At 73.0% G+C, this 111551-nt stretch carries 106 protein-coding genes and 2 pseudogenes (2 of these 108 only partly in view); 52 read left to right on the plus strand and 56 right to left on the minus strand.

Features of this window, described 5'->3' with window-relative positions; genetic code table 11:
• A protein-coding gene (locus tag ACFVTH_RS12105; protein ID WP_387090989.1) for an Ig-like domain-containing protein crosses the window boundary here: on the plus strand, nt 1-4486 show its 3' portion. The gene continues 59 nt to the left of window position 1, outside the view; the window shows 4486 of its 4545 coding nt (coding positions 60-4545); its start codon lies beyond the left edge, outside the window; its stop codon occupies nt 4484-4486.
• A gap of 43 nt (nt 4487-4529) precedes the next feature.
• On the opposite strand, the gene ACFVTH_RS12110 is transcribed toward ACFVTH_RS12105, so the two are convergent.
• Together ACFVTH_RS12110 and ACFVTH_RS12115 are read right to left on the minus strand one after the other, a co-directional pair.
• On the minus strand, nt 4530-6452 hold the full coding sequence (locus ACFVTH_RS12110) for an alpha/beta fold hydrolase (RefSeq protein WP_387090992.1): 1923 nt from the start codon (nt 6450-6452) through the stop codon (nt 4530-4532).
• Between the two features lie 121 nt (nt 6453-6573).
• Nucleotides 6574-7212 (minus strand): LysE family translocator, encoded by a 639-nt coding sequence (locus ACFVTH_RS12115; RefSeq protein ID WP_387090994.1) that lies wholly within the window; start codon nt 7210-7212, stop codon nt 6574-6576.
• A gap of 84 nt (nt 7213-7296) precedes the next feature.
• Between ACFVTH_RS12115 and fosX the strand changes: the two genes are divergently transcribed.
• Complete coding sequence (fosX, locus tag ACFVTH_RS12120) at nt 7297-7731, plus strand: FosX/FosE/FosI family fosfomycin resistance hydrolase (RefSeq protein WP_387090997.1); 435 nt, start codon at nt 7297-7299, stop codon at nt 7729-7731.
• Nucleotides 7732-7813: 82 nt separating this feature from the next.
• On the opposite strand, the gene ACFVTH_RS12125 is transcribed toward fosX, so the two are convergent.
• Both ACFVTH_RS12125 and ACFVTH_RS12130 read right to left on the minus strand, forming a co-directional pair.
• Nucleotides 7814-8374, minus strand: a complete 561-nt coding sequence (locus ACFVTH_RS12125) for a hypothetical protein (RefSeq protein ID WP_387091000.1) — start codon at nt 8372-8374, stop codon at nt 7814-7816.
• A gap of 84 nt (nt 8375-8458) precedes the next feature.
• Complete coding sequence (locus ACFVTH_RS12130) at nt 8459-9112, minus strand: FMN-dependent NADH-azoreductase (RefSeq protein WP_387091003.1); 654 nt, start codon at nt 9110-9112, stop codon at nt 8459-8461.
• Nucleotides 9113-9207: 95 nt separating this feature from the next.
• On the opposite strand from ACFVTH_RS12130, the gene ACFVTH_RS12135 reads away from it, so the two are divergent.
• Nucleotides 9208-9663 carry a MarR family winged helix-turn-helix transcriptional regulator gene (locus ACFVTH_RS12135; protein WP_387091858.1) on the plus strand — a complete coding sequence of 152 codons (456 nt, stop codon included), beginning with the start codon at nt 9208-9210 and terminating at the stop codon, nt 9661-9663.
• Nucleotides 9664-9756: 93 nt separating this feature from the next.
• On the opposite strand, the pseudogene ACFVTH_RS12140 reads toward ACFVTH_RS12135, so the two are convergent.
• Nucleotides 9757-11007, minus strand: a pseudogene (locus ACFVTH_RS12140) (MFS transporter); the annotation flags it as partial.
• A 64-nt stretch (nt 11008-11071) separates the two neighbouring features.
• On the opposite strand from ACFVTH_RS12140, the gene ACFVTH_RS12145 reads away from it, so the two are divergent.
• Nucleotides 11072-11695 (plus strand): CGNR zinc finger domain-containing protein, encoded by a 624-nt coding sequence (locus ACFVTH_RS12145; protein WP_387091005.1) that lies wholly within the window; start codon nt 11072-11074, stop codon nt 11693-11695.
• Nucleotides 11696-12000: 305 nt separating this feature from the next.
• On the opposite strand, the gene ACFVTH_RS12150 is transcribed toward ACFVTH_RS12145, so the two are convergent.
• Together ACFVTH_RS12150 and ACFVTH_RS12155 are read right to left on the minus strand one after the other, a co-directional pair.
• Complete coding sequence (locus ACFVTH_RS12150) at nt 12001-13644, minus strand: ABC-F family ATP-binding cassette domain-containing protein (RefSeq protein WP_387091008.1); 1644 nt, start codon at nt 13642-13644, stop codon at nt 12001-12003.
• 321 nt (nt 13645-13965) lie between these two features.
• On the minus strand, nt 13966-14322 hold the full coding sequence (locus ACFVTH_RS12155; protein WP_387091011.1) for a DUF4406 domain-containing protein: 357 nt from the start codon (nt 14320-14322) through the stop codon (nt 13966-13968).
• 59 nt (nt 14323-14381) lie between these two features.
• On the opposite strand from ACFVTH_RS12155, the gene ACFVTH_RS12160 reads away from it, so the two are divergent.
• Nucleotides 14382-15152, plus strand: coding sequence for a DeoR/GlpR family DNA-binding transcription regulator (locus ACFVTH_RS12160; RefSeq protein ID WP_387091014.1), 771 nt, complete (start codon nt 14382-14384; stop codon nt 15150-15152).
• Between the two features lie 38 nt (nt 15153-15190).
• Here the strand turns inward: ACFVTH_RS12160 and ACFVTH_RS12165 are convergent, their stop codons facing one another.
• The 4 genes from ACFVTH_RS12165 to ACFVTH_RS12180 form a co-directional block, all read right to left on the minus strand.
• A complete protein-coding gene (locus ACFVTH_RS12165; RefSeq protein ID WP_387091017.1) occupies nt 15191-17344 on the minus strand; it encodes an ATP-binding protein in 2154 nt (717 codons plus the stop codon).
• A 93-nt stretch (nt 17345-17437) separates the two neighbouring features.
• Nucleotides 17438-17710, minus strand: coding sequence for a hypothetical protein (locus ACFVTH_RS12170; protein WP_387091019.1), 273 nt, complete (start codon nt 17708-17710; stop codon nt 17438-17440).
• Between the two features lie 40 nt (nt 17711-17750).
• A complete protein-coding gene (locus ACFVTH_RS12175; protein WP_387091022.1) occupies nt 17751-18593 on the minus strand; it encodes a class I SAM-dependent methyltransferase in 843 nt (280 codons plus the stop codon).
• A gap of 165 nt (nt 18594-18758) precedes the next feature.
• Complete coding sequence (locus ACFVTH_RS12180; RefSeq protein ID WP_387091024.1) at nt 18759-19400, minus strand: TetR/AcrR family transcriptional regulator; 642 nt, start codon at nt 19398-19400, stop codon at nt 18759-18761.
• Nucleotides 19401-19470: 70 nt separating this feature from the next.
• On the opposite strand from ACFVTH_RS12180, the gene ACFVTH_RS12185 reads away from it, so the two are divergent.
• Together ACFVTH_RS12185 and ACFVTH_RS12190 are read left to right on the plus strand one after the other, a co-directional pair.
• The gene (locus tag ACFVTH_RS12185; RefSeq protein ID WP_387091027.1) at nt 19471-20865 is read left to right on the plus strand and encodes an amidase; all 1395 of its coding nucleotides are present in this window, start codon (nt 19471-19473) and stop codon (nt 20863-20865) included.
• Nucleotides 20866-20934: 69 nt separating this feature from the next.
• A complete protein-coding gene (locus ACFVTH_RS12190; protein ID WP_387091029.1) occupies nt 20935-22404 on the plus strand; it encodes an APC family permease in 1470 nt (489 codons plus the stop codon).
• Nucleotides 22405-22656: 252 nt separating this feature from the next.
• Here the strand turns inward: ACFVTH_RS12190 and ACFVTH_RS12195 are convergent, their stop codons facing one another.
• From ACFVTH_RS12195 to ACFVTH_RS12210, 4 genes are read right to left on the minus strand one after another with little or no spacing between them, the layout of a single operon-like run.
• On the minus strand, nt 22657-23880 hold the full coding sequence (locus ACFVTH_RS12195) for an FAD-dependent oxidoreductase (protein WP_387091032.1): 1224 nt from the start codon (nt 23878-23880) through the stop codon (nt 22657-22659).
• Nucleotides 23881-23933: 53 nt separating this feature from the next.
• A complete protein-coding gene (locus tag ACFVTH_RS12200; RefSeq protein WP_387091035.1) occupies nt 23934-24584 on the minus strand; it encodes a response regulator in 651 nt (216 codons plus the stop codon).
• Nucleotides 24581-25732: a sensor histidine kinase gene (locus ACFVTH_RS12205; RefSeq protein ID WP_387091038.1), complete on the minus strand. Its 1152-nt coding sequence runs from the start codon at nt 25730-25732 to the stop codon at nt 24581-24583. The genes ACFVTH_RS12200 and ACFVTH_RS12205 overlap by 4 nt, the downstream gene beginning before the upstream one ends.
• Before the next feature lie 4 nt (nt 25733-25736).
• Nucleotides 25737-26477, minus strand: a complete 741-nt coding sequence (locus ACFVTH_RS12210; protein ID WP_387091041.1) for a DUF2306 domain-containing protein — start codon at nt 26475-26477, stop codon at nt 25737-25739.
• Nucleotides 26478-26738: 261 nt separating this feature from the next.
• Here ACFVTH_RS12210 and ACFVTH_RS12215 point away from each other — a divergent pair, with 261 nt between their 5' ends.
• The gene (locus tag ACFVTH_RS12215; protein WP_387091044.1) at nt 26739-29342 is read left to right on the plus strand and encodes a lamin tail domain-containing protein; all 2604 of its coding nucleotides are present in this window, start codon (nt 26739-26741) and stop codon (nt 29340-29342) included.
• A 483-nt stretch (nt 29343-29825) separates the two neighbouring features.
• On the plus strand, nt 29826-30401 hold the full coding sequence (locus ACFVTH_RS12220; RefSeq protein ID WP_387091047.1) for a hypothetical protein: 576 nt from the start codon (nt 29826-29828) through the stop codon (nt 30399-30401).
• 32 nt (nt 30402-30433) lie between these two features.
• Here the strand turns inward: ACFVTH_RS12220 and ACFVTH_RS12225 are convergent, their stop codons facing one another.
• The 3 genes from ACFVTH_RS12225 to ACFVTH_RS12235 form a co-directional block, all read right to left on the minus strand.
• Complete coding sequence (locus ACFVTH_RS12225; protein WP_387091049.1) at nt 30434-30715, minus strand: antibiotic biosynthesis monooxygenase; 282 nt, start codon at nt 30713-30715, stop codon at nt 30434-30436.
• Nucleotides 30716-30750: 35 nt separating this feature from the next.
• Nucleotides 30751-31020, minus strand: coding sequence for a hypothetical protein (locus ACFVTH_RS12230; RefSeq protein WP_387091052.1), 270 nt, complete (start codon nt 31018-31020; stop codon nt 30751-30753).
• A 66-nt stretch (nt 31021-31086) separates the two neighbouring features.
• Nucleotides 31087-31491 (minus strand): hypothetical protein, encoded by a 405-nt coding sequence (locus ACFVTH_RS12235; RefSeq protein WP_387091055.1) that lies wholly within the window; start codon nt 31489-31491, stop codon nt 31087-31089.
• An 85-nt stretch (nt 31492-31576) separates the two neighbouring features.
• On the opposite strand from ACFVTH_RS12235, the gene ACFVTH_RS12240 reads away from it, so the two are divergent.
• The 4 genes from ACFVTH_RS12240 (at nt 31577) to ACFVTH_RS12255 (ending at nt 33866) form a co-directional block, all read left to right on the plus strand.
• Entirely contained in the window at nt 31577-32068 is a 492-nt protein-coding gene (locus ACFVTH_RS12240; RefSeq protein WP_387091058.1) for a hypothetical protein, read from the plus strand.
• A gap of 16 nt (nt 32069-32084) precedes the next feature.
• Nucleotides 32085-32528: a hypothetical protein gene (locus ACFVTH_RS12245; RefSeq protein WP_387091060.1), complete on the plus strand. Its 444-nt coding sequence runs from the start codon at nt 32085-32087 to the stop codon at nt 32526-32528.
• A 94-nt stretch (nt 32529-32622) separates the two neighbouring features.
• The gene (locus ACFVTH_RS12250) at nt 32623-33216 is read left to right on the plus strand and encodes a hypothetical protein (RefSeq protein WP_387091063.1); all 594 of its coding nucleotides are present in this window, start codon (nt 32623-32625) and stop codon (nt 33214-33216) included.
• 170 nt (nt 33217-33386) lie between these two features.
• Nucleotides 33387-33866, plus strand: a complete 480-nt coding sequence (locus ACFVTH_RS12255) for a DUF3237 domain-containing protein (protein ID WP_387091066.1) — start codon at nt 33387-33389, stop codon at nt 33864-33866.
• 30 nt (nt 33867-33896) lie between these two features.
• On the opposite strand, the gene ACFVTH_RS12260 is transcribed toward ACFVTH_RS12255, so the two are convergent.
• The 3 genes from ACFVTH_RS12260 to ACFVTH_RS12270 all read right to left on the minus strand — a co-directional run bounded on the left by ACFVTH_RS12260 (nt 33897) and on the right by ACFVTH_RS12270 (nt 36515).
• A complete protein-coding gene (locus tag ACFVTH_RS12260) occupies nt 33897-34691 on the minus strand; it encodes a DUF2306 domain-containing protein (protein WP_387091069.1) in 795 nt (264 codons plus the stop codon).
• 86 nt (nt 34692-34777) lie between these two features.
• Complete coding sequence (locus ACFVTH_RS12265) at nt 34778-35482, minus strand: endonuclease/exonuclease/phosphatase family protein (RefSeq protein WP_387091072.1); 705 nt, start codon at nt 35480-35482, stop codon at nt 34778-34780.
• A gap of 52 nt (nt 35483-35534) precedes the next feature.
• Nucleotides 35535-36515 (minus strand): NAD(P)/FAD-dependent oxidoreductase, encoded by a 981-nt coding sequence (locus ACFVTH_RS12270; protein ID WP_387091076.1) that lies wholly within the window; start codon nt 36513-36515, stop codon nt 35535-35537.
• 65 nt (nt 36516-36580) lie between these two features.
• On the opposite strand from ACFVTH_RS12270, the gene ACFVTH_RS12275 reads away from it, so the two are divergent.
• From ACFVTH_RS12275 to ACFVTH_RS12285, 3 genes are all read left to right on the plus strand, one after another.
• Nucleotides 36581-37171, plus strand: coding sequence for a helix-turn-helix domain-containing protein (locus ACFVTH_RS12275; RefSeq protein ID WP_387091079.1), 591 nt, complete (start codon nt 36581-36583; stop codon nt 37169-37171).
• A 54-nt stretch (nt 37172-37225) separates the two neighbouring features.
• A complete protein-coding gene (locus tag ACFVTH_RS12280; protein ID WP_387091081.1) occupies nt 37226-37612 on the plus strand; it encodes a PLDc N-terminal domain-containing protein in 387 nt (128 codons plus the stop codon).
• A 113-nt stretch (nt 37613-37725) separates the two neighbouring features.
• A complete protein-coding gene (locus ACFVTH_RS12285) occupies nt 37726-40005 on the plus strand; it encodes a hypothetical protein (RefSeq protein ID WP_387091084.1) in 2280 nt (759 codons plus the stop codon).
• A 42-nt stretch (nt 40006-40047) separates the two neighbouring features.
• Here ACFVTH_RS12285 and ACFVTH_RS12290 read toward each other — a convergent pair whose 3' ends face one another.
• Nucleotides 40048-40338 carry a DUF1905 domain-containing protein gene (locus ACFVTH_RS12290; RefSeq protein WP_387091086.1) on the minus strand — a complete coding sequence of 97 codons (291 nt, stop codon included), beginning with the start codon at nt 40336-40338 and terminating at the stop codon, nt 40048-40050.
• 38 nt (nt 40339-40376) lie between these two features.
• Nucleotides 40377-41303, minus strand: a complete 927-nt coding sequence (gene sigJ / locus ACFVTH_RS12295; RefSeq protein WP_387091089.1) for an RNA polymerase sigma factor SigJ — start codon at nt 41301-41303, stop codon at nt 40377-40379.
• 130 nt (nt 41304-41433) lie between these two features.
• Between sigJ and ACFVTH_RS12300 the strand changes: the two genes are divergently transcribed.
• Nucleotides 41434-42180 carry an SDR family oxidoreductase gene (locus tag ACFVTH_RS12300; protein ID WP_387091091.1) on the plus strand — a complete coding sequence of 249 codons (747 nt, stop codon included), beginning with the start codon at nt 41434-41436 and terminating at the stop codon, nt 42178-42180.
• Nucleotides 42181-42247: 67 nt separating this feature from the next.
• Entirely contained in the window at nt 42248-43174 is a 927-nt protein-coding gene (locus tag ACFVTH_RS12305) for an aldo/keto reductase family oxidoreductase (RefSeq protein ID WP_387091094.1), read from the plus strand.
• 15 nt (nt 43175-43189) lie between these two features.
• Here ACFVTH_RS12305 and ACFVTH_RS12310 read toward each other — a convergent pair whose 3' ends face one another.
• On the minus strand, nt 43190-43843 hold the full coding sequence (locus tag ACFVTH_RS12310; RefSeq protein WP_387091097.1) for a TetR/AcrR family transcriptional regulator: 654 nt from the start codon (nt 43841-43843) through the stop codon (nt 43190-43192).
• Between the two features lie 113 nt (nt 43844-43956).
• Between ACFVTH_RS12310 and ACFVTH_RS12315 the strand changes: the two genes are divergently transcribed.
• Nucleotides 43957-45537 carry a purine-cytosine permease family protein gene (locus tag ACFVTH_RS12315; RefSeq protein ID WP_387091100.1) on the plus strand — a complete coding sequence of 527 codons (1581 nt, stop codon included), beginning with the start codon at nt 43957-43959 and terminating at the stop codon, nt 45535-45537.
• 8 nt (nt 45538-45545) lie between these two features.
• Nucleotides 45546-46760, plus strand: a complete 1215-nt coding sequence (locus tag ACFVTH_RS12320) for a serine hydrolase domain-containing protein (protein WP_387091103.1) — start codon at nt 45546-45548, stop codon at nt 46758-46760.
• Between the two features lie 13 nt (nt 46761-46773).
• On the opposite strand, the gene ACFVTH_RS12325 is transcribed toward ACFVTH_RS12320, so the two are convergent.
• The gene (locus ACFVTH_RS12325; RefSeq protein ID WP_387091106.1) at nt 46774-47682 is read right to left on the minus strand and encodes a 3-methyladenine DNA glycosylase; all 909 of its coding nucleotides are present in this window, start codon (nt 47680-47682) and stop codon (nt 46774-46776) included.
• A 90-nt stretch (nt 47683-47772) separates the two neighbouring features.
• Here ACFVTH_RS12325 and ACFVTH_RS12330 point away from each other — a divergent pair, with 90 nt between their 5' ends.
• Both ACFVTH_RS12330 and ACFVTH_RS12335 read left to right on the plus strand, forming a co-directional pair.
• A complete protein-coding gene (locus ACFVTH_RS12330; protein ID WP_387091109.1) occupies nt 47773-49302 on the plus strand; it encodes an ATP-dependent DNA ligase in 1530 nt (509 codons plus the stop codon).
• 69 nt (nt 49303-49371) lie between these two features.
• Nucleotides 49372-51213 (plus strand): SLC13 family permease, encoded by a 1842-nt coding sequence (locus ACFVTH_RS12335; protein WP_387091111.1) that lies wholly within the window; start codon nt 49372-49374, stop codon nt 51211-51213.
• A 19-nt stretch (nt 51214-51232) separates the two neighbouring features.
• On the opposite strand, the gene ACFVTH_RS12340 is transcribed toward ACFVTH_RS12335, so the two are convergent.
• Both ACFVTH_RS12340 and ACFVTH_RS12345 read right to left on the minus strand, forming a co-directional pair.
• Nucleotides 51233-51556: a hypothetical protein gene (locus ACFVTH_RS12340; RefSeq protein ID WP_387091113.1), complete on the minus strand. Its 324-nt coding sequence runs from the start codon at nt 51554-51556 to the stop codon at nt 51233-51235.
• 39 nt (nt 51557-51595) lie between these two features.
• Nucleotides 51596-52198 (minus strand): dihydrofolate reductase family protein, encoded by a 603-nt coding sequence (locus ACFVTH_RS12345; RefSeq protein WP_387091116.1) that lies wholly within the window; start codon nt 52196-52198, stop codon nt 51596-51598.
• A 224-nt stretch (nt 52199-52422) separates the two neighbouring features.
• Between ACFVTH_RS12345 and ACFVTH_RS12350 the strand changes: the two genes are divergently transcribed.
• Nucleotides 52423-52896: a VOC family protein gene (locus ACFVTH_RS12350; protein ID WP_387091119.1), complete on the plus strand. Its 474-nt coding sequence runs from the start codon at nt 52423-52425 to the stop codon at nt 52894-52896.
• Nucleotides 52897-52977: 81 nt separating this feature from the next.
• Here the strand turns inward: ACFVTH_RS12350 and ACFVTH_RS12355 are convergent, their stop codons facing one another.
• Entirely contained in the window at nt 52978-53445 is a 468-nt protein-coding gene (locus ACFVTH_RS12355; protein ID WP_387091121.1) for an SRPBCC domain-containing protein, read from the minus strand.
• A 77-nt stretch (nt 53446-53522) separates the two neighbouring features.
• Here ACFVTH_RS12355 and ACFVTH_RS12360 point away from each other — a divergent pair, with 77 nt between their 5' ends.
• A complete protein-coding gene (locus ACFVTH_RS12360) occupies nt 53523-54083 on the plus strand; it encodes a TetR/AcrR family transcriptional regulator (RefSeq protein WP_387091124.1) in 561 nt (186 codons plus the stop codon).
• A gap of 63 nt (nt 54084-54146) precedes the next feature.
• Nucleotides 54147-55076: an intradiol ring-cleavage dioxygenase gene (locus ACFVTH_RS12365; RefSeq protein WP_387091127.1), complete on the plus strand. Its 930-nt coding sequence runs from the start codon at nt 54147-54149 to the stop codon at nt 55074-55076.
• A gap of 70 nt (nt 55077-55146) precedes the next feature.
• On the opposite strand, the gene ACFVTH_RS12370 is transcribed toward ACFVTH_RS12365, so the two are convergent.
• A complete protein-coding gene (locus ACFVTH_RS12370) occupies nt 55147-57033 on the minus strand; it encodes a choice-of-anchor A family protein (protein ID WP_387091130.1) in 1887 nt (628 codons plus the stop codon).
• A gap of 226 nt (nt 57034-57259) precedes the next feature.
• On the opposite strand from ACFVTH_RS12370, the gene ACFVTH_RS12375 reads away from it, so the two are divergent.
• Both ACFVTH_RS12375 and ACFVTH_RS12380 read left to right on the plus strand, forming a co-directional pair.
• A complete protein-coding gene (locus tag ACFVTH_RS12375; protein WP_387091133.1) occupies nt 57260-58051 on the plus strand; it encodes a siderophore-interacting protein in 792 nt (263 codons plus the stop codon).
• Between the two features lie 32 nt (nt 58052-58083).
• Nucleotides 58084-58611, plus strand: coding sequence for a hypothetical protein (locus ACFVTH_RS12380; RefSeq protein WP_387091136.1), 528 nt, complete (start codon nt 58084-58086; stop codon nt 58609-58611).
• 43 nt (nt 58612-58654) lie between these two features.
• On the opposite strand, the gene ACFVTH_RS12385 is transcribed toward ACFVTH_RS12380, so the two are convergent.
• Nucleotides 58655-59608: a helix-turn-helix transcriptional regulator gene (locus ACFVTH_RS12385; protein WP_387091139.1), complete on the minus strand. Its 954-nt coding sequence runs from the start codon at nt 59606-59608 to the stop codon at nt 58655-58657.
• A gap of 62 nt (nt 59609-59670) precedes the next feature.
• Between ACFVTH_RS12385 and ACFVTH_RS12390 the strand changes: the two genes are divergently transcribed.
• Entirely contained in the window at nt 59671-60843 is a 1173-nt protein-coding gene (locus ACFVTH_RS12390) for an epoxide hydrolase family protein (protein ID WP_387091141.1), read from the plus strand.
• Between the two features lie 88 nt (nt 60844-60931).
• On the opposite strand, the gene ACFVTH_RS12395 is transcribed toward ACFVTH_RS12390, so the two are convergent.
• Nucleotides 60932-61771: an alpha/beta hydrolase gene (locus tag ACFVTH_RS12395; RefSeq protein WP_387091144.1), complete on the minus strand. Its 840-nt coding sequence runs from the start codon at nt 61769-61771 to the stop codon at nt 60932-60934.
• Between the two features lie 152 nt (nt 61772-61923).
• Between ACFVTH_RS12395 and ACFVTH_RS12400 the strand changes: the two genes are divergently transcribed.
• Nucleotides 61924-62505 carry a TetR/AcrR family transcriptional regulator gene (locus ACFVTH_RS12400; RefSeq protein WP_387091147.1) on the plus strand — a complete coding sequence of 194 codons (582 nt, stop codon included), beginning with the start codon at nt 61924-61926 and terminating at the stop codon, nt 62503-62505.
• Between the two features lie 155 nt (nt 62506-62660).
• Nucleotides 62661-63272 (plus strand): class I SAM-dependent methyltransferase, encoded by a 612-nt coding sequence (locus ACFVTH_RS12405; protein WP_387091150.1) that lies wholly within the window; start codon nt 62661-62663, stop codon nt 63270-63272.
• Nucleotides 63273-63298: 26 nt separating this feature from the next.
• Here ACFVTH_RS12405 and ACFVTH_RS12410 read toward each other — a convergent pair whose 3' ends face one another.
• Nucleotides 63299-64057, minus strand: a complete 759-nt coding sequence (locus ACFVTH_RS12410) for an EI24 domain-containing protein (protein WP_387091153.1) — start codon at nt 64055-64057, stop codon at nt 63299-63301.
• 56 nt (nt 64058-64113) lie between these two features.
• Here ACFVTH_RS12410 and ACFVTH_RS12415 point away from each other — a divergent pair, with 56 nt between their 5' ends.
• Nucleotides 64114-64947 carry an alpha/beta fold hydrolase gene (locus ACFVTH_RS12415; RefSeq protein WP_387091156.1) on the plus strand — a complete coding sequence of 278 codons (834 nt, stop codon included), beginning with the start codon at nt 64114-64116 and terminating at the stop codon, nt 64945-64947.
• A 10-nt stretch (nt 64948-64957) separates the two neighbouring features.
• Here ACFVTH_RS12415 and ACFVTH_RS12420 read toward each other — a convergent pair whose 3' ends face one another.
• Together ACFVTH_RS12420 and ACFVTH_RS12425 are read right to left on the minus strand one after the other, a co-directional pair.
• A complete protein-coding gene (locus tag ACFVTH_RS12420; protein ID WP_387091159.1) occupies nt 64958-66040 on the minus strand; it encodes a trans-sulfuration enzyme family protein in 1083 nt (360 codons plus the stop codon).
• A 9-nt stretch (nt 66041-66049) separates the two neighbouring features.
• A complete protein-coding gene (locus ACFVTH_RS12425) occupies nt 66050-66949 on the minus strand; it encodes a transposase (RefSeq protein WP_387091162.1) in 900 nt (299 codons plus the stop codon).
• A 62-nt stretch (nt 66950-67011) separates the two neighbouring features.
• Here ACFVTH_RS12425 and ACFVTH_RS12430 point away from each other — a divergent pair.
• A pseudogene (locus ACFVTH_RS12430) lies at nt 67012-67533 on the plus strand (NAD-dependent deacylase); the annotation flags it as partial.
• Between the two features lie 221 nt (nt 67534-67754).
• Here the strand turns inward: ACFVTH_RS12430 and ACFVTH_RS12435 are convergent.
• Nucleotides 67755-68273 (minus strand): NUDIX domain-containing protein, encoded by a 519-nt coding sequence (locus ACFVTH_RS12435; RefSeq protein WP_387091164.1) that lies wholly within the window; start codon nt 68271-68273, stop codon nt 67755-67757.
• 66 nt (nt 68274-68339) lie between these two features.
• On the opposite strand from ACFVTH_RS12435, the gene ACFVTH_RS12440 reads away from it, so the two are divergent.
• The 7 genes from ACFVTH_RS12440 to ACFVTH_RS12470 all read left to right on the plus strand — a co-directional run bounded on the left by ACFVTH_RS12440 (nt 68340) and on the right by ACFVTH_RS12470 (nt 74432).
• Nucleotides 68340-68978 carry an NAD(P)H-binding protein gene (locus ACFVTH_RS12440; protein ID WP_387091167.1) on the plus strand — a complete coding sequence of 213 codons (639 nt, stop codon included), beginning with the start codon at nt 68340-68342 and terminating at the stop codon, nt 68976-68978.
• A gap of 241 nt (nt 68979-69219) precedes the next feature.
• The gene (locus ACFVTH_RS12445; RefSeq protein ID WP_387091169.1) at nt 69220-70272 is read left to right on the plus strand and encodes a GNAT family N-acetyltransferase; all 1053 of its coding nucleotides are present in this window, start codon (nt 69220-69222) and stop codon (nt 70270-70272) included.
• Nucleotides 70273-70369: 97 nt separating this feature from the next.
• Nucleotides 70370-70561, plus strand: a complete 192-nt coding sequence (locus ACFVTH_RS12450) for a hypothetical protein (protein WP_387091172.1) — start codon at nt 70370-70372, stop codon at nt 70559-70561.
• 174 nt (nt 70562-70735) lie between these two features.
• Entirely contained in the window at nt 70736-71038 is a 303-nt protein-coding gene (locus ACFVTH_RS12455) for a DUF1540 domain-containing protein (protein ID WP_386937977.1), read from the plus strand.
• A 185-nt stretch (nt 71039-71223) separates the two neighbouring features.
• The gene (locus ACFVTH_RS12460) at nt 71224-72684 is read left to right on the plus strand and encodes a Gfo/Idh/MocA family protein (protein ID WP_387091175.1); all 1461 of its coding nucleotides are present in this window, start codon (nt 71224-71226) and stop codon (nt 72682-72684) included.
• 22 nt (nt 72685-72706) lie between these two features.
• Nucleotides 72707-73795, plus strand: coding sequence for a discoidin domain-containing protein (locus tag ACFVTH_RS12465; RefSeq protein WP_387091178.1), 1089 nt, complete (start codon nt 72707-72709; stop codon nt 73793-73795).
• 151 nt (nt 73796-73946) lie between these two features.
• On the plus strand, nt 73947-74432 hold the full coding sequence (locus tag ACFVTH_RS12470) for a helix-turn-helix domain-containing protein (RefSeq protein ID WP_387091181.1): 486 nt from the start codon (nt 73947-73949) through the stop codon (nt 74430-74432).
• On the opposite strand, the gene ACFVTH_RS12475 is transcribed toward ACFVTH_RS12470, so the two are convergent.
• Both ACFVTH_RS12475 and ACFVTH_RS12480 read right to left on the minus strand, forming a co-directional pair.
• The gene (locus ACFVTH_RS12475) at nt 74414-75040 is read right to left on the minus strand and encodes a ClpP family protease (RefSeq protein WP_387091184.1); all 627 of its coding nucleotides are present in this window, start codon (nt 75038-75040) and stop codon (nt 74414-74416) included. The two genes, ACFVTH_RS12470 and ACFVTH_RS12475, sit on opposite strands and share 19 nt — an antisense overlap.
• Nucleotides 75037-75657 carry a ClpP family protease gene (locus tag ACFVTH_RS12480; protein ID WP_387091187.1) on the minus strand — a complete coding sequence of 207 codons (621 nt, stop codon included), beginning with the start codon at nt 75655-75657 and terminating at the stop codon, nt 75037-75039. Before ACFVTH_RS12480 ends, ACFVTH_RS12475 begins: the two co-directional genes overlap by 4 nt.
• A gap of 144 nt (nt 75658-75801) precedes the next feature.
• On the opposite strand from ACFVTH_RS12480, the gene ACFVTH_RS12485 reads away from it, so the two are divergent.
• Complete coding sequence (locus tag ACFVTH_RS12485) at nt 75802-76314, plus strand: hypothetical protein (protein ID WP_387091190.1); 513 nt, start codon at nt 75802-75804, stop codon at nt 76312-76314.
• 65 nt (nt 76315-76379) lie between these two features.
• Here ACFVTH_RS12485 and ACFVTH_RS12490 read toward each other — a convergent pair whose 3' ends face one another.
• Nucleotides 76380-76904, minus strand: coding sequence for a MarR family winged helix-turn-helix transcriptional regulator (locus ACFVTH_RS12490; protein ID WP_387091192.1), 525 nt, complete (start codon nt 76902-76904; stop codon nt 76380-76382).
• 101 nt (nt 76905-77005) lie between these two features.
• Here ACFVTH_RS12490 and ACFVTH_RS12495 point away from each other — a divergent pair, with 101 nt between their 5' ends.
• A complete protein-coding gene (locus tag ACFVTH_RS12495; RefSeq protein ID WP_387091195.1) occupies nt 77006-77578 on the plus strand; it encodes an NADPH-dependent F420 reductase in 573 nt (190 codons plus the stop codon).
• A gap of 106 nt (nt 77579-77684) precedes the next feature.
• Here the strand turns inward: ACFVTH_RS12495 and ACFVTH_RS12500 are convergent, their stop codons facing one another.
• Nucleotides 77685-78521, minus strand: coding sequence for an MBL fold metallo-hydrolase (locus tag ACFVTH_RS12500; RefSeq protein ID WP_387091198.1), 837 nt, complete (start codon nt 78519-78521; stop codon nt 77685-77687).
• Between the two features lie 60 nt (nt 78522-78581).
• On the opposite strand from ACFVTH_RS12500, the gene ACFVTH_RS12505 reads away from it, so the two are divergent.
• From ACFVTH_RS12505 to ACFVTH_RS12515, 3 genes are all read left to right on the plus strand, one after another.
• Nucleotides 78582-79310: an NUDIX domain-containing protein gene (locus ACFVTH_RS12505; protein ID WP_387091201.1), complete on the plus strand. Its 729-nt coding sequence runs from the start codon at nt 78582-78584 to the stop codon at nt 79308-79310.
• 2 nt (nt 79311-79312) lie between these two features.
• Nucleotides 79313-80776 (plus strand): phytoene desaturase family protein, encoded by a 1464-nt coding sequence (locus ACFVTH_RS12510; RefSeq protein WP_387091204.1) that lies wholly within the window; start codon nt 79313-79315, stop codon nt 80774-80776.
• 73 nt (nt 80777-80849) lie between these two features.
• Nucleotides 80850-82292 (plus strand): lipase maturation factor family protein, encoded by a 1443-nt coding sequence (locus ACFVTH_RS12515; RefSeq protein ID WP_387091207.1) that lies wholly within the window; start codon nt 80850-80852, stop codon nt 82290-82292.
• Nucleotides 82293-82382: 90 nt separating this feature from the next.
• Here ACFVTH_RS12515 and ACFVTH_RS12520 read toward each other — a convergent pair whose 3' ends face one another.
• Entirely contained in the window at nt 82383-83825 is a 1443-nt protein-coding gene (locus tag ACFVTH_RS12520) for an MDR family MFS transporter (protein WP_387091210.1), read from the minus strand.
• Between the two features lie 173 nt (nt 83826-83998).
• On the opposite strand from ACFVTH_RS12520, the gene ACFVTH_RS12525 reads away from it, so the two are divergent.
• Nucleotides 83999-85126 (plus strand): AI-2E family transporter, encoded by a 1128-nt coding sequence (locus tag ACFVTH_RS12525; RefSeq protein WP_387091212.1) that lies wholly within the window; start codon nt 83999-84001, stop codon nt 85124-85126.
• A 49-nt stretch (nt 85127-85175) separates the two neighbouring features.
• On the plus strand, nt 85176-86279 hold the full coding sequence (locus ACFVTH_RS12530; protein ID WP_387091215.1) for a glycerate kinase: 1104 nt from the start codon (nt 85176-85178) through the stop codon (nt 86277-86279).
• A gap of 53 nt (nt 86280-86332) precedes the next feature.
• Here ACFVTH_RS12530 and ACFVTH_RS12535 read toward each other — a convergent pair whose 3' ends face one another.
• Nucleotides 86333-87682, minus strand: coding sequence for a GNAT family N-acetyltransferase (locus tag ACFVTH_RS12535; RefSeq protein ID WP_387091218.1), 1350 nt, complete (start codon nt 87680-87682; stop codon nt 86333-86335).
• A 310-nt stretch (nt 87683-87992) separates the two neighbouring features.
• Between ACFVTH_RS12535 and ACFVTH_RS12540 the strand changes: the two genes are divergently transcribed.
• Nucleotides 87993-89213: a multidrug effflux MFS transporter gene (locus tag ACFVTH_RS12540; RefSeq protein WP_387091861.1), complete on the plus strand. Its 1221-nt coding sequence runs from the start codon at nt 87993-87995 to the stop codon at nt 89211-89213.
• 80 nt (nt 89214-89293) lie between these two features.
• A complete protein-coding gene (locus ACFVTH_RS12545; protein ID WP_387091220.1) occupies nt 89294-90046 on the plus strand; it encodes a phosphatase PAP2 family protein in 753 nt (250 codons plus the stop codon).
• A 108-nt stretch (nt 90047-90154) separates the two neighbouring features.
• Here the strand turns inward: ACFVTH_RS12545 and ACFVTH_RS12550 are convergent, their stop codons facing one another.
• From ACFVTH_RS12550 to ACFVTH_RS12565, 4 genes are all read right to left on the minus strand, one after another.
• Complete coding sequence (locus tag ACFVTH_RS12550; RefSeq protein WP_387091223.1) at nt 90155-90643, minus strand: molybdenum cofactor biosynthesis protein B; 489 nt, start codon at nt 90641-90643, stop codon at nt 90155-90157.
• A gap of 8 nt (nt 90644-90651) precedes the next feature.
• On the minus strand, nt 90652-91134 hold the full coding sequence (gene moaC / locus ACFVTH_RS12555; RefSeq protein ID WP_387091226.1) for a cyclic pyranopterin monophosphate synthase MoaC: 483 nt from the start codon (nt 91132-91134) through the stop codon (nt 90652-90654).
• On the minus strand, nt 91127-92440 hold the full coding sequence (glp, locus tag ACFVTH_RS12560; RefSeq protein WP_387091229.1) for a gephyrin-like molybdotransferase Glp: 1314 nt from the start codon (nt 92438-92440) through the stop codon (nt 91127-91129). The genes moaC and glp overlap by 8 nt, the downstream gene beginning before the upstream one ends.
• 69 nt (nt 92441-92509) lie before the next feature.
• A complete protein-coding gene (locus ACFVTH_RS12565; protein WP_387091231.1) occupies nt 92510-92758 on the minus strand; it encodes a MoaD/ThiS family protein in 249 nt (82 codons plus the stop codon).
• A 327-nt stretch (nt 92759-93085) separates the two neighbouring features.
• Between ACFVTH_RS12565 and ACFVTH_RS12570 the strand changes: the two genes are divergently transcribed.
• Nucleotides 93086-94252 (plus strand): ThiF family adenylyltransferase, encoded by a 1167-nt coding sequence (locus tag ACFVTH_RS12570; RefSeq protein WP_387091238.1) that lies wholly within the window; start codon nt 93086-93088, stop codon nt 94250-94252.
• 4 nt (nt 94253-94256) lie between these two features.
• Here ACFVTH_RS12570 and narI read toward each other — a convergent pair whose 3' ends face one another.
• The 4 genes from narI to ACFVTH_RS12590 are packed head-to-tail and all read right to left on the minus strand — an operon-like array spanning nt 94257 to nt 101203.
• Entirely contained in the window at nt 94257-95021 is a 765-nt protein-coding gene (gene narI / locus ACFVTH_RS12575; RefSeq protein WP_387091241.1) for a respiratory nitrate reductase subunit gamma, read from the minus strand.
• A complete protein-coding gene (gene narJ / locus ACFVTH_RS12580; protein WP_387091244.1) occupies nt 95018-95764 on the minus strand; it encodes a nitrate reductase molybdenum cofactor assembly chaperone in 747 nt (248 codons plus the stop codon). Before narJ ends, narI begins: the two co-directional genes overlap by 4 nt.
• Nucleotides 95764-97401 (minus strand): nitrate reductase subunit beta, encoded by a 1638-nt coding sequence (gene narH, locus ACFVTH_RS12585; RefSeq protein WP_387091247.1) that lies wholly within the window; start codon nt 97399-97401, stop codon nt 95764-95766. Before narH ends, narJ begins: the two co-directional genes overlap by 1 nt.
• A 31-nt stretch (nt 97402-97432) precedes the next feature.
• On the minus strand, nt 97433-101203 hold the full coding sequence (locus ACFVTH_RS12590; protein WP_387091250.1) for a nitrate reductase subunit alpha: 3771 nt from the start codon (nt 101201-101203) through the stop codon (nt 97433-97435).
• A gap of 223 nt (nt 101204-101426) precedes the next feature.
• Between ACFVTH_RS12590 and ACFVTH_RS12595 the strand changes: the two genes are divergently transcribed.
• Nucleotides 101427-102659 (plus strand): nitrate/nitrite transporter, encoded by a 1233-nt coding sequence (locus ACFVTH_RS12595; protein WP_387091253.1) that lies wholly within the window; start codon nt 101427-101429, stop codon nt 102657-102659.
• Between the two features lie 28 nt (nt 102660-102687).
• Nucleotides 102688-103101, plus strand: a complete 414-nt coding sequence (locus tag ACFVTH_RS12600) for a molybdenum cofactor biosynthesis protein MoaE (protein ID WP_387091256.1) — start codon at nt 102688-102690, stop codon at nt 103099-103101.
• A 29-nt stretch (nt 103102-103130) separates the two neighbouring features.
• Here the strand turns inward: ACFVTH_RS12600 and moaA are convergent, their stop codons facing one another.
• From moaA to ACFVTH_RS12625, 5 genes are all read right to left on the minus strand, one after another.
• Nucleotides 103131-104192: a GTP 3',8-cyclase MoaA gene (gene moaA, locus ACFVTH_RS12605; protein ID WP_387091864.1), complete on the minus strand. Its 1062-nt coding sequence runs from the start codon at nt 104190-104192 to the stop codon at nt 103131-103133.
• A 110-nt stretch (nt 104193-104302) separates the two neighbouring features.
• Complete coding sequence (locus ACFVTH_RS12610; protein WP_387091259.1) at nt 104303-105466, minus strand: sulfate/molybdate ABC transporter ATP-binding protein; 1164 nt, start codon at nt 105464-105466, stop codon at nt 104303-104305.
• Entirely contained in the window at nt 105463-106329 is an 867-nt protein-coding gene (locus tag ACFVTH_RS12615) for an ABC transporter permease (protein ID WP_387091262.1), read from the minus strand. Before ACFVTH_RS12615 ends, ACFVTH_RS12610 begins: the two co-directional genes overlap by 4 nt.
• A gap of 34 nt (nt 106330-106363) precedes the next feature.
• Nucleotides 106364-107191 (minus strand): molybdate ABC transporter substrate-binding protein, encoded by an 828-nt coding sequence (gene modA / locus ACFVTH_RS12620; RefSeq protein WP_387091265.1) that lies wholly within the window; start codon nt 107189-107191, stop codon nt 106364-106366.
• Complete coding sequence (locus ACFVTH_RS12625; RefSeq protein ID WP_387091268.1) at nt 107188-107592, minus strand: molybdopterin-binding protein; 405 nt, start codon at nt 107590-107592, stop codon at nt 107188-107190. Before ACFVTH_RS12625 ends, modA begins: the two co-directional genes overlap by 4 nt.
• A 115-nt stretch (nt 107593-107707) precedes the next feature.
• Here ACFVTH_RS12625 and ACFVTH_RS12630 point away from each other — a divergent pair, with 115 nt between their 5' ends.
• On the plus strand, nt 107708-108223 hold the full coding sequence (locus ACFVTH_RS12630; RefSeq protein ID WP_387091271.1) for a nucleoside deaminase: 516 nt from the start codon (nt 107708-107710) through the stop codon (nt 108221-108223).
• Nucleotides 108224-108251: 28 nt separating this feature from the next.
• Here the strand turns inward: ACFVTH_RS12630 and xdhC are convergent, their stop codons facing one another.
• Together xdhC and xdhB are read right to left on the minus strand one after the other, a co-directional pair.
• The gene (xdhC, locus tag ACFVTH_RS12635; RefSeq protein WP_387091274.1) at nt 108252-109088 is read right to left on the minus strand and encodes a xanthine dehydrogenase accessory protein XdhC; all 837 of its coding nucleotides are present in this window, start codon (nt 109086-109088) and stop codon (nt 108252-108254) included.
• A gap of 10 nt (nt 109089-109098) precedes the next feature.
• Nucleotides 109099-111551: the 3' portion of a xanthine dehydrogenase molybdopterin binding subunit gene (xdhB, locus tag ACFVTH_RS12640; protein WP_387091277.1), read on the minus strand. The gene runs 40 nt beyond the window's last position; only the last 2453 of its 2493 coding nucleotides appear in the window; its start codon lies beyond the right edge, outside the window; it ends in the stop codon at nt 109099-109101.

Here is a 111551-nt window from a genome sequence, read left to right on the forward strand (position 1 = left end):
CCGGCTCGCGTTCGTGCTGTTCAGTGTCTTCGCGATGATCCTCGCGCTGGCGTCCCCGTCGGTCGCCTTCGCCGTCGACAGCGAGACGCAGCTGCGTTACGCGTGCGCCCAGAAGTCGAACGGACTGCTGCGCGCGGCCGGGAGCCCGGGTGACTGCCGGCCGAAGCAGGAGACGGCGGTCACCATCTGGCCCGGCCCCACCACGCTCTGCATCCAACCCGACGGGTCGGTGCGCCGCTTCACCTCGGCGAAGTCGTGCACCGGAACGAGGCCGGCGGGCACGATGCTCGTCGTGCCGAGCACGACCGGACAGGTCGCCTACTTCTGCGCCCCGAGCTCGGGCGTGCTGCGGCGAGTGGATGCCTCGACCGCATGCCTCAGCACCGAGCAGCGATACGTGATCGGCAACCAGGACCCGACCGACCTCACCCTCTCGAACGACGACGTGCTCGAGAACGAACCCGCCGGCACCGTCGTCGGCACTCTCGGCCTCGTCGACGGCGACCCCGCGGCGACGCCCGCGTTCTCGCTCGTGAGCGGCGCCGGCAGCGACGACAACGCCTCGTTCGCGATCACCGGATCGACCCTGAAGACCGCCGCGAGCTTCGACTACGAGGCGAAGCAGAGGTACACGATCCGCGTGCGCGGCACCGACGGCTACGGCGGCAGCCGCGAGGAAGCGTTCACGATCAGCGTGGCCGACGTCGACGAGGACGTGCCGCCGACCGCGGTCGCCGACACCGCGACGATCGAGGAGGACAGCGAGCCCACGACCATCGACGTGCTCGCCAACGACACCGACCCCGACGGCGGACCGATCTCGATCGACGGGGTCAGTGCCCCCAGCCATGGCATGCTGACCGTCCTCGCCGACGAACAGATCCTGAGCTACGAACCGTTCCCCGGGTACTGCAACGACCCGCCCGGCACCACGCCCGACGAGTTCACCTACACGCTCGCGCCCGGCGGCTCGACGACGACGGTGTCCGTGACGGTCAGCTGCGTCGACGACCTCCCGGTCGCCGACGACGACGAGGCGACGGTGAGCGAGGATGCCTCCGCCACGGCGATCGACGTGCTCGCGAACGACGCCGACAGCGACGGCGGGCCCCGCAGCATCACGAGCGTCGTCCAGCCCGCACATGGCACCGTCGTCATCACGGGCGGCGGCACCGGCCTCAGCTACGAACCTCACCCGCAGTACTGCAACGCCCCGGGCGGCGACCCCGACGTGTTCAGCTACACGCTCAGCCCGGGCGACGCGAACGCGCAGGTGTCGGTCACGGTGACCTGCGTCGCCGATGCCCCCGTCGCCGACGACGACCACTTCGATGGCGCCAATTCGGCGGTCGGCAACACGACCTTCGTGATCAACGACCCGACCGACGGAGTGCCGATCGTCGCCGGCCCGCACCGTGTGGTGTCGGGCAGCGTGCTCGACGGAGACACCGACAGCGACCCCGGCACCGTGCTCGCGCTCGTGCCCGGCACGTTCCCGACCCAGTTCGGCGGGAGTGTCGTGATCGAGGCCGACGGCGACACGATCTACACCCCGCCGGCCGGATGCGACACCGTGGTCGACAGTTTCGACTACACCGTCACCGACCAGGGCCCCGTCGCACCGCTCACCGACGTCGGCACCGTGATCATCGCGATCACCGACTGCGTCTGGTACGTCAGCAACGACGCCGACGGGCCGAGCAGCGGTACCTCCACCGCGCCCTTCGACACGATCTCCGAGGCCGCGACGGCGAGCGGCGACGGCGACGACCTCTTCGTGTTCAAGGGCGACGGCACCACGACGGGCTACTCGACCGCGATCGCGCTCGACGACGACCAGCAGCTCATCGGCGAGGCATCCGACCTCGTCGTCGGTGGCCGCACCCTGCACACCGGCGACCCGGCGAAGCGGCCGACGATCACCATGGCCACCGGTCTGTACGTCGTCGGCCTCGGCGTCGGCAATCGGGTCGCCGGGCTCGAGGTGCACCCCACGACCGATGGCGGCGGCGGCATCGGCGTCGTCGACATCGTCGGCGATCCGGCCGGTGACGTGACCGTCGACGACGTGCGCATCGTCGACGACGTCTCCGGTGGCATCGGGCTCGCGCTGCAAGGCGTGACCGGCACGAGCCGGATCGGCGACCTCGACGTCGACGTCATCGGCTTCGGAGTGCTCGTCGACTCGACTGAGAAGGTCGTGTTCGACCCGGCGGCCAGCGTGAAGATTCAGACCCTGGGGACCGGATGGGGATTCCTCGCGCGGCTGTCCAACCTCGAAGGAAGCCAGATCGACCGGGTCTTCGTCTCCGGTGTGTCCAACGGCGGCGGCGTCAACCTGCAGCAGACGACCGGCGCCGTCGCGTTCGGCGATCTCTTCATCAGCACGAAGGGCGCGAGCCAGGCGGGGTTCAGTCTCAACCTGACCGGCCCGGTGACCGTGCCGGCGAGTGCGAACGCGAGCATCTACGCGACCAACGGGCCGGCGGTCCACGTCGGTGCGTCGGCGGGCTCGTCGCTCTCGTTCGACAATGTGACGTCGACGAAGAGCGGCGTGTACGGCATCAACATCGACCAGATCGGCACGGGCACGTTCTCGGCGGCGACCGGTGAGCTCTCCGCGGGGTCGTCCGTGTACACCCCGTTCCGGGTGCGCGGCGGCAGCGGCGACATCTCGTACGGCGGCTCGATCACCGACGGACCCGCGACCACGAGCGTCGACATCCAGGACCGCACCGGCGGCACCGTCACGCTCTCGGGGTCGATCACCGACGGCAGCGACGCGGGCGGCGGCGTCATCGTCGAGAACAGCACCGGCGGTGCCACCGTGCTCTCGGGGGCGTCGAAGCATCTCGAGACGGGCGTCTACCCCGGCATCAAGTTCGCCTCCTCGGCTGGGCACCGTCTCTCGATCACGGGCGGCGGACTCGACGTCACGACGACGAGCGGTCGAGCGCTGGACGTGTACACCTCGGGCACCATCGTCGTCACCGGCACGGGAAACAGGCTCGCGAGCACGACCGGCATCGCGCTCTCCATCGCGCTGACCGGCATCGGGTCCGACGACGTCACGTTCGAACGAATCTCATCGAACGGGGCGACCTCGGGAATCCTGCTGGGCGCGACGGGCTCCGCCGGCGGCCTGCACGTCACGGGCGGCGGCAGCACGATTCAGGGCGGGGATGCCTCGGGCGGCACCATCGCGGCCGCCACGGGCAACGCGATCGACCTCACCAACACCGCGGATGTCTCGCTCCGCAACATGCGCATCGAGAACAGCGCCGGCAACGGCGTCGTGGGCACCGGCGTCGCCGGATTCTCGTTCGTCTCCGGCACCGTCACCGGGGCGGGTGACGCCGCCGACGAAGACGGCATCGCGTTCGACGGGGCGAACCTCTCGAACCTCTCGGGCACGGTCGACATCTCGAACAACGTGCTCACCTCGAACGAGGCATCCGGAATCTCGATCGCCAACCGGGGCGGCACCATCTCGTCGGCGTCGATCGGCGGCAACCGGATCTCCGACGCCGGTGACGAGCTCACGCCCGGCTCGGCCATCGTCGTGTCGGCGACCGGCAGCTCGATCGGTGCGGCCGCGATCAGCTCGGCGACGATCGTGGCGAACACCATTTCGGGCTTCCGTGCCGGGAACGGAATCCTGGTGATCGGCGGCAACACCTTGGGCGCCTCGCCAGCGACGCTCGGCACTCCGGGCGATCTGGGGAGGGTCGTCGCCGTGAACGCCAACAGCATGGACGGCGGCACTGGTGGCTTCGGGCACCAGCCCGATGCGTTCGCCGCCATCGACGTGTCCGGCGCCGCAAAGGCCAACCTCCAGGTGACCGGCAACGGCCGCAGCGTCGGCGCTCCGATCCGGCACGTCGACTGCCGGGCGATCATCGTCTCGGCGAGCGGCGCAGCCGACGTGGCGGCGCAGATCAACGCCAACGTGATCGAGGCGGGCAACGGTGCCGAGTGCCCGGGTATCGAGGCGCGCGCCGACTCGCTCAACGGCGTCGGGGCCTCGCTCACGGCGCAGGTTCTGGACAACACCGTGAGCCAGACGAGCGGGTCGGGTGTGGCGGTGCGCGCGCTCGGCGCCGGCGACGTCGTGGCGCAGGTGAAGAACAACACCGTGAGCGCGCCGACCGGTGGCGACTTCTCGGGCATCTTCGCGCAGTCGGGGCGGCCGATCGACACCGCGTCAGAGTTGTGCCTGGCGATCGCCGGCAACGAGACGGCGGGCAGCTCGGTGTTCGGGCCGACCATGCCCGGGATCGACCTCGCGAAAACCTCTTCCGACCCCTCCGTGAACGACTTCGGCATCGAGGGGCTGGCGCTGGGGCAGACCGCGACGCCGGCCGTCGAGAACCACGTGAACAACTTCAACCCGCTGAGCGCGCCGAGCAACGGCGGCATCGGCGTGGGCGGCACGCTGCTCTCGGAGGCGACGAGCGGATTCGAGACCTGCACGACCGGGCCGTGACGGCGCCGTCTCGAGGCGCCGGGCCTTGGGCTCGCTCGCGCGGTCAGATCGAGCGCAGGAGCGCCCAGAAGCCGACGCCCGCGGCGGCTCCAGTGCCGATCGCGACCTTCGGGCCCTTCGCCCGGCCGAGCTTGACGAGCCCGATCGCGGCGAGGGCGGCGAGTCCGAGCAGCAGGATCCACGCGATGGGGCGCAGCCCGACGAAGCGGCTCGCACCGTTGAAGAGGCGTTCGCCGAGGCTCGGTCCCGGCTTCTCGGCGTCGGGTGCGTCGGGTGCGTCGGGTTCAGCGGCGGCCGCCGGAGACATCCGCGGTGCCGCGTTCGCGGATGCGGTGGTCTGCGTGCCCGGCGACGGCGCGGTCGTCGTCGCGGCCGACGCGCGTCGCGACGCGAGATCCACCTCGACCGACTCCTGCGTGAGGTAGCCCGCGATCTCGTGCAGCTGGTCCTTGCTCTTGAGTGCCGCGCCGTGGCCGCCCGGAACCCGTCGCCGCTGGTCGATCGCGCGCCCCGAGATGTTCTCGAAGCCGTCGACCCCGGCGGTGCCGACGTCGGCGCTGCCGAGCCCCCGCAGCCACGAGCAGAGGATGCCGACCGGCACGTCGCGGGTGGCGCGGTCGATGCGCACCTCGCCCGGCTTCCACGCGCCGTCGCGGCGATGGCCGATCTGCTCGTGCTCGAACACGCGCTGCCAGTCGTAGCGCCGCGGCAGCACCGTGCCGGCGAGGTAGATGCGCCTGAACCGCATCGAGGGCACGCGATCGAGCGACTGCGCCATCATATACGTGCCGTTCGAGTGGCCGGCGAAGACGAACCGCTCGGGGTCGCGCGTCGCATAGGCCTCACCGTAGAGCCGCAGGAACTCGTGCACCTTGCGCCGACGCGTGCCCGGCAGCGCGAACTCCAGCGCGCTGAAGTAGCCGGTGTCCGGATTGATGACGAGGGTCTCCTCACCATCAGCAGGCTTCGTCGCCTCGGCGAACTCTGCGCCGAGGTCTTCGACCCAGGTGCCGAGCGCCGAGGCGCGGATGCCGTGCAGGATGAACGCGGTCGCGCCCGGCGTGCGGGGGCGCTCGTCGTCGACGGTCTCGTCGGGCCGGCCGAGGATCGCGTCCTTCAGCTGGCGGTAGCGACGGTTCGGGTCGCGCGCCGCGTCGACGTCGATCAGCCCGACATGGTCGGCGTTCGGAATCTCGTACACCTTCGCGTGCGGCATGAACTTCTGGTCGATCACGTCGGTGTGCGTCACGAGCGGGTCAGAGGTGCCGAGAATCTGGATGACCCGCGGCCGATCGTTCGTCGACCGGAACGCCTCGAGCCACCGCAGGCGGAGATCGGTGATCCAGTAGCCGCCCGCCATCACCTTCTCGAAGGTGAAGTCGAAGAACGGCGTCGCGAGCGCGTAGGCGAGCCGCCAGCGCAGGGGAGTCTTGCGTGCGTTGACGCGGTACCCCGAGTTCGGGCTGCCGAGCAGCACGATGCGCTTCACGAGCCCGGTCCACGGGTGGTTCGCGGTGCCCGCCGCGGCGTTCGCCGCTGCGGCCACCGGCGCCGCAGCACTCGTCGGTGTCGCATCGTTCGACGTCGGGTCCGCCCCTGCCTGGTCGGGCTTCGCCGCGTCGGGCACGTCCGCGTCGAGCAGGTAGGCGGCGCGCGCGAGGATGCCGCCGAAGCTGTGCCCCGCGAGGATGATGCCGTCGGGCAGCTCGACGTCGGTCGAGAGCTCGCCCGTCCAGTCGCGCAACTGCGCGGCGAGGCGCCGCACGACGTCGTCGAGGTCCTCGCGCGAGGTCGCGGTGAGCTCATGCTCGAACACCTCGACCCGCCAGGTCGGCTCGAGGTCGTTGCGCAGGCGGTCGACGAGCGTCTGCCACGGGGCCCGCTCCTTGCGGGCGCGCGGCGGCAGCCCCGGGATGAAGACGAAGAGCCCCTTCGACACCTCGCTGATGTCGGTGTACTCGGTCATGCGCGGCCCCCTGACGCTCGCTCGGGCGCGCTCAGGCTAGTGCGGCGCGGGCGTTTGCTCACCCGGGCCAGCACCGAATCTGGCCGGGAAGCTCCGCCGGGCGGCGCGCTCAGCGGCGCCGTCAGGCGGCGGGCTGCCGCTCGACCGCGAGCTTGACGGCGAAGCCGGCCAGCACGGTGCCCGACACCCACCGCTGCAGCCGCATCGCCAGGGGCCGTGCTCGCAGGAACCCGGCGAGCCGGCCCGCGCTCAGGACGACGAGCCCGTTCACGGTGACGCCGACGACGATCTGCACGGCGCCGAGCACGAGGAACTGGGGCCACACCGGCTGCGAGGCGTCGATGAACTGCGGCAGGATCGCCGCGTAGAGCAGTGCGATCTTGGGGTTCAGGAGGTTCGTGACGAGGCCCATGCCGAACAGTCGCGCGGGCCGGATCGGGGTGACCTCGGCCGGGTCGAACGCCGAGCGGCCGCCCGGCCGCAGCATCTGCCAGGCGAGCCAGCCGAGGTAGACCGCCCCGGCGATCTTCACCACGAGGAACGCTGCGGGCACCGCCGCGAACAGTGCGGCGAGGCCGAAGGCCGCGGCCGCGAGATAGACCACGAAGCCGACCGCCGTGCCCGACAGTGCGACCAGCCCGGCACGCGTGCCCTGGCTGATCGAGCGCGCCGCCAGGTGCACCATGTTCGGGCCGGGCGTCAGGGCCATCCCGAGTTCGACGAGCGCCACCCCGAATACCGCAGCCCAACTCACCAGCATGTCTCTCCTGACGTCGACCGCGTTCAGCCTATTGGCCGCGGTGCGCCGAGCCGTTCGGCCGTGGGCCGCGGGTAGTCTGACGCGGTGACCAGCAGCGGCCTCAGCCATGTGACCTTCATCGTGCGCGACCTCGATCGCATGGAACGCATCCTCACGACCGTGCTCGGCGCAGTGCGCGTCTACGACAGCGGCAGCGACACCTTCTCGCTCTCGGAGGAGCGCTTCTTCCTCGTCGGCGAGGGCGAGTCGGCGACCTGGGTGGCGACGATGCTCGGCGATGGCGGGCTGCCGCGCAGCTACAACCACGTCGCCTTCCAGGTCGAGCGGGCCGACCTGCCGGGCCTCCGGGCGACGGTCGCCGAGCTCGGCCTCGACGTGCGCCCGCCGCGCTCGCGGGTCGAGGGCGAGGGCGACTCGATCTACTTCTACGACGATGACGGACACCTCTTCGAGCTGCACGCCGGCTCGCTGCGCGAGCGCCTCGCCGTGTACGTGCCGCCGGCACCCGCGGCCGGGTAGCGCTCCCGCAGCGTCTCCGGCGTCCGAGTGTCGAGACCGGCTGACGAGGTTTCGGGACGCGGGCTCCTTCGTCGCTCGCTCTTCAACCGGCGAAGGTCGGGCGCGACACCGCTTCGGCCGCGGGCCGCGCCAGTCCGACGGCCAGCGCGCGCAACCGCGCCGCATAGATCGCGATCGCGAGCGTCGTGATCGCGTAGAGCACGAGCGCCTGCAGCGCATAGGCGGGGTAGTCGATGATCCACAGCGGCGCCGCGGGGTCGGTCGCGCTCGCCGGGTTGTCGTGCACGTAGGGCACCGCGTCGCCGAGGGCGTAGCCGATCGCCTGGCCGGCGCCGTACACGAGCACGAGGGCGCCGAGCGCCAGCCACGCCTGGCCGGTGCGACGTCGCCACACCTCGCGGGCCGACTTCAGCGCGCTTCGCGGCTCCCATCGGCCGGCGACCGGAGCCGCCATCGCGTTCATGGCGGGCGCGAACACGATCGCGGCGACGAGCAGGGCGAGCAGCAGTGGCATCCCGATCATGAGCAGCGACTCGCTGCCCGCGCGACTGCGCATGAGCTGGGGCGTGAGCATGAGGGCGAAGAGCGGCAGGCAGCCGACGGCGACGGCCGCCCACCCGCGCAGGAAGGTGACGAGAGACATGTCTCGAGCCAAGCGGATGCGCGCGGGTGGGCGGTATCGGGAGAACCCCCCGAACGAACGGGTGGACGGGCGTCGCCCGTGCCGTCAGGCCGCTGCGGCGCGCGCGTCGCGGCCGAAGTCGACGCCCAGTCGGCGAGCCTCGGCGAGGGCGGCGAGGCGGCCGGGCTCGGCGTCGGCGATCGCGAGGTTCGGCCGGAACTCGATCGCGTCGATCTCGTCGACGCCCGCCCAGCGCAGCCAGCCGTCGAAGAACGGCCGCTGGAAGTCGGCGCCGAACGCGGGCGGTCGCCCCTCGCCGTAGACCGCGCTCGTGTAGACGACCGCGGCGCGCTTCCCCTCGAGCAGGCCCGAGTAGCCGGTCTCGCCGTCGAAGCCGAACACCCAGCCGGGCTGGCTCACGACGTCGATGAACTGCTTCGCGATGTACGGCACGCCCGAGTTCCACATCGGCAGGCTGAACAGGTAGAGGTCGGCGGCGGCGAATCGCTCGAACGCGAGGCGGGCGCGGTGCCACGCGATCTCCTCGGCGCCCTCGGGCTCGTCGCCCGCGAAGACGCGCATCTTCGCGCCGGCCCCGTCGGGGCCGAAGGCGGGCAGTGAACCGTCCCAGAGATCCCAGTGCTCGACGGATGCCGCGGGCGAGGTCGCCTCGAACGACTCGACGAAGGCCCGGGCGATCTCGAGCGAGTGCGAGGCCTCGCCGCGCGGCGAGGCGGAGACGTGCAGGAGCGTGGTCATGAGCTCGATCCTTTCAAGTGTGTGCGGACGCACATAACTGAGGTGAGCGAGTCTGGCATATGTGTGCGCACGCACGCAACTGGTAGAGTCGAGGGATGTCGAGCGACGCCGAACGTGCCTGGGAGTCCCTGTTGCGCCTGCACGCGGCCGTGCTGCCCCGGCTCGAGCGCGCCGTCGCCGACGGGGGAGGGCTGCCGCTCAGCTGGTACGACGTGCTGCTCGAGCTCAACGACGGCGGCGGCCGGCTGACGATGGGCCAGCTCGCCGAGCGGGTCGTGCTCAGCCGCACCCGGGTGAGCCGACTCGTCGACGAGCTCGTCGCCGCGGGTCTCGTCGCGCGCGAGGTGAACCCCGACGACGGGCGGTCGGCGTTCGCCGTGCTCACCGCCGACGGGCGTCGCCGGTTCCTGGCCGGGGCCAAGGCCTACCTGCCGGCGATCGACCGCGAGTTCGCTCCGGTCGGCGCCGACGGGGTGGGCGCGCTCGCCGAGGCACTCGAACGCGCGCTCGCCGCGATCGACCCCGAGGCTCCGATCCGCTGGCGGCGCTGACGCGCCCGGGGTCGCGGCCGGCGCGGATGAGGAACGGAGGCCCGCCGCCGGCACGACGTCCGACCCCGCGGGCTCGCGCCGCTCGGCGATCGCGAGCTCGGCCGGGTCGCCGATGCGCGGCAGCGGACCGAGCGCGACCCAGATCACCGAGATGAACGTCAGCAGCACGCCGATCAGGAGTCCCGCGCGCGTGCCGACCAGCTCGCCGACGAAGCCGCCGGCCGCGGCGCCGAAGGCGATGGTGCCGTACGTGACCCAGCGCATGCTCGCGTTCACCCGGCCGAGCATGCGGTCGGGCGTGCGCAGCTGGCGGATGGTGATGAGGATGACGCTCGACAGCGCCGAGCCCGCGTCGCTCACCGCGAAGGCCGCGCCGAGCACCGCGATGACGAGCGGGGCGCCCCACGAGGCATCCACGACCGGAAGCAGCAGGAGCAGTGCGCAGTTCGCGATCGCGCAGCACATGATCGTGGGCCCGGCGCCGAAACGGCGGGTCGCGGCGCCCGCGAACAGCGAGCCGACGAGGGCGCCGACCGCGCCGATCGCGAGGATCAGCCCGAGCTGGAACGCGTCGAGCCCGAGCTCGTGCACCGCGTGCAGCAGGAACAGCACCATCACCCACTGGATGAACGGGTTGTAGAGCGCCGAGAATCCGAGGTTGGCGACGAGGAATCGGTCGCGTCGGACGAACGAGAGCCCCTCGCGCAGCTCGACCGTGAAGCGCGCGCGCCGCGGTGACGGCGTCTCGGGTGCGTGGATGCCGGCGACCGCCACCGCCGAGACGACGTAGCCCACGGCCGTGACGAGCAGGGCGAACGGCGCGGTGAGGAGCTGCACGAGCATGCCGCCGACGCCCGGGCCGCCGACCTGCACGGCGGCCGCCGTCGCGGCGAGGCGCGAGTTCGCGCGCTCGAGCCCCGCGGGCGGCACGACGCTCGGCACGATCGACTGGTAGGCCACCTCGAAGAGCACCGTGAAGCATCCGATCGCGGCCGCGAGCAGCAGCAGGGCCGGCATCGTGAGCAGGCCGCCGATCGCGGCGACGATGATCGCGACGGTGAGCGCGGCGCGGCCCCAGTCGGCCGTGACGATCATCGGGCGGCGTCGGTGGCGGTCGACGAGCACGCCGAGGGGGAGTGCGAGCAGCAGGAACGGCAGCCAGCGGGCCACGCCGAGCAGCCCGAGGTCGAGTGCCGAAGCGCCCAGCACGAGCACCGCGAGCAGCGGCAGCGCGAGCTCGGCGACCTGGGCGGCGGCGACGCCGGCTCCCTGGGCGAGCCACAGTCGGGAGAAGTCGGCCGGCAGTGCCGTTCGAGACCGCCTAATGGTTGATCGCATCAGCATGCATTACACCTTGGCAGAACGAATCGAATGCGTAAAGTCGGCTTCGCCCATTAGAATCGGGTGCATGGCTGTCACCGCGCCCTACGTGCCCCGCGAGACGTTCGCGCAGATCAGCGGCGCCGTCGCCCTCGATCTCGTCAACACCGTCTCCTGGCGCGCGAGCGACGAGCGGCTCCTCGAGCACCTCGGCCGCTACGACGACGTGCGCCGCTGGGCGCAGCAGCTCGGCGTGATCGACGCACGCGAGGCATCCGCCCTGCTCGCCCTCGCCGACGCGCACCCCGACGAGGCCGCAGTCGAGGCCGCGCGCGTCGTCGAGCTGCGCGAGGCGATCTTCGCGGCCTGCTACGAGCAGGCCCCCGCCGACCCGATCGCCGCGGCGAACGCCGAGGCGGCCGCGGCCGGCCGGCTCGAACGCGACGGCGACGGCGCGGGGTGGGGCTGGGCGTTCCCCGTCGACCTCGCGCTGCCGCGCCGTCGCATCGCCCTCGCCGCCGTCGAGCTCCTGCAGCGCGACGACCTCGATCTGCTCGCCCGGTGCTCCGACGCCGAGTGCGGCTGGGTGTTCCTCGACCACTCGCCCCGCCACAACCGCCGCTGGTGCGTCGCCGCCGACTGCGGCAACCGCAACCGGGTGCGCGAGTTCTACGCGCGCCGCCAGGCGTCGTCGGGCGCAGTGCCGGCGTAGTCGCGGGCGAATGGCCCGACGGGCTCGCACCAGCAGCGACGGTCGGTAACCATCGCCACCGCGCAGCTGTCGGGGAGTCGCGACGGAGAATCGGTGGTGGAGCAGAGTTGCAGAGCGATCCTGCCGGGAGACCTCCCGACCGCGACGCTTCGGCGAGATGCCGCGTGCCGGCCGATGGGGGATGCCAAGGCGTTCGTCGATCCCGACGGGTTCGCGTGGGCGCCGGCCACCGGCGCCGGCTCCGGTGCGGCCTCGGACTGAGACCGCACCGACGCCGGCGACCGGGCCGCGACACTCCGACCCGCTCACCGCCCCAGGTCGATGCGCCCACCCCCGAACCGCTCGCGCAGCAGCCGGTCGTGCGAGACCAGCACGACCGCGCCCGCGAACGTCTCGAGCGCCGACTCGAGGTCTTCGACGAGGTCGGGCGAGAGGTGGTTCGTCGGCTCGTCGAGCAGCAGCAGCTCGTGCGGCTCGCCGACGAGCAGCGCGAGTTCCAGGCGTCTCCGCTGGCCGTATGAGAGCGCACCCACGGGCACCGCGAGGTCGCGCGGGTGGAAGAGCCCGAGCGGCATGAGCCGGCCCTCGGCCGTCACGAGATCCTCGCGGATGCCGGCCGCATAGACCTCGAGCAGCGTTCGGCGGCTCGGCGGGATGACGCTGTGCTGGCGCAGCTGACCGATGCGCGACGTCGCCGTCACGACGCCAGCCTCGGCCCGGCGCTCGCCGGCGATCACCTGGAGCAGGGTCGTCTTGCCGATGCCGTTCGGCCCCGTGACGAGCAGGCGCCCGCCCGGCGAGAGCTGCAGCTCCTCGACGGAGGCCCCGGCGACCCGTACCCCGGAGAGCACGAGCAGCGGGGCATCCGACTCGGCGGCGACATCCGGCTCGCCGTTCGCGACCGGTGCTGCGTGCATGCCCACCGCCCGGAATGCGAGCCGCTTCGGCGGCGGCGCGACCGGCTCGGCGAGCAGCCGCGACATCCGGGCCTTCGCGTTGCGGATGCGACCCATCGCCCCGTGGTCGCGGCCGCGGGGCGTGAAGGCGCCCACGCCCATGCCCGCCTTGTCGAGCTTGCGCGGGATCGCGGCGAGCCGGCCCGCGTTCGCCGCGACGAGCTCGCGGTTGCGGGCGAGCTCGGACTTCCAGTTCTCGTACGCGAGCCGGTGGCGCTCGCGCTCGTTCGCCTTCGCGACGAGGTAGCCGGGGTAGCCGTCGCCGTAGCGGGCGACCGACGCCGCGTCGACCTCCCAGATCACCTGGGTGAGCGCCTGCAGGAACGCGCGATCGTGCGTCACCGCCACGACCGTGCCGTCGTGCGCGCGCAGTCGCTCGACGAGCCAGCGCCAGGCCTCGTCGTCGAGATCGTTGCTCGGCTCGTCGAGCAGCAGCAGCTCGGGGTTGGCGGCGATCGTCGCCGCGAGCGCGACCCGCGATCGCTCGCCGCCCGACAGGGTGCGCCACGCGCGGTCGCGATCGAGCCCGCCGACGCCGAGCGCCTCGAGGGAGGCGTCGAGCCGCGCCGGCGCACCGTAGCCGTCGCGCGCCTCGAAGCGCGCGATGAGCGCCGAGTACTCGGCGAGGGCCTCGTCGAGCGCGGCGCCCTCGAGGCCGGCGAGGTGCTCCTCGGCCGCGTGCATGGCGCCCTCGAGCGCGCGCAGCTCGGTCGAGCAGGCGTCGATCGCGTGGCGGACGGTCGCCTCCTCGGGCAGCTCGAGCACCTGGTCGTGGATGCCGACGCCGCCCGCGAACCGCGCGACGAGCTCGCCGGCGTCCGGGAACAGGCCGCCGCCGATGAGGCGCAGCAGGGTCGTCTTGCCCGAGCCGTTGTCGCCGATGACGCCGACGCGTTCGCCGGGCCGCAGCGACAGCTCGACGCGGTCGAGCACGACGCGCTCGCCGAAGCGCTTGGTCACGGCGTGCAGTGAGAGTTGGCTGGTGGGGTACACGGATGCTCCTTCCGCGGCCCGTCCGCGAGGACGCGGACGCCGGCCGGGCGCGTCGGGGGCACCGCGTGAGCGGGTGCGCGCGAGCGTCGACGGCTGCGGGCCGGATGTTCAGTGGTCGGTTGCGCGTCGATCAGCGGCGCTCAGCGCTCGGCGCCGGCTGCGGTCGATGCGGAAGCCGTGGAGCAAGGCTCGACACGGCTCACCACTCAGGAGTAAATCAGCGTACCCATCGCGACGACGGTAGCAGTTCGGGGCAGATCAGGGAAGGGGGGCCGGTCCGGCGGCGTCGCCGCGCGCCGGACCGGCCGAGCCGTCACCGACTCACGCTGCGGCGGGGATCTCGTCGAGCGAGTGGTACACCGGGATGCCGCGCCCGCGCGCGATCGCGACGTCCTGGTCGGCGCCGCGCGACTCGCCGGGCAGCCGCAGCACGGCGTCGCAGTGCTGCAGCAGTCGCTCGGCGGTGGGGTACATGACCTCGGCTGCGAGCGGGTCGCTCGGTCCGGCGGCGCCGGCGCTCGAGAGCACGGGCAGCGCCACCCACTCGCCGATCATCGGCACGTGGCCGGCGCGGAAGATCGGCCAGGCCGCCTCCTCGAGCCGCCGCAGGTTCTGCGCCATCAGTTCGGGGTCGCCGCCGGTGCCCGAGGCGTAGGGGCCGGCGATCAGGATCATCATGGGCATGCTCATATGTGGCACAATAGTGCACAAACGTGAAAGAACGGGAAGGACCACGGATGCTCGCCGCCGCGCGCAAAGACCTGCTCCTCGAGCGACTCCGCCGCGACGGGCGCATCGTCGCGAAGGAGATCGCGATCGAGCTCGGGCTGTCGGAGGACAGCATCCGCCGCGACCTGCGCGAGCTCGACGCCGCCGGCCTGGCCGTGCGCGTGTACGGCGGCGCACTGCCCGCGTCGCCGGCCGTCGTCGACTACGCGAGCCGCGCCCGGGTGGCGCCCGAGAGCAAGCGCCTCGTCGCGGCATCCGCCGTCGCGCTCATCGAACCGGGCACGACCCTCATCATCGACGGCGGCACCACCGCCCTCGCCATGGTCGAGGCGCTGCCGACGGCGCTCGAGTGCACGATCATCACGCACAGCCCGACCGTCGCGGCGGCCCTGCTGGATCACGCGGCCGAGGTGTTCCTGATCGGCGGCCGGCTCTTCAAACACTCCGCCGTGGCGTGCGGTGCGGCCGCGGTCGAGGCCGCCGGCCGCATCAGCGCCGACCTCTTCTTCCTCGGGGTCACCGGCGTGCACCCGACCGCGGGGCTCACGACCGGCGACGCCGAGGAGGCCGCCATGAAGCGCGCCCTCGCGTCGCGCGCCGCCGAGACCTACGTGCTCGCGAGCGCCGAGAAGCTCGGCGCGGCCTCGCGGTACGCGGTCGTTCCGCTCGACGCCGTCGCGGGGGTCATCACCGACGGCGACCCGGGCGGGCCGACGCTGAGCGAGCTGGCTGCGGCCGGGGCGCCGATCGTCGCAGCGAGGGCCGGGGCGGGGGCGTAGCGGGCTCGCCGTTCGTGCCCGCCCGCGGCCGGCCGCCCTCAGCCCGCCACCGCCAGCTTCTCGAGGATCACCGCCTCGCGGCGCTCGTCGTGCACCGACCTGGCGAGCTCGAGCGCCTCGCGAAGGAGCTCGCGGCGCTCGGCCTCGGGCCCGCGCTCGGCCTGCATCAGGAGCGTGCGGATCCAGCAGCGGGCGTCGCCGAAACGCCGGAACTCGTGCGAGAGCTCGTCGAGCTCGAGCGCGGCGCCCGGCCTGCCGATGATCTGCTGCACCATGGCGGCGTGCGCGAGCTCGTGGTCGTTGTGCGAGGCGCGCGCGTAGTCGACGCACTCAGCGGCGAGCTCGGCGGCCCGATCGAGGTCGAGTCCGGCCTCGGCCGCGGTGAGCGCGATCATGTACCGGGCGTTGTTCACGTGCATCGCGTCGCCCGCTCGCCCGTAGTCGTGCATCGCCGCGGCGAAGTCGGCCATGGCCCACTCGGGCGAACTGCGCCGCAGGGCGACTCCGCGCATCTGCCGAGTCGCCGCGAGCTCCCAGCGGTCCTGGAGCGCGAGGGCGAGCTCCTCGGCCTCGCCGAGCCGCGCGAGCGCGATCGCCTCCTGGTCGAGGTACGCCGCGGCCATGCCGGCGAGGTGCAGCGCAGCGAGCCGCTCTCGGTCGTCGCCCGCGATCGCGAGGGCGCGTTCGGCGAGCTCGGCCACGGCGTCGAGATCGAGGAACGTCAAGGCGGTGCCGAGGTCCAGGAGCTGCTGCGGCGTGGCCTCCCCGATGACCTCGGCGTCGTGCGCGACCGCCGCGAGCGTGCGCACGCTGTCGACGTCGGAACCGTACTGCTCGATGCCGACGCCGAGCGACGACGCCAGGCTGAGGGTGATCGGATGCCGCGTGGCGCGTGCCCAGCGCACGGCGGCGTTCACCTCGGGGCAGAGGATCTCGGAGGCGTGCATCGCCTCGAGGCTGTCGTCGAGCCGCGCGCGGCGGGCGAACGGCACCACGATCGCCTCGATGAACGTGGCGTGACGCTCGAGCACCTCGCGGGCGAGCGCCTCGTCGGTGCGGGCACGCACGAAGTCGCGCAGTACCTCGAGCAGCCGGAACCGGCGCGGCGAGCCGCCGATCGCGACGATGAGCGACTGGTCGAGCAGCCGTACGACCGTACCGTCGGCGCCCGGGTGGGTGACCGCGCGGGCGAGGTCCATGTCGAAGGTGCGCGGCAGTGCGGCGAGGCGGCGCAGCACCTCCTGCTCGTCGGGGTCGAGCAGGTCCCAGCTCCACTCGAACGCGGTCTCGAGGGTGCGGTGCCGGCCGCCGGGAGCGGCGCGGTCGAGGGTCGCGAAGTCGTGTTCGAGGCGCTCGCCGAGTTCGGCGAGCGAGAGATGGCGGGCCACGGATGCCGCGAGCTCGATCGCGAGCGGAAGGCCGTCGAGCCGCGCGCAGATCCGGGCGGCCTGCTCGCGCTCGCCGTCGCGCGGCGGATCGGCGACCGCGCCGGGGCCGAGGCGTTCGAGGAACATCGCGACGGCGGGGGAGTCGGCGCCCTCGGACGGCAGCGGCGCGAGGGCGACCACGTGCTCGCCCGCCTCGCCGATCGGGGTGCGCGAGGTCGTCAGCACCCGCAGCCCGGGAGCGAGGGCGGTGGCCCGGGCCACCACCTCGCCGACCGCTCCGCCGACCCGGTCGACGTTGTCGAGCACGAGCAGGTACTCGCGCGTCGAGAGCGAGGTGGCCACCGCCCCGAGCGCGTCGACGCCGGGAGCCGATTCGAGGTCGAGCGCCCGGGAGATGCGGGCCACGACGTCGACCGGCTCGGCGTGCTCGAGTTCGACGACGACGGGCACGCCCGCGAAGGTGCGCGCGAACTCGAGGGCGAGCCGGGTCTTGCCGACGCCGCCCGGCCCCGTCAGGGTGACCCAGTGCCGGGCGCCGACGGCCTCGCCGAGGCGGTCGAGATCGGCGTCGCGCCCCACGAAGACGTCGTCAGGTACCCGCACCGACGTCTCGCGCAGCCCGATCGACGCGGCGATGAGCTCGGCGCGCGTCTCGGCGTCGAGCTTGCGGCGCAGGCTCGCGACATGGCTCTCCACCGTGCGCACCGAGATGAACATCTCGCGCGCGATCTCGGGGTTGCTCAACCGCCGCTCGATGGCGGCGAGCACCGCACGTTCGCGCGGTGTCAGGCGGGGGTTCGACACGTTGACATGGTCGGCGCACGACCGGCGGGCGGCATCAGTGCTCACCCTGTACTGATGCCGCCCGCCGGTCGTGCGTGTCGTCGCCTCGCCCGCTCAGATCGCCGGGCGGGGGCCGCCCGTCGGGGGCCGGCCGAGACCCAGCCGGTCGAGCAGGGTGCGGAGGATGCCGGTGCCGGCGAGGCCCGGGCGGGGCGTCGCGCCGGACGGCGCGGGAGCGGAGGCATCCCGCCCTCGTCTCGTGGCCGACGCGGCGCGCTCGTCGGCGAGCCGTTCGAGCGCGGCGCGGCGCTGCTCGAGCACGCGGACGAGGTGCGCCTCGCGGGCCAGATGGATGGTGTGGACCTGGTGATGGTCGCTGAGATTCACGGTGGTTCCTTCATGCGGATCGGCTGCGCAGCCCGGCGGCTCAGCGCCGGGTCGCGGTGACGAGCAGGTACTCCCACTCGAGGGCGCCGTTCGCGTCGCTCGCCAGTTGCTCGTCGCCGAGCACGGCGAGGGCGTCGTCGAGCGCACGCACGGCGTCGGCGTCGTCGGCGATGCGACGGTAGACGGCGATCGTCGGACCGTAGTGCGACTTGAAGTAGTCGCGGAACTCGGCGCCGTTCGCGAACTGCGTGATCGCGACGGTCTCGCGGACGGCGACGAAGTCCTCGACCTCCTCGCCGAGCAGCCCGCGCACGTGCACCTCGTCGCCCCAGCGCGGGGCCGGCGTCGCGCCCTCGGGCAGCGGCGGGGCGAACGGCTTCATCACGCCGAACATGCGGCCGATGAAGCCCTCGGGCGTCCAGCTCAGCAGGCCGATCCGGCCGCCGGGCCGCACGACCCGCAGCAGTTCGCTCGCCGCGGCCTCCTGGTGCGGCGCGAACATGATGCCGACGCACGAGATCGCCGCGTCGAACGCGGCGTCCTCGAACGGGAGGTCCTCGGCGTCGGCCTCGCGCCACTCGAGCGAGACGCCCGTCTCGGCCGCGTTGCGGCGCCCGACGGCGAACAGTTCGGGCGCGAGGTCGCTCGCGACGACCGAGGCGCCGCGCTCGGCGGCCGGGATCGCGGCGTTGCCGCTGCCGGCGGCGATGTCGAGCACCCGGTCGCCGTCGCGGACCCCGGTGGCGGCGACGAGTCGCGGCCCGAGGCTCCAGATGAGGTCGGAGGCGAGCCTCGGGTAGTCGCCCGAGGCCCACATGCTGCGGTGCCGGGCCTTGAGTTCGCGGTCGGCGTCGCTCGCCGTCGTCGCGGTGGTGTCGGTCATGTCGTGCTCCTCGTGTCGGTGATGACGTCGGAGCGAGTGTCGCCCTGGGCGGTGCGTGCCGCATCCGTGCAGTGCACGGAGATCTGCACGGAGCGGGGACGTGCGGACGCGGGGCGTCGCACCGTCTCGGCCCCTGCTGCGTCGAGGTCGAGGTCGAGGTCGAGGTCAGGCGCCGGATGCCGCGGCGCCGCGCACGAGCGTCGCGTCGAGCCCCGCGATGAGCGCCTCGAGGCCCTGGTCGAAGGTGTCGAGGTCGCGCATGCCGGAGACCTCGGGTGGCGCGGTGCCCGCGGCGCCCGGGCGTTCGGCGGTGCGGCTCCGGGCCCACACCACGAGGAATCCCGTCGCGTAGGCGTCGACGATGCCGAGGATCTGGCGCGCCTCGGCCGCGCCGAGCCCGGCGCGCTCGAGGCTCGCGACGACGGCGACGAGGTGCGGCGCGACGGGGGAGGTGTCGTACGGCGCGAGCGCGAGCAGCTCGAAGCTGTGCGGCAGCTGCACCGCGAGGTCGCGGTACGAGCGCAGGGTGCGTCGCACGGTCTCCTGCCACGGCTCGCCGGGCACCTCGCGGAGCTCGAGCCGCTCGATGAGCCGGCCCACGATCGCATCGACGAGGTCGTCGCGGTTGCGCACGTGCGTGTAGAGGCTCATCGGCGCGCGGTCGAGCTCGGCGGCCAGTCGGCGCATGGTCAGGGCGTCGAGTCCCTCGCGCTCGACGAGCGCGATCGCGGCCTCGATGAGGTCGTCGCGGCTCACCGTGCGGCGCGGTGCGGCCTTCGTGCGGGATGCCTCTTGACGGGACGCCATGCGTGCAAGAGTATCGTCCGTACAGTGTACGCTTCCGTACGGCGTACGGAAGCGCGAAAGGCACCACCACATGGAACTGTTCCGGCTCACCGCCACCGAGGCATCCGAGCTCATGCGACGTCGCGAACTCTCGCCCGTCGACCTGCTCGAATCGGTCATCGCCCGCACCGAGGCGACCGAGCCCGTGATCAACGCGGTCACCGAGCAGTGGATCGACGAGGCCCGCGCGGCGGCCGTCGCGTCGGAGGCGCGCTTCGCCGGCGGCGAGGCGCTGCGCCCCCTCGAGGGCATTCCGCTGATGCTGAAGGACGAGCAGCCGATCGCCGGCCGCCTCCTCGAAGACGGATGCCTCCTCGAACGCGGCAACATCGCGGACGAGACCCACCCGATCGTCGAGCGCATCCAGGCGGCGGGCGCGGTCGTGCACGCACGCACCACGACCCCCGAGTACTGCTGCGCCCCGGTCACGCACTCGAAGCTCTGGGGCGTCACCCGCAACCCGTGGAACCCCGACTTCACCCCCGGCGGCTCCTCGGGCGGCTCGGGCGCGGTGCTCGCGGCGGGCTCGACGCTGCTCGCGACGGGCTCCGACATCGGCGGCTCCATTCGGATCCCCGCCTCGTTCTGCGGCGTCGTCGGGTTCAAGCCGCCGTTCGGGCGCGTGCCGGGCATGGCCCCCTTCAACTCCGACACCTACTGCGCCGACGGGCCGATGGGCCGGAGCGTGGCCGATGTCGCGATGCTCCAGAACGTGATCTCGGGGCCGTGGGTCGGCGATGCCGCCTCGCTCCGCGAGATCGCCGCCGTCTCGGGCGAGGCCGGCTCGCTCGACGGCGTGCGCGTCGCGCTCTGCCTCGACCTCGGCGGCTACGACGTCGACCCCGCCGTCGAGGCGAACACGCGGGCGGTCGGCGCCGCCCTCGTCGCGGCCGGGGCGACGGTCGACCTCGTCGAGCTGCCCTGGGGGCCGCAGCGCACCCTCGAGACCTCGTGGCCGCACTTCGGCGCCGTCATGGGCCCGTTCATCGAGAGCATCGTCGAGGGCGATGCGGCACGGGCCGAGCAGCTCATGCCGTACACGCGGGCGTTCGCGGCGCAGGCCGCGGCCGGCGGCGACTACGTCGGCGGGCTCGTGGCCGAGTCCTCCTTCTACCGGCCGTTCGCCGAGCTCATGACCGGCTACGACGTGCTCGTCTGCCCGACCGTCGCGACCACCGGCCTCGCCGCCGACGAGCCCGCCACCGACAGCACCGCGATCTTCTCGCAGCTCATGACGCTGCCGTTCAACGTGATCGGCCGCGTGCCGGTGCTCGCCGTGCCGTCGGGCCTCGCGCCGAACGGCGTGCCCACCGGCGTGCAGATCGTGGGCCGGACGTACGACGACGCCGCGGTCTTCCGCGTGGGCGCCGCGCTCGAGCAGGAGCTCGCCCTCTGGACCGACCGCTCGTGGTGGCCCGCCGTGTAGGCGCCCGCCGCGACCCCGCACCCTCGCTTCACCCCTGCCGTCATCACCGTCGCTGACAAGGAGTCCCCAATGAGCACGTCCCCGTCCCCGTCCCCATCCGCAGCCCCGCCGTCCGCGTCCGGGCCCGCCCCGTCGCCGACCGACACCCGAGGGCTGGCCCGCGGCCGGCTCGGCACCTTCGACATCTTCTTCTTCGTCGTCGCCGCGGCCGCGCCGCTCGCCGTCATGGCGGGGGCGGCACCGCTCGCGTTCCGCCTCGGCGGCATCGGGGCGCCCGGCGCCTACGTGTTCAGCGGGGTGGTCTACCTGCTGTGCGCGGCCGGCTTCACCGCCTTCGCCAGGTACGTGCGCAACGCCGGGGCCTTCTACGCCTTCATCGGGCGAGGGCTCGGCCGGTCGGCCGGCGGGGGTGCTGCGATCGTGGCGCTGCTCTCGTACGCGCTCATCTGCGGCGGCTTCTACGGCTTCTTCGGCTTCTACGCCGCGGCGACGTTCAACCCGATGCTCGGCCTCGAGGTGCACTGGTCGGTCTACGCGCTCGTCGCGCTCGCTGTGGTCGCCCTGCTCGGCTACCGGCAGGTCGACATCGGGGCGCGCGTGCTCGCGGTGCTCATGATCCTCGAGGTCGCGATCCTCGTCGTCATCGCGGTCGCGGTGCTCGCGACCGAGGGCACCGCGAACTTCTCGGTCGAGCCCTTCGCCCCCGGCAACGTGTTCAACCTCGCGAGCGGCGGCATGTTCGTGCTCGCCCTCGGCGCGTTCATCGGCTTCGAGAGCACGGCCATCTACGCCGAGGAGGCGCGCCGTCCCGAGCGGACCGTGCCGCGCGCGACGTACCTCGCCGTCGGGTTCCTGGCGCTGTTCTACGGATTCATCGCGTGGATCGCCGTCGCCGCGCTCGGCGTCGACGGGCTCGTCGAGTACAGCCTCTCCGACGTGTTCCAGGGGCTCTACTTCATGCTCGCCGAGTCGTACCTCGGCGCCTGGGCGAGCACGGTGATGGGCCTGCTCATCGTCACGAGCATCCTCGCTGCGACGATCGCGTTCCACAACGCGACCTCGCGCTACCTGTTCTCGCTCGGCCGCGACGGGCTGCTGCCCGCCCGCCTCGCGCGCACGCATGAGCAGCACCGCTCACCGGCGGTCGCGAGCCTCGTGACGACGATCTCCTCGCTCATGCTGATCTCGGTCACCCTGGTGCTGAACGGCGACCCGTACCTGCAGCTGCTGCTCTGGACGAACGGCGTCGGCATCATCGGCGTCGTCGCCCTGCAGCTGCTCTGCATGATCAGCGTCGTGCGGTTCTTCAGCCGAGGCCGGCGCGGGCACGGGGTGTTCCGGGTCGTGATCGCTCCGCTGCTCGGGGCAGCCGGACTCGTCGCGGGACTCGTGCTCATGCTCACGAACCTCGACCTGCTCACCGGGCGCACCGACTGGGTCAACTGGGCGCTCATGGCGACGCTCGCCGTGGCGGCGGTCGTGGGCGTGGTGCTGGCGGGCCGCGCGCCGGCGGTCGCGGAGGCGGCCGACCGGGCGTAGTCCCGGTCGGCTCGCGCACCGGCCGGTCGCCGTTGGCTGGGCACCGGTTCGCCGGCCGGGGCGCGCCGGTCTGGGCGCAGGATCACCCGCCCGCCGGCCATCTGCGTGTCGGGCGGGTTCTCAGTTCACGACAGCGGTACCGAAGTACCGAAGTACCGAAGTACCGAAGTACCGACGTACCGGGTGGCCGACGAACGGCTGCCGCGGCCGAGACCGCCGGCCGAACGACGGCGCGCTTCCGACGATCCGGTGTCAGTCCTCCGACGATCCGCCGCCGGCGGGCGCGCCGCCGAGCGACGTCGGCGAGGCGAGCCCCGCCCGCGCCGCGGTCGCCCCGGCCCCGGCGGACGCGCCATCGGCGCCGTCGCCGCCGAAGCGGTCGAAGCGGAACGGCTCGAGGTCGACCGCCGGCTCGGCGCCCTCGGCGAGGTCGGCGAGCACGAGGCCCATGAGCGCCGAGAACTTGAAGCCCTCGCCCGAGTCGCCGCAGGCGACGGTGACGCCGGGCAGCGGCGTGCCGATCACGAAGCGGCCGTCGGGGGAGTCGGTCCAGGTGCAGACCTTCGCGTCGACGACCTCGGCGCCCTGCATGCCGAGCTCGGTGCGCGCGTACTCGAGCAGCATCGCGGTGCGCGCCGCGTCGGGCGTGCGGTCGTCGTCGACGCCCCAGTCGGCGTCGCGCAGGGGCGCGTCGAGCCCGAGCTTGTAGCCGACCCCCGGCGTCGCCATGGCGTACAGCGTCGGCCGGTCGCCGCTCGCGATGTCGATGAGGTCGGGCAGCTCGTCGAAGGGCTGCGCCGGGTCGGCGACGTGCACGACCTGTTCGAGGTGCGGCCGCAGCGGCACGTCGAGCGCCAGGCGCTCGAGCAGGGCGGATGCCCCGGGGCCGGCCGCGACGACGAGCGCATCGGCCTCGAGCGTCTCGCCGCCGGAGAGATGCACCCGGCGCGGGGCGGAACCCGAAGCATCCGCCTCGAGGTCGACGACGTGCGCAATGCGCAGCGTGCCGCCGGCCTGCTCGAAGCGGCGCAGCTGCGCCCGCAGCGAGGCCTCGGCGAGCACCGGGCCGGCCTCGGAGGTGTAGATCGCGCCGCGTCCGTCGGGCACGAGCCCGGGGAACCGGCGGCCGACCGCATCGGCGTCGAGACGCTGGTGGGGGATGCCCTCCATCGCAAGGGTCCACTCGAAGGCGTCGAGCGCCGCGGCCGAGTCGCGCCAGACGAGCCCGCGGCGGAGGAAGACCGGTTCGCCGGCGATCTCCGAGAGTCGTTCCATCGCCGCGAGGCTCTGCCGGGTCATCCGGATCTTCGCCGAATCGGGGTCGGCGAGCCGCCAGATGCGGGTCGGCCCGTGCGACGACGACAGCGGGTTCGCGGGGCCGTACCGGTCGACGAGGGTGACCCGGTGGCCGCGTTCGGCGAGCTCGGCCGCGGCGGGCAGCCCCCACGCGCCGGCGCCGATGACGATGATCTGCATCCCACCATCCTCCCTCGCGGGTGACGGGTGTTGCGTCGCGCGTCGCGCCGGCGTCAGCGCGAGCGTCGCTGTTCGTGCCGCCAGATCGCCAGTTCGACCCGGTTGCGCACGCCGAGCTTCGTCATGAGGCTCTCGACGTGCGTCTTCACGGTGCTCAGCGAGATGTGCAGTTCGCGGCCGATCTCGGAGTTGCCGAGGCCGCGCGCGACCGCGTCGAGCACCTCGGTCTCCCGCTCGGTGAGGGGCGTCGCCGGGGCGGCAGGCGGCGTCGGAACCTCGCCCGCGAACGCCGCGATGAGGCGCACGGTGATGTTCGGGTCGATGAGCGCGTCGCCACGCGCGGCCGCGTGCACCGCCTCGGCGAGCAGCACCGCGCCGGCGTTCTTCAGCAGGAACCCGCGCGCGCCCGCCCGCAGCGCGCCGTAGACGTACTCGTCGAGGTCGAAGGTCGTGATCACGACCACCGGGATCGGGTCGGCGACGTCGGGGCCCGCGAGGAGGCGGGTCGCCTCGAGCCCGTCGAGCACGGGCATCCTGATGTCGAGGAGGCACACGTCGGGCCGGATGCCGCGGGCGAGGCGCACCGCCTCGGCGCCGTCGGCGGCCTCGGCGACGACCTCGATCCCGGGCTGGGCGTCGAGGATCATCCGCAGTCCCGTGCGCACGAGGTGCTGGTCATCGGCGATCAGCACGCGCACGCTCATGTCGGCCATCCCGTCCGCGGGAGCACTGCGGTCACCGTCCATCCGGCCCGGCCGCCGCCGAGATCGCCCGCGTCGCCGGGCCCCGCCTCGCAGCGGCCGCCGAGCAGGGCGGCGCGCTCGGCCATGCCGGTGAGCCCGTAGCCGGGTCGGGCGGATGCCACGGTCTCGCCGTCGTCGCGGACCTCCAGCCGCACGCCGTCGGCGTCGATCGACACGCGAGCGTCGACGAGCGTCGCACCGTGCGCGTGCCGCCGCGCGTTCGTCACGGCCTCCTGCGCGATGCGGAACACGGCCGCACCGATCGCCGGGGGCACCGAGGCGGCGTCGCCCTCGATCGCGACCGAGACGACCGGCCCGCCGGGCGACGAGCTCGTGAGCCGCCCGAGATCGTCGAGACCCGGTACGGGGGCCAGCTCGGGGGCATCCGATCGCCTGAGCACCCTGACCATCGCCCGCATCTCGTCGAGGGTGCGCGAGGCCTCGCCCTCGATGACCCTGAGCGCCTCGGTCGCGGCGTCGGGGCGCTGCGCCGCGACGGCGGCGCCCGCCTGCGCCTGGATCGCGATCGCCGAGACGTGGTGGGCGACGGTGTCGTGGAGCTCGCGGGCGAGCTGTTCGCGCTCGAGCAGCCGCATGCGCTCGAGCTCGCGGGCCCGGGCGCCCGCGCGCCAGCGGAACGCGAGACCGAGCGACCCCGTCGTGACGACGACCGCGAGCCCGCCGACGAGGTCGACCGGCGTGCTCGGCTCGAGCAGCAGCGGGGCGAGCGTTCCGGCGAGCACGAGCGTCGCGCCGCCGACCATCGCACGGCCGCTGCCCCAGCGCAGCACCGCGTACACGAGCACGAGGAAGTACGCCGTCGCGTACAGCTGCGGGTCGCCGCCGACCACCAGTGAGACGAGCGTGCCGATGCCGAACGCGACGGCGAGCATCGTGAACGGTCGGGTACGCCGCCACAGCAGGGTCGGCACGAGCGCGACGAGCACGACCGCCCAGCCCCAGCGCCACGGCACCTCGGGGCGCAGCGACGCCTCGAGCAGCACGAGCGGCGGCAGCACGCCGACGAGCACCCAGTCGCGCCAGACCCGTCGGGGCGGCGGCGGCGTCGCGGCCGGCGAGCGCCACAGCGCGCGGACGGGGCTCGTCATGCCCTCATGATAGGTCGGCGCCCGCGGCCGGGGCAGGAGCGGCGGTGGCGGGAGCATCGGCGGTGCGTCCGGCGCGCCGCGTGCGCCCCGTGCGCGCGGCGTGCCCGGTGCGTCCGCGTGCCGACCGGGCGCGACGACGGATGACGATCTCGGCCACCACGAGGTTGATCACCCAGCCTGCGCCCATGAGCACGGCGTGCATCGCCTCGCCGGGCGCGCCGAGTGCGAGCGTCCACGGCAGGAAGGTGAACACCTGCGTGCCCGCGCCGAGCCCGATCGCGTAGGCCCGCGTCATCCACGCGCTGTGGGTGCCGACATCGCCCCGGCGGATCGCGAGGAACGCGACCACGATCGCCCCGGCCATCGCCGTGCCGAAGCCGAGGCGCATCACCATCAGCGCCGGGCCGTTCACCGCCGGCATCTGGTAGGCGAGGGTCATCCAGAGCGCCGACAGCGCCGAGAGGAGGCCCGCGGGCGCGACGATGCGCCCGGCGACCCGGTGCCAGCGGCGCCGCCGGAGCGACGGCGCGAACTGCAGCGCACCGAGCACGAGGAACACGATCGACCCCACGATGTGGATGATCACGGGCACGGGGGAGTCGAAGAACCGGGCGTTCTCGGCGGTCACCGGTCCGCCGCCCGTGAGCTGGGTCAGCCGGAACGAGCCCGCGGCGATCGGCACGAGGCTGAGAGCGATGAGGCCCGCAGGGGCGAGCCACTCGCGGCGTCGGGGTGAATCGGTCATGCGTCGATGCTCGTGCGCGGCCCGGGGCGTGCGCATCGGCCGGCGGGCTCGAACCGCCTCGGCCGATCGGCCGATCCCGCTCGGGTGGCGTGCGGCGATGCGGCGGTGCGACGGCGCGGTGGAGCGACGGTGCGGTGATGCGCCGGCGCGATTCGACCGCCGTCGTACACCGCTCGTTCACCCGCGCGTGGGCTCCGCGTCACCGCGGCCCGGTCGAGTGGCTCCCGACCCCCGCACCCCGCCCGCGTCAGGAGCGTCCGCATGCCCGTGCAGCACCCGAATCCACCCGCAATCCGGCGTCGTCGCGTGCCCGCGATGCTCGCCGCGCTCGCCGTCGCCGCCTCGGGGCTCGCGGTCGCCGCGAGCCCGAGCCCCGCCACCGCCGCCGAAGCCGGCGTCGTCGTCAACGAGATCGTCTACGACGACGTGGTCGCCGGCGCGGTCGACGCGATCGAGCTGTTCAACGCCGGGGCATCCGGCGTGGATGTCTCGGGCTGGAAGGTCTTCGACGACAAGCGCGAGGAGTCGGGCGTGATCCCCGACGGCACGAGTCTCGCCGCCGGCGGGTTCCTCGTGCTCGAGAAGGACGGCGCGCCCCTCGGGTTCCCGTTCGGCCTCGGCAAGGGTGACACCGTCACCCTCGTCGACGCGGCCGGCACCGACGTCGACTCGTACGCCTACGCGGCCACCGCGCCGCTCGCCGACTGGTCGCGCTGCGCCGACGGCGGCGACTGGGCGCACGGCACTGCACTGACGCTCGGCGCCCCGAACACCTGCGAGGCCCCGGCCGCCGACGGCCGAGTCGTGCTCAACGAGGTCGACTCGGGCCCCGCCGACTGGATCGAGCTCGTCAACCCGGGCGACGCGGCCGTCGACCTCGCGGGCGTCGAGATCCGCGACAACTCCGACGACCACCGCTGGTTCTTCGCGGCCGGCGCGAGCCTCGCCGCGGGCGAGCGGCTCGTGGTCGACGCCGAGACGGAGGGCGTCGACGTGAGCGGCGCCCCGCAGCAGTTCCAGGCCGCGATCGGCATCGGCGGTTCCGACTCCATCCGAGTGTTCGGCGCCGACGGGGCGCTGCTCGACGAGACGTCGTGGACGGGGCATCCCGCCATCGACGGCGACGAGGCGGCCGCGAGCTACGCGCGCTGCCCCGACACGACGGGCGCCTTCGGGCTCGCTCGCGTCACGCCGGGCGCCGCGAACGACTGCGTGCTGCCCGCCGTCGCGATCAACGAGGTCGAGTCGAACGGCGACGCGACCGACTGGGTCGAGGTCGTGAACACCGGTGCAGCGCCGGTCGACCTCTCGGGCTGGACCCTCATGGACAGCGACCCCGCCGGCCACGCGGCCGACGTGACCCCCGTCGCCGCAGGCACCACGCTCGCGCCGGGCGCCTTCTTCGTCTTCGACGGCGCGAGCCACTTCGCCTTCGGGCTCGGCGGGGCCGACGTCGCGACCGTGCGCAACGCGAGCGGCCTGACGGTCGCCGAGTACGCCTGGACCGAGCACGCCGCCGTCACGTGGGCGCGCTGCCCCGACGGCACGGGCGACTTCGCCGACGCGAAGACCGCGACGAAGGGCGCGACCAACTGCGGCGACGGCGGCGGCGAGCCCGGCGGCCCCGGGGAGCCGGTCGCGGCGGACTGGCCCGGCTCGCCCGAGGTGCGCGTGCTCGACGAGACCGCGATGTTCCTCGAGGACTCCTCCGGCCTCGACACGCAGGCGACCGCCGACGGCATCGTGCTCTGGGCTGTCGACAACGGCACCGGCACCTTCTGGAAGCTCGACGTCGCAGCCGACGGCACCGCCTCGTTCGCCGAGGGCTGGGCCGAGGGCAAGCGCGCCCGCTTCCAGCGCGATGCCGCCAACCCGGCCGCGGCCGGCCCCGACGCCGAAGGCATCACGGTCGACGGCGACGGCCGCGTCTACCTCGCCTCCGAGCGCGACAACTCGAAGAAGGGCGTGAACCAGAACGTCGTGCTCGCGGTCGACCCCGACGCGCCCGGCCCCGACGTCGTCGCCTCCCAGGAGTGGGACCTCACCGCCTCGCTGCCGCAGGTCGCCGCGAACACCGGAATCGAGGCCGTCGAATGGGTGTCGGATGCCTCGCTCGCGGGCCTGCTCGTCGACCGCAACACGGGCGCGCCCTACGAGCCGGCCGACTACCCCGGGCACGGCGACGGGCTCTTCTTCGTCGCCGTCGAGGACAACGGCTTCGTCTACGCCTACGCGCTCGGCGCCGACGGCGCGATCACGCAGGTCGCGGAGATCGACCCGGGCCTCGGCGGGGTCATGGCCCTCGACTACGACACGGTGATCGGCGAGCTCTGGGCCGTCTGCGACGACGGCTGCGAGGGCCGCTCGGCCCGCATCGCCTTCACGGGCGGCGAGCCCGAGATCAGCCTGTTCGCCCGGCCCGCGAGCATGCCGAACCTCAACAACGAGGGCTTCGCGACGATGCCCGCGGCGCCCGAGGACGGCGCCACGGCGCGCACGGCGTCGGCCGTCGTCGCGGCGGATGCCGCGGCCGAGCGGCCCGTGTGGTGGTTCGCCGACGGCGAGCAGCCCGGCGCCCTCCGTGCGGGCACGCTGCCCGCTGCGGCGGGGGAGCCGGGCGGGGAGCCCGGACCCGGCGACGGCGGCGACGGCGGCGATGGTGGCACGGGCGGCGGCGACGGCACGACCGACGGCACCGGCTCGCAGCCCGCCGCGTCCGACGGGCTGGCCGAGACCGGCGTCGATGCGGGGCTGCTCGCGCTCGCACCGCTCGCCGTGCTCATCGCGGGTGTGGGCATCACGCTGCTGATCGCAGCGCGCCGGCGCCACCGTGCCGGGACTCACGCGTCCCCCGCGGCCGAGTAGGAGGACCGCGCCACCCCACGCGCGGCGCGGCCGGGCGACTCCGCCTGGAGCGCCCGGCCGCGTCGCTACGTCACTGAGTCGCTCGGTGACTCAGTGTCGGAGTGCGATGGCGGCGGCACCTCCTCAGGGAGCTCTAGCGGCAATCCGGTCGTTCTCGACACGCCCGTGGCGGCCAAATCCCGTGGTCCTCAGGGCGAGCAAGGCGTGCCAGGAGCCCGGGGCGGCGGCACGGAATTCCTCCGGGACGCCTGCAGAGGACTTCAGCCCGGGTTGATCACGGCTCAGGGCACGACGGTCATCATGCCGAGTGCGATGACGGTGACTCCGAGCTCTGGGCCGCGAACGCGTACTGCGTGCCGCTCGAGTCAGCTGAGGGCGTGAGCTCCACCACTACAGTCAACACAGGCGCCACCGCGCTCGGAGGCATGCCCCAGCGGCCCGCATTATCACCTCCAGCCAGTACAACTCGACGGAGACCACCGGTTGACCACCATTCGCACCTCCTCGGCGGCCGCCGCAGGCTTGCTCGCGCTCGTCCTGCTCACCGGCTGCACCACTTTCGACGCCTCGTTCCAGCCCGACACCGAGACGAACCCGCAGACGGCCGCCACGGCGGCAGCACCGATGGAAGGGGACTCGGACGGGGACGAGGAACTCTCCGAGTTCGAGAAGCAGGTGCTCGCAAGGAACGCCGCCCGCGACATCACGCTTCACGATGGCACCGTCGCCGTCGTGACACCCGGACAACCGCTTCCGCAGCCGGTCATCGATCAGATGGTCGCCGACGCTGCGCCCGGCGCGGCTCAGGCACAGACCGACGACGAGTTTGCGCCCATGGCGGGCATCAGAAGCCTCCGCGAGGTTGCGGGCTCATACGCGAACGAGCTGGATCGCACCGTCGTCATCGTCTACTGGGGCATCGGTGCCTGGGGCACGGTCTCCTCTGTCGACGAATCCGGTGGGACCGGGCTCGCCGGCACCAGCGACTTGGATGCGATGGTCGCGGCGGCTACCGACTGGGCCGACTCGCACGACGCCTACGTCGTCGTCGTCGAGTAACCACCCGATGCCGTCCTTGGACGCCGTGCGGGTCAGCGGACGTTCCCGCGAAGCCCGTCGATCGGGCGTTCGTCCCAGGTCGCGAAGGGGTCGCTGCCGACCTCTGCCATGAGCGCGGGGCGGGCGGCCTCCGCGGCGTCTTCGGATTCCCAGAGCGCGATGCCCACCAGGCGGCCGCTGCCGTCGTCGACGACGCCGGTCCACTCCAGTCCCGGCTGCTCACGGGCGACTCTGCTGTAGCGCTGCATCGAGTCGAGCACCTCGTCGCGATGCTCGGGCTTCGGTGAGTGCACGGAGACGACGGCGTACGTCATGCCTGCAGCCAAGCACGTTGCGCGCGGAGACGGAACTACCAGATGGTGCCGCCGCCGACCGAGATGCCGGCCCAGGTGAGCGCGATGAAGATCCCGGCGAACACGACGGGTGCGATGCCCTTGCCGCTGCGTGCGAGCCCCTTGAGGAGGGCGATCACGGCGAGGATCGCGGCGACGATGGAGAGGCCGCCGCCGAGGATCAGCCCGATGAACAGCGGGATGGGCATGAGCACGAGGCCGGCCAGCGCGATCCAGAAGGCAGCCCAGGCAGTCGGATTGGAGCGACGTTCGACGGAGGAAGTCATGGTTCATTGTCTCGTATCCGCCGCCGGCAGCCCCGATCAGGCCCAAAGCTCAGCGCGACGCGCGGATCACTCGTCGACGGTCTGCCAGACGGCGGCGTCGTCGTCGGTGCGGCATTCCTCGGGCACGTCGGACAGCTTGATGTAGCCGCCACCACCCTCGATGGAATCGCCGAGCTCCACGGCTCCCAGACCAGGCACTTCGACGCTTCGCCCGTCGTCGGCGAGCGTGGTACCGAGCGGGAACTGGAGGATGTGCGTGTCGCTGCCGGACTGAAGCGCGAGACAACCCATCGGTGTGCGGGCCAGTTCGCCGACGACGAGAGCCTCCATCACGTCCTCCGGTTCGGTCGAGGCCGCGACCATGATCGAACCGCCGACGCGTTGCACGGACGGATTCGACGCACCGGGGACCCCGCAGCCCGGCAGAAGCGTCGCGATCGCCACGGCGATGAGCACGAGCCCCCACTTCATCTCGTCAGGATGACAGCACAGCGGCGCTCGCCGCCAGATCTGGCGGCAACGGCTAGCCTGAACAGGGCTCGGCGAGGGAGGGGCGATGGGTTCTCAGATCTGGAAGTACTCGGCGGTCGCGCTGCTCTTCGTGGCGACGAGCGGATGCACCACAGGCGGCACCACAGGCGACAGTCCAGGAGAGCGCTCGACGGCGGAGCCGGGTGGCATCGAGATGTCCGTCGCACAGACCTGTCGGTCGGGATCTGCACCGGAGTGCATCTCGGTGAACGGCGAGTACATGATGATCCTCGAATCGGACTTCCTTCGGGCCGGCGTCGAAACGGCAGAAGCGGTCGAGGATGACACGATCAACGCGCTCGACGTGACGTTCGACGATGACGGAGCAGGCGTCTTCCAGGAGCTGACCGCCGAAGCCGCCGCCTCCGAAGGCACCGCGCTCCTGGTGATCAAAGTCGGAGACGAAGTGTTGTCTGCCGTGACGGTCGTTGAACCGATGCACGGCGATACCGCGATGATCGTCCTCCCACCGGACGCGGACGCGAACGAACTGGCTCGGATGCTCCGCGGCTCCTGAGGAGAAGGATCGGAGCATGGACGACGGAACCGGCGCGCGCACGGCGGCGGACGTGGACGGGTCAGCTGTCGGCATTCGACTGGTCGTCGACGTCGCCAACGTCGTGGGCTCGCGGCCCGACGGGTGGTGGCGCGACCGGGCCGGCGCCGCGACGCGCCTGCTCGCCGCACTGCCACCGCTCGTCGGGCGCGAGGTGCGCGGCCCCGACGGCGCCGCGCTGCGCATCGCCGAGCTCGTGGCCGTGATCGAGGGAGCCGCGAAGGCGGCCGCGCGACCCGAGGGCATCAGGGTGGTAGCCGCTCCGGCGGACGGCGACGGCAGCATCGTCGAGGTCGCCGGCGACGGGGCATCCCATCGCCGGACGCTCGTCGTGACCGCCGACCGCGGGCTGCGCGCCCGGCTCGCCGACGGGGTACTCGTCGCCGGGCCGGGGTGGCTCAACGAACTGCTCGGGCGCTGAGGCGCGCCGATTTTCGGAGGGTGGCGGCGCGACGATCGGTGTGCTATACCCGGAGGGGGTATCAAACGCCAGCAATGCGCGAGGAGGGGCAGCGATGAATCCGACCGACCGCGCGGTATCTGCCGCGACCGAGACCGACGTGCCGACCGCACGGCCGTCCGCCACGTTCATCGTGATCGCGCTCGTCGTCGGCGTCGCGAGCGGGTTCGGGCTGCTGTTCAGCGGCTACCCCGATGCGCTCGGCGCGGCGGTGCCCATGACCGCGCTCGGCATCGCCACGCTCTGCTACCTCGCGGCGGCTGTCACGGGCCTGCGCTGGGTCGCCTGGCTCGTCGTCGGGGTCGGCACCGTGATGGTCTTCGGCGCCGAGCTGCTCGACCTGCCGCGGTGGGCGGTGCTCGCTGCCGCGGGCCTGGTGCTGCTCGTCATCGGGTTCATCCGGCGGCCCCGCGCGACCACACCGCAGGCGCTCGCGATGGTCGGCTTCTTCGGCGTCGCCGTCGCGGCGCTCGCGCTCGACCCACGCCTCGGGCTCGCGCTCGCGGGCCTCGCGCTCGCCGCGCACGCCGGCTGGGATGTCGTGCACTACCGCCGCAACGCGGTCGTCGGTCGCTCGCTCGCGCTGTGGTGCATGGGGCTCGACCTGTTCCTCGGGCTCGTCTGCGTGGGCATCGCGATCGCCGGCTGAGGTCACCGCGCGAATCGCCCGCCGGTCGAGGTGGCGCCGCCGAGCAACGTCGCTTCGACACCCGCGTGGCGCCCAGACGCCCCAGACTGGGTGAGACGCCGTCGCTGCCGGCCATCAGCGGTCGAGCACGATCAGTCACTCCGATCCCGAAAGAAGGAGCCGCCCCGCCCATGTCGACCCGACTCATGGAACCCGCCTTCGAGTACTGCTTCGAGCTGCGCTGCCAGGTCGACGACGAACTGCCGCTCGGCGGCTCGACCCCTGGAGAAGGGCGGCACTTCGCGCGCGTCTCGGGCGGCACCTTCGACGGGCCCAGGCTCAACGGTGTGGTGCTGAACAGCGGCGGCGACTGGTGGGTCGGCCGCGGCCTCACCGTGGAGCTCGACGCCCGGTACGTCATCGAGGCCTCGCTCGACTCGGGCGCGGCCGCCGTCGAGGTCGTGAATCGCGGCATCTGGCGTACCGACGACGCGACCTGGGCGCGCATCGAGGCGGGCGAGGACGTCTCGGAGCAGGACCTGTACTACCGCACCGCCTTCCAGTTCCGCACCGACCACCCCGAACTGCAGTGGCTCACCGAGTCGCAGTTCATCGGCTACGCGCGGGCCGAACCCGGCTTCGTCATCATCCGCGTGTTCCGCCTCCTCTGAGCGGGCACGCCGGCCGCGCGCCTCCCGCGCTCAGCCGGCGGCGGCCGTCGCCCGCCAGAACGTCGGCAGGCCGCGGCGGGCGATGAGCCACTCGGCGACGACGAGGTTCGGCAGCCAGCAGAGGAACGGCACCAGGGCGTACGCGTTCGCGAAGACGGCGTCGAAGTCGAACTCGCCGGTCGCGAAGGGCAGCTGCGCGACGATGAGCAGCGGCAGCCAGATGCGGAGCGCGACGGCCGCGTAGGTGAGGGCGAAGTTGCGCATCATCCAGGCGCGGTGGCTCGCGACATCCCGCCGGCGGATGGCGCGGTAGCCGAGCCAGCCGGTCGCGAGCCAGAGCACGCCGAGCGAGCCGAAGCCGACCAGGCCGACGAGCCCCGCGTCGTTCACCGGGGCGATCACGAGGCCGGCGACGCCGCCGAGGCCCACGGCGACGAGGTAGCCGCGACCGGTCCAGCGATGCACGCGCGGATGCCTCGTGCGGAGGCCCTGCCAGAACTGCAACGGGCCGACGACCAGCGCGAACCCGCCCGCGACGATGTGCGCGTAGAACGCGAGCTGCACGGGCCACGGCTGTTCGGCGTAGTTGCCGGCCAGGCCGCCCGACGGCGTCTCGGCGAGCTCGCGCAGCGAGGCGGTGAGGTACGGGACGACGGCGAACGCGGCGATTCCGAGGGAGGAGAGGAGCACCCACGTCCACCCGATGCGGCGGGCGGCGAGGCGGCGGCGAGCCGGCGGGGGCGGCGTGATGACGGCGCTCGCGGCGGTGGCCGCGCTCGCGGCGGGGTCGGCCGCGGCGGCGACGGGGTCGGTGATCGAGGGCATGGCCGCACGCTACGAGCCGCGCCGCACGGCGGTTATCGGGTGAACCCCCGGATCGGGGCGGGGGTCGACCGGCCGGGCGGCCCGCCTCAGATGACGACGTCGATCTCGTCGTCGGCGTGCGAGCCGACGTACTGCGCGTCGATCAGGATCGGCAGGTGGTCGCTCGACCCGCGGGGGAGCGTCTCGACGCGGCGGATCTCGAAGTCGGCCGAGGTCGCGAAGTCGAAGTGCCCGCGGAAGTACTTGTACCGCGTGTACGTGCGGCTGTCGCTGAGGGTGAGCTCGTAGCCCGCGTTGCGGACCTTCTCGGCCAGGTTGTCCTTGAAGACGGGGTAGTTGTAGTCGCCGACCATGAGGGTCGGCAGGTGCGGGCCCATGAGCTGCAGCGAGCCGAGCGCCGAGTGGATCTGGTGCCGTCGCAGCGAGTTGAGCGCGGTCAGCGGCGCCGCGTGGAACGACGCGACGATCACCTCGCGGTCGTGCTGCAGGTCGACGAGCCGGGCGCCGAGCAGGCGCTCGTGCGCCGGGCGCAGCACGCGGTCGTGCAGCGACTTCTTCAGCGCGAACGCCCGGATGTCGCGCGGCGTGAACCGGTCGGGCCGGTAGTAGAGCGCGAGGCCGAGCCGGTTGCCGGTCGTCGAGTGCGCGAGCCGCAGCCGCCCGACCTCTTCGGCGAGGTTGGTCGTGTCGCACTCCTGCAGGCAGAACACGTCGGGGGAGTAGCGCTCATCGAGCGCCGCGAGTTCGGAGATCGCGCGGTGCTTGCGGAGGTTGTAGCTGATGACCAGCATCACCTCAGCCTAGGTGCTGAAGGTGAACGCCCGCCGTGGATGACGCGACGGGTCACACCTCGCGTCCCGACGGCGCCGCGAGCGCCGCGCGCACCTCCTCCTCGACGAGATCGGCGTTGATCGCCGCACCCGCCATGCTGCCCGCCGCCATCGCGTAGGGCACCGAGGATCGCGGGTCGGTGACGTTGCCCGCCGCCCACACGCCCGGCACGCTCGTGCGGCCCATCGCGTCGACGACGGCGAACTCGCCGCCCATCGGGTGCGCGGCCCGGTCGACCGTGAGCGAGCGCAGCACCGGGTCGTTCGGTTCGGGCTCCGGGCCCGCGAAGATCGCGTCGGTCGCGACCTCCGTGCCGTCATCGAGGCGGATGCCGCGGAGCGCTCCCGCCTCGTCGGCGATCACCGCCGCCACGGCGCGATCCTCGATGCCGATGCCGCGCGCGAGGAGGCCGGCGCGTGCCTCCTCGGGCAGCTGCGCGCCGTGCGCGAAGACCGTGACCCGGTCGGAGAGCTGCCGCATGAGCTGGGCCTGGTGCACCTGCGCGGCACTCGTGGCGAGCACGGCGACGCCCCGGTCGCGCGCCTCCCAGCCGTCGCAGTACGGGCAGACGAACGCCCCTCGGCCCCACTGTTCGGCGAGGCCGGGAACGTCCGGCAGGACGTCGGTCAGGCCGCTCGCGACGAGGAGTCGTCTGGCGAGCAGTCGCTCGCCGTCGGCGAGGTCGAGCGTGAAGCCGGAGGCCGGGGCGTGCGCGTCGGGGGCGACATCGTCGGCCGCCTCGGCGCCGACCGCGACGCCGGAGCGCAGCGTCACGCCGTCGTAGCGCCCGAGCTCGGCGCGCCCGTCGTCGAGGAGGGCGAGCGGTGAGCTGTGATCGCGGCCGAGCACGCCGTGCATGTGGCCCGCGAAGCGGTTGCGCGGCCGGCCCTCGTCGAGCACGAGGACTCGCCGGCGGGAGCGGCCGAGCATGAGCGCGGCGCTGAGGCCGGCGCTGCCGCCGCCGACGATGATGACGTCCCAGGTCTGCTGCATGTTCCGATCTTGGGTCGTTCATGATGGACTGGCAATCCGGTTTGCCGAAACAGCAAGGAGTCCCCGTGTCCGTCGACGCTCCCGCGCCGCCCATCGACCGGATGCTCGACGGCGTCTCCGCGCGGCTGCGCGAGCTCCGCACCCGCCGCGGGCTGACGCTCGCCGAGCTGGCGGAGGAGACCGGCATCTCGGCGAGCACCCTGTCGCGCCTCGAGTCGGGCGGCCGGCGCCCGACGCTCGACCTGCTCATCCGGCTCGCCGCGGTGTACCGGGCGAGTCTCGACGACCTCGTCGGCGCACCGCAGATCGCCGACCCGCGGGTGCACCCGAAGCCGTTCTACCGCGACGGCACGGCGATCATCCCGCTCACGCGCAGCAACCCCGACGTGCACGCCTTCAAGATGGTGCTGCCCGGGCACGCGCCCGACGCGCCGGTCGAGCAGCGGGTGCACGAGGGCTACGACTGGATCTACGTGCTGAGCGGCCGGGTGCGGCTCGTCCTCGGTGACGACGAGATCGTGCTCGAGCCCGGCGAGGCCGCGGAGTTCGACACCCGCACGCCCCACGGCACGGCGAGCGCTTCGCTCGAGCCCGCCGAGATCCTGAACCTCCTCAGCGCGCAGGGCGAGCGGGTGCACCTCCGGGCCACCCGCTGATCGCTCGCCGACGGCGCTCGACCCGCGCGGCGGCGGGGCCGTAGGCTGGCGCGCATGCCGTTCGTGTTCACCATCCTGACGCTCGCCGCCCTGGTGTACGCACTCGTGGACATCATCATGCGCGACGAGTCCGAGGTGAAGCAGCTGCCGAAGTTCGGCTGGATCCTGCTCGTCGTGCTGCTGCCCCTCATCGGCACCGTGCTGTGGTTCACGCTGGGCCGCGACTACTCGTCGGCGCCCCGCCCCCGTCCCCGATTCGCCGCGGCCGCCGGTGCGCAGGCCGCACCCGTCGCCCCGCAGGCGCACGTGGTGCCGCGTTCGCCCGACGGCCGCACGACCGAGGAGCAGCTCGCCGACCTCGACCGCGAGATCGAGTACTACGAGAAGCGGGCCGAACTCGAGCGGCGCAGGCGCGAGCTCGGGCAGGGCGCCGCCGAATAGCCGTCGCGATCGCGCATCGGTGCCACCCCTGAGGACGCGGGGGAAGCTGAGGTTCTATCATTCCGGCGGGTCGACTGCGCCGTCCCCGGCTGCACGGCCCGTCGGGAGGGACCGTGAACGCGATCGACGGCGCGCTCGCCGAGGTGGCCGACACCTCCGACTGGGGCGCCTTCCAGTCCGGGATCATCGCGCCCTTCGTCGACTTCGGCGTCGTCTGGGCGGTCGCCTGGCTCGTCTGCATCGTCGCCGCGCGACTGCTCTCCGCCCTGCCGCAGTGGACGCGCTCCTCGGTCACGCGACGCTCGAGCATGAACGCGAAATGGATCGGCGGCCTCATCACCGCGATCGCGGCCGCGGGGTTCGTCGCGGCCGGCGCCGCGACGAGCGTGGCCGGACCGTGGCTGCCGCTCGTCTGGGTCGGGATCGGCCTCCTCGCCGTGGCCGGCGTGCTCGTGCTCGCCTTCGGGATGGCGACCACGCCGTGGCTGAAGATCGTCGTGGTCGGCTCGGGCGGGTCGACGAACGACGCCTGGGCCACCGAGGTGGCGGTGCGCATGCGCGAGCTCAACGCCGACAACCCGAGCGGCCGCGTCGAGCGGCCCGACGGCTCCGACCTCAACGAGCTCGTCACGATCGCCGACCGCACCGAGAACTGGGCCGTCGCACTCGTCGGCGGCGCGATGTCGATGCTGCTCAACCTCACGCCCTGGCGCCTCGAGGTCACGGTCTTCGACGCCGTGTCGGGTGTCGCGCGGCTGCGCCGCAACGGGCGCATCGTCGAGGACGCCCCGCTCGACCTGCCCGCCGAGCCGGCCGACCGCGAGCATCCGGGCGAGCTGCTGGTGCTCTCCGCGGCGTTCGCCGCGACGACCGTCGCCGAGTGCTACCCCGACATCATCGGCTTCTACAACACGCGCGAGTGGCTCGGCCTCGGCCTCATCGGCATCGCCCGGCGCACCGCCGACGACGACCTGCGCGAGCAGTACATCGCCCGGGCCATCCAGGCCGATCCGCGGAGCATCCTCGTCGAGTTCGAGGACGTGTACGAGCGCTATCGCACCGCCACCGACCCGCAGAGCCTCCACGACCTGCTCGACCGCCTCGAGCCGATGATCCACGTCGCGGCCGTGCTCGCGGGGCGCACGGTCGACGCGGTCCACGACGCGAGGGTCCGGCCCTGGCACGTGCTCGACTGGGAGCCGAAGCGCGACACCGACGAGGCGCGCCGCCGCTGGCGCAGGGTCAGCACGCATCCCCAGCCGCAGCTGCTCCTGCTGCGTCTGCTCACCTACTACACGATGACGGTGCGCAACTGGCTCATGTCGGGCGACGCGGCACTGGCGAGCGACAGCGAGCGTCTCGCGTGCACCGAACGAGCGGCCGGCATCGTGGCGGAGTTCGTGGCGGTCCTCGACGAGATCCCCGCGCGCGAGCGGGCCGCCGCGGAGGAGGTGCTCGAGCGGATGGAGCAGCGGGCGGGACTGGGGCTGCTGCTGCTGCTCGACGACCTCGAGGGGCTTCGCGGAGGCGAGGCGGACGACCGGTTCCGCGACCGCCGCGCGACGGCGGAGGCGTGGCGGAAGGCAGCGATGGACTCGCCGGAGGTCGAGGTGAAGTACTCGGTCGCCTGCTATCAGAGTCGCCGGATCGCTGCGGGGCGGGCGGAGCTCGACGCCGAGCTCGCCGACATCGTCGAACGGCTGAGCGGTGTCTGCTGGGTCGAGGAGTACCGCGACCTCGCGATCACCGACCCCGAGCTCATCCCGCTCGGCCGCGAGCCGGCGATGCGCGACGCAGTGCTGTTCGACATGCAGGACGGCTGGCAGATCGACCGATTCAGGGCGCCGCGCCTGCCGCTCGAATGGGCGGGCGTCCGCCGCCCCGAAGATCTGGCCGCGCCGGCCGTGCAGCACCGCGTCGTGCAGCGCTCGGGTCTCGACGAGTCGGAGGTCGCGACCCTCGCGGACGCCGCGCGCATCCTGCGTGCGGCGCTCGAGGCCGAACTCGACTTCACCGGCGAGGGCGACGATGCCGAGGCATCCGCGCGGCGCGCGCGGCGCGAGCGCTGGGCGCGGCTCCGGGCCGCCCGGTGCCTGCTCGATGCCGAGCGGCACAGCTCGCGGAGCCTCGTCGCCGAGTACGAGGACGACCCCGAGTCGATCGTCGACGATGTCGCCCGCGCGATGTTCTGGGTCGCGGACGACGAGGAGCTGCGTGCGGTCGGCGACTATCTCGGCCGCCTCGTCGAGCTCGTGCGCGAAGGGATGCCGAGCGCACCTGCGGCGGTGGAGGCGGCGGCGGGTGCGGCGGCGGACGACCCAGCGGGGAACGACCAGGGCGGCCGGGTCGCCGGTGCGGATCGGCCCGCGCCGCAGGGCACATTGGTGGCATGAGCGAGACCCCGAACGAGGCGGCCGGGTTCCCGGCTCCCCGCGTCAGATCGTCCCGAGCTCGAGGCGCAGCTCGACGGTGTCGCCGAGATCGAGCGACTCCGCCCTCCGCACCCAGCCCTTCACCGGCACGATGTACCCGCCGTCCTTCGGCCACAGCGCGGTCGGCCACTCGCTGCGCCCGATCCGCACCGTCGCGGGCACCATGCCCCAGCCGTAGCTGACGAGCGGCGCGACCTGGGCGATGACCTCGCACTCCGCCTCGGGCACGGAGACGAAATGCCATGGCGCCGGCCCGCGCCAGAACCACAGCTCGCCGGCGAATGCGAGTTCCATCGGCTCAGGATACGACGGGCCGGGTCGGTCGGCGCGGTTCAGTCGCGACCGGTCGCACGCGCGTTCCAGCGCCGGAGCTTCTCGGGGTTGCGCGTGATCCAGACCTGCGAGATGCGTTCGCCGCGCACGGCGACGGAGGCGACGGAGTCGATCTCCCCGCGCTCACCGAACGCGAGGACGAGGCCGTCGGCCGTCTCGTGCAGCGCCCACTCGAGCGCAGGGCCCCGTCGCTCGAGGATTCCCGCGACGTAGCGGGCGACGTGGTCGGGCCCGAGCACGGGGCGACGCGCCGCCGAGACGAGCCCGCCCCCGTCGGCGACCAGCACGACGTCGGGGTCGAGCAGCGCCACGAGCACGTCGAGCCGCCCGCTTCCGGCGGCGGCGACGAAGGCCCGCACGACCTCGTCGTGGCGTTCCCGGCTCACCGTTCCCGCGCGCCCCTCGCGCACATGACGCCGCGCCGAGGAGGCGAGCCGGCGGCAGGCCTCGGGCGTGCGCCCCACGACCTCGGCGATCTCGGCGAACGGCACGGCGAACACCTCGTGCAGCACGAAGGCGACGCGCTCGGCCGGGGTGAGCGCCTCGAGCACGACGAGGAGGGCCGTCGACACCGACTCGTCGAGCATCGCGCGATCGAGGGGATCGTCGGCCGCCCGCACGGCGAAGCGCGCGACATCGGCGGTCGGCAGCGGTTCCGGCAGCCACTCGCCGACGTACGACTCTCGCCGGGCCCGGGCGGAGCCGAGCAGGTCGAGGCAGATCCGGCTCGTGACCCGCATCAGCCACGCCCCGGGGTTCTCGATCTCGCGGCGCTCGGCCGGAAGCATCCGATACCAGCGCGCGTAGCCCTCCTGGACGGCGTCCTCCGCGTCGGCGACCGAGCCGAGCAGGCGGTAGCCGAGCCCGAGCAGCCTCGGGCGCTCGGCCTCGAGGGCGGTGGCCTCCACCGTGTCGTCGCGGGTCATGCGCCAAGCCTCTCATTCCGCGCCCCCGGTCCCGCGTCACATTCGGGCGGGCTGCGTCGTCGTCATGGTGAGGGGGCGAGCGGATGACTCGCCGGCGGCACCGGGCCGCACCCGGGAGAGGAGCAGCACCGTGAGGATCGCCGTCGCCGGAGGCACCGGCACCGTCGGGCGCCATGTCGTGGACGTCGCCCGCGAACGAGGGCACGAGGTGGTCGTCCTGGCCCGGTCGACCGGGGTCGACCTCGTCTCGGGCGACGGGCTCGCCGACGCACTCGCGGGGGTCGACGCGGTCGTCGACACGGCGAACATCGCATCGATCGACCGCGAGGCGGCCGAGCGGTTCTTCACGACGACCTCCCGCACGCTGCTCGATGCCGAGGCGCGTGCCGGCGTGCGACACCACGTGCTGCTCTCGATCGTCGGCATCGACGACGTGCCGTACGGGTACTACGAGGCGAAGCTCGCGCAGGAGCGCGTCGTCGAGCAGGGCGCGGTGCCGTGGACGATCCTGCGGGCGACCCAGTTCCACGAGTTCGCGGGCCAGATGGCCGGGCGCCTGCGCATCGCGGGGGTGCAGCTCGCGCCGCGGATGCGGACGCAGTCGATCGCGGCTCGCGAGGTGGCCGAGCACCTCGTGGAGCTCGCCGAGCGCCCGGCAGCGGGTCGGGCAGGGGAGCTCGCGGGCCCGCGCGAGGAGCAGCTCGCCGAGATGGTGCGCCGCCTGGTGCGGGCGGAGGGGCGGCGCGGGCCCGTGCTGCGGGTCTCGCTGCCGATGCGCGGCATGGCCGAGATGCGGCGCGGCGCGGTGCTGCCCGGGCCCGGGGCGGTGATCGGGCGGCAGAGCTTCGACGAGTGGCTGGCGGCGGGCGCGCGCTGACGCGTCACGCGCCCTCGCTAGGGTGGGTGGGCGCGCCCGAAGGCGTCGGGCGCACCGAAGGAGCCTCGTGAAGACCATCGACCTCGCCGGCAACGCGGCGCCCAACGTCGTGCTCGGACTCATGCGCATCGAGCGGATGAGCGACGAGGAGGTGCGCGGGCTCATCGCCACGGCGCGCGACTCGGGCATCGACTTCTTCGACCACGCCGACATCTACGGCGAGACGCTGCACGCGTGCGAGCGGCGCTTCGCCGAGGCGATGCGGTTCACGCCGTCGGAGCGAGAGCAGGTGACCCTGCAGTCGAAGGCCGGCATCGTGAAGGACGGGCCGTACTTCGACTTCTCGTACGAGCACCTCATCGAGTCGGTCGAGGGCTCGCTGCGCGCCCTGCAGACCGACTACCTCGACATCCTGCTGCTGCACCGCCCCGACGCGCTCGTCGAGCCCGACGAGGTCGCCCGCGCGTTCGACGAGCTCGAGGCCGCGGGCAAGGTGCGCGCCTTCGGCGTCTCGAACCACACGCCGGGGCAGATCGAGCTGCTGAAGTCGTCGGTGCGCCAGCCGATCGTCGCCAACCAGCTGCAGCTGTCGATCACCCACGCGCCGATCATCGCCCAGGGCGTCGCGGCGAACATGCAGGGGCTCGCGCAGTCGACCGTGCTCGACGGGGGCGTCGTCGACTACTGCCGCCTGCACGGCATCACGATCCAGGCTTGGTCGCCGCTCCAGGCGGGCTTCTTCAACGGCGTCTTCCTCGGCTCGCCCGACTACCCCGAGCTGAACGCGGTCGTCGACCGCCTCGCGGCGCAGTACGACGTGCCGCCGATCGCGATCGCCACGGCGTGGATCACGCGGCATCCCGCGAACATGCAGGTCGTGCTCGGCACGACGAACGCCGAGCGCGTCGCCGGGGCGGCGCTGGGCTCGGCGGTGCCGCTCACCCGCCCCGAGTGGTACGAGCTGTTCCGCGCGGCCGGCTACCAGGTGCCCTGAGCGCCGTTCGCCCGGTCAGGCGGGCTCGTCGACCGGCTCGAGCGCGTCGATCGCCGCGCGGAGGCGACCGGGCTCGAGGCCGAGCGCCCACTCGCTCGTGTCGGTGACGAACCGCCAGTAGGCGTCGGAGGCGAACGCGCCGGTGTTGTTCGCGTAGGCCCCGAATCCGTCGATCGCGATGAAGATCCGCACGCACGCGGTGAACGCGTCGTCGGTGGCGAACGCGCCGGCGGCGATGCCGTCGTCGATGAGCGCGGTGAGGCGGTCGCGGTCCATCGACTCCTGCTCCTCCAGAGCCTCGTCGAGCGCCGGGCGGAACCTGCTGAGGTGCCGCGCATTGAGCCAGAGACGCGAGATCGGCCGCGCGTCGGAGCTCTCGACCCGCGACACGAGGCGGGCCATGCGCTCGAGCGGTGCGCCCCCCTCGGGCACGAGCGCCTCCCGTTCGTCGGAGACGGCGTGCACGAACGCCGCGATCACGAGATCATCCGCGACCGGGAAGTAGTGGCTGATCAGCCCGGGGCGCACGTGGAGCCGGTCGGCGACGGCGCGCAGCGTGATCCCCTCGAGGCCGCTCTCCAGGGCGAGGTCGGCCGCCGTGCGCACGATCTCGGCACGTCGCTCGGCGGGCGGCTTGCGGGCTCGAGCGTCGGGCGCGCTTGACATCATGCCCATCATGTTATTGGATGAGCGACCAATAGCCCATTGGTCAGGTGACCAATAGCAGCGTCGCGGTCGGCAGCACCGCGACGACGCGACCCCGCTCGCCGAGAGGATCCCCCGTGTCATCCCAGCTTCCCGCAGCGTCGCAGGACTACGTCGACGCACCCACCCAGCCGGAGACCCGCGGCATCGAGGTCGTCCGCCCGTCCGAGCGGCACGGCCGCGCACGCGACCTCTTCGGCGTGTGGGCCGCGCCCAACGTGAGCGTGCTGAACTTCACGATCGGCGCGACGATGATCCTGCTCGGACTCGAGATCTGGCAGGCCGTCGCCGTCATCGTCGCGGCGAACCTCCTGTGGGTCTTCCCCGGCCTCATCGCGATCGCCGGCCCCGCGGCCGGCACCTCGGGCTCGGTCATCAGCCGCGCGCTCTACGGCATCATCGGCAACAAGGTCGTCATCGCCTTCACCGGCTGGCTCATCTCGGCCGTCTTCCTCGCGCTGAACTGGCTCGCCTCCTCGTTCATGGGCGCCGACCTGCTCGCGCAATGGGGCTTCGCCGACCCCGTGCTCGGCCCCGTCATCGTGACGCTCGTCGTCTCCGCGATCACGGTGCTCGTCGCCGTCTACGGCCATGCGCTCATCATCAGGAGCTACACGGCGATCTCGATCGCGCTCGCCGTGATCTTCCTCGCCGTCACCGCGTTCGCGCTGCCGACCGTCGACTGGGGCTACCGGGCGCCCGAGGCGCTCACCGGCGTGCCGCTCTGGTCGGCGATCACCATCGGCTTCACGATCCTCGCCTCCACGCCGCTCTCGTACATCAACAGCCCCGACATCGCCCGCTACCTGCCGCGCGACACGAAGCCGTCGCACATCATCGCGGCGACGGCACTCGGGGGCGCGCTGCCCGGCGTCTTCTTCACCGTCGTCGGCGCGCTCATCGCGACCGGCCTCGACGGAGCCGCGGTCGACGCGGGCATCGAGTCGGCCATCCTCGGGCTGCTGCCGAGCTGGCTCGGGCCGCTGCTCGTGCTCGGCGTCATCGTGAACACCGTCGCCCTCAACGGCATGACGACCTACACCTCGAGCATGGCGCTGCAGTCGGTCGGCGTGCCGATCCGGCGCATCCCGTCGGCGATCGTCGTCGGCGTCATCGGCACGGCGCTCACGCTCTATCTCGTGATGTCGACGAGCCTGCTCGACGCCGTCAACCTCATGCTCCAATTCCTCGTGATCGTCTCGGGCCCGGCCATGGCCGTCTTCGCGACCGACATCGTCCTGCGCCGCAACCGCTACGACGCCGTCGAGCTGTTCGACGAGCAGCGCGGCGGAAAGTACTGGTACACGGCGGGGTGGAGCATCCCCGGCATGGCCGCGGTCGTCGTGGGCGGGGCCGTGGCCGCCGTCTGCCTCTCGACCGAGGTCTGGACCGGACCGGTCTCCGAGGCGATGGGCTGGGTCGACCTCTCGGTGCCGGCCGGCATGATCGTCTCGGCCCTCGTCTACCTCGGCCTCTCGAAGACGGGCCTCGGCCGGTTCGGCGAGACGCCGGCGCCGCTGGGCGCGAGTGAGCCGGCCGAGCCGGGCGCGGGTGCGCCGGCCGAGCCGGGCGCGGGTGCGCCGGCCGAGCCGGGCGCGGGTGCGCCGGCCGCGCCCGCGGCGAGCCCCGCTGCTCCGACGACCGAGCCCGCGGCATGATGGCCGGCATGAGCGACGCGACCCTCCCGATCGACCCGCACGACCCCGCCGCGACCGGCCCGCATCCGCCACGCTATCCCGGGGCTCCGGCGGGCGTGCCGACGCTCGACACCTGGCAGGAGGCACCGGGCAACCGCTGGGCGTTCGGCGACCTCGGCGAGCTCGTGCCGACCGCAACCATCTCGCGCACCCCGCCCGACGCTCGCGCGGGCATCGCGGCGACCGTGCGGCTCGACGCGTTCGCCGCCGCGATGCCCGAGCTCGAGCGCCGGCTCGAAGCGACGTACACGGACGCGTTCCTGGTGCTGCGCGGCGACGAGGTCGTCGCGGAGTACTACAAGCCCGGCTTCGCGCCCGGGCAGCGGCACCTGCTCATGAGCGTCTCGAAGTCGATCTGCGGCCTCACCGTCGGCGCCCTCGTCGACCAGGGACGCATCGACCCGGCGAGGCCCGTCACCGACTACGTGCCCGAGCTCGCCGGTTCGGTCTACGACGGCCCGACCGTGCGCCACGTGCTCGACATGCAGATCGCGATCGACTACGACGAGAACTACGTCGATCCGGCCGCGGAGGTGCAGACCCACGACCGCTCGGCGGGCTGGCGGGTGCGCCGGCCGGGCGACCCCGTCGACACCTACGCCTTCCTCACGACGCTCCGCGGCAGCGGCGCGGTGGGGGAGTTCCAGTACTGCTCGGCCAACACCGACGTGCTCGCCTGGATCATCGAGCGCGTCACGGGCGCCCGCTATCACGACGTCGTCTCGGAGCTCGTGTGGTCGAGGCTCGGCGCCGACCGCGATGCGACGATCACCGTCGACCGCTCGGGCTTCGGCTTCGCGAACGGCGGCATCTCGTGCACGGCGCGCGACCTCGCGCGGGTCGGCCGGCTCGTGCTCGACGGCGGCGTCGCACCCGGCGGCCGCGTCGTCTCCGAGGCGTGGACTCGCGGCATCCTCGCCGGGGGCGACCGCGACGCGATGACGTACGAGGGGTTCACCGGCAGGTTCCCCGACGGCTCGTACACCGCGCAGTGGTGGTGCACGGGCAACGCGCGCGGCAACGTGAGCGGTATCGGCATCCACGGGCAGAACCTCTGGCTCGACCCGCCGACCGACTCGGTGACCGTGAAGTTCTCGACCTGGCCCGACCCCGACACCGCCGAGTGGAACGCGCTCCAGACGGACCTGCTCCTCGACGTCTGCGCGGCGCTCGACGCGAGGTGAGCCGCGCGCGGGCTCAGCCCGCGGCGATCGGAGTGGACCGGGCCGGCTCCGCCGACCCTGCCGACCCCGCAGGGAACGCCGCGTCGAGCAGCTCCCGCCGGAGCCCGTTCGCGCGCTCGGCGAAGCCGCGCTGCCGGCGCACGTACTCGGCCTTGCCCTCGGCCGTCTCGATGCGCACGGGCTCACCGCCCCACGGCTCCATGTCGTACGGCGAGGCCTGCATGTCGAGGTAGCGGATGTCGCGGGCGAGCTCGAAGGCGTCGAGCAGCAGCTCGCCCGGGGCGAGCGGGCCCAGCTTGACCGCCCACTTGTAGACGTCCATGCCGGCGTGCAGGCACCCGGGCTGCTCGAGCTCGGGCTGCGACTCGCGCGTCGGGGCGAAGCGGTTGCGCGGAGTCGCCTCGGGCGTGAAGAACCGGAATGCGTCGATGTGGGTGCATCGCAGCTCGTGCGCCTCGACGACCCCGTCGGTCGCCGCCTGGCCGAGCCGCAGCGGCACGGGGTGGCGATGCTCGCCCTGGCGGTAGACCATCGCCCACTCGTGCAGCCCGAAGCATCCGAACGCGCCGGGCCGCGACGCCGTGCGCCGGAGCATCCGCTCGACCAGGGCGAGCATCGCACCCTTCTCGGCGGTCATCGCCGCGCGATCGACGACGAGCGATCCCGGCTCGTCGCCGGGCGCGTACCAGCGCCACTCGGCGCGCGGGGTCGCCGCGGCGCCTCCGAGCTCGACGCCGGCGCCGGGGTGCCAGCGGCGCAGCAGGCCCGGCGAGTACGAGTAGTAGGTGAAGAGGAAGTCCTCGATCGGATGCCTCTCGCGCGCCGCCGCCCGGGCGCGATGACCGGCCGTGAGGGCGTCGGCCCGTTCGGCGTGCGCCTCGGCGCGGGCGCGCCAGTCGCCGGCGGCGAGGTGGGTGGTCATCCTCCAAGGGTACGTTCGCCCGCTGGGCGTCGTTCCACTCGCCGGGTTCGGCGGCTCCGTGATGTCCGAGGTCGGTGCGAGACTGGGCGGGTGCTGATCGACGAGCTCGTCACCACCTCCGCGGCCGTGGCCGCCACCCGCTCCCGCCTCGCGAAGGTCGAGGCGCTGGCCGAGCTGCTGCGGCGGCTCGAGCCCGACGAGATCGCGCCGGCCGTCGGGTTCCTCGTCGGCAAGCCGCGGCAGGGGCGCGTGGGCGTGGGGTGGCGCGGCCTGTCGGCCGCGATCGAGGCCACCGCCGCGGCCGAGACGCCCTCGATCACCGTCGCCGAGCTCGACACGACGCTCGACCGGCTCGCCGCCGCGGCGGGCACGGGTTCCTCGGGCGAGCGGGCGGGCGAGCTGCGCGAGCTCCTCGCCCGCGCGACCGAGGGCGAACAGCACCTGATCGCCGGTGTGCTGCTCGGCGAGGTGCGCACCGGCGCACTCGAGGGCGTGCTCGCCGACGCCATCGCCCGCGCGGCCGACCGCCCCGCCGCGGTCGTGCGCCGGGCGGCCATGCTCTCGGGCGATCTCGGCGAGACGGCCCGGGTCGCCCTCACCGGCGCCGAGGGCGAGCTCGAGGCCGTCGGGCTCGTCGTGGGCCGCCCCGTGCAGCCCATGCTGGCGGCGACCGCGGCGTCGCCGACCGCGGCGATCGAGCAGACCGGCGAGGCCTCCGTCGAGGTCAAGCTCGACGGGGCCCGCATCCAGGTGCATCGCGCCGGCGACGAGGTACGGGTCTTCACCCGCAACCTCGCCGACATCACGCACCGTGTGCCCGAGGTCGTCGAGGTCGTGCGCGCGCTGCCCGTCGACCGGGTCATCCTCGACGGCGAAACGCTGTCGCTCGGCGAAGACGGCGCCCCGCGCCCGTTCCAGGAGACGATGTCGCGCTTCGGCGCCGAGACCGCGCGGGACGCCGTGCTGCACCCCTGGTTCTTCGACGTGCTGCACGTCGACGGGCGAGACCTGATCGACGAACCCCTCGCGGAGCGGCTCGCCGTGCTCGAGCGCATCGCCCCCGGGCACCGCATCCCCGGCGAGGTCACGGCCGACGCCGAGGTGGCCGAACGGGTCTCGCGCGAGGCGCTCGCCGCGGGGCACGAGGGCGTGGTCGTCAAGGCGATCGGCTCGCCCTACGCGGCGGGCCGGCGCGGCGCGAGCTGGGTCAAGGTGAAGCCCGTGCTCACCTATGACCTCGTCGTGCTCGCCTGCGAGTGGGGCTCGGGCCGCCGCACCGGGCTGCTCTCGAACCTGCACCTCGGGGCGCTCGACCCGAGCGGAGAGTTCGGCGAGCCGGGCGGCTTCGTCATGGTCGGCAAGACCTTCAAGGGCCTCACCGACGAGCTGCTGCGCTGGCAGACCGAGCGCTTCCCCGAGATCGAGGTGCGGCGCACCGCGAACACCGTCTTCGTCGAGCCGATCACCGTCGTCGAGATCGCGATCGACGGGGTGCAGCGGTCGAGCCGGTACCCCGGCGGCATCGCCCTGCGCTTCGCCCGGGTCAAGCGCTACCGCGACGACAAGGGCCCGGCCGAGGCCGACACGATCCAGACGCTGCGGGGGCTGCTGCGCGGCTGAGGCGGGCGATCGGCCGTCGCGCTGGCTCGAGACCTGCCCCGCGGGCGCCCTGCCCGATACTGTGGCACCGTGAACTGGCAGCTGCTGGTCGTGCTCCTCCTGCTCGTCGCCTCGATCGTGATGTTCGCGATCAACCGCCCGCGCATGGACGTCGTCGCGGTGGGACTCCTGGTGGCCCTCCCGCTCACCGGCGTGCTGACCGTGCCCGAGACGCTGTCGGGGTTCTCCGACCCGAACGTCGTGCTCATCGCCGCGCTCTTCGTGATCGGCGAGGGGCTCTCGCGCACGGGGCTGACGTACCGGCTCGGCGACTGGCTGTCGGCGCGGGCGGGCACGAGCAGCGCGCGGCTCATCGTGCTGCTCATGCTCACCGTCGCGCTGCTCGGCGCGTTCATGAGCTCGACCGGCGTCGTCGCGATCTTCATCCCCGTCGTGCTGAGCATCGCGGCGCGACTCGGCGTCTCGCCGCGCCAGCTCATGATGCCGCTGAGCTTCGCCGCGCTGATCAGCGGCATGCTGACCCTCATCGCGACCGCGCCCAACCTCGTGATCGACGCCGAGCTCGTGCGCGCGGGCGAGGCGGGGTTCGAGTTCTTCTCGATCACCCCCTTCGGGCTCGTGGTGCTCGCGCTCGGCATCGGCTACATGCTCGTCGCACGCCGCTTCCTCGGCGCCGACTCCGCCGACGACGGCGGGCGGGCCGACCGCACCTACGGTCACCTCATCGGCGACTACCGGCTCGCCGACCGGGATCGGCGGGTGAAGCTCGGGCGGGGATCACCACTCATCGGGCAGCGCGTCGGCGAGGTCGACCTGCGCCCGCTCGGCCTGCGCGTCATCGCGGTCGAGCGCACGCGATGGCTCCAGCGCACCCTCGAGGTCACGGCGACGGCGCCGGCGACGCAGCTCGCGAAGGGCGACGTGCTGCTCGTCGACGTCTTCGAGCGCCGCGGCGATCTCGCCGAGCAGCTGCGACGCCTCCGTCTGCGCCCGCTGCCGGTCGGCGAGGGCTTCCTCGCCGAGCGGTCCCGCGAGGTGGGGCTCGGCGAGGTGATGCCGCCGCCGAACTCGGCCGCACTCGGTCGCACGATCGGCGGGCTCCGCACCCGCGAGCTGTACCGGGTCGACGTGATCGGACTGCGCCGCGGCAGCGAGGCGCTCGGCGGGTCGCTCGCCGCGGAGCGCGTGCGCCTCGGCGACACCCTGCTCGTCGTCGGCGCGTGGGACGACGTCCAGCGGCTGACGGCGCGGAGCACCGACTTCGTCGCCCTCGAGCTCCCCGCCGAGGTGCGCGAGCAGGCGCCCGCCGCGAACCGCGCGCCGTTCGCGCTGCTGAGCGTCGTCGTCATGGTGGTGCTCATGGTCACCGGCATCGTGCCGAACGTGATCGCCGCACTCATCGCGTGCCTCATGATGGGATTGTTCGGCTGCATCGACATGCCGAGCGCGTACCGCTCGATCCACTGGCCGACGCTGCTGCTGATCGTCGGCATGCTGCCCTTCGCGCTCGCGCTCGAGCGCACGGGCGGCATCGACCTCGCGGTGACGGCGCTGACCTCGACGTTGGGACAGGGCAGTCCGACCGTGCTGCTCGCGGGCCTGTTCGTCACGACGGCGGTGATCGGCCTGTTCGTGTCGAACACGGCGACGGCCGTGCTGATGGGCCCGGTCGCGATCGCGACCGCCGACGCGCTGGATGCCTCGCCCTACCCGTTCGCGATGGTCGTCATGCTCGCGGCCTCGGCCGCGTTCATGACCCCGGTGTCGTCGCCCGTCAACACGCTCGTGCTCGGGCCGGGGCGGTACCGCTTCGCGGACTTCCTGCGGATCGGCGCGCCGTTCGCGCTCATCGTGATGGTCGTGGCGATCACGCTCGTGCCCTGGCTGCTGCCGCTCCACCCCGGTGGCTGACCGTTGCGACCTGGCCGCTTCACCGCGGCGTGATCGAGTCGACGAAGGCGTACGCCTCGCGGGCGACCTCGCGCCAGCGGTCGACGCCGTCGGCGACGGGCACCACGGCCCACTCCCGCATCGGGCGGCCGCGCATCACCATGTGGTCGAGTCCCGACCCTTCGATGCGGTCGGCGTCGAGCTTCACGACCAGGTCGCCGTGCGACGAGACGAAGGCGAAGAACTTGCCGCGCACGGACAGGCCCTCCGAGCCGAACATGCGGCCGAAGGCCACATCGGGCTCGACGAGGAGTTCGGGGGCGAACTCCCCGAGGAGCTCGAAGCCCTCCTCGCGACTGCTCACGATCGTCGATCCCTTCTGCGCCGGTCGCCCGAAGCCCCGTCACTCCATCGAGATGCCGGTCACCGGCACCCCGACGCGGTCGTAGACGAGCCCGATCGCCCCGCTCGAGTACGTGCGGGCGGGCTGGGCCAGCGTGAACGAGGCCGGCTTCACCCCGTCGCGGAACATCCGCTTGCCGGTGCCGAAGGCGATCGGGTAGACGAACAGGTTGAGCCGGTCGACCAGGTCGTCGTCGAGGAGGGTCTGCAGCAGGTCGCCGCTGCCGATCATGTGGATCTCGTCGAACCGCTCCTTCACGGCGGGCAGCTCGGCTGCGGCGTCGCGCAGCACGGTGGTGCCGGCCCAGCCGGCGTCGCCGAGCGTGCGTGAGACGACGTACTTCGGCACGGCGTTGAACTTCTCGGCGATCGGGCCCGACTGCTGCGGCCAGTACGCGGCGAAGATGTCGTAGGTCTTGCGCCCGAGCAGCAGCGCGTCGAGGCGGTCGATGCCCGCCATGATGTCGGCGCCGTTCTCGTCGTCGAGGTACGGGGCCTGCCAGCCGCCGTAGGGGAAGCCGTGCTCCTCGTCCTCCTCGGGCCCGCCCGGGGCCTGGTAGACCCCGTCGAGCGTGACGAACAGGTCGGCGGCGATGATGCCCATGGCTCGCTCCTTCGTTGCCTCGGCCGGGCGACGGGGGGCCGCCTCGACTCGTCGGACGGTGCGGGCGCGGGCGCGCCATGCACCGTGCCCCATTGTTCGCCTCCGCACCCACGAATGGAACCCCGCCGGTGATGCCGTGCCGGCGGGTCGGGCGGCCCCGACCCGCACACCCTCGTGGACGAGCGCGGTGGAGGATGTCGGCCGCCCGGCGTAGCCTGTGCCGCGTGACCGGCCGTGACGCGGCGAGCCGGCGACGAGCGAACGGAGCCGAGATGGCGAACCTGGTCGTGCACTTCGAGATCCACGCGAGCGAGCCGCAGCGGCTCGTCGATTTCTACACCGAACTGCTGGGGTGGCAGTTCACCCAGTTCGGCGACTACCCGTACTGGATGATCCAGACGGGCGAGGGGTCGATCGGCAACACCGAGGCCTCTCCCGGGCTCGGCATCAACGGCGGGCTGACCCAGCGCCAGGGGCCGCCGCCGGCCGCCGGGGCGCCGGTCAACGGGTGCAACATCGTGGTCGGCGTCGACGACGTCGATGCGACGTTCGCACGCGCGCTCGAGCTCGGGGCGGCCGAGGCGGTGCCGCTCGAAGACACGGAGGGCGTCGGGCGCACCGGCGCACTCACCGACCCCGACGGCAACCTCTTCGGGCTCATCTCGCCCGTGATGAGCGACGGCACGCGCGCGATGTGACCATCCCGCCGCCCCGTGCGGCCCGGCCACGGAGCGCGGCTCCCTCGGTGCTCCTGCCGGCCCCGCCCGGGGCGGTCGGCGTCAGGTGCTCGCGAGGAACCCCGCGAGCCGGTCGAGGCCGGCCGGCCACGCCGTCGATTCGAAGAAGTCGCGCAGTTCGGTCGATGGAAAGCCGGTGTGCTCGACGGTCGCGAGCGTGCCCGCGCCGGTCGACGTGAGGGTCATGACGATGCGTGACTCGAGAGGCGGCATCGGCGCTCCGTCCAGCCACGACTCGCTGACGAGATTGGTGACCAGGCGGTGCGGACGGTCGATCTCGCGGTACGTCTGCACGTCGTGCACGACGGTCTGCGCGTTCGGGCGGAAGCGCGCCTCCCAGCGACCCCCGACCCGGAGGTCGACCGAGGTCTGCACGGCGCCGTCGTCGGGGCCGAGCGCCGACAGCCAGACCCGCTGCGCGACGGGATCCGTGTAGGCGTCGAACACCTCCTCGGGTGTTGCGGGCAGTTCACGCCGAACGGTGAGCCCGATGAGTGCAGTGGCGTCCATGACGACTCCTTCGTCGCGGGGTTACTACGTTCGTAGTAGGACTATGTTCATAGTAGACCCGACCGAGCGAGGTGACAATGCCCACCACCAGAGATCGCGCCCTCGACGCCGCCCTCGAGCTGCTCGGCACCGAAGGGGTTCGCGCCCTCACCCACGCCCGCGTCGACACCGCCGCCGGGCTGCCCGCCGGCAGCACCTCGAACTGGTTCCGCACGCGCCGGGCGCTCCTCGCGGGGTGCGTCGACCACCTCGCCGAGCAGGAACGGGCCGAATTCGACGCATCGCGGGCGTCTGCGACCGCCCCGAGAGGTCCCGACGAGTTCGTCGACGGGCTCTGCCGGGTGCTCGAGCTCGAGACCGGCCCGTTCGCCGTGCGAACGCGGGCGAGGTACTCGCTCTGGCTCGAGCTGGGCGACGACCCCGAGCTCGGGGCGCCGCTGCGGCGGCAGCGACTCGGGTTCGAACGCTGGACGGAGGGGCTGCTGACGGGCATCGGCATGCCGCACCCCGAGACCGCGACGAAGACCGTCATGGCGCTCGGCGACGGACTCGTGCTGCATCGGCTCACCGTCGACCCGGCGCTCGACCCGCGGCCGCTCGTCGAACGGGCGGTGCGAGCGCTCATGGCCGGGGCATAGCGACCGCACAGCCGCCGGCGAGGCATCCGGGTCATGCTCGCCTGCAGACGTGAGGAGACCGCCATGACCGACCGAACCGCCGACCGCACCGCGCGCGAGCCCGAGACCGCCCGCGGCGTCGATCCCCGCTGGCTCGATGCCGACGGCAACGAGATCGACGAGGACCACCGCGGGCTCGTCTACGACATCCGCACGCTCGTCGACCGGCGTCGGGCGCTCGGCATCTTCGGCGGCATCGGGCTGACGTCGCTGCTCGCAGCCTGCTCGGCGCCCGCCGCGTCGAGCCCGAGCCCGACGACCGCGTCCGGCTCGTCGTCGAACGAGACGCCCACCCCGTCGGCGTCCGCCGACGCCGCGGCATCCGGCCCGCTCGACGAGGTGCCCGACGAGACCGGCGGCCCCTACCCGGCCGACGGCTCGAACGGCGTCAACGTGCTCGACGACTCGGGAATCGTGCGCAGCGACATCCGCTCGTCGTTCGGCTCGTCGACGACGGTCGCCGAGGGCGTGCCGCTCCAGATCGCGCTCACCGTGCGCGACGCGGTGACCGGCAGTGCGCTCGTCGGCGCCGGTGTCTACCTCTGGCACTGCGACCGCGACGGCGACTACTCGCTGTACTCGCAGGGTGCCGCGAACGAGAACTACCTGCGCGGCGTGCAGGCGACCGACGAGAGCGGCACCGTGCGGTTCACCTCGATCTACCCCGCCTGCTACTCAGGCCGCTGGCCGCACATCCACTTCGAGGTGTACTCCGACGTCGACAACGCCGTTGCCTCCGGGCCGATCGTGAAGACCTCGCAGATCGCCCTGCCCGAGGAGGCGAACGCACTCGTCTACGCGACGGCCGGCTACGAGCGGAGCGTGCGCAACGCCTCGCAGGTGAGCCTCGCGGGCGACAACGTGTTCGGCGACGACGGCGGCATCCACCAGATCGCGAGCATGTCGGGGTCGGTCGCGGCGGGCTACACCGCGGCGCTCACGATCGGCGTCTGAGCGGTCCGTCTGCGAGAACGCGGATGCCCCGGGCTGCACGGGCAGCCCGGGGCATCCTCCGGGTTCGCGATCAGGCGCGGCGACGGCGGCGCGCGACGAGCAGGACGACGCCCGCCGCGAGCAGGGCCGCCGCGGCGGCGATCGTCGCGGTGAGGCCGGCCACGCCGGTCTCGGCGAGGCCGCCGTCGTCATCGCCGTCATCGCCGCCGCCGTCGGGGCCGGGCCCCGGGCCCGGGCCGGTCGGGACGCCCGCGGTGTTCGTCACGGTGACGAGCGCGTCTTCGTCGCCGGCGATCGTGACCGTGTCAGGGCTGAAACTCGGCTCGCCCCACTCCACGCCGTCGAGCTCGGGAAGGTCGACCTCGGTGAAGGCGACGACGGTGCCGGCCGGGAGATCCTGCGGGCCGTGGCTCAGCGTGCCGTCCGCGAGCACCGCCAAGGTGCCCGTCACGACGGCGCCCTCGAGCTCGTACCGGTACTCGACCGTGAACTCGGTGCCGGCGGGCACCGCCTCGGCCGCGTCGCCTTCGACGGCCTTCGCGACGGAGAATCCGCCGTTGGCGAGGAGGCCCGAGCCGGTACGGTTGGTGACCGTCACGAGGGTGTTCTCGTCACCTGCGATCGTGACCCGCTCGGGGCTGATCGTCGGGGTGTCCCATTCGATGCCGGGGACGACCGGCAGGTCGATCTCCTCGAAGTCGACGATCGTGCCGACCGGCAGGTCCTGCGGGCCGTCGACGACGGTGCCGTCGGCGAGGAGGGTGAGCTCGCCGGTGATCGTCTCGCCGCCCAGCTCGTACGAGTACTCGAGCGTGAACGCCGTGTCAGCGGGCACGCTGCCGGCCTCGGGGCCGGTCACGGCCTTCGCCGCCGAGAAGCCGCCGACCTCCTGGCAGCCGAGCGAGCCGCCGCCCGTCCACGGGTAGTTGTGCAGCTCGTTGCCGACGCCGCGTGTGGTGAGGTCGCCGCCGACGTGCACGCGACCGTTCGTCGAGGCGGTGATCTCGGTGTCGGCGGTCGGGGCGAGGATCGAGCCCATGAACTGGCTCGTGCCTCCGATGAGGAGCGACGTCGCGTCGGTGAAGTTCCAGAGGATCCGCGAGGCGGCGTTGCCGAACCCGGGGCTCGCGAGGTCGTCGACACGCACCCCGTCGATCGCGAAGTAGTTCGGCGAGAATGCCACGTCGCCGGCCCCGATGACGTTGATGACGATCGGCACGTCGGCGGGGACCGCGGTGAAGTCGACCTCGGTGATCGCCGAGATCGCCCCGGCGTCGAGCGTGAAGACCTGGGGGTCGTCGCCGGACGTGCCGACGAACTGCACCTGGTTGCCGGCGACGAGGCCGGTGCCGGTCACCGGGTACCCCGCGATCTCGGCGGAGGTGTCGGTGATCACCGTCTGGAAGTCGGCGTTCGGATCCATCGCGGCCGTCTGGCCGAGACCGGTCTCGATGCCGGCACCGTTGGCGTCGACGGTGCCCGTGGACGTGCCGCCGACCTTGACGGCGCCGCCGCCCGTGATGTTCGCGCCGACGTGGAGGTTCGTCGTCGGGCCGACGACGAGGTCGCCGCCGACCGCGAGCATGGTCTCGCCGCCAGCGGGCACGATGCCGGAGCCGGCGCCGACGGCACCGACATTGAAGACCCCGCCCGAGGTCTTGTCGAAGGTGGCGTTGCCGCGGACGAGCAGAAGGCCCTCGGATTCGGCGGCGCTCGAGGTCGCGAGGAAGTCGCCGCCGGAGTAGACGGCGACATTCGAGTCGGTGTAGGTCGGCAGCGGGCCGATCGGGGGCGCTTCGCCGTCGGGCGGGCAGATGGGCAGGGGCTCGGCGGCATTCGCGGGGCCGGCCGGAGCAGCGCCGGCGATCGCGACCGCGCCCATGAGGGCGAGTCCGGTGATGGCGAGCAGGCCGGTGAGCGAGCGCAGGCGCGGGGGACGGGCAGCGCGAGGGTGCATGGGCGCGGTCTCCGTTTCGGGGTGAACGGTCGGGGAACGAGGGCGGCGTCGTGGGTGGCGACGATTCCACTCAACCAGAGAGATGCTCGAATCGCCCGATCATGACGCGACTCGCGATATTTCTCAGGATTCTTTCCGAATCATCGGCGAGGCCGGGACGGGGCACCTGCTGCGCTCGATGCGCTGGATGGGTAAGGTAAGGGTTACCTAATACGCGAGGAGGCCCATGGCAGTCAGCAACATCGCGGTCACGCACGCCCCGAGCGGCGTCGTCGAGGTGGAGGTCGCCGACGCCGTTCGCATCTCACCGCACTTCGTGCGCCTGACCGTCGCCGGCGACGAGCTCGCCGGGTGGCGGCACCTCGGCTTCGACCAGTGGTTCCGGCTCGCCGTGCCGACTGCGGGCGACACGCGCTTCGACAACCTCGCCGACACCTACGACATGGCGGGCTACCTGCGCTACCTGACGCTGCCGAAGGCGACGCGTCCGGTCATCCGCAACTACACGGTGCGCGAGTTCCGCCCCGACTCGCTCGAGCTCGACATCGACTTCGTCGTGCACGGCGACGACGGCGTGGCGGGGCCGTGGGCGAGCGGGCTGCCGGTCGGGGCCGCCGTCGCCCTCATCGACCAGGGCTGCGGCTACCGCCCCGTCGAGGCCGAGCACACACTGCTCGTCGGCGACGAGAGCGCGATGCCCGCGGTGCTCGGCATCCTCCGCGACCTCCCGCGCGACGCGCGCGGGCAGGCGATCATCGAGCTGCCCGACCTCGCCGATCGCCAGCACGTCGACGCGCCCGACGGGGTCGACGTGCACTGGATCGTGCGCCGTCCCGAGCAGCCCGCCGGTCGTGCGGCGCTCGAGCACCTGCACGAGCTCAGCATCCCCGAGACCTCGGTCTACGCCTTCGTCGCGGGCGAGTCGAAGCTCGCCACGGGCGCGCGCCGGTTCCTCGTCAACGAACGCGGTCTGCCCAAGCGCAACGTGACCTTCTGCGGCTACTGGCGCGCCCACTGACCCGGCTGGTCCGCGGCGCGTAGACTGCGGAAATGGAGGCTCCGGCCAGCACCACACTGGTCGTCGTCGGCGACGAGGCGACGGACGCCATCCATGCGCTCGAGCGGTTCGCCAACGTGCGGGCGGCGACGCTGCCCGACGCCAGCGATGCCGACGTCGCCAGGTGGTCCGCAGCCGGCGCGGCCCCTTATGTCGTGCACGATCACGACCCCCTCTCGCACGTCGCGGCCGCGTGGGTCGAGTTCTTCGACGACCTCTCGACGTACGGCGTGCTCGAACTCGAGATCGCACGTGCGATCGAGGCCGCCGGCCGCCACGACCTCACGGTGCCCGACTACTACGTCGTCATCCACCCCGAGACGCTGCCGGTCACCTGGAAGCACTGGTGGCTCGGCGTGCTCGCGAGCGCATCGCCGAGCCGGGTCATCCCGTGGCCGGCCGCCGACGCCTCGCTCGCGCAGCTGCTGCGCCGGCTGCCCGCGGCGAGGGCGTGGCCCGAGTTCGACGCCTGGCTGCCCGGGGTGGCCGCCGCGGTGCCCGACCGCGTCGGCCTCGGCTGAGCCCTCGCCCGCCATCCCCGAAGTCCTCGCCTCAGTCCTCGCCTCAGCCCTCCGCAGCCCTGGCGTACCGCTCCGAATACGTCCGCAGCACCGCGCGCAGCTCGACCGGCGACTCGACGGTGAAGTCCATGCCGAGCATGCCGATGTACGCGGCGATCGTCTCGAGGCTGTCGGCGCCGGTCACGAGGACGGACCGGTGCTCGTCGACCGGCTCGACGACGCCGACCGCGGGGTTGATGCGCGCGAGCACCGCGTCGGCCGAGGCGGCGATGCGGAGGCGGGCGTGCACGTTCCATCCCGTCGCGGCGATCGTGCGCATGGCGAACGCCGTCGCGTCGCCGCCGGGGATCGGCTCGGGGTCGAACCGCCGCCGGGTGGGCATCCGGGGCTCGATCCAGTCGACCCGATAGGTGCCCCACTCGTCGCTGCGGGGGTCGCGGGCGACGAGGTGCCAGCGGCGCTGCCAGCTCAGCAGCCGGTACGGCTCGACGAGCACGGGTTCGCCGCGGAAGTCGAAGCGCAGCCACTCGACGTCGCGGATGGCCGCGGCCACCGCCTGCAGGACGGCGGCGTCGACCTCGGGGTCGGGGGCATCCGTGCCCGTGTTCTCGGGTGCGCGGTCGACCGTCTCGTGCAGGGCGGCGACCGTCGGCCGCAGGCGCGAGGGCAGCACCTGCTCGAGCTTCGCGAGGGCGCGGCCGCTCGACTCCTCGATCCCGGCGATGCCGGTGGCCGCGCGCAGGCCGACCGCGACGGCGACGGCCTCCTCGTCGTCGAGCAGCAGCGGCGGCAGCTTGCCGCCGGCGCCGAGTCGGTACCCTCCCGTGCTGCCGCGGGCGGCGTCGACCGGGTAGCCGAGCTCGCGCAGGCGCTCGACGTCGTTGCGGATCGTGCGCGTCGTGACCGCGAGTCGGGCGGCGAGCTCGGTGCCGGTCCAGTCGGGTCGCGACTGCAGGAGCGAGAGCAACGCGAGGAGGCGTGCGGCGGTGTCGGACATGGTTCGATTCTCTTCGCTCATTAGGAACGGAACGTACCTATATTGACCGTACCGTCGAAGACATGAACACGACCACCACTTCCACCGAGATCCGCCCCTTCCGCGTCGAGGTCGCTCAGGCCGAGCTCGACGACCTGCAGCAGCGCCTCGCGCGCACCCGCCTTCCGCAGGCCGCCCCGGTCGACGACTGGGATGCCGGCACGCCGAACTCCTACCTCCGCGACGCCGTCGACCGCTGGCGCGGCGGCTTCGACTGGCGCGCCGTCGAGGCGCGCATCAACGAGTTCCCGCACTTCACGACCGAGATCGACGGGCAGCCGATCCACTTCATCCACGTGCGCTCGCCGCACCCCGGGGCGACGCCGCTGCTGCTCGCCCACACCTACCCCGGGTCATCCGTCGACTACCTCGACGTGATCGGCCCGCTGGTCGACCCAGTCGCACACGGCGGCCGCGCGGAGGACGCCTTCGACGTCGTCGTCCCGGACGCTCCGGGCTTCGGCTTCTCGAACCCCGTCACGGAGTCGGGGTGGACGACCGCCAGGGTCGCCCGGGCCTACGACGAGCTCATGCGGCGCCTCGGCTACAGCGAGTACGGCATCCACGGCTCCGACAACGGCGCGCTCGTCGCGCGCGATCTCGGGCTGCTGAACCCCGAGGGCTTCCTCGGCCTGCACGTGCTGCAGCTGTTCTCGTTCCCGTCGGGCGACCCTGCCGAGTTCGAACGCCTCGAGCCGCAGGACTACGCGGGGCTCGAGCACATGCAGTGGTTCCAGTCGGTCGGCGGCTACAACACGATGAACGCGAGCCGCCCCCAGACCGTCGCGGTCGGCCTCAGCGACTCGCCCGTCGCCCTGCTCGCCTACAGCGAGCTGTTCAACTCCTTCGGCAACGGCACGTCGCTCGTGCCGCTCGACGCGATCCTCACCGAGGTGAGCGTCAACTGGTTCGCGAACGCGGCGGCCGGCATGAGCCGGGCCTACCTCGACAACGCGCGGGCCGCCGCCGCGGCCGAGGCCGCGGGGGAGGAGCCGCCGATCAACGCCGCGCCCACCGGGGTCGCGGTCTTCGCCGACGACTTCCAGACCATCAGGGTGTTCGCGGAGCGCGACAACTCGAACATCGTGCATTGGAGCCGGTTCGAGCGCGGCGGCCACTACGCGGCGCTCGAGGTGCCCGAGCTCGTCGTCGGCGACATCCGGGCGTTCTTCGCCGGGCTGCGCGGGTCGGTCTGAACCGGCTGCCCCGGCCTGACCCGGCCCGAACGCGGCGAAGGCGCCGACCCGTCCGGGTCCGCGCCTTCCGCGCGTGGTGCGTGCGGCCTCAGGCGGCCTGCGTCACCTGCGCGTGCTGGGTCGCCCAGTCGAGCGCGTACTCGGCGACCTCCTCCCAGCCGTCCTGGCTGACGATGCGGTGCGTACGGCCGGCGAACTCGCGGAGCTCGACGATCGCCGGGCTGCCGGTCGAGGTGTACTTCTTCACGATCGCCCGGCCGATGGCCGGCGGCACGACGTGGTCGATCTCGCCGGTGATGACGAGCAGCGGCGCGCGGTCGGCGCGGGCGTAGTCGACGTGGGTGACGCCGCCCTTCTCGTTGATCGTCGAGGCGACGCCCTCGAAGAACACCCGGTTGTACGAGTTCACCGCGAACTCCTCCCACAGGCGGTCGGATGCCTCGCGGCCGAGGTCGTTGCCGAAGGTGAAGTGGAAGTGCGCCTTCGAGAGGGGCTTGGCGCCGTTCCTGTCGAACGGGTTGGCGAGGATCGGGAAGCCGGTGCGGAGGGTCGATGCGGGGAGCGTGGTGATGCCGGCGGTCTGCCCGGGCTCGACGCCCACGTAGGCGGCGCCGAGGCCGCGGTCGGCGAGCATCTGGGTGATCACGCCGCCGAAGGAGTGCCCCATGATGATCGGCTTCTCGGGGAGCGCGCGGATGATGCGCTCGTAGTGGTCGGCGATCTGCTTGAGGCCGATGCCCTTGAGCGACTCGGGGTTCGAGCGGATGTCGGCGACGTCGCGGTCGTCGATGCCGGGCCAGCCCGGGACGATCACCTCGTGACCGCGGGCCCGGAAGTACTCGGCCCAGGTGTCCCAGCTCTTCGGGGTCATCCAGAGGCCGTGGACGAGGACGATGGTGGCCTTGCTGCTGTTCGCGGTGGTGTTCATGGTTCCTGCTCCTTCTGGTGGTGCGATCGGGATGACCGCTTCGTGATCTGTGGAGTAGAACGATCGTTCTATCTCTTTCTATTCCGAGACTGTACGCCCAGGGCGGAATCGATGTCAAGCAAAAAGAGAAAGATCGTTCTATCATTTTTGCTATGGCTGCACGAACCACTCCCACCGGCGCCTCCGCGGCGCGCGAACGGCTGCTCCGGACGGCGACGGAGCTCTTCTACCGCGAGGGCATCCACGCCGTCGGCGTGGACCGCATCATCGCCGAGGCCGGCGTCACGCGGGCGACCTTCTATCGCCACTTCCCGAGCAAGGAGGACCTCGTGGAGGCGTACCTCGGCGTCGAGGATGCGAACATCCGCGGCGCGTTCGACGCGGCCGAGGCGTCGGGCGCCGAGCCGCGACAGCTCGTCGGACTCGTCATCGAGGGCCTCGCCGACGACGTCGCCCGCAACCACACGCGGGGATGCCCGTTCATCAATGCCGCAGCCGAGTACCCCGACCCGGAGAGCGGCGTGCGCCGCACGGTGGGCGAGCACCGGGAGTGGTTCCGCTCCGAACTCGAGACGGTGCTCGGCGCCGCCGAGGTCGAGGCGCCCGAGGAGGCGGCGGCGCAGCTCGTGCTGCTGCGCGACGCGGCCATGGTCGGCGGCTACCTCGACGGCTGGGAGCGCGTGCGCCCGGCTTTCATTGCCGCGGCCACGCGCACCGTCGGCCTCGACCGCTGAGTGCGGCCCCGAGGCATCCCGCTCGGCTTCTGCAGGAGAATTGCGCCGAGCCGGGCTGTCAGCCGACCATGGCGACGAATCTCCTGCAGAAGCCGCGCGACGGAGACACGGCGACGCGGGGTGACAGCGGCGAGCGGCCGCGGTAGCGTGCCGGGGTGGCACCCGGCGAACTGATCAGCCAGGACGCGGTCGACGAACTCGGCCGCGAGCTGCTCGGGCGCGTGCGCGGCCGGGTGCTCGAGATCGGCGCGGGCGAGGGGGAGAACTTCGGCGCCTTCGAGCTCGGGGTCGAATGGATCGGGCTCGAGCCCGACGCGCGCCGGCGCGCCGAGCTCGCCACGCGCGGTCGCGAGTGGGGCCACCCGGCCGAGCCGCTCGACGCGGTCGCCGAACGGATCCCGCTGCCCGACCACTCCGTCGACGCGGTCGTCGGCACCTTCGTGCTCTGCTCGGTCGCCGATCAGTCCGCCGCACTCGCCGAGGTGCGTCGCGTGCTCGTGCCCGGCGGGCGGGTCGTCTTCGTCGACCACGTCGCCGCGCCCCCGGGCACGCTCAAGCGGGCGGTGCAGCGGGTCGCGACCCCGATGTCGAAGCGGTGGTGCCACGGATGCCACTGGGACCGCGAGACCGAGGCGGCCCTCCTCGCGGCGGGGTTCACGGGCACCGAGGTGCGCCGGGTGCGCGCGAGGTCGTTGCCGTTCGGGCCCGTGCCCATCCTGCTCTTCGAGGGGCGCGCGCCCGCTGCTTCTGCAGGAGATGTGCACTGAGCCGGGCCCAGAGCAGGGGATGGGGCCTAATCTCCTGCAGAAGCAGCAGGGTCTGCGGCAGCGTCGATCGCGGAGCGGGCGAGCATCGTCGATCCGGCGACGGCGGCCGGCATCGCGATCACCGCACCGAGCGGCACCATGAAGCACAGCTGCGTCGCGACGCCGAACCCGAACATCGACGAGCGCCTGCCCCGGAACATCCGCCGACGATCCTCGCCGCGCAGCCCGCGGGCCGCGAACGCCCGCGAGACGAGCTCGGCGGCGAGCAGCCGCCCCGAGAGCACGATGCCGAGCACCGGCCCGACGACCGCGCCGACCAGGGGGATGAGCCCGACGAGTCCGACCCCGATCGCGATGAGCGCGCCCATGCCGATGAGGCCGAGCGAGTCGCCGACCGCGCGCCAGAACCCCGGGCCGCGCTCGGGCACCTCGCCGCCGAGCTCGGTCTCGACGGCGCGCCAGATCGCCTCGTAGAAGGGGTCGCCGACCGCGAGCGTCACCGCGGTGAAGGTGACGGCCGCGAGCACGACCGCGGCCGCCAGGATCACCGCGCCGAGCGCACCGCGCACGAGGCCGGGCCAGGGTTCGGCCCAGTCGTCGGCGAAGGGCGTGAGCCAGTCCGTGAGGGAGGGGAGCGAGAAGCCGAGGCCGACGAGGGCGGCGACGACGAGGAGGAACACGATCGCGGCCGGGATGAGCCCGAGCAGCATCACGCGCGGGCGCTTCGCCCAGAACGCGAAGCCGCGCAGGAGCATCCGCACGCCCAGCAGGAAGCCCTCGATCACCCGCCCAGCCTAGGCTGAACCAGCCGGTCGTCCACCGGCACGAGAGGGAGGCCCGCATGTCCACCACGCGCGACGTCCGGCTCGCCGACGGTCGCGTGCTGCGTGCGTACGACTCCGGCGAGGACGCCTCGGCATCGCTCGCGCTCGTCTGGCACCACGGGTCGCCGCAGACCGGGGCGCCGCTCGACCCGGTCGTCGCCGCGGCGGCGGCACGCGGCATCCGGCTCGTCTCGTACGCCCGGCCGGGCTACGGCGGCTCGACGCCGAACCCCGGGCGCGACGTCGCCTCGGCGGCCGACGACGTCATCGCGATCGCCGACGCGCTCGGCCTCGGTCGGTTCTCCTCGATGGGGGCGTCGGGCGGCGGCCCGCACGCGCTCGCGGGCGCGGCTCGCCACCCCGACCGGGTGGGCGGCGTCGCCGTGCTCGCCGGCATCGCGCCGTACACCGAGGCGTTCGACTGGTACGCGGGGATGCGGGCGCCCGGCGCGCTGCGCGCCGCGCGGCAGGGCCGCGAAGCGCGGGCGCGCTTCGCCGCGACCGACGAGTTCGACCCCGAGCAGTTCCTGCCCGTCGACGTCGCGGCGCTCGAGGGGCGCTGGGCCTCGCTCGGCGCCGATGCCGGCCGCGCCGCCGAGCTCGGCCCCGCCGGGCTCATCGACGACGACGTCGCCTTCGCGAGCCCGTGGGGCTTCGACCTCGCGGAGGTCGCCGCGCCCGTGCTGCTCGTGCAGGGCGAGGGCGACCGGGTGGTGCCGCGGCGGCACGCGTCGTGGATGCTCGCCCACCTGCCGGACGCCTCCCTCTGGATGCGCCTCGACGACGGGCACGTCTCGGTGCTCGACACCGTGCCCGACGCCATGGACTGGCTGCTCGCGCGGGTCGCCTGACGGCGCGGCGTCAGCCGAGCGTGTCCAGGGCTCGCGAGAGGTCGCGCCAGAGGTCCTCGACCTGCTCGATGCCGACCGACAGCCGCACGAGGCCCTCGGGGATCGTCGGCTGCTCGGCCGGCCAGCGCCGGCGCCGCTCGAGGGTCGACTCGACCCCGCCGAGGCTCGTGGCGTGCACCCAGATCCGGGTGCGCTCGGCCAGCGACTCGGCCGGCTCGGCACCGCCGCGCACGACGATCGACACGATCGCGCCGAAGCCCGGGTAGCGCACCTCCTCGAGCGCGGGGTGCCCCTCGAGCCGGCGCACGAGCTCCTGTGCGTTGGCCTGGGCGCGATCGAGTCGCACCGCGAGCGTGCGCATGCCGCGCACCGCGAGGAACGCCTCGAGCGGCGCCGGGATCGCCCCGGCCAGGCTTCGACGCTGCACGAGCGCGGCGGCGTGCTCCTCGCCGGCCGCGATCGCCGCGCCCATGAGCACGTCGCTGTGGCCCGCGAGGTACTTCGTCGCGGAGTGCACGACGAGGTCGGCACCGAGCTCGAGCGGGCGCTGCAGCAGCGGCGTCGCGAAGGTGTTGTCGACGGCGACGAGGGCACCCTGCTCGTGGGCGGCGGCCGAGATCGCCGCGATGTCGGCGAGCTCGAGCGCGGGGTTCGTCGGCGTCTCGAACCACACCATCGCCGCTCCGGCGCACGCGTCCACGACGGCGGGCGTGTCCGAGATGTCGACGAAGCGGACCCGGAGGCGCCCCTGTCCGGCTCGCTCTTCGAGCAGCGCGACCGTTCCCGTGTACGAGTGGCGCGGCGCGACGACGAGGCCGCCCGGCTCGACGAGATCGAGCACCGCCGAGATCGCGGCCATGCCGGAGGCGAAGCTCACGCAGCGGCCGCCCTCGAGCGCACCGAGCACGTCCTCGAAGGCCGTCCAGTTCGGGTTGCCGTACCGCCCGTACGCGACGTCTCCGCCCGCCACGTACGTCGAGGTGAGGTGGACCGGTACGTTCATCGGCGCATCGGGAGTGTGGGGCGGCCGGCCCGCCACCACGGCGACGGTCTCGGGGCGGAGGGCGGGGGCGACGTCGGGGGAGTCGGGCATGCCGACAGGCTAGCCGAGCGCCTCGCGGGCCGCGGCCGCCTCGTCACGCGCCGACTCGGCGACCCTCGCCGCCCGGTCGCGCTCGCGTCCGAGCCGCCGCGAGTCCCTGCCGTGCTCGCCGAGCCGGTCCTCGACCTCGCGCAGCTCGGCGTCGAGCTCCTCGCGTCGCGCCGTGTCGGCGGCGATCCGGTCGGTGAGCGCCTCGAGTTCGCGTTCGAGGGCGTCGAGGGCCTCGGATGCCTCGGCCGCACGCGCTTCGGCCGCCTCCGCCTCCCGTTCGCGTTCCTCGCGCTCGCGGCGCGACCGCTCCTCGCGCTCCCGCTCCGCGGCGCCGTCGTCGGCCGATCCGCCGCTCCGACGGCTCGCCTTCGGCCGCGCCGAACGCGTCGGCACGCCGCCGCCCGGCCCGCCCGCGACGGCACCGTCGAGGTCGACCTCGAGCCCGACCGCCTCGAGGCCGCGGACGAGGCGCCCGCTGCGAACCGCGCCGGCGGCCGAGGCATCCACCATGCCCGCGTTGAGCGTCTGCGCGACCTCGTCGAGCACCGGCTGCCGCACCGGGGCGTCGAGCTCCTCGGCCAGGGTCCCGGCGTCGCGCGCGAGCGCCGCGACGAGCGCGCGACGCTGCTTGGCGAGACGGGCCATCGCCGGGGCGTCGAGCTCGGCCTGCGCGGCGCGCAGCTCCTCGCCGAGCCCGAGCAACTCGTCGAGCTCGTCGCCGCGGTGGCGCACGAGTTGGTTCACGAGCCACGCCGCCGGCGCGGGGCGGCGCAGGGCGAGCACGGCATCGGCCAGCTCGCGGTCGTCGTCGCGCAGGTCGCGGCCGCGGCCGTTCCGGGCCGCGGTGAACTCCTCGGGGCGGAGCGCGTAGAGCGCCGCCGCCTCGTCGATGAGCGCATCGCCCCCCATAGGGCCATCCTGCAAGATCGCGGGCGATTCCGACAGCCGCCGCGACGTGGTCTCATTGAGGCATGCGGGTCGTCGTCCTGACCGGGGCCGGCATCTCGGCCGAGAGCGGGGTGCCGACGTTCCGTGACGCCGGCGGACTGTGGGAGGGGCATCGCGTCGAGGACGTCGCGACCCCTGAAGCCTTCGAACGCGACCCCGAGACGGTGCAGCGCTTCTACGACGCGCGGCGCCACGCCGTCGCGCAGGCCGAGCCGAACCCCGCCCACGAGGCCTTGGCGCGGCTCGAGCCGGAGCTCGGCGACGACCTCCTCGTCGTCACGCAGAACATCGACGCGCTGCACGAGCGGGCGGGATCGACGCGCGTGCTGCACATGCACGGCGAGCTCGCGCTCGCCAGGTGCCTCGCCTGCGCCGAGCGCTCGCCGGTGCCGGGCGACCTCGTCGAGCGCCCGGCGTGCCCGGCGTGCGGCGAACGGATGCTGCGCCCCGACGTCGTCTGGTTCGGCGAGATGCCGAACGGGCTCGACGAGATCGAAGCCGCGCTCGCGAGATGCGAGGTGTTCGCCGCGATCGGCACCTCGGGTGCCGTGTACCCCGCGGCGGGCTTCGTCGTCACCGCAGCCGCGCACGGTGCGCGCACGGTCGAGCTGAACCTCGCGGCGAGCGAGATCACGCCGCTCTTCGACGAGGTGCGGCACGGCCCGGCGAGCGTCGTGGTGCCGGCGTGGTGCCGGCGTGGTGCGACGAGGTGCAGCGGGCGTCGGCGTGAGCGGGACGCCCGCGCGGCCGCTCGCGGCGTTCCGCGTTACTCGGCGGCCGGGGGTCGCTGCTCGTGCGACGGCGAGAGTCGGGCCTCGAGCGCGTCGAGCACCTGCCGCTGTCCCTTCGTGACGAGGGAGCGCGCCTCGTCGATCGGCACCCATCGCGCGTCGTCGACCTCGGGGAACGAGCGCAGGCGCCCCGACCGCGGAGGCCACTCGAGCTCGAAGAGGTTGCTCTCCACCCGGCCGACCTCGAACTCGGGCGCCTCCGCCGCGTAGACGCGGGTGAGCTTGCCGGTCGAGGAGCGGAACTCGCCGAGATCGTCGTACTCGAGATCGGGTGCCGCGACGCCGATCTCCTCGCCGAACTCGCGTCGCGCCGCGAGCAGCGGGTGCTCGGTCGCGGCGAGGTACTCGCCCTTCGGCACCGTCCACGCCCCCTCGTGCCGCCGCTCCCAGTAGGGGCCGCCCATATGCGCGATGAAGACCTCGAGCGCGGTGCCGGCCGGTTCGTCCGCCGTCGGCGCGCGGTACAGCAGGATGCCCGCGCTCGTCACCGGCATGTCGCCCACCCCGTCGCGCGCGACGACGCCGGGTAGCGTTGGATCCGAGAAGCGAAGGAGTTCCGCATGGCACGCATCGTACTCATCGGAGGTCACGGCAAGGTCGCACTGCGACTCTCCCGCCTGCTCGCGGCGCGCGGCGACGAGGTCGACGCCATGATCCGCAACCCCGACCACGCGGCCGAGGTCGCCGCGACCGGGGCGAACCCGGTCGTCGCCGACATCGAGAGGCTCGACGCCGACGGCTTCGCCGAGCTCGTGCGCGGGCACGACGCCGTCGTCTGGTCGGCGGGCGCGGGCGGCGGCGATCCCCGGCGCACGTACGCGGTCGATCGCGATGCCGCGTTGCGCTCGATGGCGGCCGCCGAGGCGGCGGGGGTGCGGCGTTACGTGATGGTCTCGTACTTCCGTTCGCCCGATCATTCGGTGCCAGAGGCCGACCCGTTCCACGCCTACGCGGAGGCGAAGGCGGCGGCTGACGAGCATCTCGTGACGACGTCGCTCGACTGGACGATCCTCGGCCCGAGCCGGCTCACCGACGGCGAGGGCACGGGCCGCATCGATGCCGGGGCCTCCGAGAGCCTGACCGTCGACCGCGCCGACGTGGCGGCCGTCGCTGCCGCCGTGCTCGCGGAGCCGTCGACCGTGGGCCGCACGATCCGGTTCAACGAGGGCTCGACGCCGATCGCCGACGCGATCCGGTGAACCCGGCGGGTCGGGGCCGCCGGGTCACTGCCCGCGCGGTCGCCGTATCAGCGCCCAGAGCGAGGCGAGCAGCAGCACGCCGCCCACCGCGCCGATCAAGCCCAGGATCGACCACAGCATCGTCTCCGTCGACATCGCCCACCTCCGTGTCCGTGGCTTCATCATGCCCGCGCGGCGGCGCGAACTCCAGCCTCGGATGCCGGGCCGTCGGCATCGGGCGCGTGCATGGCAGGATCTGAGCATGGCCGATCCGCGACTCCCGCTGTCGAGGCGCGTGGGCGCGGCCCCCGCGCCCACCGTGCCCGAGCACCCCGACGTCGACCGCTGGCGGCCGGCCGTGCCGGGCGACCTCGACGAGCTCCTCGCCTTCCACGCCGACGTGGCGCGCGTCGACCATCCGAACTGGGTCGAGTCGCGCGACGAGCTCCTCGAGACCTTCGAGCTCTCGCACGTCGACCCGCGCCGCGACACCCTGGTGGGCGTGGCGGAGGACGGGCGGATCCTCGCGAGCGGTGCGGTGTTCCTGCCGCCCGGGCAGGAGACCCTGGTCCGCTCGATCATCGCGGGGGCGGTGCGTCCCGAGGTGCGCGGCCGCGGCATCGGGCGACTCATGCTCGAGTGGGAGCTCGCCCGGGCCCGCGAACAGCTGGCGGCGAGCGACGAGCCCCTGCCGGGCTGGATCATGGCGCACGCCGAGGAGGTCTCGCCCGACGCCCAGTCGCTGCTCGAGCGGGCCGGCCTCGAGCTGCGTCGCCACTTCTTCACCCTGGAGCGCGAGGCCGCCCCGTCCGTCGACCTCGGGATCGAGCTCGGCTCCGCCGACGAGGCGGTCGTGATCGTGCCGTGGTCGGCGGAGTGGACCGAGTCGGCCAGGCTCGCCCGCAACGCCGCGTTCGTCGACCACTGGGGCAGCCAGTCGACCGGCGAGGAGCGCTGGACGCGCTTCGTCGGGGGCGAGCAGTTCGCGCCCGGGCTCTCGTTCCTCGCGATCGCGCCGGTCGACGGTCGTGACGAGGTCATCGGCTTCGTGCTGGCCCTCCGCAACGAGCAGGACTGGGCGGGGCAGGGTTTCACCTCCTCGTACGTGCAGCTCGTCGGCGTCGTGCGCCCGTGGCGCGGCCGCGGCATCGCTCGGCACCTGCTCGCCCGGCACCTCGGGGCCTGCCGCGACGAGGGGCTCGAGAAGGCGACGCTCGACGTCGACGCCGAGAACCCGACCGGGGCGCTCGGCCTCTACACCGGCCTCGGATTCGAGGTCGCCCACTCGCATCGGAGCTACGTGCTCGAGTTCTGAGCCACGGCGGCCGTCGTGCCGCCGCGCTGTCAAGCGGTTGACGGATGCCTCGGGCCGACGCACGCTCGGAGCACGGAATCGAGACGAGGAGGGCGCGATGAGCGACGCGACGCGCGACCGAGGGGCACCCGACGGCCACGAGCGACCCGGCGAGCACGGCCGGCTCGACCGCGAGGGGGAGCCCGCCGAGGGCCCCGATCGGGGCGACGATCCGAACGATGTGGAGGCCGACAACGCCGTCGAGGAGGACACGATCGAGACGGTCGATCCCGACAACGCACCGGCGTGAGGGCGCTGCGAGCATCGGGAGCCCGGCGCGGCGAAGGTAAGGCAATCCTCAGAAGAAAGTCGCACTGATCTGCGGAAAACCGTTCGGAGATTGCTGCGGGATCCCGACCGCGGGGATAGCATCCAGATACCGAGCGGCCGTCTCGATGGGTCGCACCCGCCACAGGAGGTCACCATGAGCATGACGCTCGACGAGTTGCCCGCAGTCGCCGAATGCTCGGTGTCCGGGTGCTCCTACAACGATCACTCGCACTGCCACGCCGCCGCCGTGACGATCGCCGGATCGGTCGGCGACGCCGAGTGCGCGACCTTCATCCCGCTGAGCAGCAAGGGAGGCCTCGACAAGGTGCTCACCCACGTCGGCGCCTGTCAGCGTTCCGAGTGCGTGCACAACTCGAAGCTCGAGTGCACGGCGGCCTCCGTGCGCATCGGCGCCGGGGTCGACGATGCGGACTGCCTGACGTACGAAGTCGCCTGACCGCAGACGAGACGGGCCCCACCGAATGATCGGTGGGGCCCGTTTTCTGTGGAGTGCGCGGCAGAATTCGGCGGGCTTCTGCATCTTCATGATCGATTGGGTCAGTTTCCAATCAACTCTTGACATCCATCGCTCACCTGCGCCAGTGTGCTCAGCAACCACACACACGAACTCTGGAGAGTGCAATGTCGCGTTTCTTCACCAGTCCTCGCGAGAAGGCCGGAGCTGCCGCCGACCTCGAATCCGTGGCATCCGGCTTCACCCGCAGGAACCTGCTCGGCGGCGCCCTGGCCGGCGTCGCACTTGCGACCGCCGCCACCTCGGGCGCGGCGACGGCCGCCGTGCCGGCGCGCAAGCAGGGCTCGCGCTCGATGGCGAACGAGCCGTTCAACCAGGTCGACACCGTGAAGATCGGGCTGATCGGCCTCGGCAACCGGGGCATGGGCATGCTCGGCAGCTGGGTCAGCGTGCCGGGGGCCCAGGTCGTCGCGGTCTGCGACATCAGGGGCGATCGCGCGACGCGAGCGGCCGACCGCGTCGCGAACGCCGGCAAGCCGCGGCCCCGCGAGTACGGCGGCTCGGACAGCTCGTTCCAGAAGATGCTCGACACCGAGGAGCTCGACCTCGTCTACATCGCGACGCCGTGGGAGTTCCACCACGCGCAGGGCAAGGCCGCGCTGAAGGCTGGGGCGCACGTCGGCGTCGAACTGCCGATCGCGACCGAGCTCGACGAGCTCTGGGATCTCGTCGACACGAGCGAGCAGACCCGCAAGCACCTGTTCCTCATGGAGAACTGCTCGTACGGCCGCAACGAGCTCGCGATGCTGAAGATGGCGCACGACGGCGTCTTCGGCGAGATCACGAGCGGGCACGGCGGCTACCTGCACGACCTGCGCGCGCTGCTCTTCAACGACGGCTACTACACCGACGACTGGCGGCGCATCTGGCACACGAAGAGCGTCGCGAGCTTCTACCCGATGCACGGTCTCGCTCCCATCGCCGCCGCGATGGACATCAACCGCGGCGATCGGCTCACCACGCTCTCGGCGACGGCCTCGGCACCGAGGGGCCTCGCCGACTACCGCGAGCGCTTCGTGCCGCGCGACCACCGCTCGTGGAAGGAGGAGTACATCAACGGCGACCTCGTCACCTGCATGATCTCCACCGCGAACGGGCGCATGATCCGGGCCGAGCACAACGTGAGCCAGCCGCGCCCGTACAGCCGCATCAACACGATCGAGGGCAGCCGGGGCATCTTCGAGGACTACGTCGGCGGCGACGCGACGGGCGCCCGCATCTACGCCGAGCCGATCCACAGCGGCGACACCTGGCGGGGCGCGAGCGCGCTGCGCGCCGAGTACGACCACTGGCTCTGGAAGGATCTCGAGGGCCCGGCCGCCGGCGGCGGCCACGGCGGCATGGACTACATCCTGCAGTGGCGGATCGTCCAGCAGATGCGCACCGGGCAGGTGCCCGACATCGACGTGTACGACTCGGCGGCCTGGTGCGCACCCGTGCCGCTCAGCGTGGCGTCGATCGAGAAGGGCGGGCGCCCGGTCGAGGTGCCCGACTTCACCCGTGGCGAGTGGAAGAAGCTCCGACTCGGCCTCGACTCCGTCCGCACCACGATGCCCGCCGTCGTCTGACGCCGGAACGAGAGGATCCGACATGACCACGAAGACCGTTCGCCGCGGCGCCATCGCGGCGCTCGCACTCGCCTCGACGCTCGCACTCGCTGCGCAGCCCGCATTCGGCAGCACGCCCGACGATCCGGCGGCACCCGGTGCGACGAGCACGCCGGCGCCGGCGCCGTCGCAGGAGCCCGGGGCGGCCGAGACTCCGGCACCGGAGGCACCGGAGACCGATGCGCCCGAGACCGACGCACCCGAGACCGGGGCGCCCGAAACGGAGGCCCCTGCACCTGAGGCCTCGGCCGCCCCGGAGCGGAAGGCCGAGGCGGCCGACGAGGCGCCGGCCGAGGAGGCCGAGATCGACGTCTCGATCTCCGAGATCAGCCTCGAAGGGCCCGCGATCGTCGACGTCGAGGTGACGGTGGCGAACGACTCGGACAAGTCGATGAGCAAGGTCGCCGTCTCGTTCACCGGCCCCGTGGGCTGGCAGGTCGCCGTCGTCGACGACGAGCTCGGACGCATCGCCGCGGGCGACGAGGAGGTCGCCGTCTTCCAGCTCCGCGTCCCCGAGAAGCGGCCCGGCTACGCGCTCCGCGTGTTCACCGCGACCGCAGACTACCGGGGCGGCGACGGGGCCGGGAGCGCGACCGGCACGCTCTCCGTTCCCACCATCCCGCCGCTGCCGAACCTCATCGACCAGACGCAGCTGTCGATCGCCGGGGTCTCGAGCGAGGAGACGGTCTCCGAGAACACGCCCGCCACCAAGGCGATCGACGGCGACCCGTACACCTTCTGGCACACGGCGTACCGCAACGGCGCGGTTCCGTACCCGCACTTCATCACCCTCGACCTCGGGGCGGACTACGACGTGACCGGCCTCGAGTACCTGACGCGGCAGAACGCGGTGAACGGCCGGATGAAGGACTACCAGGTCTTCGTCTCGGCCGACGGCACGACCTGGGGCGACCCCGTCGCGACGGGATCGTTCACCGGCGACCTCGGGCCCCAGCGCGTCGAGTTCGCCCCCACGGCCGGCCGGTACGTGAAGCTGGTCGGACTGAACTCCGTGGCCGGCAACGCGTTCGGCGGCGCCGCGGAGATCAACGTCGGCGGGGTGCCTCGATGACGGTGCTCGGGGCGTCCTGACGAGTTGAGGCGCAGGCGGCGCGGGAGCGATCCCGCGCCGCCTTCCGCCGCCCGGGCCGGTCGGGGCCGGGCCGTTCTGCTGTGAGCGGATCGGGCTGTCGCACGCCGGGCCCCGCGGTTAGCCTCGGGGCATGGGCAAGGTCGTCGAGTTCCCGCGAGCACCGCGCACCGTGAAGCCGCTCTGGCGCAACGAGCTGGGTGAGGTGCTCCGCGGCGAGCGTCTCGCGCAGGAGCGCATCCTGACCGAGGTCGCCGCCACCGCCGGGGTCTCGCCCCAGTACCTCTCCGAGATCGAGCGCGGCCGCAAGGAGCCGTCGAGCGAGGTGCTCGGCTCGGTCGCCGGGGCGCTCGGCCTCGAGCTCGTCGAGGTCGTGCACCGAGTGGCCGCCGCGCTCGAGGCTCGGCGCGAGCTCGAACGGCACGAGGCAGCGCGGCGCGAGCGCCTCGAGCGCGAGGTGTCGTTCGCCTTCCGGGCCGACCTGCCGGCGGGGCATCCCGCGCTCGAGCTCGACGCAGTGCTCGACCTCGATGCCGCGCTCGACCTCGGCGGCGCGAAGGCCGCGGGCGACGCGACGATCGCCGCGCCGCCCGGCGGCGTCTACCTGCTCGTCGCGTAGGCGGCGCCAGCGCCGACCGCGACCTGCGCGGTCAGCACGTGGTCGGCGAGCCCGTACTCGACGGCTGCGGTCGCGGAGAGGATGCGGTCGCGGTCGGTGTCGCGCCGCAGCGTGGCCGCGTCGTGCCCGGTGTCGGCGGCCAGGGCAGCCTCGAGCTCCGCACGCACGCGCACCACCTCGTCGGCGTGGATGATGAGGTCGGGAATGGAACCCCGGCCCTGGGTCGAGGGCTGGTGAAGCACCACCCGACCGTGCGGCAGGATCGCCCGCTGCCCCTTCGCCCCGCCCGCGAGGAGCACCGCGGCCGGCCCGGCCGCCTGGCCGACGCACGTCGTCGCGACATCCGGCCTGATGTGCTGCATCGTGTCATAGACCGCGAGTGCCGCGCCGGGCGAGCCGCCGGGGGAGTTGAGGTAGAGGCTGATCGGGGTCTCGCTCGACTCCGAGGCGAGGTGGAGGAACTGCGCGATGAGCACGTTCGCGACGCCGTCGTCGATCTCGGTGCCGAGGTAGACGATCCGCTCGGAGAGCAGCCGGCTGTAGACGTCGAGCGAGCGCTCGGTGCTGCCGCGCTTCTCCACGACGTAGGGGATGGTGTAACTGGTCATGCGGGCACTCGCAATCCGGTCGTGGGCCGTACGGCCCGGGGGAACATCTCGTCGAAGCCGTCGGCGACGCGGTCGATGAAGCCGTAGTCGACGGCCTCCTCCGCGGTGTACCAGCGGTCGCGCAGGGAGTCCTCGGCGATCCGCTCGAGCGGCTGGCCCGTGTTCGCCGCGGTGATGCCGAGCACGGTGTCTCGCATGTGGCGCAGGTCGTCGGCCTGCAGCTCGACGTCGACGGCGGTGCCGCCGATGCCCGCCGAGCCCTGGTGCATGAGGATGCGCGCGTGCGGGAGGGCGAAGCGCCGCCCGGGGGTGCCGGCGCTCAGCAGGAACTGCCCGGCGCTCGCCGCCATGCCGTAGGCGATCGTCGACACCTCGTTCGGGATCGAGCGCATCAGGTCGGCGATCGCGAGCATCGCCGACACCGAGCCGCCGGGCGAGTTGATCCAGAACCGGATGTCCCGGCGCGGGTCCTCGGCCGCGAGGGTGAGGAGCTGGGCGCAGAGGCGGTTGCCGCCCTGCTGGTCGAGCTCGTCGCCGAGCACGATGATGCGTTCGTGGAAGAGCCGGGCGGTGAGCTCGGCGTCGATCGGCTGGATCGCCGGGGTCTGTTCGCTCATGACCCCAGCCTGCGCCGCCCAGGCGGAGCGCGGGGGCGATGCTGCTCACGGCCGTGCTGCCCACGGCAGTGCTGCCGCAGGCAGAACGCCATGACCGCGGCGCCGCCGCTATGCTCCAATGCAGCGCGATGTGAGGAGGCGGCGATGACGGACGTACAGGGTGCCGACGCCGGTACTTCGATGCAGCACGAATTCACGGCGTCCGCGACCACCGCCGACCGTGTCGCTGCCGGATACACACGGTACGTCAACACCCGGCCGTGGCTGGTCGTGTCCGGTGCCGCGTTCGTCTCGGTCGTCCTCATCGTGTCGGCGATCAACGGCACGTGGCTCGGCGGACTCCTCATCCTGGTCTTCGCCGCCGGCAGCAGTTGGATCGGGGTCATCATCCAGCAGGCCCGCATGGCCCAACAGCTGCGTGCGGTCGCCGGCGAGGGGCATCGGCTCGAGCTCCACGCGGACGCGGAGGGAGTGTGGGTCGATCTCGGGGTCTCCGAGGGGCGGATCGACTACCGCGCGTTCGACTCCGCCGTCGTGAGCGGCCGGGCGGTGCTGCTCAAGACGCGCCACGGTCGGACGTACACGATCCTGCCGATCGAGCTCTTCCCGCCGGCCACGCTCGCGTACGTACAGGAGGCTATCGCTGCGTCGCGCTGAAGCTCGGCGGGCTCGCCTGCGCAGCGCGGGCATCCGCGCCTCGCGGTCAGGCTGATTCGAGGTTCCTACCCGGCGAGCGTGCGGACGACCGGCCCCTCGCTGAACTGGCAGGAGGTCGCGGAGAGCCGCTCGTCGGGATCGAGCTTCGACAGCACGGCGCCCGCGATGGCGTAGAGCTGCTCGAGCTGCTCGGCGCTCAGCGCGTCGAACACGTTGGCGCGCACCGTGTCGACGTGGCCGGGCGCCGCGTCGGCCATGAGCTCGAGCCCGGCCTCGGTGATCGTCGCATTCGTCGCGCGCCGGTCTTCGGGGCACGGGAAGCGACGGATCAGCCCGCGCTCCTCGAGGCGACGTGCGACGTGCGAGAGCCGGGGCAGGGTCGCGTTCGTGCGCGAGGCGAGCTCGGTCATGCGCATGGTGCGGCCCGGCGCGTCGGCGAGGGCCATGAGCGCGACGTACTCGAAGTGGGTGAGCCCTGCGTCGCGCAGGAGCTGGGCGTCGAGCGCGCCCGGAAGCAGTTCGGCGACGGCGATGAGGCGCACCCAGGCCGCCGATTCCTCGGGGGAGAGCCAGTTCGTTTCGTCTGCCATGACTCGATTCTAGCGCATTGGTTGACGCAACAACTGAATTGGTCTACAGTAATGGTTGTCGAAACAAGTAATCGCGTCGAACGGCGCGGAGAGGAATCGCAATGACGACCGTCAGCATCATCGGGAACGGCAACATGGGCAGCGCGATCGGCGGCATCGTCGCCGCGGGTGGCAACAGCGTCGAGGTCCTCGGCCGCGATCTCTCGCAGCCCGTCACCGGCGACATCGTCGTGCTCGCCGTGCCGCACTTCGCGCTCGCCGAGATCGCCGAGGCCCGCCGCGCCGAGCTCGCCGGCAAGATCGTCGTCGACATCACCAACCCGCTGGACTTCGAGACCTTCGACTCGCTCGTCCCCGCGGCAGACAGCTCGAAGGCCGCCGAGCTCGCCGAGCTCCTGCCCGAGTCGCGAGTGCTCAAGGCCTTCAACACGAACTTCGCCGCGACCCTCGCCTCGAAGTCGGTCGGCGAAGAGGGCACCACCGTGCTCGTCGCCGGCGACGACGCGGTGGCCAAGCAGTCCCTCATCGACGTCGTGCGCGCCGGCGGCGTGAAGGCGATCGACGCGGGCGCCCTCAAGCGCGCCCGCGAGCTCGAGTCGATCGGCTTCCTCCAGCTCACCCTCGCCGTGCAGGAGAAGATCGGCTGGACGGGCGGCTTCGCCGTCGCCGCCTGACGCTCCGTCGCCCTACCCCGAATCGCCCGACTTCGCACGAAGCCGGGCGATTCGTGCGTGCGGGCGCGATCGACGGCCTCGGCACCGAGCGGCCCGTGCCGTGGGCTCAGGCGGTGCCGCGCAGGTAGCGCAGCTGCGCCCGAACGGATGCCTCCGCCGCGCCCCGCACCGAGGCATCCGTGTCGGCGTAGACGAGGTCGGTGACCTCGTCGACCGAGGCGTCGGCGCCGAGCCGCGCGAGCGCCCCGCGCAGCTGTTCGAGCCGCTCGGCGCGATGCGCGAGATAGGCGTCGCAGATCGCGGCGAGGTCGGGCAGCGCCGGGCCGTGCCCGGGCAGCACCGCGACCCGCTGCTCGGCGCCGAGTGCCCGGAGCGCCGTCAACGAGTCGAGGTAGGGGCCGAGTGCGCCGTCGGGGTCGGCGATGATCGTCGTGCCGCGACCGAGGATCGTGTCGCCCGTGAGCACGGCGAGCGGCGTGCGGCCGTCGGTGTCGGCGTCGGCGGGGTCGCTCTCGCCCAGCAGCGCGAAGCAGACCGAGTCGGCCGTGTGCCCCGGCGTCGCGAGCACCACGATCTCGACGCCCGCCGCGACGATGCGCTCGCCGTGGACGAGCGGTGGTGCGTCGCGGCAGAACACCGGGTCGATGGCCCGAACCGGGGCGCCGGTCATCCGCGCGAAGGCGTCGATCCCCTCCGTGTGGTCGGCGTGGTGGTGCGTGATGAGCACGAGCTCGACCGGGCCGGCGGCCGCGAGCCGTTCGAGGTGGCCGGGGTCGGCCGGGCCGGGGTCGACGACGACCGTCGAACGGGCGCCCGGCGCCTGCAGCACGTACGAGTTCGTGCCGTCGAGGGTCATCGGGCCGGCATTCGGGGCGAGCACCGTGCGGGCCAGTCGTGCGGGCCCGGCCGGGTCGACCCGCTGGGGCGCTGCGGCGTCGTCCATCCCGGCAGTGTATCGGCCCGCCCCGGTGCGAGCGCGGGCCGACCGGCTTAGTCTGAGGGGATGGACAGCGCGCCCGAGTCCCCGAGCTCACCCGTCGCCACCCGATCCGCCGCCACCGTCGTGCTGCTGCGCGACGGCGAGCTCGGACTCGAGGTGCTGCTCGCCGAACGGCCGAGCGACCGCGGCACCTTCGCCGGCGCGTGGGTGTTCCCCGGCGGCGCGGTCGACCCGGCCGACGTCGCGGGCGACCCGCCCGAGAGCCTCGAGGCCGCCCGGCGCGCCGCCGTGCGCGAGGTCGAGGAGGAGGTCGGCCTCGTCGTCGACCCCGACGAGCTCGTGCCGTTCTCGCTCTGGACCCCGCCCGAGCGCTCGCCGAAGGCGCTGACCACCGCGTTCTTCGCCGTGCGCGTTCCCGACGGTGAGCTGCGGCTCGCGCCCGAGGAGCTCGTCGCCGCCGCGTGGATGCGCCCGGTCGACGCCCTCGCACGCCACGCCGCGGGCGGCCTCACCCTCTGGCCGCCGACCTGGGTGACGCTCCACGGGCTGCTCGACGCGCCGTCGGTCGACGCCGCGCTCGCCGCGTTCACCGCAGGGGAGGTGCGGCCGTTCCGGGCCCGGCGCGACGAAGTGCGTCGCATGGTGCTGTGGCAGGAGGACGACGAGTACGACGCCGTGCCGAGCGGCGAGGGGCGCAGTCCGGCCGTGCCCGACGACGCCCGCGACGCGCAGGGCAACCGCCACCGACTCATGATGGACCGCCTGCCCTGGGTCTATCTCCGCACCTTCTGAGCATGGTCGACGTCACCGTCGTCGGATCGGGGCCCAACGGGCTCACCGCCGCCGTCGTCGCCGCCCGCGCCGGGCTCACCGTGCGCGTGGTCGAGGCCGCGCCGACGCTCGGCGGGGGAGTCCGCACCGCCGAGCTCACCCTGCCCGGGTTCCGTCACGACGTCTGCTCGGCGGTGCATCCGGCGGCGCTCGCCTCGCCGGTGTTCCGGGAGTTCGGCCTCGTCGACGGCCCGCGTGCCCCCGAGTGGATCGTGCCGGAGGCCTCGTACGCGCACCCGCTGCCCGGCGGCCGTGCCGGCATCGCCTGGCGCGACCTCGACCGTACCGTCGACGGGCTCGGTGCCGACGGCCGCGCGTGGCGACGTCTCGTCGCACCGCTCCTCGCCCGGCAGCGCGGCGTCGTCGACTTCACGGGCTCGCAGCTGCTGCGCGTGCCCCGCGACCCGATCGCGGCGCTCCGGTTCGGCCTCCGCGCGCTCGAGCAGGGCACCCGCGCCTGGGACCGGCGCTTCACGGGCGACGTCGCGCCCGCGCTCTTCACCGGGGTCGTCGCGCACGCCGCGGGCGGCCTGCCGTCGCTGGCCTCGGCCGGAGCCGGGCTGCTCATCGCCATGCACGCCCACGGGGTCGGCTGGGCGCTCCCGCGCGGCGGATCCCAGGCGATCGCCGACGCGCTCCTCGCCGAGCTGGCGGAGCACGGCGCGGAGATCGTGACGGATGCGCCGGTGCAGGCGCTCGACGAGGTGCGGGGCTCCCGCGCCGTGCTGCTCGACACCTCGCCCGAGCTCCTCTTCACCGCCGAGCTGCCGCACCGCTACGAGCGCGCCCTGCGCCGGTACCGCTACGGCTCGGGCATCGCGAAGGTCGACTTCGCGCTCGACGGGCCGGTGCCGTGGGCGAACCCGGCCGTCGGGCTGGCGCCCACCGTGCACCTCGGCGGCAGTCGGCGCGAGATCGCCGCGGCCGAGAACGCGGTCGCACGCGGGCTGCAGCCCGGCGTCAACACGCGGGTCGCGGGCGACGGCGGCGCGCCGCGGCATCCGTACGTGCTCGTCTGCCAGCCGAGCGTCGTCGACCCGAGCCGCGCCCCTTCCGGCAAGCAGGTCCTCTGGGCCTACACGCACGTGCCCGCGGGCTCGACGCTCGACGCGACCGAGCTCGTGACGGCGGAGGTCGAGCGCTTCGCACCCGGATTCCGCGACGTCGTGCTCGCGAGCTCCGCGAGCTCGGCCCGCGAGGTCGGCGCGTACAACCGCAACTACGTCGACGGCGACATCTACTCGGGGGCCCTCGACCTCGCGCAGCTCGTGAAGCGCCCCGTGGTCTCGACGGCGCCGTGGCGCACCCCCGTCGACGGCGTGTACCTGTGCTCGAGCGCGACCCCGCCCGGCCCCGCCGTGCACGGCATGAACGGCTGGTACGCCGCGAAGCTCGCCCTGAAGGAGCGATTCGGGCTCAGCGCTTGAGGCGCCTCGGCGTGGTCGCGAGACGGTGACGGCGCTCCCTCCCGACCGACCGGGGCGGGCGTAGCGTGGAGGGGTGGACTGGACCGCCTGGTTCGACGCGCACGACTACGAGGTCGCCCGCCAGCTGCTGCAGCGCGGCGTCGGCGCGCTCGCCGTCGTCGCGTTCTGGTCGACGCTGAACCAGTTCCGCCCGCTGCTCGGCGAGCACGGCCTGCTGCCGGTGCCCGCGCTGCTGCGCCGCTCCTCGCGTCTGCGCGGCCCGAGCCTGTTCCGCTGGGGGTACAGCGACCGGCGGCTCGTGGCGGTCGCCGCGGCCGGGATCGTGCTCGGGGCATCCGTCGTGCTCGGACTGCCGCAGCTCGGGCCGCCGTGGCTGCCGATGCTCGTCCTCCTCGCCCTGTGGCTGCTGTACCTCTCGATCGTGAACGTCGGCCAGACCTTCTACGGCTTCGGCTGGGAGATGCTGCTCTGCGAGGCCCTGTTCACGGTGGCGTTCCTCGGCTCGAACGACCAGCCGCCGCCCATCGTGATCGTCGTCGCGATCTGGTGGCTCGTCTTCCGCCTCGAGTTCGGCGCGGGCATGATCAAGATCCGCGGCGGGCGCGAGTGGCGCGACCTCACCGCGCTCATGTACCACCACGAGACCCAGCCGATGCCGGGCCCGCTCAGCAGGCAGGCGCACCTGCTGCCGCCGTGGTTCCATCGCGGCGAGGTGATCGGCAACCATGTCGCGCAGCTCGTCGTGCCGTTCCTGCTGTTCGTTCCCGGGCCGGTGGGGTCCGCCGCCGCGGCGATCGTCATCCTCACGCAGCTCTGGCTCATCGTGACGGGCAACTTCGCGTGGCTCAACTGGATCACGGTCGTGCTCGCGACGTCGGCGATCACCGACCCGGTCTGGCATCTGCTGATCCCGGCGATCCCCGTCGACCTGGGGGCGGATGCCTCGGGCTCGCCGCTCGGGTGGGTCGTCGTCGTGCTCGCGGTCGGCGTGCTGCTCGTCGTGCTCAGCTGGTGGCCGCTGCGCAACCTGTTCGCGCACCGCCAGCTCATGAACGCGAGCTTCAACCGGTGGATGCTCGTGAACGCCTACGGCGCCTTCGGCACGGTGACGAAGCGGCGCATCGAGATCGTCGTCGCGGGCACGCTCGACGACGTGCCCGGCGAGGATGCCGCGTGGCAGGAGTACGGCTTCAAGGGCAAGCCCGGCGACGTGCGTGCGCTGCCGCGGCAGTGGGCGCCGTACCACCTGCGGCTCGACTGGCTGATGTGGTTCCTGCCGCTCGGGCGCATGTGGGAGCCGTGGTTCGAGGTGTTCCTCGAGCGCCTGCTCGCGGGCGACCCGCCGACGCTCGCGCTGCTCGCCCACGATCCGTTCGACGGTGCGCCGCCGAAGTGGATCCGCGTGCGGGCCTACCACTACCGCTTCGCGACGCGGCGGGAGTTCCGCGCGACGGGGGACCGCTGGGTGCGGAGCCTCGAGGCCGAGGTCGTGCCGCCCGCCGCGCGCTGGGAGTGAGCGGCCGCCGACCACTCGGCCGCGGCCGGCCCGCTCAGGCGGCCGCGGACCGGGTCAGCCGGCGCCGGCCCGCTCAGGCGGCCGGCCTGCTCAGGCGGCCGCGGATGCCTCGACGGGGCGGTGCTCGATGTCGTCGACCTTCGCCCGCGGCATCACGAGCGCGGCGGCCACGGTGAGGATCGCCGCCACGGCGACCGCGAGGAACACGGTGGCCGAGGCGGCCTGGATCGCGACGGGCGAGTGGGCGCCGAGCCCCGAGCGGGCGATCACCCCGTTGGCGACCGCTCCGAAGATCGCGACGCCGACCGCGCTGCCGACCGAGCGGAGGAACATGTTCGCGCCCGTGACGACGCCGCGCTCCTCCCACGGCACCGACGACTGGGCGGCGATGAGCGTGGGCGAGGCGACGAGCCCCAGGCCGAGGCCGACGATGAAGCACGCGATCGCCGTCGTCCACACGTTCGGCGCGAGCGAGGCGGCGAAGAGCGCCGCGCTGCCGAGCACGGCGATCGCGAGCCCGATGAGCGCGGTGGCGCGGAACCCGATCCGGAGGAACAGGTGGCCCGCGTTCGACGCGGCGATCGGCCAGCCCAGGGTGAGCGCGGCGACCGCGAGGCCCGAGACCAGCGGCGAGGCATCCGCCGTGATCTCGAGGAAGGTGGGCACGTAGGAGGTGAGCCCGATGAGCACCGCGCCGACGCCGAGCGAGATGAGCGAGGTCGTCACGATGAGGCGGCGCGAGAACACCCAGAGCGGCAGCACGGGCTCGGCCGCGCGGCGCTCGATGAGCACGAAGGCGACGAGCAGCAGCCCGCCGAGGCCGAAGGCGCCGATGCTCTGCCACGAGAGCCAGGCCCACGCCTGCCCGCCCTCGAGCACGGCGAGGATGACGAGGGTGAGTCCGAGAGTGAGCACCGTCGCTCCGGCGAGGTCGATGCGGTGCTTCTCCCGGCCGAGCGACTCGTGGTAGGCCCGCCACAGCATGACGGCGGCGAGCACGCAGAGCGGGATGTTGACGAAGAAGATCCACCGCCACGAGAGGAACTCGGCGAACACGCCGCCGAGGGTCGGCCCGATGACCGAGGACGCCGCCCACACGCTCGCGATGTAGCCCTGCACCTTCGCGCGCTCGCGCACCGTGTAGATGTCGCCCGTGATGGTGATCGAGACGGGCAGCACGGCACCGGCGCCGAGGCCCTGCACCGCGCGGAAGACGATGAGCGAGGTCATGTCCCAGGCCACGCCGCAGAGGATGGAACCGAGGAGGAACAGGCCGATCCCGACGAGCATGATGGGCTTGCGGCCCACCGTGTCGGCCAGCTTCGAGTACACCGGCACCGAGACGGCCTGGGCGAGCAGGTAGATCGAGAACAGCCACGGGAACTGCGTGAAGCCGCCGAGGTCGTCGACGATCGAGGGCACCGCCGTCGCGAGGATCGTCGAGTCGATCGCGATGAGCCCGGTCGCGAGCATCACCGCGATGAGCACCGGCCCCCGCTCGGATCGGAATCCCACACCCGTCGTGTCCGCCATGCCCGCTCCTCGCCGGGGCGCACGGTGCCGCCCCGCAGTGGTGCAACGCCTCGGGGCGCGATTCATTCCACCCGGTACGACGCCCGGTACGACGCCTAGGTGTCGTGCCGGACTGATCGAACTCGCCGGGTCAAGGGGATGCCTTCGGCGGGGCGGCGCATTACCGTCGAGGCATGCGAATCCGAACGAAGCGAGCGGTCGCCCCGCAGCCGCCCGCGGCCCAGGTCACGAGCGACGGCGAGGCGCGTGGCCCCGAGGTGAAGATCCGGGCGTTCCGCATCGGGTTCATCGGTGCGCTCGGCGTGCTGCTGGCGCTCATGCTCGGCGGGATCATCGCCGAGCTCGGCACCGTCATCCTCTACGTGGCGCTCGCCCTCTTCCTCGCGCTCGGCCTCGATCCGGTGGTCAGCTGGCTGCAGCGCAGGGGGATGCCCCGGTGGGCCGCCATCCTCGGCGTCGTCATCGTCGTGGTCGGCCTCTTCGTGGGGCTCATCGCGACCATCGTGCCGATCGTCGTCGAGCAGACGACGAACGTCATCGAGAACTGGCCCGACCTCGTCGAGAACGCGAAGAACAGCGACCTCGTGGCGTGGCTCAACAACCTCTCGGGCACCGGCCACGCCATCGAGGACGCGATCGAGGCGGCGGGCAAGTGGCTCGCCGATCCCGAGAACCTCGGCTCGCTCGGCGGCGGCATCCTCGCGGTCGGCGCCGGCATCGCCGGTGGCTTCACCGGCGCGACGATCGTGCTCATCCTCACGCTCTACTTCCTCGCCTCGCTCGACTCGATGAAGCGCTACGCGGCCCGCTTCGTGCCGGCCTCCTCGCGCCCCGGCTACCGGGACGTGTCGGAGGAGATCACCGGCTCGGTCGGCCGCTACGTCATGGGCCAGGTGAGCCTCGGCGCGGTGAACGGCCTGCTGAGCCTCATCTTCCTGACGATCATCGGGGCGCCGGCGCCGATCCTCCTGGCCTTCGTGGCGTTCCTCTGCTCGCTGGTGCCGCTCGTCGGCACCCTGACGGGCGCCGTGATCATCTCGCTCGTCTGCCTCGCCGCCTCGCCCGAGACCGCGCTCGCCGCCGCGATCTACTACCTCATCTACATGCAGGTCGAGGCGTACGTACTGAGCCCGCGCATCATGAACCGGGCGGTCTCGGTGCCCGGCGCGCTCGTCGTGATCGCGGCGGTCGCCGGCGGCACGCTCGGCGGGGTGCTCGGCGCCCTCGTCGCGATCCCCGTCGCCGCCTCGCTCATCATCATCGTGCAGAAGGTCGTCTTCCCCAGGCAGGACTCGATCTGACCGGGGCGCCGGCCCGAGCAGGCGGCGACCCCGTGCCGGGAGGAGCCCGATGAGCCGCGTCGTCATCGCCCCCGACTCGTTCAAGGGCACCGCCACCGCGGCCGACGCCGCCGGCGCGATCGCACGCGGCTGGAGCTCGGTGCGACCGGGCGACGAACTGGTGCTGCGCCCGATGGCCGACGGCGGCGAGGGCACGATGGACGCCTTCGAGGCGGCGCTCCCGGGGGCGACGCGCATACCCGTCACCGTCTCGGGCCCGCGCGGCGAGCCCGTCGCCGCGCACTGGCTGCTGCTGCCCGGCGAGCCGTCGACCGGGGTCGTCGAGCTCGCCGCGACGAGCGGCATCACGCTGCTCGACCCGCTCGCGCCGCTCGACGCGCATACCCGGGGATTCGGCGAGGCGATCGCCGCGGCGCTCGACCACGGCGTCGGGCGCCTGCTCCTCGCCCTCGGCGGCAGCGCCTCGACCGACGGGGGAGCGGGAGCGCTCGCAGCGCTCGGCGCCGAGCTCCTCGACGAGGCGGGCAGGCCCGTCCCGGCCGGCGGCCGCGGGCTCGCCCGGCTCGCCGAGGCGCGTCTCGAAGGCCTCCGCCGCCCGCCCTCGGCGGGAGCCAGGCTGCTCGTCGACGTCACGAACCCCCTGCTCGGGCCGAGCGGTGCGGCCTCGGTGTTCGGCCCCCAGAAGGGCGCCTCGGGCGCCGAGGTCGCCGAGCTCGACGCCGGACTCGCCCGGCTCGCCGCGCTCCTGCCCGCGATCGACCCCGGGGTCCCGGGCGCGGGTGCCGCGGGCGGCACCGGGTACGGCCTGCTCGCCTGGGGTGCGACGATCGCGCCCGGCGCGCGCACCGTCGCCGAGACGATCGGACTGCCGGCCGCGGTGCGGGGCGCGGCACTCGTGATCACGGGGGAGGGCCGCTTCGACGGGCAGTCGGCGGCCGGCAAGGTGCCCTCGGAGGTCGTGCGCCTCGCGACGGCCGCCGATGCCGCCGCCGCACTCGTCGCGGGGGCGGTGGTCGCCGATCCCGAGCGCGCCGGGTTCGCGGCGAGCACCTCGCTCACCGAGCTCGCCGGCAGCGGCGCGGGGGCCGTCGCGGAGCCGCTGCGCTGGCTCGAGCGGGCCGGCGCCGAGCTCGCCGCCCGTCACGCCGCGTGAGCGGTCGCACGGGCGCCGGGTGACGCGATCGTCCGCGGGCCGGCGGCCGCGGCTCAGAACCAGACGCTGAGGTGCGGGGCCCGCGGCGAGGAGAACAGACGGTCGGCGAGGGCGAGCGATCCGGGCGTCGTCTCGACGACCCGGCCGGCGCGGGCGAGGAGGGACGGCGCGACGTCGCCGAGGTAGATCGCCGCGAGCTCGGTCACACCGAGCCGCAGGCCCTGCGCGGGGCGCGATCGACGCGCGGCGTGGGCCGTGGCATCCCTCGCGCCCTGCTCGAGCCGTCGCACCTCGGCGTGGCCCTTCGCCGAGAACTCGATCTCGAACCGGCCCGCGGCGTAGCCCTGCGGGTCGTCGACGTCGAGCACGAGCGAGCCGCTGCCGGTGTAGCCGCGGGCCTCGAGGGCGGCGACGGGGTCGAGGATGCGGAGCCAGAGGTGGTCGTGCGACTCGGTCACCCGGATCGCGCGTCGGTCGGCCAGGAGCCACGGCAGCGGCTCGTCGATCGAACGCAGGCGTCCGCGGATGCGGCTGACGAAGTCCTGCTCGAGGAGGAACCGCCAGAGCGCACGCTCGGCCTCGTCGCTCGCCGCGGCCATGAAGTCGAACTCGAGCACCCCCGCGCCCTGGCCCTCGTGCCGGATCCGGTAGACGACGAAGCCCTGCGGCTGGTCGCGCCGGTCGTCGTAGCGGGCGACCCGGACCGCGCGCGCGTGGTCGCTGTCGGGGTGGTGGGTGCCGAGCACCCGGTCGAGCAGGCCCGACCAGCGGTCGATCTCACCGGGGGTGCGCGCCACCGCGCGGCGTGCGATCGCCGGGGCCTGTTCGCGCATCACCGCGGCCGGCACGAACTGCACGCGGCCCGGCTCGGCGCCGCCGGCCCATGCGACGCGCGAGCGGTCGACCTCGAGCGTCGTCGCTCGCGCCGCCGGAGCGTAGCCGTAGCGCCCGTAGATCGTGGCCTCGGTCGCGGTCAGCATCGCCAGGGCAGCGCCGGCGGCGACGGCGTTGTGCAGCTCGCCCTCCATGAGCGCCCGCGCGACCCCGCGCCGTCGGTGGGTCGGTGCGACCGTCACCGAGCTCACGGCCCAGCCGTCGACGCTGCGGCCGCCGGGCACGCTGAGGCCCGTGGGCCAGCTCGCGACGGTCGCGACGGGGATCTCGGCCTCGTCGAGCGTGGGGTCGTAGACCCCGTGCACGCGCCGCTCCGCGAGCACGCCGAGCTCGCGCTCGAGCTCGGGGCCGTGGGGCGCCGGCTGGTGGAAGCCGCGACTGTCGGCCTGCGCCCACGCCGCGAGCGCCGCGCGGTCCTGCGGGTCGATCACGCGGTAGGCGAGGCCACGGGCGGCGAGCGCGGCCTCGGCCTTCTGGTCGAGCGGGATGTCTCGGAGATCGAAGGGCACGGATCCAGACTATCGACGCCGCCCGGATACATGCCGAGCGTGGTGGATCGACTCTCGCGCCGCGGCAGCAGGTGCGGTAATCTGGGTGCTTCGAATCGATTCGAGTCGCCGCGACGACCCGGATCAGCACGACGGCACCCGAGCGGCGCCGTCGTCGTCGTTCCCGGCGTCCGATGGCGCGCGCCGAGGCCGCCGGTCGCGCCCGGCACCAGACCTCATCCGCCTTCGAGCACGCCAGGATCGCATGTCCGCCACGAGCCCCATCCCCATCATCCGCCCCGACGACACCCGGTCGACCCCCGTCGTGTCGATGCATCCCGGCGACGCGCTGACCGCGCGCCAGCGCCTCGTCTACGTGCTCGTGCTCGGAGCGCTCACCGCGCTCGGGCCGTTCACCGTCGACCTCTACCTGCCCGCCTTCCCGGTGCTGCAGGACGAGCTCGGCGTCTCGGCCGCCGCCGTGCAGATCACCCTGACGGGCACGATGATCGGCTTCGGCTTCGGGCAGCTCATCGTCGGCCCGTGGAGCGACAAGGTCGGGCGCCGGCTCCCGCTGATGCTCGCGACCGCACTGCACATCGCCGCCTCGGTCGGTGCGGCGTTCGCGCCCGACATCGTCTGGCTCGCAGCGTTCCGCCTGCTCCAGGGCTTCGGCGCCGCTGCGGGCGGCGTCGTCGCGATGGCGATGGTGCGCGACCTGTTCGGCGGCAAGCCGCTCGTGAAGATGCTCTCCCGCCTCGCGCTCGTGAACGGACTCGCCCCGGTGCTCGCGCCGGTCATCGGCTCGCAGCTGCTGCAGGTCATGGACTGGCGCGGCATCTTCTGGGTGCTCGCCGCCTACGGCGTCGTGGTCGTGCTCTGCGTCGCCTTCCTCATCGTCGAGACGCTGCCGCCCTCGCGCCGGCACGTCACCGGCCACTCGACGATGCGCGACCGCTACCGGGCCCTCTTCTGCGACCGGGTCTACCTCGGGGCGGCGCTCGTCGGCGGCATGGTGTTCACCGGGCTGTTCGGGTACCTCTCGACGTCGTCCTTCCTCTTCCAGGAGGTGTACGAGTTCACGGCCCAGCAGTACGGGCTGCTGTTCGGCGTGAACTCGGTCGGCATCATCATCGGCGTGCAGACGAGCTCGCGGCTCATGCGCGGGCGGGTCGCGCCGCAGTGGATCCTCTCGGTCACGACCGTCGTGCTCTTCGGCTCGGCCATCGCGATCGCGGTACTCGACGTGACCGGTGCCGGGCTCTGGGGCACGATCGTGCCGCTGTTCCTCTTCATCACGGCGTGCGGGTTCTCGTTCCCCGCGGTGCAGATCCTCGCGCTCGCCTCGCACGGCAGCGAGGCGGGCACCGCGGCGTCGCTGCTCGGCGCGCTGAACTTCGGCCTCGCGGGGCTCATCTCGCCGCTCATCGGACTCATGGGCGTCGGCAGCGCGCTGCCGATGGCGATCGTGATGACGGCCGCCGCGGCGGTCGCGATCGTCGGCCTCTGGGCGCTCGTGCGCCCGAAGACCGTGCCGCCCCTCACCGACTGAGGCCCGACGGAACCCGCCGGAACCCCGACCGCCCGGGCGAGGCGGCCGGATGTCCGGCCGCCTCGCGTTAGCGTGGGGGGATGCAGCCGGCGAGCACCGTTGAGAAGAAGCAGGCGGCCGCCTCCGTCCCGACGGTGCGCCGACGTGCGCCGCTCATCGGCGGCATCGCCGCGGTCGTGACTGCGGCACTGCTCGGCTTCGTGATCATGGGCCGGCAGGGCGGGCTGCCGTTCGAGGTCGACGAGGAGTGGGCCGAGGACGTGCTCACCTGGCGCGGACCCGTCGGCGACATCTTCTCGTACTTCATGAACGCGCTCGGCGGCGGCATCATCGCGGTCTTCGTGATCCCGCTCGGCACCGCGATCGTGCTCCTGCTGCTGCGCAGGCCCTGGGCTGCGCTCTACTTCGTGCTCGCCTCCGCGGTCAGCGCCGGGGTCGTGCAGGTGCTCAAGACGCTCTTCGGCCGAGCCCGCCCCGAAGACATGATCGTCGTCTCCGACTACGGCTCATTCCCGTCGGGGCATGTCGCGAACGCGGCGACCATCGCCGTCGCGGTGGGCGTGATCGTCCCGCGCGTCTGGGTGTGGGTGCTCGGCGTCGTCTACACCGTGCTCATGGCGGTCAGCCGAACCTATCTGGGCGCGCACTGGTTCTCGGACACCGTGGGCGGCGCACTCGTCGGCGCCGGGGTCGCCCTCGTGCTCTGGGTCGTGTTCGCGGTGCCGCTCGAACGCGAACGCCTCGCCCGGCTCGCCGTCGTCTCCGCCCGGAACGCCGAGCTGGCGCAGGCCCACGTCACCCCGCCCCGCGTCCCGCGCCACCACGCGGGCTGAGCTCTCCCACCGATTCAGGAAAAAGGCCGCTGCTCAGGACGAATTCGGCGAAATCGTCCTGAGCAGGTGACTATTTCCTGAGACCGCGTCGGGGGTGTGTGTCTGGGGTCAGGCGGATGCCGCGGGGTGGTCGCCGCCCGCGAGCTGGTCGAGCACGTGGTCGAGCACCTCGCCGAGCAGGCCGAGTCCGTCGCGCACGCCGCCGCTCGAGCCGGGCAGGTTCACCACGAACGTCGACCCGGCGACGCCGGCCAGGCCCCGGGTCAGCAGGGCGGTCGGCGTGGTCGCCGCACCGCGACGACGCAGTTCCTCGGCGAAGCCGGGAAGCTCGCGGTCGAGCAGCGCGGCGGTGGCCTCGGGGGTGCCGTCGCCCGGCGCGAGCCCGGTTCCGCCGGTCGTCACGATGAGGGCGGGCGCCGCGGCCGCGGCCGCCTGCAGCGCGGTCGCGAACGCCACTCCGTCGGCGGCCACGAGCGGCCCCTGCACCGAGAAGCCGCGCTCGACGAGCCAGGCCGCGATCACCGGCCCGGTGCGGTCCTCGTAGACGCCGGCCGCGGCACGCGTCGAGGCGACGAGCACGGTGGCGGCCCGTGGCATCCGGTCGCTCATGCCCGCGACCAGTCGCCGCTCTTGCCGCCCTCTTTCGCGAGCACCATGATCTCGCCGATCACGGCGCGGTTGTCGACGGCCTTGATCATGTCGTAGAGGGTGAGCGCGGCGACGCTCGCGGCGGTCAGCGCCTCCATCTCGACGCCGGTCACGCCCTTGGTCGTGGCGGTCGCGACGACGCGCACCCGATCGCCCTCGGCGGCGATGTCGACGTCGAGCTTCGTGAGGGGCAGCGGGTGGCAGAGCGGGATGAGGGTCGAGGTCTGCTTCGCGGCCATGATGCCCGCGATGCGCGCGGTGCCGATCGCCTCGCCCTTCGGCAGGGTGCCGTCGAGGATCGCGGCGACCACCTCGGGGCGGGTCGTGAGCACCGCCTGCGCGCTCGCGGTGCGCTTCGTGACCTGCTTGTCGGTGACGTCGACCATGTGGGCGGAGCCGTCGTCGCGCAGGTGGGTGAGCCGGGGCGGGGTGTCAGTCATCGATCCTCCAGACGTCGACGGCGGCGCCGGCCGGGAGTGCGTCGACCCCCACCGGCAGGTGCACGAGCACTGTCGCCTGAGCATACGCGTGCAGCAGGTGCGAGCTCGGTGCGCCAACCTCGACGGCGCCGTCGCCGTCGATCACGCCGCGCCGCACCTGGTGCTTCGCGCGCGGCGAGACGACGTCGTGCGCGAGCGGCAGGCGCGCGCGGTGCCGATCGGGGGCGAGGCCCTCGAGACGTCGCAGCACGGGCCGCAGGAAGAGCTCGAACGAGACGAGCGCCGACACCGGGTTGCCGGGGAACGACACGACCGGCACCTCGACGACGGCGTCGCCTCCGGCGCCCGCCGAGCCGCCCGACCCGATGCGCGCGGTGCCGAGGCCCTGCGGCCCGCCGGGCTGGATCGCGACCTTCACGAACTCGACGCCGAGCGGGGCGAGCGCCTCGCGCACCACTTCGAAGGCCCCGGCGCTGACGCCGCCGGTGGTCACCACGAGGTCGACGGCGGGGGCGGATGCCTCGAGCACGCCCCGCACGGACGCGGCGTCGTCGGAGGCGATCGCCTCGACGACGTCGACGCCGCACCCGCGCAGCGCCGCACCGAGCATCGCCGTATTGGCGTCGTGGATCCGCCCGGGGCTGAGCGGCGCGCCGGGGGCCTCCAGCTCGTGACCGGTCGAGACGAGCAGCACCCGCAGCCGGCGTCGCACGGGCACCTCGGTGACGCCCGCCGAGGCGAGCGAGCCGAGCTGGGCGGGCCCGAGCCGCGTGCCCGCGGCGAGCAGCAGCGCGCCCGCGGCGATGTCGCTGCCGGCGCGGCGGATGAAGGCGCCCGGCTCCACCGGCGCGGTGAACCCGACGACCGAGCCGTCGGGGGAGTCGTGGCGCCCCGCGCCGAGGCCGATGAAGGACGACGGGTCGGCGGCCTCGATCGGCACGACCGCGTCGGCGCCGTCGGGGATCGCGGCACCGGTCATCACCGGCGAGGCGGTGCCGGGCGCGAGCACGAACGGCGCATCGCCCGCGGCGCTCGTCGGCCCGACGGCCAGGTGCACCGGGCTGCCGGGGCGGGCCGCGGCGAGCTCGTGCGAGCGCACGGCGTAGCCGTCCATCTGCGAGTTGTCGAAGCCGGGAAGCTCCGCGGGCGAGTGGACGTCGCGGGCGAGCACGCGCCCCGCGGCGTCCTGGCCGCGGAGGCCGCCCGCCGCGACCGCGACCGGACTGCCGCCCGACTCCTCCAGCCGGGCCGCGAGCGGGTCGAGCAGTTCGTGCACGGCGCGTTGGTGTTCGGCGTAGCTGCGCATTCCGACCTCGTCTCCTGCGGTGGGGTGGTGCGGGATCCCGAGTTCGAGGATGCTCGGGCGTGCTCGGCCCTAGCCGCCGGCGAACGGCGGGAGGATGTCGACGGCGGCCCCGAGCGCGGTCGCGGGGTCGCGCTGCACGGTGCCGTCGACGAGGAACGACCCGTTCTGCAGCACGCGCTGCATCGCGGCGCCGTAGCGTGCGGCGAGTTCGTCGCGGAGGTGACCGACCGTGGTCCCGTCGGGGAGCTCGAGCGCCTCCTCCTCGGTGCCGGCCGCCTCGGCGGCCGCCGCGAAGTACCGCACGGTGACGATCGTCATGCCGTCGATGGTACCGGAGCACCGGTGCGCGGACCCGGTCGGCGGCGCGCACGGTTCTCGGTGCGATCGTCCAGCGAGCATCGAGTCCACTCACAGGATCGCGCCCTAGATTCATGAGTGGGACATCTGACCCACACCCCCAGTGGGTGTCCCACGATCGGCGCCCAGGGGTGGAGCCGTCTCGGACCCCCACGAGACCCTCCCAGTGCCCCCGGCGCCGATCGCTCTGTCGACTCGGGCGTCGCGCGTCGGATCTGGGACCCTATCCTGATCCGCCGCCGCGGCCGACTCCGCCGGCGCGCCAGGCCGGCGGATTACACTGGCCGCATGACCGAGCCGCTCGTCGAGCCCGGGCCGCCGCTGGCCCCGGCCAGGCTCGCGCGCTTCAGCCGGCAGCTCATGCTGCCCGGCTTCGGCGAGCTCGCCCAGCGCCGCCTCCAGGCCGCGCGCGTGCTCGTCGTCGGCGCCGGCGGCCTCGGCAGCGCGGTCGTGCCCGCCCTCGCCGGATCGGGCGTCGGCACGATCGGCATCGCCGACTTCGACGACGTCGAGCTCAGCAACCTGCCCCGCCAGCTCAGTCACGGCGTCGCCGACCTCGGACGCCCCAAGGTCGACTCGCTCGCCGAGACGGTCGCCGCGAGCGACCCCGAGTGCCGGGTGATCCGCCACCGCGAGCGGGTGACCGCGGCGAACCTGCCGGGCATCCTCGACGACTACGACGTCGTCGTCGACGGCAGCGACAACTTCCCGACGCGGTACCTCACGAACGACGCGGCGCACCTCGCGGGCACGCCGCTCGTATGGGGCGCGATCCTGCGCTTCCACGGGCAGCTCGGCGTCGCCTGGCGCGGTCACGGGCCCGGCTATCGCGACCTCTTCCCCGTGCCGCCGGCCCCGGGCGAGGTGCCGAGCTGCGAGCTCGGCGGCGTGCTGCCGAGCCTCTGCCTCGTGGTCGGCGCACTCATGGCGACGGAGGTCGTGAAGCTCGTCACGGGCCTCGGCGATCCCCTCCTCGGACGGGTGCTCAGCTACGACGCGCTCACCGCGCGCACCCGTGAGATCGCCTACACGGCGATCGCCGGCGCCGACGAGATCACCGACCTCATCGACTACGAGCGCTTCTGCGGCCTCGACGATCCGAGCGAGGCGGATGCCTCGACCGGCGACCTGCTCGCGGCGCCCGCCCCGATCTCGGCCGCCGATCTGCTCGCGCGCCTGCGTGCCGACGAGCCGCTGCGCCTCATCGACGTGCGAGAGCCGAGCGAGGCGGCGCTCACCAGCATCGACGGCAGTTCGCTGCTGCCGCTCGGCGAGCTGCTCGGCGGTGCCGAGCTTCCGCCCGGCGACGGCCCGATCGTCGTCTACTGCGAGGTCGGCATCCGCTCGCAGCGCGCGGCCCGCGAGCTCGCCCGCAGGGGGTACGCCGAGGTCGCCTCCCTCGACGGCGGCATCCAACGGTTCGCCGGCGTCGCCGCCGACCTCGTCACGCGCTGAGCGATCAGAGCTTCGTGAGCTTCTTCGGGTCGGGCGTCTGGATGCCCTCCCACCCGGGCCGCACCGGCCGCGAGCCGGGGCGCCGGGCGTCGTCGCGCGAGCGGTAGACGATGTACGGGCGGAACAGGTAGCCGACCGGCGCCGACCACACGTGCACGAGCCGGGTGAACGGCCAGAGCGCGAACAGCACGTTCGCCGCGATCACGTGGATCTGGAACATCAGCGGCACGTCGACCATGAGCTCGGGCTGCGGCTGGAAGACGATCAGGCTCCGCAGCCACGGGCCGACCGTGCCGCGGTACTCGTAGCCGGGCCCGAGCAGCTGGTACATGACCGTGGCGATCGTGCCGAACAGCAGCACCGCGCCGAGCACGACGTACATCAGTTTGTCCATGCGGGTCGTCGCGAGGAACACCGGGCCGACCGTGCGCCGCCGGTAGATCAGGATCGCGAGCCCGGCGAGGGTGAGCACCGCCGCGGCGGTGCCGAGCGCGGTCGCGCCGAGGTGGTACAGGTGCTCGTCGATGCCGATGGCGTAGAGCCACTCGCGGGGGATGAGCAGGCCCACGGCGTGCCCGGCGATCACCATCAGGATGCCGAGGTGGAACATCGGCGAGCCCCAGCGCAGCAGCCGGTTCTCGTAGGTCTGGCTCGAGCGGGTCGTCCAGCCGAACTTGTCGTAGCGGTAGCGCCAGATGTGCCCGACGACGAACACCGCGAACGCGGCGTACGGCATCGCGACCCACAGCAGGACGTCCCAGGCGGTCATGCGCGTGCCTCCTCGTGTGCGGCTCCGACGGGCTGGTACGGGGCCAGGACGGTCGGACCGAGTCCGCCGATGAACGACAGCCCGACGGTCTCGGCGTGCGGCCCCTGGCTGACGAGCTCGAGGTAGCGCTCGCGGGTCGCCTCGTCGAGCTCGGGCAGCGAGCGGCAGACGGCGCGCACGAGGCCCGCCCACGGGCTCCGCTGCTTCTCGAGGGCCTCGCGCAGCACCTCGAGCCCGTCGCGGTGCGCCGCGAGCAGCTCCGAGGCCACGGGCGAGTCGCTGCGCGCCGAGAACTCGAGCACGGCGGGCAGGTAGTCGGGCAGCTCGTCGGCGTCGAACTCCCAGCCCGCGGCGCGATACGCCTGGACGAAGGTCACGAGTGCGGTGCCGCGCCGGCGGGTGTCGCCCGCGGCGTAGTAGCTCAGGTACATGCAGCACTTGCGCTTGAGGTCGAACGTCGCGACGTAGTCGATCGCGAGGGCCTCGCGATCGCTCGCGGCGGCGTGGTCGATGAAGTCGCGGAACTCGCCCGCGATCGCGGGCGGCAGCTCGCCGAGGGAGGCCTCGACCGCCGCGACCCGGGCATCGAAGCCCTCGTCGGGGTAGTCGAGCAGCAGCGAGGCCGCGATGTGCGCGAGTCGCCTGGTGGCGTCGTCGAGCGCGAGCGGGGCGGTCGCCGGGCCGCGCGACGAGCGCGTGGCATCCGACCCCGACCGTCTGAAGATGAGCGGGAAGTTCGCCATCATTCGCCGTCCTTCGGTGGGAAGAGGCCGTCGGGCGCGCCGTTGCCGTCCCAGTTGAGCAGGTTCACCCGGCCCGAGGTGGAGGGACGGTCGGCGTTCTGCCGATTCTTCAGCGCGTGGAAGTTCTCGACCGCGACGGGCACCTGCTGGCCGCTCGACGAGCCGAACGGGCCTGCGCCGCCCATGCCGGGCCCGCCGTCGTAGTCGAGCGAGCAGGCGAGCTCGTCGAGCTCGCGCGCCTGCTCGGTGTGCGCCGCCGGGATGACGTAGCGCTCCTCGTACTTCGCGATCGCGAGCAGCCGGTACATCTCCTCCAGCGTCTCGCCCGTCATGCCGACGGCGTCGGCGATGCGCTCGTCCTTGCCCTCGCCGAGGTTGATGCCGCGCATGTACGAGCGCATCGCGGCGAGCTTGCGCAGCGACGCCTCGACCGGGCGCGTGTCGCCGGCGGTGAAGAGCCCGGCGAGGTACTCGAGCGGGATGCGGAGCTTCGCGATCGCGGAGAACAGCGTCTTCGCGTCCTCGCCGTCGTTGCCCGAGGAGGCGACGACGTCGACCACGGGCGAGAGCGGCGGGATGTACCAGACCATCGGCATCGTTCGGTACTCGGGATGGAGCGGCAGCGCCACCTTGTACTCGTTGATGAGCCGGTGGATCGGCGAGCGCTGCGCGGCGTCGATCCAGTCCTCGGGGATGCCGGCCTCGCGGGCCGCCTGGACGACGGCCGGGTCGTGCGGGTCGAGGAAGACGCTGCGCTGCGCGTCGAGGAGCGCGTGCTCGTCCTCGATCGACGCCGCCTCGGCGACCCGGTCGGCGTCGTACAGCACGAGCCCGAGGTAGCGGAGGCGCCCGACGCAGGTCTCGGAGCACACGGTCGGCAGGCCCACCTCGAGGCGGGGGTAGCAGAGCGTGCACTTCTCGGCCTTGCCGGTCTTGTGGTTGAAGTAGACCTTCTTGTAGGGGCAGCCCGACACGCACATGCGCCAGCCGCGGCACTGGTCCTGGTCCACCAGCACGATGCCGTCCTCGACCCGCTTGTACATCGCGCCCGACGGGCACGAGGCCACGCACGAGGGGTTCAGGCAGTGCTCGCAGATGCGCGGCAGGTAGAACATGTAGGTCTGCTCGTACTCGGAGGCCACGTGCTCCGACATGTGCTGCAGGATCGGGTCGCCCGCCATCGTCTCGGCCGAGCCGCCGAGGTTGTCGTCCCAGTTCGCCGACCACGAGATCTTCATGTCCTCGCCGGTGAGCAGGCTCTTCGGCTTCGCGACCGGCGTGTGCTCGCCCGCCGGGGCGTTGAGCAGCATGTCGTACTCGTAGGTCCACGGCTCGTAGTAGTCGTGGATCTCGGGCAGCTTCGGGTTCGAGAAGATCGTGGCGAGCTTCTTCAGGCGCCCGCCCGAGCGCAGCTTGAGGCGCCCCGACTTCGTGCGCACCCAGCCGCCGCCCCACTTCTCCTGGTCCTCGTAGCGGCGCGGGTAGCCGATTCCCGGCCGGGTCTCGACGTTGTTGAACCACACGTACTCGACGCCCGAGCGGTTCGTCCACGCCTGCTTGCAGGTGACGCTGCAGGTGTGGCAGCCGATGCACTTGTCGAGGTTCATGACCATCGACATCTGCGCCATGACCTTCATCGGACTGCGCCCCTCATCAGACGGTGCTGCATCAGTACTCGACCTCCTGGCTGCGCCGGCGGATCACCGTGACTTCGTCTCGCTGGTTGCCGGTCGGCCCCAGGTAGTTGAACGCGAACGCGAGCTGCGCGTAGCCGCCGATGAGGTGGCTGGGTTTCAGGAGCACGCGGGTGAGCGAGTTGTGGATGCCGCCGCGCTGCCCGCTCGTCTCGGTGCGCGGCACGTCGACCGTGCGGTCCTTCGCGTGGTACATGTACACCGTGCCCTCTGGCATGCGGTGCGAGATGATCGCGCGGGCGACGACGACGCCGTTGCGGTTGTACGACTCGATCCACTCGTTGTCGCGCACGCCGATCTTCTCGGCGTCCTGCGTCGACATCCAGATCGTCGGGCCGCCGCGCGAGAGCGACAGCATGAAGAGATTGTCCTGGTACTCGGAGTGGATCGACCACTTCGAGTGCGGCGTCAGGTAGCGCACCGCGACCTCGGCATGCCCGGATGCCGCGGGGTCGCCGCTCGGCGCGGTCGAGCCGACGACCGGCGAATCGCCGAAGAGCCGCGCGAGGTCGAGCGGCGGCCGGTAGATCGGCAGGTTCTCGCCGAGCTCGCGCATCCAATCGTGGTCGAGGAAGAAGTGCTGCCGCCCCGTGAGGGTGTGCCACGGCTTCAGGTGCTCGACGTTGATCGCGAACGCCGTGTAGCGGCGGCCGCCGTGCTCGGAGCCCGACCACTCGGGGCTCGTGATGACCGAGACCGGCCGCGCCTGCACGTCCGCGAAGCGGATGCGACCGCCCTCATGGTCTTCGGCGAGCTGCGCGATGCGCTGGCCGGTGCGTTGCTCGAGCTGGCGGAAGCCCTGCACCGAGAGCCGCCCGTTCGTCGTGCCCGAGAGCGCGAGGATCGCCTCGCACACCTTCACGTCGGTGTCGAGCAGCGGCTGCCCGGCGCCTGCGCCCGCCGTGGCGACCCCGTTGAGCCGTCCGAGCTCGGCGACCTCGGGCGTCGGGTCGAACACGATGCCCTTCGTCACCATGCCCGCCTTCACCGCGAGCGGCCCGAGCGTCGCCAGCTTGTCGGCGATCGCCGTGTAGTCGCGCTCGACGACGACGAGCTTCGGCATCGTCACGCCGGGCACGAGCGGCAGGTCGTGCTCGACCGTGCCGTGCGGGGTCGCCATGGCGTCGGGGGTGTCGTGCATCAGCGGAGCGGCGACGAGGTCGCTTCGGGTGCCGAGGTGCGTGCGCGCATACTCGGAGAACCGCTTCGCGATGAGGTGGAAGATCTCGAAGTCGGTCTTCGTCTGCCAGGGCGGTGCGATCGCGGGGTTGAACGAGTGGACGAACGGGTGCATGTCGGTCGACGAGAGGTCGTGCTTCTCGTACCAGGTGGCCGCGGGCAGCACGACGTCGGAGAAGAGCGTCGTGGACGTCATGCGGAAGTCGGCGGTGACGAGCAGGTCGAGTTTGCCCTCGGGGGCGTCGTCGTGCCACTCGATCGACTCGGGGCGGCGCCCGGGCGGCGCCTCGGCGGCGCGTACCGACGAATCGGTGCCGAGCAGGTGCTTGAGGAAGTACTCGTTGCCCTTGCCCGAGGAGCCGAGGATGTTCGCGCGCCAGATGTTCAGCACCCGCGGGAAGTTCTCGGGCGAGTCGGGGTCTTCGCAGGCGTAGCGCAGCGAGCCGTCGTTCAGGGAATCGACCACGTACTCGGCCGGCTCCTTGCCCGCGGCCCGCGCGTCGTCGACGAGGTCGAGCGGGTTGCGGTCGAAGGTCGGGAAGCTCGGCATCCAGCCGCGCTTGGCCGACTCGACGAGGCAGTCGGCCGTGGTGCGGCCTGCGAAGAGCCCCTCGGCGAGCGGGGAGGCGAGCTGGTCGGCCGGCAGGCCGTCGTAGCGCCACTGGTCGGTCGCGAGGTACCAGAACGCGGTGCCGATCATCTGCCGGCCGGGCCGCGACCAGTCGCTCGCGGTGCCGTACTGCGAGTACCCGGTGACGGGCCGCACCTTCTCCTGGCCGACGTAGTGCGCCCAGCCGCCGCCGTTGACGCCCTGGCAGCCGGTCATCGTCGTCAGGGCGAGGAAGGTGCGGTAGATCGTGTCGGAGTGGAACCAGTGGTTCGTGCCGGCGCCCATGAGGATCATCGAGCGCCCGCCCGAGCGCTCGGCGTTGTCGGCGAACTCGCGCCCGATGCGTTCGGCCTGCTCGGCGGGCACCCCGGTGATCTCCTCCTGCCAGGCGGGCGTGCCCGGCGTCGAGGCATCCGCGTAGCCCGTCGGCCACTCGCCGGGGAGGCCCTCGCGTACGACGCCGTACTGGGCGAGCAGCAGGTCGAAGACGGTCGTCACGAGCCGGCCGGCGACGCGCGCGACGGGCACGCCGCGGCGCACGACGCCGCTGCCGCCCTCGTGCTCGGCGCCGGCCTCGGGGGCGACGTCGAAGCGCGGCAGTTCGAGCCCGGCGACCTCGCCGTTCCAGGAGGCGCCGTCGCGGATCGAGAGCTGCGGGTCGACCCCCTCGAGGTCGAGGTTCCACTTGCCCTCGTCGGCGGCGCCGAAGCGGTGGCCGAGTGCGCCGTTCGGCACGACGACCGAGCCGTCCTGGTCGAGCAGCACGGTCTTGAACGCCGCGTTGTCGACGTCGGCCGCAGCGCCGCCGAGGTCGGCGGCCGTCAGGAACTTGCCCGGCACGTACGTGCGCCCGCCGTCGTTCGCCGCGCGCTCGTCGAGCGACACCAGGTACGGGGCGTCCGAGTAGGTCTTGAGGTAGTGCTCGAAGCGCGGCACCCGCCGCTCGACGAGGAACTCGCTGAGGATCACGTGCCCCATCGACATCGCGAGCGCCGCGTCGGTGCCCGGGTGCGGCGAGAGCCACTCGTCGGCGAACTTCGTGTTGTCGGCGTAGTCGGGCGAGACCGTGACGACCTTCTGGCCGCGGTAGCGGGCCTCGGTCATGAAGTGCGCGTCGGGCGTCCGGGTGACCGGCACGTTCGACCCCCACATCATGAGGTACGTCGAGTTCCACCAATCGGCCGACTCGGGCACGTCGGTCTGGTCGCCGAACACCTGCGGGCTCGCGACCGGGAGGTCGGCGTACCAGTCGTAGAACGACTGCATCGTGCCGCCGATGAGGTTGATGAAGCGGGCGCCGACGCCGTGCGAGACCATCGACATCGCCGGGATCGGCGAGAACCCGGCGACCCGGTCGGGCCCGTGCGCCTTGATCGTGTGCACGTGGGCGGCCGCGACGATCTCGAGCGTCTCGTCCCAGCTCGCGCGCACGAGCCCGCCCTTGCCGCGGGCCCGCTTGTACGCGCGGGATGCCACGGGGTCGTCGACGAGCGCCTCCCAGGCGAGCACGGGGTCGCCGCCGACGCGCTGCTTCGCCGCTCGGTAGTGCTCGAGCAGCACGCCGCGCAGGTAGGGGTAGCGCACCCGCGTCGGCGAGTAGGTGTACCAGCTGAACGCGGCGCCGCGCGGGCAGCCGCGGGGCTCGTACTCGGGGGAGTCGGGGCCGACCGAGGGGTAGTCGGTCTCCTGCGTCTCCCACGTGATGATGCCGTCCTTGACGTACACCTTCCACGAGCAGGAGCCCGTGCAGTTCACCCCGTGCGTCGAGCGCACGACCTTGTCGTGCGACCAGCGGTCGCGGTAGAAGACGTCGCCCTGACGGCCGCCCTCGAGCGTGACCGTGCGGAGGTCGGGCGAGAACTCGCCCGGTCTCAGGAACCGGCCGAACTTGAGGAGGGAATCGGCGAGCGGGCCGTCGGTGGCGGGCTCGGTCGCAGGTCGGGGCGTTCGGCTCATCGAAGCCTCCTCGTCTCGGCTGGTGCGTCGAAGCGGCCGAGGCCGCGATTCGACACGTCCTGTCCGCCATTCTGCTTGCCGGGCGATCGGATGGGAAGCACCCCGGCCGGCTCCGCGCGTCGCCGGGGTGAATCGCCCGGGCGCGGTGCGTGCGCCCCGGAGGGGAGACCGGTACTGTCTGCCTCAGGACGAGTCACGATCTCCATCCGGCTGAAGGGGCAGCATGAACGCATCGTCGACGCAACCGGAACCCACGAAGCTGCGGGGGCAGCTCGCACAGGTGCTGCTCGCGACGCTCGCGTCGACCGTCGGCTTCTGGGCGTGGATGGTGATCGCACCGCTGCAGAAGACCTATGCGACCGAGATGGGCCTCGACGAGGGGCAGATCTCGCTCATGCTCGCGACGCCCGTGCTCGTCGGCGCACTCGGGCGCATCCTCACCGGAGCGCTCACCGACCGGTTCGGCGGGCGCACGATGTTCGTCGCCGTGCTGCTGCTCTCGGTGCCCGCCGTGCTGCTCGTCGCGCTGGCCGGCGAGATCAAGAGCTTCCCGCTGCTGATCGGCGCGGGCTTCTACCTCGGCGTCGCCGGCACGATCTTCGCGGTCGGCGTGCCGTTCTCGAGCGCCTGGTATGAACCGTCGCGTCGCGGCTTCGCGACCGGCGTGTTCGGCATGGGCATGATCGGCACGGCCGTCTCGGCGTTCTTCACGCCGCGCCTGGCCGAGTGGATCGGCTACCTGCCGACCCACCTCCTGATCGCGGGGGTCATGGCCGGCATGGCGGTGCTCGTCTGGCTGTTCCTCCGCGACTCGCCCGTGTGGGAGCCGAGCCGGCAGCCGCTCGTGCCGAAGGTCGTCGGGGCGCTGAAGCTCCGCATCACGTGGGAGATGGCGTTCCTCTACGGCATCGTATTCGGCGGCTTCGTGGCCTTCTCGACCTTCCTGCCGAAGTACCTCACGACGATCTACCCCGACGACGTCGACCCCGTCGGCGCGGGCACCCGCACCGCGCTCTTCGCCGCGGCGGCCGTCGTCGCGCGGCCGATCGGCGGCGCGCTCTCCGACCGGGTGGGGCCGAAGGTCATCTCGCTCATCTCGCTCGCGGGCATCGTCTCGCTCGCGTACGTCGTCGGGCAGCAGCCGCCCGAGGGCATCCTCACCGGCGTCACGTTCATCGCGATGGCCGCGGCGATGGGCCTCGGCATGGGCGCCGTGTTCGCCTGGGTCGGCCCGTCGACCCCGAAGGACAAGGTCGGCGCGGTGACGGGCGTCGTGGCCGCCGCGGGCGGTCTCGGAGGGTACTTCCCGCCGCTCGTGATGGGGGCGACCTACAACGCCGAGACGAACTCGTACGCGCTCGGGCTGTGGCTGCTCGTCATCGTCGGCGCCTTCGCGCTCGTCGTCGCGGGGATGCTGCGCGACGCCCGGCCCGGGGCGGCGGCGCCCGGGAAGTAGCGCGTCCCCGACGGCATAGGATCGCCGCATGCCCGAACCGCACGCCGTCGTCTCCGATCACCCGCTCGACGAGGCCGCCGTCCGCCGCGCCGTCGAGTCCGACGCGAGCGGTGCGGTCGTCGTCTTCCACGGGGTCGTGCGCGACCACGACCAGGGTCGGGGCGTGCGGTCGCTCGACTATCGCGCGCACCCCGACGCCGAGCGGTTCCTCGCCGACTGCGTGCGTCGCATCTCGGCCGAGACGGGGCTCGCGGTCGCCGCGGCGCACCGCGTGGGCGAGCTGCGCATCGGCGACGTCGCCCTCGTGGCCGCGGCCGGGGCGGGCCATCGTGCCGAGGCCTTCGACGCGTGCGAGCGCCTCGTCGAGCTGATCAAGCGCGAGGTGCCGATCTGGAAGCGCCAGCACTTCAGCGACGGCGTCTCGGAGTGGGTCGGCCTCTGAGGCGGCTCGCGGTCGCGAGCCCGACGCGGTCACCCGCCGAGGTAGCTCATCTCGGCCTTCGGGCGCGCGGCCCGCAGCTCGGGCGTGAGGCTCGCCCGCACCTCCGAGTAGCGGTCGTCGCGGGCGGCCCAGATCGACGCCATCGCCGTGGCGAGGCCCTCGTCGTCGACGCCGCCGCGCAGGAACGCTCGCAGGTCGTGGCCCTCGCTCGCGAACAGGCACGTGAAGAGCCTGCCCTCGGTCGAGATGCGCGCGCGGTTGCAGCTGCCGCAGAAGGTGTTGGTCACGCTCGAGATGAGCCCGATCTCACCGCCGCCGTCGAGGTACCGCCAGCGGGTCGCCGTCTCGCCGGGCGCGGTCGCCTCGAGCGGCTCGAGCGGCAGCTCGGCGCCGATGCGATCGACGATCTCGGCCGAGGGCACGACCTCGTCGAGCTGCCAGCCGTTCGAGTTGCCGACGTCCATGTACTCGATGAAGCGGAGCGTGAACGGCGAGCCGTGGAAGCGCCGCGCCATCGGCAGGATCTCGTGCTCGTTGAGCCCGCGTTTGACGACCATGTTGATCTTGACCGGGCCGAGACCGGCCGCATGCGCGGCCTCGATGCCGTCGAGCACCCTGGCGACCGGGAATCGGACGTCGTTCATCGCCTGGAACAGCTCGTCGTCGAGCGAGTCGAGCGACACGGTGACGCGCGTGAGTCCGGCCGCCTTGAGCGCGGCGGCCTTCATCGCGAGCGCCGAGCCGTTGGTCGTGAGCGCGATCTCGAGCGGACGGCCGTCGGGGGTGCGCAGCTCGGCGAGCTGCGCGACGAGCTCCTCGACGCCGCGGCGCAGCAGCGGCTCGCCGCCGGTCAGTCGCAGCTTCTCGACGCCGTGGGCTGCGGCGATGCGGGCGATGCGGGTGATCTCCTCGAAGCTCAGCAGTTCGTCGCGGTCGAGGAAGGCGTAGTCGCGACCGAACACCGTCTTCGGCATGCAGTACACACAGCGGAAGTTGCAGCGATCGGTGATCGAGATGCGGAGGTCGCGCATCGGGCGGTCGCGTCGGTCGACGAGCGAGGCGTCGGCGCTCGCGAGACCCGTCGACGGCAGGCGGCGCACGCCGATCGACGCACCCGCTCGCTCGGCGCGGGGCGCGCTGGTCGGAATCGCCGTGTCGCTCGTCGGTCACCCCCTGCTCGTGGTGCCACCGTAACACCGGCTCAGTCGCGCACCCGCACCGTGACCTCCTCGGGCGCGACCCGGAAGGCGAATCGTGCGCCGGGCCGCAGGTCGAGCGCGACGGCCGCGGCGCCCGGGAGGTCGACCGCGAGCTCGGGATGCTCGACCGTCGTGAGTCGCACCCCGCCGGGCGCGGGCTGCAGCAGGGCGACGGTGCCGACCCACCGGTTCGGCACCGCTGCGGCGGATGCCCCGGCGTCGCCCACGTCGGTGGGTGCGACGTGCACCGCGCCCGGGCTGAAGACGGCGGAGGCGGGGCGACCGACCGGCGGGAGCTGCGCGTCGACGTCGGCCCGGTCGGCCGCTCGCGCGGCGGCCGGCACGAGGGCGAGCCGCGCGCCGTCAGCGCCCTCGACGTCGACCCCGCCGTCGGGCCGCGCGACGCCGAGTGCGAGGTTCACGCCGGCGAGGGCGGCGACGAACGGCGTGGCCGGGTGTCCGAGGACCTCGGCGACGGGGCCGACCTGCGCGATCGCCCCGTCGTGGAGCACGGCCGCCCGCGCCGCGAGCACGATGGCGTCGAGCGGGTCGTGGGTGACGAGCACCGTCGGCGTCGCGGTCTCGGCGCAGAGCTCGCCGAGCAGCCGGCGCATCGCCGCGGCGGTCGGCACGTCGAGCGCCGCGAACGGCTCGTCGAGCAGCAGCAGCTCGGGCCGGGCGGCGAGGGTGCGTGCGATGGCCACCCGCTGCTGCTGGCCGCCCGAGAGCTGGGCCGGCCGGCGGGCGGCGAACTCGGCACCGCCGACGCGCTCGAGCCAGCGCTGTGCCTCTGCCCGCGCGTCGGCGGCGCGCCGCCCCTGCGACCGCGGCCCGAAGGCCACGTTCTCGAGCACGCTCAGGTGGCGGAAGAGCAGCGGCTCCTGGCCGAGCAGGCCGATGCGCCGTCGGTCCATCGCCAGCGCCGAGGGGCGTCGCCCGTCGGCGCCGGCGTGTGCGAGCTCGCGCTCGCCGAGTCGAACCGTGCCGCGGGTCGGGGCGATCAGGCCGGCGATGGTCGCGAGCAGCGTCGACTTGCCCGAGCCGTTCGGACCGAGCACCGCGAGCACCTCGCCGCGATCGACGCGGAGCGCCGCCTCGAGGCGGAACGCGCCGCGTTCGCTCACGACCTCGGCGACGAGCGCGCCGGATGCCCCGTCGCCGGTCATCGCGGGGCGTCCTCTCGCCAGCCGCGCATGACGAGGAGCACGGCGACGGCGACGGCGATGAGCATGAGCGAGAGCGCGATCGCCGTGTCCTCGCTGACGCCCGCCCCGTTGAACGCGGTGTAGATCGCGAGCGGCATGGTGCGGGTGACGCCGGCGGTGTTGCCGGCGAACAGCGCAGTGGCGCCGAACTCGCCGAGCGCGCGCGCGAAGCAGAGCACCGTGCCCGCGAGGACGCCGGGCAGCACGAGCGGCAGCGTGACCCGGCGGAACACCGTGAACGGCCGGGCGCCGAGCCCGGCGGCGACCGCCTCGAAGCGCGTGCCGACCGCCCGCAGCGAGCCCTCGACCGAGATCACGAGGAACGGCAGGGCGACGAACACCTGCGCGATCACGACGGCCGTCGTCGTGAACGGGATGCGGATGCCGAGGAGCGCGAGGCTCTCGCCGAAGAGGCCCGTGCGGCCGAGCAGCGCGAGCAGGGCGATGCCGCCGACGAGCGGCGGCAGCACGAGCGGCAGCGTGACGAGGGTGCGCAGCACCGCCGCGACGGGGCGGGAGGCGCGCGCCATCACGAGGGCGAGCGGCACCCCGAGCACGAGGCAGCAGGCGGTCGCGATCGCGGCGGTGACGAGCGAGAGCGTCAGCGCCTCGACCGCGGCCGGTGAGGTGACGGCGGCCGGCACCGCGGCCCAGTCGAGGCGCAGCAGCAGCGCGGCGAGGGGCAGCACGAGCACCGCCGCGCCGAGCACGGCGGGCACGAACAGGGCGACCGGGATCCGGGTCGCCCGGCGGGCGCCCGCACGATCCCGCTGCGCCGAGGTGTCGGCGGGCGCCGGGCCCAGGGCGAACGGCGACCCGGTCATCGGGTCCTCGGCCGCTCGTGTCGGCCCCTCGGGGTCATGGTGCTCCGAACCCGAACTCGTCGAGCACCTCGGCGCCCTCGGCCGAGCGCACGAACTCGATGAACGCCGCGGCGGCCTCGGGGTTGGCGGCCCCGGCGAGGGCGGCGATCGGGTAGCGGTTCGTCGCGGCATCCGCGCCGGCGATCGCGATGCCGTCGACGTCGCCGTCCGCCGCGCGCACGTCGGTGACGTAGACGAGCCCGGCGTCGGCCTCGCCCGTCCTCACCTTCGTCAGCACCGCGCTCACGTTCTGCTCCTCGCTCGCGGGCGACAGCTCGACGCCGGCGTCGGCGAGCAGGGTCGCGGCGGCCCGACCGCACGGGACCTCGGCGGCGCAGACCACGACGACGGGCGGAGTCGAGCCCTCGGCGAGGTCGTCGAGTCCCGCGATGCCGAGCGGGTTGCCCGGCTGCACCGCGATCTCGAGCACGTTCGTGGCGAAGACCTCGGGCTCGCCCGCGACGAGCCCCTCGTCCGCGACGCGGTCGAGGTTCGGCTCGTCGGCCGAGGCGAACACGTCGGCGGGCGCCCCCTCGACGAGCTGGGTCGCGAGCACCGAGGAGCCGTCGTAGGTCACGGGCAGCACGTCGAGCGAGGGGTGGCGGGCTTCGAAGCGGGTCGCGAGCTCGTCGAAGGCGCCGCCGAGCGAGGCCGCGGCGAAGATCGTGAGCTCGCCCGAGAGCTCGGCGCCGGCCGGGGTGGCAGGGGCGGAGGCGCCGGGGGTGCCCGAGGCATCCGCATCGCCCGAGGAGGCGCAGGCGGCGAGCAGCGCGAGCGCGACCGAGCCGACGGCGAGCGCGGCGAGCGCGCGGCGGGCGCTCACGCGCCGACCTGCTCGGTCTCGACGACGACCATCGTCGCCTTCACGACGGCGACGCCCCGCGAGCCGACCTCGAGGCGCAGCTCGCGCGCCGCCTCCGACGACATGAGCGAGACGACGCGGTGCGGGCCGCACTGGAGCTCGACCTGGGCCATCAGGCCCTCGATCTCGACGCGGGTGACGAGCCCCACGAAGCGGTTGCGCGCGCTGCGGCGGACACCCGTGCGGTCGTCGGCGGTCGAGGCGATCGCCTGCGCGCGCGCCGCGAGCTCGGCTCCCGGCACGACCTGGCGCCCCGAGGCGTCCTTCTCGACCGCGAGGAGCCCGTCGGCGATCCACCGCCGCACCGTGTCGTCGCTCACTCCGACGAGCTCGGCGGCCTCGCTGATCCGATAATGCGTCATGGATCCGAGAATAGCGTCGCAGATGCGGAATCACAGACCGGTTCCCGTCGTTCGTCCCCGCGCCGGCCGCCTGGACGACTGTTACTGTCGGGACGAAAGAGCAAGGATGACAGCGATGAACCTCGGCCCGACTCCCGCAGACGCCTCCGGCGACGACACCGCCGCGCGGCTCGCGCAGGCCGTCGAACTCGCGACCGAGAACGTGCGCAACTCGGGCGGGCCGTTCGGCGCGATCGTCGTCACCGCCGACGGCCGCAGCTTCGACGGGGTGAACCGCGTCACCGCGAACCTCGACCCGACCGCCCACGCCGAGATCACGGCGATCCGGGCCGCGTGCCTCGGCATCGGCGACTTCGACCTGAGCGGCGGCACGCTCTACTCGAGCTGCGAGCCCTGCCCGATGTGCCTCGCCGCCGCGCTCTGGGCGCGTCTCGACCGGGTCGTCTACGCGGCGACTCGCGACGACGCCGCCGACGCCGGCTTCGACGACGCGCGCTTCTACCGGTACTTCGACGACGACGGCGAGGCGTCGCGCGCCATCATGCCGGTCGCCCGGCTCGAGCTCGGCGGCGAACGCCGCCTCGCGCCCTTCGCCGAGTGGAAGCGCACGGCCGACCGCATCGAGTACTGACGGCGCGGGGCAGCCCGCGTCGACTCGCTCAGCCGGCGTCGTCGCCGCCCCGCGCCTGCTCGACGAGCTCGAGGATGCGCGCGGCGACGCTCACCGCGATCGTCGCCGGCGCCTTGCCCGCCACCTCGGGGATGCCGATCGGCGTCGAGACCCGGGCGAGGGCCGCGTCGTCGTGCCCCAGCTCGGTGAGCTTCACCCTGAAGCGCGCCCACTTCGAACGCGAGCCGATGAGCCCGATCGAGGCGAGCCCCTCGCGCCGGAGCGCCCGGTCGACGATCGCGAGGTCCTCGACGTGGTCGTGCGTCATCACGAGCACGTGGGCGCCAGGGGGCAGCGCATCGAGCCCCGCCTCGGGCACGGGCTCGTGATGCAGGCGCACGACCGCGACGGCATCGGCGAGCACGCCGGATTCGCCGGGCACGCCGACCCGCTCGGGCGAGAGCATCTCGGCCCGGGAGTCGACGAGGTACAGCTCGCACTCCTGCCTGGCGAGGATGCGGGCGAGTTCGAGCCCCACGTGTCCGAGGCCGAAGACGGCGACGGCCGGCACCACCGGCACGGGTTCGAGCATGAACGTGACCTCTCCTCCGCAGCATTGCACGCCGTACTCCGTCGTGGCCTTGTCGCTCAGCTGCAGCGTGACCAGTTCGGGCTCGACCCCGCCCGAGGCGAGCAGTGCGCGGGCACGGTCGGTCGCCGTGGCCTCGAGGTTGCCGCCGCCGACCGTGCCGACGATCGCGCCCCGCGACACCACCATCTTCGCGCCGCCGTTGCGCGGCGCGTGCCCGCGCACGATCGCGAGGGTGACGATCACCGCGGGCTCGCGCGCGTCCCGCAGCCGCCGCAGCGCCTCGAGCCAGTCCATCGGCGCCTCGTCAGACCTCGCGCCGCGCCGTGACCGACTCGCGGCGGGGCGTCGACGGGGCATCCGGCTCGATGGATGCCTCCGGCGCGACCCCGGTGACCGCCGCGTGCTCGGCCGCGCCGGCGCGGGCCGCCTCGATCGCCCGGAACACCGCCTCGGGCGTCGCCGGGGACGCGAGCTCGACACTGCGCCGCGGTGCGCCGAATGCGCCGACGGCGGCGCGCAGCGCCTCGCGGGCGCTGAAGGCGAGCATGAGCGGCGGTTCGCCGACCGCCTTGGAGCCGTAGACGGCCCCGTCCTCGCGGGCGTTCTCGAACAGGTGCACGTTGAACACCTCGGGCATCTCCGAGAAGCTCGGCAGCTTGTAGGTCGAGGCCGACTGCGTGAGGAGGCGACCCCGGTTCGGTCCGTCGCCCGTGTCCCACCTGAGCTCCTCGAGCGTGAGCCATCCCACGCCCTGGACGTAGCCGCCCTCGATCTGCCCGAGATCGATGAGCGGGGAGAGCGAGTCGCCGACGTCGTGCACGATGTCGACGCGCCGCAGGCGGTACTCGCCCGTGAACCCGTCGACCTCGACCTCGGCGGCCGCGGCGCCGTACGCGAAGTACTTGAAGGGCGAGCCCTGCATGCGGTCGAGATCCCACTCGAGGCCCTCGGTGCGGTAGTAGCCGGCCGCGAAGAGCTGCACGCGCTCGAGGTAGGCGGCGGCGACGAGCTCGTCGAACCGCAGCTCGAGGCCGTCGTCGGCCGGCCCGCGCACGAGACCGCCGCTGAAGCGCACCTCGCCCGGTGCGACGCCGAGCCGGGGCGCGGCCACCTCGGCAAGGCGATCGCGGATCTGCTCGCAGGCGTGCTTCACCGCGCCGCCGTTGAGATCGGCGCCCGAGGAGGCCGCCGTCGCCGAGGTGTTCGGCACCTTGTCGGTGCGGGTCGGCGCCAGCCGCACCCGGTGCGCCTCGACGCCGAGCGCCGTGGCGGCGACCTGCAGCATCTTCGTGTGCAGGCCCTGCCCCATCTCGGTGCCGCCGTGGTTCACGAGCACCGAGCCGTCCTTGTAGACCTGCACGAGCGCGCCCGCCTGGTTGAAGGCGGTGAAGTTGAAGGAGATGCCGAACTTGATCGGGGTGAGGGCGAGACCGCGCTTGACCTCGGCGTGCGCCCGGTTGAAGGCCTCGACCTCGGCGCGGCGGGCGTCGTGGTCGCACTCGTCCTTCAGCCGGCTCCAGATCGCCGGCATGCGCTCGGCGTCCTTCACGAGCTGCCCGTAGGGCGTCGTCTGGCCGGGACGGTAGAAGTTCTGCTGCCGCAGCCGCTCGGGCTCGATGCCGAGGAGCGGCGCGGCGCGGCCGAGGACGTCCTCGATGAGGAAGACCCCCTGCGGCCCGCCGAACCCGCGGAACGCGGTGTTCGAGGGCAGGTTCGTCTTCGCGACGCGGCCGTGGGCGCGCACGTTCGGGATCCAGTAGGCGTTGTCGATGTGGCAGAGCGCGCGGGTCATCACCGGCTCGGAGAGGTCGAGGCTCCACCCGCCGTCGCTCGTCAGCGTCGCCTCGAGGGCGAGCAGATGGCCGTCGCCCGTGAACCCCGCCCGCCAGGCGATGTGGAACGGGTGTCGCTTGCCGGTCATCGTGAGGTCGTGCGTGCGGTCGAGCCGCAGCCGCACCGGGCGGCCCGTGAGCTTCGCGCCGAGTGCGGCGATCGCGGCGAAGCCGTGCGGCTGCATCTCCTTGCCGCCGAAGCCGCCGCCCATGCGGAGCTGCTGCACGGTGACCTCGTGCGACGGGATGCCCAGCACGTGCGCCACGATCTCCTGCGTCTCGCTCGGGTGCTGCGTCGAGCACTGCACGAGGTACTGGCCGTCGCCGTCGCGCACGGCGAACGAGGCGTGCGTTTCGAGGTAGAAGTGCTCCTGCCCGCCGAACTCAGAGACGCCCTCGACGACGAGCTCCGCGGTGCGCAGCGCCCCGGCCGCGTCGCCGCGCACGACCGTGCGCGGGATGCCTTGGAAGGAGCCCGCATCGATCGCCTCGCGGACGGTGACGATCGAGGGCAGCGGCTCGGCCCCGACGCGCACGGCGGCGGCGCCGAGCCGGGCGGCCTCGGGCGTCTCGCCGAGCACCCACGCGAGGGCGTGCCCGTGGAACATCGCCTCGGCGGGGAACAGCGGTTCGTCGTGCTTGACCCCGGCGTCGTTGACGCTCGGCACGTCGTCGGCCGTGAGCACCCTGACGACCCCGGGCACCTCGTACGCGGGCGCGACGTCGAGCGCGACGCGGGCGTGCGCGTGGGTCGACTGCACGGGCCAGGCCGTGAGCACGCCCGCCGTGCGGACGGCGAGATCGTCGGTGTACTGCGCGCGACCGGTGACGTGCAGGGCCGCGCTCTCGTGCGGGGTGACCCGGCCGACGACGGCGTCGGCCGGGCGGTCGGCGAGCGATGGGCCCACGCCGCCCGAGGCTCCGG

The sequence above is a fragment of the Agromyces sp. NPDC058104 genome (genome assembly GCF_042884835.1).
Lineage (GTDB): Bacteria > Actinomycetota > Actinomycetes > Actinomycetales > Microbacteriaceae > Agromyces.

Coding starts and splice junctions, on each gene's coding strand:
- ACFVTH_RS12110 (WP_387090992.1), bottom strand. CDS start 6,452: ATGACCGAGTACACCGACATCAGCGAGGTGTCGAAGGGGCTCTTCGTC.
- ACFVTH_RS12115 (WP_387090994.1), bottom strand. CDS start 7,212: ATGCTGGTGAGTTGGGCTGCGGTATTCGGGGTGGCGCTCGTCGAACTC.
- ACFVTH_RS12125 (WP_387091000.1), bottom strand. CDS start 8,374: ATGTCTCTCGTCACCTTCCTGCGCGGGTGGGCGGCCGTCGCCGTCGGC.
- ACFVTH_RS12130 (WP_387091003.1), bottom strand. CDS start 9,112: ATGACCACGCTCCTGCACGTCTCCGCCTCGCCGCGCGGCGAGGCCTCG.
- ACFVTH_RS12135 (WP_387091858.1), top strand. CDS start 9,208: ATGTCGAGCGACGCCGAACGTGCCTGGGAGTCCCTGTTGCGCCTGCAC.
- ACFVTH_RS12145 (WP_387091005.1), top strand. CDS start 11,072: ATGGCTGTCACCGCGCCCTACGTGCCCCGCGAGACGTTCGCGCAGATC.
- ACFVTH_RS12155 (WP_387091011.1), bottom strand. CDS start 14,322: ATGATGATCCTGATCGCCGGCCCCTACGCCTCGGGCACCGGCGGCGAC.
- ACFVTH_RS12160 (WP_387091014.1), top strand. CDS start 14,382: ATGCTCGCCGCCGCGCGCAAAGACCTGCTCCTCGAGCGACTCCGCCGC.
- ACFVTH_RS12175 (WP_387091022.1), bottom strand. CDS start 18,593: ATGACCGACACCACCGCGACGACGGCGAGCGACGCCGACCGCGAACTC.
- ACFVTH_RS12180 (WP_387091024.1), bottom strand. CDS start 19,400: ATGGCGTCCCGTCAAGAGGCATCCCGCACGAAGGCCGCACCGCGCCGC.
- ACFVTH_RS12185 (WP_387091027.1), top strand. CDS start 19,471: ATGGAACTGTTCCGGCTCACCGCCACCGAGGCATCCGAGCTCATGCGA.
- ACFVTH_RS12190 (WP_387091029.1), top strand. CDS start 20,935: ATGAGCACGTCCCCGTCCCCGTCCCCATCCGCAGCCCCGCCGTCCGCG.
- ACFVTH_RS12195 (WP_387091032.1), bottom strand. CDS start 23,880: ATGCAGATCATCGTCATCGGCGCCGGCGCGTGGGGGCTGCCCGCCGCG.
- ACFVTH_RS12200 (WP_387091035.1), bottom strand. CDS start 24,584: ATGAGCGTGCGCGTGCTGATCGCCGATGACCAGCACCTCGTGCGCACG.
- ACFVTH_RS12205 (WP_387091038.1), bottom strand. CDS start 25,732: ATGACGAGCCCCGTCCGCGCGCTGTGGCGCTCGCCGGCCGCGACGCCG.
- ACFVTH_RS12210 (WP_387091041.1), bottom strand. CDS start 26,477: ATGACCGATTCACCCCGACGCCGCGAGTGGCTCGCCCCTGCGGGCCTC.
- ACFVTH_RS12215 (WP_387091044.1), top strand. CDS start 26,739: ATGCCCGTGCAGCACCCGAATCCACCCGCAATCCGGCGTCGTCGCGTG.
- ACFVTH_RS12225 (WP_387091049.1), bottom strand. CDS start 30,715: ATGACGTACGCCGTCGTCTCCGTGCACTCACCGAAGCCCGAGCATCGC.
- ACFVTH_RS12230 (WP_387091052.1), bottom strand. CDS start 31,020: ATGACTTCCTCCGTCGAACGTCGCTCCAATCCGACTGCCTGGGCTGCC.
- ACFVTH_RS12235 (WP_387091055.1), bottom strand. CDS start 31,491: ATGAAGTGGGGGCTCGTGCTCATCGCCGTGGCGATCGCGACGCTTCTG.
- ACFVTH_RS12240 (WP_387091058.1), top strand. CDS start 31,577: ATGGGTTCTCAGATCTGGAAGTACTCGGCGGTCGCGCTGCTCTTCGTG.
- ACFVTH_RS12245 (WP_387091060.1), top strand. CDS start 32,085: ATGGACGACGGAACCGGCGCGCGCACGGCGGCGGACGTGGACGGGTCA.
- ACFVTH_RS12250 (WP_387091063.1), top strand. CDS start 32,623: ATGAATCCGACCGACCGCGCGGTATCTGCCGCGACCGAGACCGACGTG.
- ACFVTH_RS12255 (WP_387091066.1), top strand. CDS start 33,387: ATGTCGACCCGACTCATGGAACCCGCCTTCGAGTACTGCTTCGAGCTG.
- ACFVTH_RS12260 (WP_387091069.1), bottom strand. CDS start 34,691: ATGCCCTCGATCACCGACCCCGTCGCCGCCGCGGCCGACCCCGCCGCG.
- ACFVTH_RS12265 (WP_387091072.1), bottom strand. CDS start 35,482: ATGCTGGTCATCAGCTACAACCTCCGCAAGCACCGCGCGATCTCCGAA.
- ACFVTH_RS12270 (WP_387091076.1), bottom strand. CDS start 36,515: ATGCAGCAGACCTGGGACGTCATCATCGTCGGCGGCGGCAGCGCCGGC.
- ACFVTH_RS12280 (WP_387091081.1), top strand. CDS start 37,226: ATGCCGTTCGTGTTCACCATCCTGACGCTCGCCGCCCTGGTGTACGCA.
- ACFVTH_RS12290 (WP_387091086.1), bottom strand. CDS start 40,338: ATGGAACTCGCATTCGCCGGCGAGCTGTGGTTCTGGCGCGGGCCGGCG.
- sigJ (WP_387091089.1), bottom strand. CDS start 41,303: ATGACCCGCGACGACACGGTGGAGGCCACCGCCCTCGAGGCCGAGCGC.
- ACFVTH_RS12310 (WP_387091097.1), bottom strand. CDS start 43,843: ATGATGTCAAGCGCGCCCGACGCTCGAGCCCGCAAGCCGCCCGCCGAG.
- ACFVTH_RS12320 (WP_387091103.1), top strand. CDS start 45,546: ATGAGCGACGCGACCCTCCCGATCGACCCGCACGACCCCGCCGCGACC.
- ACFVTH_RS12325 (WP_387091106.1), bottom strand. CDS start 47,682: ATGACCACCCACCTCGCCGCCGGCGACTGGCGCGCCCGCGCCGAGGCG.
- ACFVTH_RS12345 (WP_387091116.1), bottom strand. CDS start 52,198: ATGGGCATCATCGCCGCCGACCTGTTCGTCACGCTCGACGGGGTCTAC.
- ACFVTH_RS12355 (WP_387091121.1), bottom strand. CDS start 53,445: ATGGACGCCACTGCACTCATCGGGCTCACCGTTCGGCGTGAACTGCCC.
- ACFVTH_RS12360 (WP_387091124.1), top strand. CDS start 53,523: ATGCCCACCACCAGAGATCGCGCCCTCGACGCCGCCCTCGAGCTGCTC.
- ACFVTH_RS12365 (WP_387091127.1), top strand. CDS start 54,147: ATGACCGACCGAACCGCCGACCGCACCGCGCGCGAGCCCGAGACCGCC.
- ACFVTH_RS12370 (WP_387091130.1), bottom strand. CDS start 57,033: ATGCACCCTCGCGCTGCCCGTCCCCCGCGCCTGCGCTCGCTCACCGGC.
- ACFVTH_RS12375 (WP_387091133.1), top strand. CDS start 57,260: ATGGCAGTCAGCAACATCGCGGTCACGCACGCCCCGAGCGGCGTCGTC.
- ACFVTH_RS12380 (WP_387091136.1), top strand. CDS start 58,084: ATGGAGGCTCCGGCCAGCACCACACTGGTCGTCGTCGGCGACGAGGCG.
- ACFVTH_RS12385 (WP_387091139.1), bottom strand. CDS start 59,608: ATGTCCGACACCGCCGCACGCCTCCTCGCGTTGCTCTCGCTCCTGCAG.
- ACFVTH_RS12390 (WP_387091141.1), top strand. CDS start 59,671: ATGAACACGACCACCACTTCCACCGAGATCCGCCCCTTCCGCGTCGAG.
- ACFVTH_RS12395 (WP_387091144.1), bottom strand. CDS start 61,771: ATGAACACCACCGCGAACAGCAGCAAGGCCACCATCGTCCTCGTCCAC.
- ACFVTH_RS12400 (WP_387091147.1), top strand. CDS start 61,924: ATGGCTGCACGAACCACTCCCACCGGCGCCTCCGCGGCGCGCGAACGG.
- ACFVTH_RS12415 (WP_387091156.1), top strand. CDS start 64,114: ATGTCCACCACGCGCGACGTCCGGCTCGCCGACGGTCGCGTGCTGCGT.
- ACFVTH_RS12420 (WP_387091159.1), bottom strand. CDS start 66,040: ATGCCCGACTCCCCCGACGTCGCCCCCGCCCTCCGCCCCGAGACCGTC.
- ACFVTH_RS12425 (WP_387091162.1), bottom strand. CDS start 66,949: ATGGGGGGCGATGCGCTCATCGACGAGGCGGCGGCGCTCTACGCGCTC.
- ACFVTH_RS12435 (WP_387091164.1), bottom strand. CDS start 68,273: ATGCCGGTGACGAGCGCGGGCATCCTGCTGTACCGCGCGCCGACGGCG.
- ACFVTH_RS12440 (WP_387091167.1), top strand. CDS start 68,340: ATGGCACGCATCGTACTCATCGGAGGTCACGGCAAGGTCGCACTGCGA.
- ACFVTH_RS12445 (WP_387091169.1), top strand. CDS start 69,220: ATGGCCGATCCGCGACTCCCGCTGTCGAGGCGCGTGGGCGCGGCCCCC.
- ACFVTH_RS12450 (WP_387091172.1), top strand. CDS start 70,370: ATGAGCGACGCGACGCGCGACCGAGGGGCACCCGACGGCCACGAGCGA.
- ACFVTH_RS12455 (WP_386937977.1), top strand. CDS start 70,736: ATGAGCATGACGCTCGACGAGTTGCCCGCAGTCGCCGAATGCTCGGTG.
- ACFVTH_RS12460 (WP_387091175.1), top strand. CDS start 71,224: ATGTCGCGTTTCTTCACCAGTCCTCGCGAGAAGGCCGGAGCTGCCGCC.
- ACFVTH_RS12465 (WP_387091178.1), top strand. CDS start 72,707: ATGACCACGAAGACCGTTCGCCGCGGCGCCATCGCGGCGCTCGCACTC.
- ACFVTH_RS12470 (WP_387091181.1), top strand. CDS start 73,947: ATGGGCAAGGTCGTCGAGTTCCCGCGAGCACCGCGCACCGTGAAGCCG.
- ACFVTH_RS12475 (WP_387091184.1), bottom strand. CDS start 75,040: ATGACCAGTTACACCATCCCCTACGTCGTGGAGAAGCGCGGCAGCACC.
- ACFVTH_RS12480 (WP_387091187.1), bottom strand. CDS start 75,657: ATGAGCGAACAGACCCCGGCGATCCAGCCGATCGACGCCGAGCTCACC.
- ACFVTH_RS12485 (WP_387091190.1), top strand. CDS start 75,802: ATGACGGACGTACAGGGTGCCGACGCCGGTACTTCGATGCAGCACGAA.
- ACFVTH_RS12490 (WP_387091192.1), bottom strand. CDS start 76,904: ATGGCAGACGAAACGAACTGGCTCTCCCCCGAGGAATCGGCGGCCTGG.
- ACFVTH_RS12495 (WP_387091195.1), top strand. CDS start 77,006: ATGACGACCGTCAGCATCATCGGGAACGGCAACATGGGCAGCGCGATC.
- ACFVTH_RS12500 (WP_387091198.1), bottom strand. CDS start 78,521: ATGGACGACGCCGCAGCGCCCCAGCGGGTCGACCCGGCCGGGCCCGCA.
- ACFVTH_RS12505 (WP_387091201.1), top strand. CDS start 78,582: ATGGACAGCGCGCCCGAGTCCCCGAGCTCACCCGTCGCCACCCGATCC.
- ACFVTH_RS12510 (WP_387091204.1), top strand. CDS start 79,313: ATGGTCGACGTCACCGTCGTCGGATCGGGGCCCAACGGGCTCACCGCC.
- ACFVTH_RS12520 (WP_387091210.1), bottom strand. CDS start 83,825: ATGGCGGACACGACGGGTGTGGGATTCCGATCCGAGCGGGGGCCGGTG.
- ACFVTH_RS12525 (WP_387091212.1), top strand. CDS start 83,999: ATGCGAATCCGAACGAAGCGAGCGGTCGCCCCGCAGCCGCCCGCGGCC.
- ACFVTH_RS12530 (WP_387091215.1), top strand. CDS start 85,176: ATGAGCCGCGTCGTCATCGCCCCCGACTCGTTCAAGGGCACCGCCACC.
- ACFVTH_RS12540 (WP_387091861.1), top strand. CDS start 87,993: ATGCATCCCGGCGACGCGCTGACCGCGCGCCAGCGCCTCGTCTACGTG.
- ACFVTH_RS12545 (WP_387091220.1), top strand. CDS start 89,294: ATGCAGCCGGCGAGCACCGTTGAGAAGAAGCAGGCGGCCGCCTCCGTC.
- ACFVTH_RS12550 (WP_387091223.1), bottom strand. CDS start 90,643: ATGCCACGGGCCGCCACCGTGCTCGTCGCCTCGACGCGTGCCGCGGCC.
- moaC (WP_387091226.1), bottom strand. CDS start 91,134: ATGACTGACACCCCGCCCCGGCTCACCCACCTGCGCGACGACGGCTCC.
- glp (WP_387091229.1), bottom strand. CDS start 92,440: ATGCGCAGCTACGCCGAACACCAACGCGCCGTGCACGAACTGCTCGAC.
- ACFVTH_RS12565 (WP_387091231.1), bottom strand. CDS start 92,758: ATGACGATCGTCACCGTGCGGTACTTCGCGGCGGCCGCCGAGGCGGCC.
- ACFVTH_RS12570 (WP_387091238.1), top strand. CDS start 93,086: ATGACCGAGCCGCTCGTCGAGCCCGGGCCGCCGCTGGCCCCGGCCAGG.
- narI (WP_387091241.1), bottom strand. CDS start 95,021: ATGACCGCCTGGGACGTCCTGCTGTGGGTCGCGATGCCGTACGCCGCG.
- narJ (WP_387091244.1), bottom strand. CDS start 95,764: ATGGCGAACTTCCCGCTCATCTTCAGACGGTCGGGGTCGGATGCCACG.
- narH (WP_387091247.1), bottom strand. CDS start 97,401: ATGAAGGTCATGGCGCAGATGTCGATGGTCATGAACCTCGACAAGTGC.
- ACFVTH_RS12590 (WP_387091250.1), bottom strand. CDS start 101,203: ATGAGCCGAACGCCCCGACCTGCGACCGAGCCCGCCACCGACGGCCCG.
- ACFVTH_RS12595 (WP_387091253.1), top strand. CDS start 101,427: ATGAACGCATCGTCGACGCAACCGGAACCCACGAAGCTGCGGGGGCAG.
- ACFVTH_RS12600 (WP_387091256.1), top strand. CDS start 102,688: ATGCCCGAACCGCACGCCGTCGTCTCCGATCACCCGCTCGACGAGGCC.
- ACFVTH_RS12610 (WP_387091259.1), bottom strand. CDS start 105,466: ATGACCGGCGACGGGGCATCCGGCGCGCTCGTCGCCGAGGTCGTGAGC.
- ACFVTH_RS12615 (WP_387091262.1), bottom strand. CDS start 106,329: ATGACCGGGTCGCCGTTCGCCCTGGGCCCGGCGCCCGCCGACACCTCG.
- ACFVTH_RS12625 (WP_387091268.1), bottom strand. CDS start 107,592: ATGACGCATTATCGGATCAGCGAGGCCGCCGAGCTCGTCGGAGTGAGC.
- ACFVTH_RS12630 (WP_387091271.1), top strand. CDS start 107,708: ATGAACCTCGGCCCGACTCCCGCAGACGCCTCCGGCGACGACACCGCC.
- xdhC (WP_387091274.1), bottom strand. CDS start 109,088: ATGGACTGGCTCGAGGCGCTGCGGCGGCTGCGGGACGCGCGCGAGCCC.